The 112,579-nt window shown below is 60.6% G+C and carries 109 protein-coding genes, 1 tRNA gene, 1 other RNA gene and 3 pseudogenes (1 of these 114 cut by a window edge); 58 read left to right on the top strand and 56 right to left on the bottom strand.

Features of this window, described 5'->3' with window-relative positions; all coding sequences use genetic code 11:
• Window positions 1–461 carry the 5' portion of a 5-(carboxyamino)imidazole ribonucleotide mutase gene (gene purE / locus BSG20_RS21395; RefSeq protein WP_072378040.1) on the bottom strand. The gene continues 34 nt to the left of window position 1, outside the view, so 461 of the gene's 495 nt are visible here — the first part of the coding sequence; the start codon lies at window positions 459–461; the stop codon falls past the left edge of the window.
• Between the two features lie 16 nt (window positions 462–477).
• Window positions 478–681, bottom strand: a complete 204-nt coding sequence (locus tag BSG20_RS21390; protein ID WP_007527435.1) for a YdcH family protein — start codon at window positions 679–681, stop codon at window positions 478–480.
• 229 nt (window positions 682–910) lie between these two features.
• Between BSG20_RS21390 and BSG20_RS21385 the strand changes: the two genes are divergently transcribed.
• Window positions 911–1,084: a YdcH family protein gene (locus BSG20_RS21385; RefSeq protein WP_007802505.1), complete on the top strand. Its 174-nt coding sequence runs from the start codon at window positions 911–913 to the stop codon at window positions 1,082–1,084.
• A gap of 154 nt (window positions 1,085–1,238) precedes the next feature.
• Here BSG20_RS21385 and BSG20_RS21380 read toward each other — a convergent pair whose 3' ends face one another.
• Together BSG20_RS21380 and BSG20_RS21375 are read right to left on the bottom strand one after the other, a co-directional pair.
• The gene (locus BSG20_RS21380; RefSeq protein ID WP_007802507.1) at window positions 1,239–1,499 is read right to left on the bottom strand and encodes an ArsR/SmtB family transcription factor; all 261 of its coding nucleotides are present in this window, start codon (window positions 1,497–1,499) and stop codon (window positions 1,239–1,241) included.
• A gap of 68 nt (window positions 1,500–1,567) precedes the next feature.
• Window positions 1,568–2,332 carry a sulfite exporter TauE/SafE family protein gene (locus tag BSG20_RS21375; RefSeq protein ID WP_072378042.1) on the bottom strand — a complete coding sequence of 255 codons (765 nt, stop codon included), beginning with the start codon at window positions 2,330–2,332 and terminating at the stop codon, window positions 1,568–1,570.
• Between the two features lie 107 nt (window positions 2,333–2,439).
• Here BSG20_RS21375 and BSG20_RS21370 point away from each other — a divergent pair, with 107 nt between their 5' ends.
• Together BSG20_RS21370 and BSG20_RS21365 are read left to right on the top strand one after the other, a co-directional pair.
• A complete protein-coding gene (locus BSG20_RS21370) occupies window positions 2,440–3,093 on the top strand; it encodes a thiamine phosphate synthase (RefSeq protein ID WP_072378044.1) in 654 nt (217 codons plus the stop codon).
• A gap of 10 nt (window positions 3,094–3,103) precedes the next feature.
• The gene (locus BSG20_RS21365; RefSeq protein ID WP_072378046.1) at window positions 3,104–4,186 is read left to right on the top strand and encodes a tetratricopeptide repeat protein; all 1,083 of its coding nucleotides are present in this window, start codon (window positions 3,104–3,106) and stop codon (window positions 4,184–4,186) included.
• Window position 4,187: 1 nt separating this feature from the next.
• Here BSG20_RS21365 and BSG20_RS21360 read toward each other — a convergent pair.
• Window positions 4,188–5,952, bottom strand: a pseudogene (locus tag BSG20_RS21360) (chemotaxis protein).
• A 333-nt stretch (window positions 5,953–6,285) separates the two neighbouring features.
• On the opposite strand from BSG20_RS21360, the pseudogene BSG20_RS21355 reads away from it, so the two are divergent.
• A pseudogene (locus BSG20_RS21355) lies at window positions 6,286–6,496 on the top strand (chemotaxis protein CheB); the annotation flags it as partial.
• Window positions 6,497–6,528: 32 nt separating this feature from the next.
• Here BSG20_RS21355 and BSG20_RS21350 read toward each other — a convergent pair.
• Entirely contained in the window at window positions 6,529–7,269 is a 741-nt protein-coding gene (locus BSG20_RS21350) for a 3-oxoacyl-ACP reductase family protein (protein ID WP_072378048.1), read from the bottom strand.
• Between the two features lie 74 nt (window positions 7,270–7,343).
• The gene (locus BSG20_RS21345) at window positions 7,344–7,922 is read right to left on the bottom strand and encodes a TetR/AcrR family transcriptional regulator (protein WP_072378165.1); all 579 of its coding nucleotides are present in this window, start codon (window positions 7,920–7,922) and stop codon (window positions 7,344–7,346) included.
• Between the two features lie 214 nt (window positions 7,923–8,136).
• Between BSG20_RS21345 and BSG20_RS21340 the strand changes: the two genes are divergently transcribed.
• From BSG20_RS21340 to BSG20_RS21325, 4 genes are all read left to right on the top strand, one after another.
• Window positions 8,137–8,937, top strand: a complete 801-nt coding sequence (locus tag BSG20_RS21340; protein WP_024317273.1) for an inositol monophosphatase family protein — start codon at window positions 8,137–8,139, stop codon at window positions 8,935–8,937.
• Window positions 8,938–9,037: 100 nt separating this feature from the next.
• Window positions 9,038–10,138 (top strand): flagellar motor protein MotA, encoded by a 1,101-nt coding sequence (locus tag BSG20_RS21335; protein ID WP_072378050.1) that lies wholly within the window; start codon window positions 9,038–9,040, stop codon window positions 10,136–10,138.
• Between the two features lie 3 nt (window positions 10,139–10,141).
• Window positions 10,142–11,173, top strand: coding sequence for a peptidoglycan -binding protein (locus BSG20_RS21330; protein WP_072378052.1), 1,032 nt, complete (start codon window positions 10,142–10,144; stop codon window positions 11,171–11,173).
• Between the two features lie 161 nt (window positions 11,174–11,334).
• Window positions 11,335–12,975, top strand: a complete 1,641-nt coding sequence (locus tag BSG20_RS21325) for an FAD-binding dehydrogenase (RefSeq protein WP_072378054.1) — start codon at window positions 11,335–11,337, stop codon at window positions 12,973–12,975.
• A 30-nt stretch (window positions 12,976–13,005) separates the two neighbouring features.
• On the opposite strand, the gene BSG20_RS21320 is transcribed toward BSG20_RS21325, so the two are convergent.
• The 3 genes from BSG20_RS21320 to BSG20_RS21310 all read right to left on the bottom strand — a co-directional run bounded on the left by BSG20_RS21320 (window position 13,006) and on the right by BSG20_RS21310 (window position 15,700).
• Window positions 13,006–13,194: a YegP family protein gene (locus tag BSG20_RS21320; protein ID WP_007527415.1), complete on the bottom strand. Its 189-nt coding sequence runs from the start codon at window positions 13,192–13,194 to the stop codon at window positions 13,006–13,008.
• Window positions 13,195–13,258: 64 nt separating this feature from the next.
• Window positions 13,259–13,540: a hypothetical protein gene (locus BSG20_RS21315; protein WP_072378056.1), complete on the bottom strand. Its 282-nt coding sequence runs from the start codon at window positions 13,538–13,540 to the stop codon at window positions 13,259–13,261.
• A 357-nt stretch (window positions 13,541–13,897) separates the two neighbouring features.
• Window positions 13,898–15,700, bottom strand: a complete 1,803-nt coding sequence (locus BSG20_RS21310; protein WP_072378167.1) for an ABC transporter transmembrane domain-containing protein — start codon at window positions 15,698–15,700, stop codon at window positions 13,898–13,900.
• A gap of 192 nt (window positions 15,701–15,892) precedes the next feature.
• On the opposite strand from BSG20_RS21310, the gene rpmE reads away from it, so the two are divergent.
• Window positions 15,893–16,114 (top strand): 50S ribosomal protein L31, encoded by a 222-nt coding sequence (gene rpmE, locus BSG20_RS21305; protein WP_007527409.1) that lies wholly within the window; start codon window positions 15,893–15,895, stop codon window positions 16,112–16,114.
• A 151-nt stretch (window positions 16,115–16,265) separates the two neighbouring features.
• Here the strand turns inward: rpmE and rcdA are convergent, their stop codons facing one another.
• The 3 genes from rcdA to BSG20_RS21290 all read right to left on the bottom strand — a co-directional run bounded on the left by rcdA (window position 16,266) and on the right by BSG20_RS21290 (window position 18,651).
• Window positions 16,266–16,781, bottom strand: a complete 516-nt coding sequence (rcdA, locus tag BSG20_RS21300; protein WP_072378058.1) for a protease adaptor protein RcdA — start codon at window positions 16,779–16,781, stop codon at window positions 16,266–16,268.
• Window positions 16,782–17,157: 376 nt separating this feature from the next.
• The gene (locus BSG20_RS21295) at window positions 17,158–17,349 is read right to left on the bottom strand and encodes a DUF1192 domain-containing protein (RefSeq protein WP_072378061.1); all 192 of its coding nucleotides are present in this window, start codon (window positions 17,347–17,349) and stop codon (window positions 17,158–17,160) included.
• Window positions 17,350–17,370: 21 nt separating this feature from the next.
• Window positions 17,371–18,651 carry an MFS transporter gene (locus BSG20_RS21290; protein WP_072378063.1) on the bottom strand — a complete coding sequence of 427 codons (1,281 nt, stop codon included), beginning with the start codon at window positions 18,649–18,651 and terminating at the stop codon, window positions 17,371–17,373.
• Window positions 18,652–18,823: 172 nt separating this feature from the next.
• Here BSG20_RS21290 and BSG20_RS36575 point away from each other — a divergent pair, with 172 nt between their 5' ends.
• Window positions 18,824–18,988, top strand: coding sequence for a hypothetical protein (locus tag BSG20_RS36575; RefSeq protein WP_093041322.1), 165 nt, complete (start codon window positions 18,824–18,826; stop codon window positions 18,986–18,988).
• On the opposite strand, the gene BSG20_RS21280 is transcribed toward BSG20_RS36575, so the two are convergent.
• The 5 genes from BSG20_RS21280 to BSG20_RS21260 form a co-directional block, all read right to left on the bottom strand.
• Window positions 18,985–19,902, bottom strand: a complete 918-nt coding sequence (locus BSG20_RS21280; protein WP_072378065.1) for a PhzF family phenazine biosynthesis protein — start codon at window positions 19,900–19,902, stop codon at window positions 18,985–18,987. The genes BSG20_RS36575 and BSG20_RS21280 overlap by 4 nt on opposite strands.
• A gap of 137 nt (window positions 19,903–20,039) precedes the next feature.
• Window positions 20,040–21,065 carry a class I fructose-bisphosphate aldolase gene (locus BSG20_RS21275; protein WP_072378066.1) on the bottom strand — a complete coding sequence of 342 codons (1,026 nt, stop codon included), beginning with the start codon at window positions 21,063–21,065 and terminating at the stop codon, window positions 20,040–20,042.
• Window positions 21,066–21,290: 225 nt separating this feature from the next.
• Complete coding sequence (locus BSG20_RS21270; protein WP_072378067.1) at window positions 21,291–22,490, bottom strand: phosphoglycerate kinase; 1,200 nt, start codon at window positions 22,488–22,490, stop codon at window positions 21,291–21,293.
• A gap of 69 nt (window positions 22,491–22,559) precedes the next feature.
• A complete protein-coding gene (locus tag BSG20_RS21265; protein WP_072378068.1) occupies window positions 22,560–24,410 on the bottom strand; it encodes a potassium/proton antiporter in 1,851 nt (616 codons plus the stop codon).
• 366 nt (window positions 24,411–24,776) lie between these two features.
• A complete protein-coding gene (locus BSG20_RS21260) occupies window positions 24,777–25,085 on the bottom strand; it encodes a hypothetical protein (protein ID WP_072378069.1) in 309 nt (102 codons plus the stop codon).
• 105 nt (window positions 25,086–25,190) lie between these two features.
• Between BSG20_RS21260 and BSG20_RS36570 the strand changes: the two genes are divergently transcribed.
• Window positions 25,191–25,364: a hypothetical protein gene (locus BSG20_RS36570; protein WP_167371581.1), complete on the top strand. Its 174-nt coding sequence runs from the start codon at window positions 25,191–25,193 to the stop codon at window positions 25,362–25,364.
• Between the two features lie 76 nt (window positions 25,365–25,440).
• Here BSG20_RS36570 and gap read toward each other — a convergent pair whose 3' ends face one another.
• A complete protein-coding gene (gap, locus tag BSG20_RS21255; RefSeq protein WP_024315382.1) occupies window positions 25,441–26,451 on the bottom strand; it encodes a type I glyceraldehyde-3-phosphate dehydrogenase in 1,011 nt (336 codons plus the stop codon).
• 64 nt (window positions 26,452–26,515) lie between these two features.
• Complete coding sequence (gene tkt / locus BSG20_RS21250; RefSeq protein WP_072378070.1) at window positions 26,516–28,489, bottom strand: transketolase; 1,974 nt, start codon at window positions 28,487–28,489, stop codon at window positions 26,516–26,518.
• Between the two features lie 334 nt (window positions 28,490–28,823).
• On the opposite strand from tkt, the gene BSG20_RS21245 reads away from it, so the two are divergent.
• The 7 genes from BSG20_RS21245 (at window position 28,824) to BSG20_RS21215 (ending at window position 37,451) form a co-directional block, all read left to right on the top strand.
• A complete protein-coding gene (locus BSG20_RS21245; RefSeq protein WP_072378071.1) occupies window positions 28,824–29,099 on the top strand; it encodes a DUF4164 domain-containing protein in 276 nt (91 codons plus the stop codon).
• A gap of 13 nt (window positions 29,100–29,112) precedes the next feature.
• Window positions 29,113–29,490: a cell division protein ZapA gene (locus BSG20_RS21240; protein WP_007802567.1), complete on the top strand. Its 378-nt coding sequence runs from the start codon at window positions 29,113–29,115 to the stop codon at window positions 29,488–29,490.
• Between the two features lie 73 nt (window positions 29,491–29,563).
• Window positions 29,564–29,722, top strand: a non-coding RNA gene (ssrS, locus tag BSG20_RS21235) — 6S RNA.
• 255 nt (window positions 29,723–29,977) lie between these two features.
• Entirely contained in the window at window positions 29,978–30,997 is a 1,020-nt protein-coding gene (gnd, locus tag BSG20_RS21230; RefSeq protein WP_072378072.1) for a phosphogluconate dehydrogenase (NAD(+)-dependent, decarboxylating), read from the top strand.
• Window positions 30,998–31,104: 107 nt separating this feature from the next.
• The gene (locus tag BSG20_RS21225) at window positions 31,105–33,228 is read left to right on the top strand and encodes a mechanosensitive ion channel family protein (RefSeq protein WP_072378073.1); all 2,124 of its coding nucleotides are present in this window, start codon (window positions 31,105–31,107) and stop codon (window positions 33,226–33,228) included.
• Between the two features lie 240 nt (window positions 33,229–33,468).
• On the top strand, window positions 33,469–36,072 hold the full coding sequence (mprF, locus tag BSG20_RS21220) for a bifunctional lysylphosphatidylglycerol flippase/synthetase MprF (protein WP_072378074.1): 2,604 nt from the start codon (window positions 33,469–33,471) through the stop codon (window positions 36,070–36,072).
• Complete coding sequence (locus BSG20_RS21215) at window positions 36,069–37,451, top strand: virulence factor family protein (protein ID WP_072378075.1); 1,383 nt, start codon at window positions 36,069–36,071, stop codon at window positions 37,449–37,451. Before mprF ends, BSG20_RS21215 begins: the two co-directional genes overlap by 4 nt.
• Window positions 37,452–37,474: 23 nt before the next feature.
• Here BSG20_RS21215 and BSG20_RS21210 read toward each other — a convergent pair whose 3' ends face one another.
• The 6 genes from BSG20_RS21210 to ruvC form a co-directional block, all read right to left on the bottom strand.
• Window positions 37,475–38,038, bottom strand: a complete 564-nt coding sequence (locus tag BSG20_RS21210; protein WP_072378076.1) for a DinB family protein — start codon at window positions 38,036–38,038, stop codon at window positions 37,475–37,477.
• A 47-nt stretch (window positions 38,039–38,085) separates the two neighbouring features.
• Complete coding sequence (gene ruvB / locus BSG20_RS21205) at window positions 38,086–39,126, bottom strand: Holliday junction branch migration DNA helicase RuvB (RefSeq protein ID WP_072378077.1); 1,041 nt, start codon at window positions 39,124–39,126, stop codon at window positions 38,086–38,088.
• A 78-nt stretch (window positions 39,127–39,204) separates the two neighbouring features.
• The gene (gene ruvA / locus BSG20_RS21200; protein WP_072378078.1) at window positions 39,205–39,822 is read right to left on the bottom strand and encodes a Holliday junction branch migration protein RuvA; all 618 of its coding nucleotides are present in this window, start codon (window positions 39,820–39,822) and stop codon (window positions 39,205–39,207) included.
• A gap of 13 nt (window positions 39,823–39,835) precedes the next feature.
• Window positions 39,836–40,252: a type II toxin-antitoxin system VapC family toxin gene (locus BSG20_RS21195; protein WP_072378079.1), complete on the bottom strand. Its 417-nt coding sequence runs from the start codon at window positions 40,250–40,252 to the stop codon at window positions 39,836–39,838.
• On the bottom strand, window positions 40,233–40,496 hold the full coding sequence (locus BSG20_RS21190; protein ID WP_072378080.1) for an AbrB/MazE/SpoVT family DNA-binding domain-containing protein: 264 nt from the start codon (window positions 40,494–40,496) through the stop codon (window positions 40,233–40,235). The genes BSG20_RS21195 and BSG20_RS21190 overlap by 20 nt, the downstream gene beginning before the upstream one ends.
• Window positions 40,497–40,551: 55 nt before the next feature.
• Entirely contained in the window at window positions 40,552–41,064 is a 513-nt protein-coding gene (gene ruvC, locus BSG20_RS21185; protein ID WP_072378081.1) for a crossover junction endodeoxyribonuclease RuvC, read from the bottom strand.
• 242 nt (window positions 41,065–41,306) lie between these two features.
• Between ruvC and BSG20_RS21180 the strand changes: the two are divergent.
• The 8 genes and pseudogenes from BSG20_RS21180 to BSG20_RS21145 all read left to right on the top strand — a co-directional run bounded on the left by BSG20_RS21180 (window position 41,307) and on the right by BSG20_RS21145 (window position 49,886).
• Window positions 41,307–43,615: pseudogene (locus tag BSG20_RS21180) on the top strand (methyl-accepting chemotaxis protein).
• A gap of 124 nt (window positions 43,616–43,739) precedes the next feature.
• Entirely contained in the window at window positions 43,740–44,741 is a 1,002-nt protein-coding gene (locus tag BSG20_RS21175; RefSeq protein ID WP_072378169.1) for an LLM class flavin-dependent oxidoreductase, read from the top strand.
• 190 nt (window positions 44,742–44,931) lie between these two features.
• A complete protein-coding gene (locus BSG20_RS21170; protein ID WP_072378082.1) occupies window positions 44,932–45,318 on the top strand; it encodes a c-type cytochrome in 387 nt (128 codons plus the stop codon).
• A 140-nt stretch (window positions 45,319–45,458) separates the two neighbouring features.
• Entirely contained in the window at window positions 45,459–46,268 is an 810-nt protein-coding gene (locus BSG20_RS21165; protein ID WP_072378083.1) for a cytochrome c oxidase subunit II, read from the top strand.
• Between the two features lie 55 nt (window positions 46,269–46,323).
• Window positions 46,324–48,099 (top strand): cytochrome c oxidase subunit I, encoded by a 1,776-nt coding sequence (gene ctaD / locus BSG20_RS21160; RefSeq protein WP_072378084.1) that lies wholly within the window; start codon window positions 46,324–46,326, stop codon window positions 48,097–48,099.
• Window positions 48,096–48,806 carry a cytochrome c oxidase subunit 3 gene (locus BSG20_RS21155; RefSeq protein ID WP_072378085.1) on the top strand — a complete coding sequence of 237 codons (711 nt, stop codon included), beginning with the start codon at window positions 48,096–48,098 and terminating at the stop codon, window positions 48,804–48,806. Before ctaD ends, BSG20_RS21155 begins: the two co-directional genes overlap by 4 nt.
• A 9-nt stretch (window positions 48,807–48,815) precedes the next feature.
• Window positions 48,816–49,541, top strand: a complete 726-nt coding sequence (locus tag BSG20_RS21150) for a heme-copper oxidase subunit III family protein (protein ID WP_072378086.1) — start codon at window positions 48,816–48,818, stop codon at window positions 49,539–49,541.
• 9 nt (window positions 49,542–49,550) lie between these two features.
• Window positions 49,551–49,886 (top strand): cytochrome C oxidase subunit IV family protein, encoded by a 336-nt coding sequence (locus BSG20_RS21145; protein ID WP_007802603.1) that lies wholly within the window; start codon window positions 49,551–49,553, stop codon window positions 49,884–49,886.
• A gap of 514 nt (window positions 49,887–50,400) precedes the next feature.
• Here the strand turns inward: BSG20_RS21145 and BSG20_RS21140 are convergent.
• Entirely contained in the window at window positions 50,401–51,147 is a 747-nt protein-coding gene (locus BSG20_RS21140; protein WP_072378087.1) for a YebC/PmpR family DNA-binding transcriptional regulator, read from the bottom strand.
• Between the two features lie 174 nt (window positions 51,148–51,321).
• Here BSG20_RS21140 and BSG20_RS21135 point away from each other — a divergent pair, with 174 nt between their 5' ends.
• Window positions 51,322–51,825 (top strand): pyridoxamine 5'-phosphate oxidase family protein, encoded by a 504-nt coding sequence (locus tag BSG20_RS21135; protein WP_072378088.1) that lies wholly within the window; start codon window positions 51,322–51,324, stop codon window positions 51,823–51,825.
• A gap of 30 nt (window positions 51,826–51,855) precedes the next feature.
• Here the strand turns inward: BSG20_RS21135 and BSG20_RS21130 are convergent, their stop codons facing one another.
• The 7 genes from BSG20_RS21130 to BSG20_RS21100 all read right to left on the bottom strand — a co-directional run bounded on the left by BSG20_RS21130 (window position 51,856) and on the right by BSG20_RS21100 (window position 58,051).
• Window positions 51,856–52,689, bottom strand: a complete 834-nt coding sequence (locus tag BSG20_RS21130; protein ID WP_072378089.1) for an MBL fold metallo-hydrolase — start codon at window positions 52,687–52,689, stop codon at window positions 51,856–51,858.
• Between the two features lie 122 nt (window positions 52,690–52,811).
• Complete coding sequence (locus tag BSG20_RS21125; protein ID WP_072378090.1) at window positions 52,812–53,636, bottom strand: TIGR00282 family metallophosphoesterase; 825 nt, start codon at window positions 53,634–53,636, stop codon at window positions 52,812–52,814.
• A gap of 2 nt (window positions 53,637–53,638) precedes the next feature.
• Window positions 53,639–54,226, bottom strand: coding sequence for a 5-formyltetrahydrofolate cyclo-ligase (locus tag BSG20_RS21120; RefSeq protein WP_072378171.1), 588 nt, complete (start codon window positions 54,224–54,226; stop codon window positions 53,639–53,641).
• 96 nt (window positions 54,227–54,322) lie between these two features.
• Entirely contained in the window at window positions 54,323–55,045 is a 723-nt protein-coding gene (locus BSG20_RS21115; RefSeq protein WP_072378091.1) for a hypothetical protein, read from the bottom strand.
• 77 nt (window positions 55,046–55,122) lie between these two features.
• The gene (locus BSG20_RS21110; protein WP_072378092.1) at window positions 55,123–56,007 is read right to left on the bottom strand and encodes an NAD-dependent epimerase/dehydratase family protein; all 885 of its coding nucleotides are present in this window, start codon (window positions 56,005–56,007) and stop codon (window positions 55,123–55,125) included.
• Window positions 56,004–56,834, bottom strand: coding sequence for a glycosyltransferase (locus tag BSG20_RS21105; RefSeq protein ID WP_072378093.1), 831 nt, complete (start codon window positions 56,832–56,834; stop codon window positions 56,004–56,006). Before BSG20_RS21105 ends, BSG20_RS21110 begins: the two co-directional genes overlap by 4 nt.
• Entirely contained in the window at window positions 56,831–58,051 is a 1,221-nt protein-coding gene (locus BSG20_RS21100; protein ID WP_072378094.1) for an NAD-dependent epimerase/dehydratase family protein, read from the bottom strand. Before BSG20_RS21100 ends, BSG20_RS21105 begins: the two co-directional genes overlap by 4 nt.
• A 119-nt stretch (window positions 58,052–58,170) precedes the next feature.
• Here BSG20_RS21100 and ybgC point away from each other — a divergent pair, with 119 nt between their 5' ends.
• The 16 genes from ybgC (at window position 58,171) to BSG20_RS21020 (ending at window position 76,654) form a co-directional block, all read left to right on the top strand.
• Window positions 58,171–58,626 carry a tol-pal system-associated acyl-CoA thioesterase gene (ybgC, locus tag BSG20_RS21095; RefSeq protein WP_072378095.1) on the top strand — a complete coding sequence of 152 codons (456 nt, stop codon included), beginning with the start codon at window positions 58,171–58,173 and terminating at the stop codon, window positions 58,624–58,626.
• A gap of 460 nt (window positions 58,627–59,086) precedes the next feature.
• Window positions 59,087–59,806, top strand: a complete 720-nt coding sequence (gene tolQ, locus BSG20_RS21090; RefSeq protein WP_037126807.1) for a protein TolQ — start codon at window positions 59,087–59,089, stop codon at window positions 59,804–59,806.
• A gap of 23 nt (window positions 59,807–59,829) precedes the next feature.
• Window positions 59,830–60,285, top strand: a complete 456-nt coding sequence (gene tolR, locus BSG20_RS21085) for a protein TolR (protein WP_072378096.1) — start codon at window positions 59,830–59,832, stop codon at window positions 60,283–60,285.
• Between the two features lie 8 nt (window positions 60,286–60,293).
• Window positions 60,294–61,424 carry a hypothetical protein gene (locus tag BSG20_RS21080; RefSeq protein WP_072378097.1) on the top strand — a complete coding sequence of 377 codons (1,131 nt, stop codon included), beginning with the start codon at window positions 60,294–60,296 and terminating at the stop codon, window positions 61,422–61,424.
• Window positions 61,425–61,446: 22 nt separating this feature from the next.
• Window positions 61,447–62,757 carry a Tol-Pal system beta propeller repeat protein TolB gene (gene tolB / locus BSG20_RS21075; protein WP_024315420.1) on the top strand — a complete coding sequence of 437 codons (1,311 nt, stop codon included), beginning with the start codon at window positions 61,447–61,449 and terminating at the stop codon, window positions 62,755–62,757.
• Between the two features lie 156 nt (window positions 62,758–62,913).
• On the top strand, window positions 62,914–63,444 hold the full coding sequence (gene pal, locus BSG20_RS21070) for a peptidoglycan-associated lipoprotein Pal (RefSeq protein WP_024315421.1): 531 nt from the start codon (window positions 62,914–62,916) through the stop codon (window positions 63,442–63,444).
• Window positions 63,445–63,604: 160 nt separating this feature from the next.
• Complete coding sequence (gene ybgF, locus BSG20_RS21065; RefSeq protein WP_072378173.1) at window positions 63,605–64,612, top strand: tol-pal system protein YbgF; 1,008 nt, start codon at window positions 63,605–63,607, stop codon at window positions 64,610–64,612.
• Window positions 64,613–64,624: 12 nt separating this feature from the next.
• Window positions 64,625–65,950, top strand: coding sequence for a tRNA lysidine(34) synthetase TilS (tilS, locus tag BSG20_RS21060; RefSeq protein ID WP_072378098.1), 1,326 nt, complete (start codon window positions 64,625–64,627; stop codon window positions 65,948–65,950).
• Window positions 65,951–66,048: 98 nt separating this feature from the next.
• On the top strand, window positions 66,049–67,980 hold the full coding sequence (ftsH, locus tag BSG20_RS21055) for an ATP-dependent zinc metalloprotease FtsH (RefSeq protein WP_072378099.1): 1,932 nt from the start codon (window positions 66,049–66,051) through the stop codon (window positions 67,978–67,980).
• A 238-nt stretch (window positions 67,981–68,218) separates the two neighbouring features.
• Window positions 68,219–69,571, top strand: a complete 1,353-nt coding sequence (gene glmM / locus BSG20_RS21050; RefSeq protein ID WP_072378175.1) for a phosphoglucosamine mutase — start codon at window positions 68,219–68,221, stop codon at window positions 69,569–69,571.
• A 179-nt stretch (window positions 69,572–69,750) separates the two neighbouring features.
• The gene (locus BSG20_RS21045; protein ID WP_072378100.1) at window positions 69,751–70,518 is read left to right on the top strand and encodes an outer membrane protein; all 768 of its coding nucleotides are present in this window, start codon (window positions 69,751–69,753) and stop codon (window positions 70,516–70,518) included.
• 182 nt (window positions 70,519–70,700) lie between these two features.
• Window positions 70,701–71,501 carry an outer membrane protein gene (locus BSG20_RS21040; protein ID WP_072378101.1) on the top strand — a complete coding sequence of 267 codons (801 nt, stop codon included), beginning with the start codon at window positions 70,701–70,703 and terminating at the stop codon, window positions 71,499–71,501.
• A gap of 150 nt (window positions 71,502–71,651) precedes the next feature.
• Window positions 71,652–72,830 carry a phosphoserine transaminase gene (locus tag BSG20_RS21035; RefSeq protein ID WP_072378102.1) on the top strand — a complete coding sequence of 393 codons (1,179 nt, stop codon included), beginning with the start codon at window positions 71,652–71,654 and terminating at the stop codon, window positions 72,828–72,830.
• A gap of 86 nt (window positions 72,831–72,916) precedes the next feature.
• Window positions 72,917–74,512 carry a phosphoglycerate dehydrogenase gene (gene serA, locus BSG20_RS21030; protein ID WP_072378103.1) on the top strand — a complete coding sequence of 532 codons (1,596 nt, stop codon included), beginning with the start codon at window positions 72,917–72,919 and terminating at the stop codon, window positions 74,510–74,512.
• 136 nt (window positions 74,513–74,648) lie between these two features.
• Entirely contained in the window at window positions 74,649–74,807 is a 159-nt protein-coding gene (locus BSG20_RS21025; protein WP_072378177.1) for an entericidin, read from the top strand.
• A 668-nt stretch (window positions 74,808–75,475) separates the two neighbouring features.
• Window positions 75,476–76,654: a transporter substrate-binding domain-containing protein gene (locus BSG20_RS21020; RefSeq protein ID WP_072378105.1), complete on the top strand. Its 1,179-nt coding sequence runs from the start codon at window positions 75,476–75,478 to the stop codon at window positions 76,652–76,654.
• Window positions 76,655–76,716: 62 nt separating this feature from the next.
• Here BSG20_RS21020 and BSG20_RS21015 read toward each other — a convergent pair whose 3' ends face one another.
• Entirely contained in the window at window positions 76,717–78,969 is a 2,253-nt protein-coding gene (locus tag BSG20_RS21015) for a heavy metal translocating P-type ATPase (RefSeq protein WP_072378106.1), read from the bottom strand.
• A gap of 71 nt (window positions 78,970–79,040) precedes the next feature.
• Between BSG20_RS21015 and BSG20_RS21010 the strand changes: the two genes are divergently transcribed.
• The 3 genes from BSG20_RS21010 to BSG20_RS38430 all read left to right on the top strand — a co-directional run bounded on the left by BSG20_RS21010 (window position 79,041) and on the right by BSG20_RS38430 (window position 80,971).
• Window positions 79,041–79,463, top strand: a complete 423-nt coding sequence (locus tag BSG20_RS21010; protein WP_072378107.1) for a MerR family transcriptional regulator — start codon at window positions 79,041–79,043, stop codon at window positions 79,461–79,463.
• A 355-nt stretch (window positions 79,464–79,818) separates the two neighbouring features.
• Window positions 79,819–80,589: a siderophore-interacting protein gene (locus BSG20_RS21005; RefSeq protein ID WP_072378108.1), complete on the top strand. Its 771-nt coding sequence runs from the start codon at window positions 79,819–79,821 to the stop codon at window positions 80,587–80,589.
• A gap of 253 nt (window positions 80,590–80,842) precedes the next feature.
• Window positions 80,843–80,971 carry a hypothetical protein gene (locus tag BSG20_RS38430; protein ID WP_280142200.1) on the top strand — a complete coding sequence of 43 codons (129 nt, stop codon included), beginning with the start codon at window positions 80,843–80,845 and terminating at the stop codon, window positions 80,969–80,971.
• A gap of 137 nt (window positions 80,972–81,108) precedes the next feature.
• Here BSG20_RS38430 and BSG20_RS20995 read toward each other — a convergent pair whose 3' ends face one another.
• Entirely contained in the window at window positions 81,109–82,317 is a 1,209-nt protein-coding gene (locus BSG20_RS20995; RefSeq protein WP_072378109.1) for an MFS transporter, read from the bottom strand.
• A gap of 264 nt (window positions 82,318–82,581) precedes the next feature.
• On the opposite strand from BSG20_RS20995, the gene BSG20_RS20990 reads away from it, so the two are divergent.
• From BSG20_RS20990 to BSG20_RS20975, 4 genes are all read left to right on the top strand, one after another.
• Window positions 82,582–83,397, top strand: a complete 816-nt coding sequence (locus BSG20_RS20990) for a chromate resistance protein ChrB domain-containing protein (RefSeq protein WP_072378111.1) — start codon at window positions 82,582–82,584, stop codon at window positions 83,395–83,397.
• Between the two features lies 1 nt (window position 83,398).
• Window positions 83,399–84,808: a chromate efflux transporter gene (chrA, locus tag BSG20_RS20985; RefSeq protein WP_072378113.1), complete on the top strand. Its 1,410-nt coding sequence runs from the start codon at window positions 83,399–83,401 to the stop codon at window positions 84,806–84,808.
• A gap of 183 nt (window positions 84,809–84,991) precedes the next feature.
• Complete coding sequence (gene mnmA / locus BSG20_RS20980; protein ID WP_072378115.1) at window positions 84,992–86,191, top strand: tRNA 2-thiouridine(34) synthase MnmA; 1,200 nt, start codon at window positions 84,992–84,994, stop codon at window positions 86,189–86,191.
• Between the two features lie 109 nt (window positions 86,192–86,300).
• A tRNA-Met gene (locus BSG20_RS20975) sits at window positions 86,301–86,377 on the top strand.
• Between the two features lie 235 nt (window positions 86,378–86,612).
• Here BSG20_RS20975 and BSG20_RS20970 read toward each other — a convergent pair.
• Window positions 86,613–86,951 carry a hypothetical protein gene (locus BSG20_RS20970; protein WP_072378179.1) on the bottom strand — a complete coding sequence of 113 codons (339 nt, stop codon included), beginning with the start codon at window positions 86,949–86,951 and terminating at the stop codon, window positions 86,613–86,615.
• Window positions 86,952–87,122: 171 nt separating this feature from the next.
• Window positions 87,123–87,803 (bottom strand): redoxin family protein, encoded by a 681-nt coding sequence (locus BSG20_RS20965; protein WP_072378117.1) that lies wholly within the window; start codon window positions 87,801–87,803, stop codon window positions 87,123–87,125.
• 1,250 nt (window positions 87,804–89,053) lie between these two features.
• Between BSG20_RS20965 and BSG20_RS20960 the strand changes: the two genes are divergently transcribed.
• Window positions 89,054–89,752: a hypothetical protein gene (locus BSG20_RS20960; protein WP_072378121.1), complete on the top strand. Its 699-nt coding sequence runs from the start codon at window positions 89,054–89,056 to the stop codon at window positions 89,750–89,752.
• Window positions 89,753–89,755: 3 nt separating this feature from the next.
• Here BSG20_RS20960 and BSG20_RS20955 read toward each other — a convergent pair whose 3' ends face one another.
• The 3 genes from BSG20_RS20955 to BSG20_RS37025 all read right to left on the bottom strand — a co-directional run bounded on the left by BSG20_RS20955 (window position 89,756) and on the right by BSG20_RS37025 (window position 92,421).
• Window positions 89,756–90,307, bottom strand: coding sequence for a LuxR C-terminal-related transcriptional regulator (locus tag BSG20_RS20955; protein ID WP_083539957.1), 552 nt, complete (start codon window positions 90,305–90,307; stop codon window positions 89,756–89,758).
• 1,100 nt (window positions 90,308–91,407) lie between these two features.
• A complete protein-coding gene (locus BSG20_RS38425) occupies window positions 91,408–91,536 on the bottom strand; it encodes a hypothetical protein (protein WP_007793444.1) in 129 nt (42 codons plus the stop codon).
• A 606-nt stretch (window positions 91,537–92,142) separates the two neighbouring features.
• Entirely contained in the window at window positions 92,143–92,421 is a 279-nt protein-coding gene (locus BSG20_RS37025; protein WP_072378127.1) for a hypothetical protein, read from the bottom strand.
• Between the two features lie 82 nt (window positions 92,422–92,503).
• On the opposite strand from BSG20_RS37025, the gene BSG20_RS36565 reads away from it, so the two are divergent.
• The 3 genes from BSG20_RS36565 (at window position 92,504) to BSG20_RS20930 (ending at window position 93,770) form a co-directional block, all read left to right on the top strand.
• Entirely contained in the window at window positions 92,504–92,719 is a 216-nt protein-coding gene (locus BSG20_RS36565) for a hypothetical protein (protein ID WP_072378129.1), read from the top strand.
• Between the two features lie 382 nt (window positions 92,720–93,101).
• On the top strand, window positions 93,102–93,476 hold the full coding sequence (locus BSG20_RS36560) for a hypothetical protein (RefSeq protein ID WP_167371582.1): 375 nt from the start codon (window positions 93,102–93,104) through the stop codon (window positions 93,474–93,476).
• 33 nt (window positions 93,477–93,509) lie between these two features.
• Complete coding sequence (locus tag BSG20_RS20930; RefSeq protein ID WP_072378131.1) at window positions 93,510–93,770, top strand: hypothetical protein; 261 nt, start codon at window positions 93,510–93,512, stop codon at window positions 93,768–93,770.
• A gap of 67 nt (window positions 93,771–93,837) precedes the next feature.
• Here BSG20_RS20930 and BSG20_RS20925 read toward each other — a convergent pair whose 3' ends face one another.
• From BSG20_RS20925 to BSG20_RS20895, 5 genes are all read right to left on the bottom strand, one after another.
• Entirely contained in the window at window positions 93,838–94,425 is a 588-nt protein-coding gene (locus tag BSG20_RS20925) for a transglutaminase-like cysteine peptidase (protein ID WP_072378181.1), read from the bottom strand.
• A gap of 212 nt (window positions 94,426–94,637) precedes the next feature.
• A complete protein-coding gene (locus BSG20_RS38420) occupies window positions 94,638–96,125 on the bottom strand; it encodes a hypothetical protein (protein ID WP_177309868.1) in 1,488 nt (495 codons plus the stop codon).
• Between the two features lie 134 nt (window positions 96,126–96,259).
• Window positions 96,260–96,883: an outer membrane protein gene (locus tag BSG20_RS20905; RefSeq protein ID WP_072378134.1), complete on the bottom strand. Its 624-nt coding sequence runs from the start codon at window positions 96,881–96,883 to the stop codon at window positions 96,260–96,262.
• A 211-nt stretch (window positions 96,884–97,094) separates the two neighbouring features.
• On the bottom strand, window positions 97,095–98,660 hold the full coding sequence (locus BSG20_RS20900) for a putative bifunctional diguanylate cyclase/phosphodiesterase (RefSeq protein WP_072378136.1): 1,566 nt from the start codon (window positions 98,658–98,660) through the stop codon (window positions 97,095–97,097).
• Window positions 98,661–99,026: 366 nt separating this feature from the next.
• Window positions 99,027–99,590 carry a histidine phosphatase family protein gene (locus BSG20_RS20895; RefSeq protein ID WP_072378138.1) on the bottom strand — a complete coding sequence of 188 codons (564 nt, stop codon included), beginning with the start codon at window positions 99,588–99,590 and terminating at the stop codon, window positions 99,027–99,029.
• Window positions 99,591–99,814: 224 nt separating this feature from the next.
• Here BSG20_RS20895 and BSG20_RS20890 point away from each other — a divergent pair, with 224 nt between their 5' ends.
• From BSG20_RS20890 to BSG20_RS20880, 3 genes are read left to right on the top strand one after another with little or no spacing between them, the layout of a single operon-like run.
• Window positions 99,815–100,024, top strand: a complete 210-nt coding sequence (locus tag BSG20_RS20890) for a CbtB domain-containing protein (RefSeq protein ID WP_072378140.1) — start codon at window positions 99,815–99,817, stop codon at window positions 100,022–100,024.
• A 13-nt stretch (window positions 100,025–100,037) separates the two neighbouring features.
• Complete coding sequence (locus tag BSG20_RS20885) at window positions 100,038–100,781, top strand: CbtA family protein (protein ID WP_072378142.1); 744 nt, start codon at window positions 100,038–100,040, stop codon at window positions 100,779–100,781.
• 41 nt (window positions 100,782–100,822) lie between these two features.
• Window positions 100,823–101,434 (top strand): hypothetical protein, encoded by a 612-nt coding sequence (locus tag BSG20_RS20880; protein ID WP_072378143.1) that lies wholly within the window; start codon window positions 100,823–100,825, stop codon window positions 101,432–101,434.
• Here the strand turns inward: BSG20_RS20880 and BSG20_RS20875 are convergent.
• Both BSG20_RS20875 and BSG20_RS20870 read right to left on the bottom strand, forming a co-directional pair.
• Entirely contained in the window at window positions 101,431–102,150 is a 720-nt protein-coding gene (locus BSG20_RS20875; protein WP_244541371.1) for a helix-turn-helix domain-containing protein, read from the bottom strand. The two genes, BSG20_RS20880 and BSG20_RS20875, sit on opposite strands and share 4 nt — an antisense overlap.
• Window positions 102,151–102,398: 248 nt before the next feature.
• Window positions 102,399–103,055, bottom strand: coding sequence for a sulfite oxidase-like oxidoreductase (locus BSG20_RS20870; protein ID WP_072378147.1), 657 nt, complete (start codon window positions 103,053–103,055; stop codon window positions 102,399–102,401).
• Between the two features lie 279 nt (window positions 103,056–103,334).
• Between BSG20_RS20870 and BSG20_RS20865 the strand changes: the two genes are divergently transcribed.
• The gene (locus BSG20_RS20865; protein WP_072378149.1) at window positions 103,335–104,525 is read left to right on the top strand and encodes a M20 aminoacylase family protein; all 1,191 of its coding nucleotides are present in this window, start codon (window positions 103,335–103,337) and stop codon (window positions 104,523–104,525) included.
• 63 nt (window positions 104,526–104,588) lie between these two features.
• On the opposite strand, the gene BSG20_RS20860 is transcribed toward BSG20_RS20865, so the two are convergent.
• The 8 genes from BSG20_RS20860 to BSG20_RS20825 all read right to left on the bottom strand — a co-directional run.
• Window positions 104,589–106,367 (bottom strand): adenine deaminase, encoded by a 1,779-nt coding sequence (locus BSG20_RS20860; RefSeq protein ID WP_072378151.1) that lies wholly within the window; start codon window positions 106,365–106,367, stop codon window positions 104,589–104,591.
• Window positions 106,364–107,284, bottom strand: coding sequence for a nucleoside hydrolase (locus tag BSG20_RS20855; RefSeq protein ID WP_072378153.1), 921 nt, complete (start codon window positions 107,282–107,284; stop codon window positions 106,364–106,366). Before BSG20_RS20855 ends, BSG20_RS20860 begins: the two co-directional genes overlap by 4 nt.
• A 4-nt stretch (window positions 107,285–107,288) precedes the next feature.
• A complete protein-coding gene (locus BSG20_RS20850; protein WP_072378155.1) occupies window positions 107,289–108,314 on the bottom strand; it encodes an ABC transporter ATP-binding protein in 1,026 nt (341 codons plus the stop codon).
• Window positions 108,307–109,086, bottom strand: a complete 780-nt coding sequence (locus BSG20_RS20845; protein WP_072378157.1) for an ABC transporter permease — start codon at window positions 109,084–109,086, stop codon at window positions 108,307–108,309. The genes BSG20_RS20850 and BSG20_RS20845 overlap by 8 nt, the downstream gene beginning before the upstream one ends.
• Window positions 109,083–109,910 (bottom strand): ABC transporter permease, encoded by an 828-nt coding sequence (locus BSG20_RS20840; protein ID WP_072378159.1) that lies wholly within the window; start codon window positions 109,908–109,910, stop codon window positions 109,083–109,085. Before BSG20_RS20840 ends, BSG20_RS20845 begins: the two co-directional genes overlap by 4 nt.
• Before the next feature lie 60 nt (window positions 109,911–109,970).
• Window positions 109,971–110,993, bottom strand: a complete 1,023-nt coding sequence (locus tag BSG20_RS20835) for an ABC transporter substrate-binding protein (RefSeq protein WP_072378161.1) — start codon at window positions 110,991–110,993, stop codon at window positions 109,971–109,973.
• A gap of 19 nt (window positions 110,994–111,012) precedes the next feature.
• Entirely contained in the window at window positions 111,013–112,038 is a 1,026-nt protein-coding gene (locus tag BSG20_RS20830; protein ID WP_072378163.1) for a LacI family DNA-binding transcriptional regulator, read from the bottom strand.
• Between the two features lie 160 nt (window positions 112,039–112,198).
• Window positions 112,199–112,579, bottom strand: a 381-nt coding sequence (locus BSG20_RS20825) for a TolC family protein (protein WP_177309867.1), incomplete at its 5' end; no start/stop codon positions are given.

Below are 112,579 nucleotides of genomic sequence, written 5' to 3'. Positions count from 1 at the left end.
GCGCTCTGGCGCTCGCGCCAGTCGTCGAGCCGCTCGGCAATGTCCTCGTCCGACAATGCCAGGACTGCCGCTGCCAGAAGGGCGGCGTTGATCGCGCCAGCTTTGCCGATGGCAAGCGTGCCGACCGGGATGCCGCCCGGCATCTGGACGATGGAAAGAAGACTGTCCTGACCGGACAGCGCCTTGGATTGCACCGGGACGCCGAAAACGGGAAGCGGCGTCATGGCTGCGGCCATACCCGGCAGATGAGCCGCGCCGCCGGCGCCGGCAATGATCACCTTGAAGCCTTCATCGCGGGCGGTCTTGGCGAAATTCACCAGGCGGTCCGGCGTGCGGTGGGCCGATATGATGCGCGCGTCATAGGGAATTTCGAGCGCCTCCAGCGTATCGGCGGCATTCTTCATGGTCTCCCAATCGGACTGGCTTCCCATGATGATGGCCACGGATGGTCTGTCTGTCATCGTCACGGCATTCCCTTCAGGCGATGATGTCAGGGATGATCTGGTCTTCCAGCTTTGTCAGCTTGTCCTTGATGACCAGTTTCTTCTTCTTCATGCGCTGGATGCGCAATGCGTCACATCCGGTGGCAATCATGGCATTGATGGCGGCATCGTAATCCTCGTGCTCCTGGCGCAGTCTTGCGACCATGAGCCTGATTTCCGCCTGTTCCTGATCGGCCATATGCATTCCCCATAACCGTCGTCGGACATCGTCCGCTCTGCCGATAATTTCCGCAAGCTCCTATCACCAATTGGAGGTAACGGCTAGCGGCTGTTCGTCATGATTTTGCCACTTGTTCTCCTTGTTTTCACCTTCGACAAGGCTTCAAAAATGTGTCACAGTCGAAAGGTTGACGCCTTGGATCTCCGGCGGTGTTGGCCGGGGAGAGGTAAGAGGAAGGAAGGGTCAAATGACTGTTCAAGCTCATCTTGAGTCACTCCAGAAAAAGCATGTTGCTCTCGAGGAGGAGTTGCATTCGCTTATGATATCCCCCTCCCGAAACGATAATGAAGTAGCTGAGTGCAAACGCAGAAAATTGCGGATCAAGGACGAGATTGAGCGCCTTAAATCATCCTTCCATTGAGTAGGATGCAATAAATTACCGAGCGCGGCCCTAGGCGAGGAGGGCAAAAGTTCAATTCCACCAAAAGCTTAGGGAAGGTCGTGCTCGACAGGCGATTGTGGCGCCGGTTCCGACGGAAAGTCGCGAGCCGGCGTCTCTCATTTGAGTGGTCGGGCTAAGCCCAGAACTGGTCGAGCCAGAGATTGAGTCGGTCGAAGCCGCGATTGTTGACGGCGTAGATGCGTCGCGTGCCCTCTGCGGTGACCGAAACCAGATTGCAATCTAGCAGCGCCTTGAGGTGCTGGGAGACGGCGGGTCGGCTGATGGGAAGCCCCTCGGCAAGCTCATTCACGGTCTTTGGCGCGCGTCGAAGTTCCTCCAGCAGGAAGCGCCGGTGGGGATCAGCTATCGCCGTGAAGGGATCCGTGTTCGACATGGCGAAAAGCTACGTCAAACGGCGCAATCGGGCAAGGAAATTGTGCGCCGCAACGAAACCCAAAATTGTCAGAAACCCAGGCCTTCCTTCGCGATGAGCGCGGCGGCAATCAGGGCCATGGCATACATGAAAGGATAAAAGATCGCGGGCTTCATGCGGCGTACGCACCAGGCGCCGACAATGGTCGCAAGCGGTGCAAACGGAAGCAGCGTGGCCGAGGCGGCGAGGTTCTGGGTGTCGAGCTGACCGAGCGCGAAGTAGGGGACGAGCTTGACGGCATTGAGAATTGCGAAGAAGCGAACACTGGTGCCGGTATATTCGCGCGGCGGCATCTGCAGCGGCAGGGCATAGATCTGGAAGGGCGCTCCGCCGGCGTGTGCGACGAAGCTGCCATAGCCGGACAGGCTTCCCCAGATCTTCGCAAGCAGCGGCCGCTGGCCGCGCGGCGGCGTGTGCTTCCCGGCGCCAGGACCGAAGTTGTTCCAGAAATAGCGAAGGCAAAAGAGGACGGTGACGACGCCGATGACGACGCGAAGTACGTTGCCGGGAACCAGCGTCGAGGTCGCCCAACCGAGCGCGATGCCGAACAGCGCTCCTGGCAGCATGATTTTCAGGGTTGTCCAGTCTCCGTGCTGACGCCAGATCACCAGCGAGATCATGTCCATGCAAATGAGGATGGGAAGCAGAATCGCGGCCGCCTGAATGGGCGAGACGACGAGAGCGAGAAAGGGCAGCCCGATCAGCGATAACGCATCGCCCATACCGCCTTTCGCAAGTCCGACCAAGATGACAGCGGGAACGGCGGCGTAGTAAAATGACAGTTCCATCGGCATGCTTTTGAAAATCCTCCCCTTGCCAGCCCCGTCTAACGGAATTACTCACACAAGACGAGTGCAGATGGGCCGCGAAACGGCCTGTCCGCTGTAAATGGAAAGAGTTCATGACCGAACCGGAAAACCGCTGCCGCCTAGTTCTGATCGTCCCCGATATCGCCGATGCCGATGAGCAGGCAAAGATCGTCGGCGATGCCTTAAAGGGCGGTGACGTCGCCTCGGTGATTGTGCCGCAATACGGTCTCAACGATGGCGAGTTCCAAAAGCACGCCGAGAAGCTGGTTCCAACTATTCAGGACTCAGGGGCGGCCGCACTGCTTGCAGGCGACAGCCGCGTCGTCGGGCGGACCAAAGCGGATGGCCTGCATCTGACCGGACCGGCCAGCGAAATCTCCGAAGCGATCGACAAATATGCTGACAAGCTGATCGTCGGCGGTGGCAATGCCGCCGACCGGCACCATGCGCTGGAGATTGGCGAAGAGCGACCGGACTATATCTTCTTCGGCAAGCTCGAAGGCGACATCAAGCCGGAGGCACACGCCAAGAACCTGGCGCTCGCCGAGTGGTGGGCCTCCATGATCGAGATCCCCTGCATCGTGATGGGCGGTACGGATCCGGCTTCTGCGCTGGTGGTGGCCGAGACGGGTGCGGAGTTCGTCGCGCTGCGGCTTGCGGTTTTCGCGGACGCAGGCCGTGCGCCCTCCGTCGTCGCCGAGGTCAATGCGCTCTTGGACGAAAAAGCGCCACGGTTTGAGGATTGATATCGCGCTCATGCCGATCCTGTCCCGCTATTTGCGCGTTTCCGCTGCCTTTGCCGCCGTCATTCTGGCGGGGCTGACGCATGGCGTTTCGGCCCAGACGGTCGACAACGTCGTGACACGGCCGCTCGCGACAGCTCCCGAGTCGCTGAAAACTGGGCGGCCGCAGACAGACGGCGCGGGACCGTCGACGGGCGTCGGGGTTTTCGACCGCATGGGTGCGAAGCTGCCAGATCTGCCGCCGGAAAAGGACTACAAAGGGCCGGTTGACGACGCCTATGGCGCTTATCAGCGTGGCTACTATCTAACTGCGATGGAAAAGGCTCTGCCCCGTGCGCAGCTCGGCGACCCGGCTGCGCAGGCGCTTATGGGTGAGCTCCTGGCAGATGGGCTAGGCGTCAAACGCGACATGAAAAATGCGGCCTTCTGGTACAGTAAGGGCGCGGAAGGCGGCGACGCCGCGGCGATGTTCAAATACTCGCTGATGCTGATCGAGGGCCGGTTCGTCAAGCGCGACAAGGCGAAGGCCGACGAGTACATGCACAAGGCAGCCGATGCCGGAAATGCCTCGGCCCAGTTCAATTGGGGCCAGATCCTGACGGCTGACAATCCGGGCGACAAGGGACTGAAGCTCGCCTTGCCCTACTACGAGAAGGCTGCCGAACAGGGCATCGCCGACGCGCAGTATGCGGTGGCGGAGATCTACTCCTCATTGCCTGATCTGCCGGAGGAAAAGAAACAGCTGTCGCGCGAATGGATGGCACGCGCTGCGCATGCTGGCTACGACACGGCCCAGGTCGATCTTGGGATCTGGTTCGTCAACGGTCAGAACGGGCCGCGCGATTTCGTCAAGGGTTTCCAGTGGTTGCGGCTTGCCGCCAATCGCGGCAACGTGGTTGCGCAAAACAAGCTCGCGCACCTCTACATCAACGCTCTCGGAACCAAGCCGGATCCCGTCGAGGCCGCAAAATGGTATGTGCTGTCGCGTCGGGCCGGCCTGCCCGACGCAGCGCTCGAGGACTTCTATCTCGGTATCGAGGAAGACCAGCAAAAGGCGGCCATCGATGCCGCCAACAAGTTCCGCCGGATCCAGTGATCTAAAGCGCGTCGGCGAAGAGGTCTTCGTCGTCCCCGACCTTCGTAGCCTCGGCAACGGCTGCGGTTCCTTGTTCCATGGCTGGAACGATATCGCGATGGACATTGCGCTCCTGCACCATCGTGTAGAGCCTGAAAATCTTTCGATCGAGTGGTGCGACCGCGTCGGCAATATCAGATATGTCTGCGATTTCAGTGCCGGCCACATCTTCCAGAACGTCGGCGCAGCGCGCCAGCACGTCGCCGAGGTCGCGCTGGAAATCCAGCTTCCCGATCAACAGGCCGATCTTGTTCGCCACTTCGCGACCGTGCTCGTAGAGCACCTTGAGGTCGTCTTCCATGGTGCAGGCTGCCGCACGGATGTTGCCGACAGCTGACGTCAGGTTCTCCCCGAGACCACCTGCTGGGTCGGCGCTGGCGGGCACGATCCGGCCGGCAGCCGCTTCCAGCGTCGGCAGGCCGTTGACGATCGCATCGGCGGACTCGTCGAGTTTGGCGGCAAAGATGCGCAGTTCGGCGGTGACCACGTTGATCGATTTTCCTTCTTCACCCAAGCGGCTGCAGCGCAGATTGGTATTCAACGCCATGTAATGGATGTCGGTTTTGACCACACGGATATTGCCGATGGCTTCCAGGAGTTTTGGCGGCGGTGCCAAGCGTCGATTGGCTTACCTGATCGGCCTGCCGGGTCGCCTGGTCGACCTGCTTGACGATCTCGTGCGCGGCGGAAACACCCGATTCCAGTGCACGCATAAGATGCCCCTGGCCGCCACCGCTCATCTCGCGCAGACGCAGGATTTCCTGCGTATCCTCACCGAAGCTCGCGATCGTCTTTGCGACACTCTGCGAATCCCGATGGAAATCCTTGCACATGTCGTTCATCTGTGCGGCTGTCAGATGATGGACGACGTTCTCCAGACGCTGGCGCGCATCCGCATCGAGCTTGCGTCCGTCTTCTGCGCCGAGGAATTCGTCGAGCAGCGAAAAGGTGCTCTGGACATGCTCGATGCGTTGGCGGGTGATGTCTCCGACCTGCAGGGCAGACAGCGTGGAGGCGACTTTGCTCTGTATGCCGCGGGCGATTGCCGAGACATCCCGGGCGATGGCCGCGAGGTTCTTTCGGTGTTCGGCAATCTTCCGGGCGTCGTCCTGCAATGCCCTTGCAACGTCGGGCACTGTTTTGCAATAGCTGCGTGCGGCTGCCGTGCTGAAGCTCAGCGCCACCTTGACTTCCTTCTCGAGGCTGTCGAGGTGGGCGGCAAAACCGTTGACCTCCGCCGTCCCGGAGTAGATGCGCTCGAGGATCTCCTGCGCGAAGCCGGCGAACTCGGGAAGACCGGCGCCGGTGATCTTGGCAGTCACTGCAAAGGTGCGCAGATACCGCATCGTCTCCTGCATGTCGGCGACATGTTTGCGCAACGAATTGCCCGTGTCGGCGAGCGAGGAGAGCGCATCCTGGCGCGCCGTTTCGGAGATCGGCAGGTCGGTCAGGCTCTTGACCGTCGAACGCAGATCCGCGCCGGCATCGCTGGACTCATTGGCGTCTAGCGCCTTTGTGACATTGTCGAGCGAGCTCGACAAACGGTTGAGAACATCCATCACCGAAAGCAGCACCGTACCGCCTTCGAGGAAACACTCCTCGACCTGGCTGCGGGCCGCTTCGAGCCTCTCGCTGATGCCCGAAGCTTCAAATGCCTGAAGTGCCGATGCCGCCCCGTTCGCCACGTTATTTCCTTTACTTATAATACTGGCAAATCTTGACGCCATCTTTAGGGGCGGGACGGAAACAGCGCGTAAACAGCGGAGGTTCGTCAATGTTGTGCTTAACAGCGTGTGAAAAAATTCGCTCTGCGACCGACGCTGGAGCGTGAATTCTCATATTCCCTATGAAAAACAGCTTATTATGCAGCGTGAACAGCGCGTTCAACTCTGACGACCTAAATTCTGGTTGCACAAAGAGGCGACGCCATGAGCGCAAACATTCTGACTGTCGGGGCTCCGCAAGCGTTCGGCTGACCACGAAGGTCACCCTGACCAATTCCGGCTATACGGTCACCAAGCGGTCAATGGGGCGCCGGCACCCAAATTGACGGCCGATGAATGGGCATCATCGTGACCGGGATGGGCGATGGCGGCGCAATGGGCATGCTGGAGATGCATCAGGCCGGCGCCGACACGGGTGGCACAGGACGAGGCGCCATCGGTCGTCGTCGGGATGCCCAAGGAAGCCATCGCCAAGGGTGGGGCGGACCGGTTCCTGCCGCTCGATCAGATCGCCCGTGTCGTCCTGATCACCCAGCAGACGTTTTGAAAGTCCGGCAGCATATGCTGCCGGACGTGCTCTCAGGCGAGATAACCGCCGTCGATGGTGAGGCTGGCGCCGGTGATGAAGGAGGCTTCCGGGCTTGCCAGATAGGCTGCGAAGCTTGCGATTTCACGGTCTTCCCCGAGACGGCCGAGGGCCATCAACCCCTTCAGCATTTCGTGGGAATGCGGGTCGGAGTTCATGTCCGTCACCGTGGGACCAGGCTGGATCGTGTTGACGGTAATGCCGCGCGGACCGAGATCGCGGGCGAGGCCACGCGTCATGGCGGCGACAGCGCCTTTGCTCATGCTGTAGACGGCGGATGTCGGAAAGCCGCTGCGCTCCGCAACCACGCTGCCGATGGTGATGACCCGGCCGCCGTCATGCATATGCTTCGCTGCAGCCTGCGTGCCGGCAAAGACCGCCCGCACATTGACGGCGAACATGCGGTCGAAGTCCTCCAGCGGAAAGGCTTCCAGGCTATTCAACAATAGAATTCCCGCGTTGTTGACGAGAATATCGAGGGCGCCAAAATGACTGGCGGCTGTGTCGACGGCTCTTTGCACAGCGGCGGCATCTGCGCTGTCGGCATGGATCGCAAGTGCCTTGCCGCCCTTTGCCTCGATGTCGGCGGCGATCGCTTCGGCTTTCTCCTTCGAGTTCGCAAAGGTGAAAGCGACGGAGGCACCATCCATCGCCAGCCTGCGCACGATAGCCGCACCGATGCCGCGTGAGCCGCCGGTCACGATTGCGACCTTTCCTTCAAGTGGTTTCGTCATTTTCACTTTTCTCCTTTATTGGACTGATTGGTCTAGAAATGTTCGCGAGAAGTCACGGCTGTCCGATCATGCTGCTATCGAAGGCTGCGGATGGCGAGGCGGGCGATGGCGCGCTGGGTTTCGGGGCTTGCGCCGTTGCGGGCGCTGACCTTCATGCCGGATAGCGTAGCGCCGAGGAACTGAGTGGCGACCTCGGGATCGACCTCTGCCGATAACTGACCTTTCCTCTGGCCCTCTTCCAGCAGCATGACAATTGCCTTGCCCAGCATTGCCGAGGCGCCGTCGGTCAGGTTCGACACGTCGGCATCGGTGCGGCCGAATTCGCAAATGGCGCTGACGCCGAGGCAGCCTCTGGACGCCTCCGAAAAAGGTCTGGATGCGAAGGCCAAGAGGGCGGCTTCCAGGGCGTCAAGCGGATGCTCGCTGTCCTTCATGTCCGCGATGATGCTAAGAATACTGTCGGTATTGTAGCGCTTCAGAGCCTGCAGATAGAGACTGCGTTTGTCGCCGAAGGTGTCATACATGCTCTGCCGGCTGATCTTCATCGCGTTCAGCAGGGCGTGGGTGGAACTTCCCTCGTAGCCATGCTGGCAGAAAACGCCGATCGCGGCATCGAGAGCCTTGTCTCGATCGAATTCCTTGTGCCTTGCCATGGACACATGCATAGCAATTCCGGACTGATCTGTCTAGAATAATTCTGCGCCATTTGTGCCAGCGGCGCCGTGCTTTGCCTGTCTCCTCTTGAAATTTTCCCGATTTTGTGGTCTTGAGGCCGCCAATCTTATCGAGCGCTGCCTTCTCCGGCGATCAGGACCTTTCCCGCCCTGACAACGCGCACCGTATTATCGCTCAAGGAAAAGTGCTCACATGGCTCGTTCAGCTCTCCTCAATGTCATGGTTCAGGCTGCCATCAAGGCAGGAAAATCGCTGGGGCGTGATTTCGGAGAAGTCCAGAACCTGCAGGTTTCGGTCAAGGGTCCGGGCGATTTCGTGTCCAATGCCGACCGCAAGGCGGAGAAGATCGTCAAGGACGAACTCCTGAAGGCCCGCCCGACTTATGGCTTCCTCGGAGAAGAGAGCGAGGAGATCAAGGGTACGGACGGTGCGCACCGCTGGATCGTTGATCCGCTCGACGGCACGACCAACTTCCTGCACGGCATTCCGATGTTTGCGGTATCGATCGCGCTTGAGCGCAACAATGAGATCGTCGCTGGCGTCGTCTTCAATCCGGCAACGGACGAGCTCTACACCGCCGAGCGCGGCGGTGGCGCATTCCTGAACGATCGCCGTCTGCGCGTCGGCGCCCGCCGCGTGCTTTCGGATTCCGTCGTTGCCTGCGGTGTTCCGCACCTTGGCCGCGGCAATCACGGTAAGTTCCTCGTTGAGCTTCGTCACGTCATGGGCGAAGTCGCCGGCATTCGCCGCATGGGCGCGGCCTCCCTAGATCTTGCCTACGTGGCGGCCGGTCGCTTCGACGGTTACTGGGAAACCGCGCTGTCGGCCTGGGATATTGCAGCGGGCATCCTCCTTATCCGCGAAGCCGGCGGCTATGTGTCCGATTGGGATGGCGGTTCGTCCATTCTCGAGACCGGTTCGGTCGTCGCGGGCAACGAATATATCCAGAAAGCATTGCTTGAGGTGGCCAAGCGTCCCGTTCCTAGCCGGTAAATCGCTGTTGTAAAGACACGGTTTTCGTTTCCGCATACTTCAATTCGGCACAATGTTGCTCTAGTCTCCGGCTGAAATGAATCCGGAGGCTGCGGAACCTATGGAAAATGTGAATGTGGCTGAATTCGGCTCGACCGAAAAAACCACGGGCAACTACAGCTATAGACTTTCCAGTCCGATGCCGTTTCTTTGGACGATGGTGCTGTTTTTGATCATCGTCGGGTTCATTGCCGCCATTCTTTTCCGACAGACGCAGACTGCCTTCATGCACAATCCGGGCCTCAACGGTTTGATCCTCGGTGTCCTGGCCGTCGGTATCATCCTGGTCTTCAGCCATGTGCTGTCGCTGCGACCGGAGGTGCGATGGTTCAATTCGTTCCGCGCTGCAGGCAGCGCCGACAAAGTCGGCCGCAATCCCAAGCTGCTCGCTCCGATGCGAACGCTGATCGGCAGCCGTAGTGCTTCGGCCGGACTGTCGACCGCGGCCTTCCGCTCCATTCTCGATTCCATTGCCAACCGCCTTGATGAATCGCGCGATGTGTCGCGCTACCTGATCGGTCTTCTGGTCTTTCTCGGCCTGCTTGGCACGTTCTGGGGTCTTATCGGCACAATCGGCTCGATCAGCTCGGTCATCCAGTCGCTCGATGCCGGTTCGAATGGCTCGACCGATGTTCTTGGTGCGTTGAAGGAGGGGCTTTCGACGCCGCTTTCGGGCATGGGTCAGGCATTCTCGTCGTCGCTGCTCGGCTTGTCCGGTTCGCTCATTCTCGGCTTCCTCGATCTTCAGGCGGGTCGCGCTCAGAACCGGTTCTACATGGAGCTGGAAAACTGGCTTTCCTCGGTAACCGACGTTGGCTCCGATACCGCCATGCCCGCCATCAGCGGCACCGCGGCGGTCTCGCCCGACGAGGTTCGCGCGCTCTCCGACTATATGCGCCGGATCTCCGAGGAGGGCAGCGGCGGCACCCAGAGGTCGGTTGCGGCGATGGCAAATCTTGCCGAAGGTATTCAGGGCCTGGTCAAGAATATGCGCAATGAGCAGCAGATGCTGCGTGACTGGATCGACGCGCAGCAGGAAGAGACGAAAGCGATGCGCCGCACGCTTGATCGTCTGGCCGAGCGGATTGGCTCGCAAGAAAGGCATGGTTTGAGCGAGCGCGTTCAACGCACGCCGCAAACCGAAAAAAGCGAGGGCAAGTAAGCCATGGCTCTTGCCCGCAACCGCCGCCGCGAGCGCGCGGTGGAGTATTGGCCAGGTTTCGTCGACGCGCTGTCGACGCTGCTGATCTCCATCATGTTCGTGCTGACCGTCTTCGTTGTCGGCCAATATATCCTGAGCCGCGAAATCTCCGGCCGTGACGAGGTGCTGAACCGTTTGAACAGCCAGATCAACGAGTTGACGCAGCTGCTTGCTCTCGAGAAGGGAAGCAACCAGGACCTTGAGGACAGCGTCGCAAATCTTCAGGCCTCGTTGTCGTCGGCGGAAAGCGAGCGATCACGGCTGAAGGCGCTACTTGATGCCGGCTCGGGAGGCCAGAGCGCTGCACAGTCGCGTATCGGCAGCCTCACCAAGGAACTCGACGAACAGAAGCAGATGAGCGACCGGGCGATGAGCCAGGTCGAGTTGCTGAACCAGCAGATTGCCGCGTTGCGCAGCCAGATCGCCGCCGTAGAAGCCGCCCTGCAGGCCTCCGAGCAGAAGGATCAGACCTCGCAGACGAAGATCGCCGATCTTGGCCGTCGCCTCAACGTCGCGCTGGCCCAACGCGTGCAGGAACTCAACCGCTACCGGTCCGACTTCTTCGGGCGCTTGCGCGAGATTCTGTCCGATCGCGAGAATATCAGGATCGTCGGCGACCGCTTCGTCTTCCAGTCTGAGGTCCTGTTTCCCTCTGGCAGTGCGGATCTCAATCCGGACGGGCAGGGCGAGATGGCAAAGCTTGCGACGGCGCTTCTCGACGTTGCGAAGGAAATCCCGCCGGAGATCAACTGGGTCCTGCGCGTCGACGGACATACCGACAACGTGCCGCTCGCGGGCACCGGCAGGTACGGAGATAACTGGCAGCTGTCTTCTGCGCGCGCGATCTCCGTCGTCAAGTTTCTGATCTCCCGCGGCGTGCCGGCCGACCGTCTCGTCGCCGCCGGTTTCGGGGAGTTCCAGCCCATCGCGCCAGGCGACACCCAGGAAGCACGCGCCACCAACCGTCGTATCGAACTGAAGCTCACCGAGAAGTAGGTCTACGTGGCGTTTCGCCAGACGAAAGATCGGCTGCTGTTGCTGCCGGTTGAGGTTCCGTGCAGCAAGCGTCTCTCGGATCGGGCTGCAAAACATATCGTCTCGGCGTTGTCGCGGAGCGAGGCTCCGCGTAGGTTCGATGAGACGTGGGGGAGAATGCTTTGATCGAATGCGATGTGCTGGTCATCGGCGCAGGTCTTGCCGGGCTTGTGGCGGCAGCGGAGGCGGCGGATCGCGGACGGAAGGTCTGCATCGTCGAGCAGGAAGGCGAGCAGAGCCTTGGCGGGCAGGCGTTTTGGTCTCTTGGCGGGCTGTTCTTCGTCGATAGCCCGGAACAGCGGCTACTGGGTATCCGTGACCATCTTAGCCTTGCGCGGCAGGACTGGATGGGTTCGGCATCGTTCGACCGGCCGGAAGACTACTGGCCGCGTCGCTGGGCGGAGGGCTACCTCGAATTTGCCGCAGGCGAGAAACGCCGCTGGCTCTATCAGCAGGGCATGCGCTGGTTCCCGGTTGTTGGCTGGGCTGAGCGGGGAGGCGGCTTGGCGCATGGCCACGGTAACTCCGTGCCGCGCTTCCATGTGACGTGGGGAACCGGACCGGCCGTGCTTGCACCATTTATTCGTCGTGTGCGCGAGGCGGAGGCGAAGGGTCTTGTCACGCTTCTGTTCAGGCATCAGGTGGATGACCTTGTCGTGCAGGACGGTGTCGTCTGCGGCGCCCGTGGCACGATCCTTCAGCCGGACGCTTCCGTTCGAGGTCAGGAGACAAACCGCATTTTTGCAGCGCTCTTCGAGATACGGGCCGGTGCGACGATCGTGACTTCAGGGGGCATCGGGGGCAATCATGACGCGGTGCGCCGCAAATGGCCGGTCGATCGGCTCGGACGACCGCCGGCGAGCATGGTCGCGGGCGTGCCCGCCCATGTCGACGGACGGATGATCGAGATCACCGAGCGCGCGGGTGGGCGAGAAATCAATTCGGACCGGATGTGGCACTATACGGAGGGGCTGAAGAACTGGGATCCGATCTGGCGCAATCACGGCATACGCATCCTGCCCGGCCCATCCTCCTTCTGGTGCGATGCCGATGGAAATCGCTTTGCAGCACCTGCGATGCCCGGTTTCGATACGCTGGCGACACTGAAGGCAATCTGCGCGACGGGTCATGACCACAGCTGGTTCATCCTGACCAAAGCAATCATCAAGAAGGAGTTTGCCCTTTCCGGCTCGGAACAGAATCCAGACATCACGGGCAAGGATGTCCGCCTGCTGCTCAAGCGATTGGGCAAGGAGCCGCCGGGACCCGTTCAGGCCTTCATGGACAGGGGAGAGGATTTCATCGTTCGCGATACGCTGGAAGCGCTTGTCGACGGCATGAACGGGTTGACGGGTCAAAGGCGCGTCGATGCAAGCCGTCTGAGGACGCAGATCGAGGCCCGCGACAGGGAGATTGGCAACGCCTTTTCGAAGGACGCGCAGGTCATCGCCATTCGCGGCGCTCGGCGCTACCTCGGGGACCGGTTGATGCGCACGGCAAAGCCCCACTCGCTGCTTGACCCGCAGGCCGGACCATTGATTGCGGTGCGGCTGCACATCCTGACGCGCAAATCTTTAGGTGGTCTGGAGACGGATCTTTCCGCACGCGTGATCGGCCATAGTGGTGATCCGGTGCCCGGGCTCTATGCCGCGGGCGAGGTGGCCGGCTTTGGCGGCGGGGGCATGCATGGGTATAATGCGCTCGAGGGAACATTCCTCGGCGGCTGCATCTTTTCCGGCAGGGTTGCCGGGCGGGCGGTGTAGAGGCGGCGTTTTTGGCGCCGCCTGATTTGATCAGGCCTCAGCCTTCGTCGTGTCGACGACTTCTGCGCCGGGAGAATTCTTCTTGATGGATTCGATGGCGCTCAGCGCCGATGCCTTAGCCTTATAGCCTTCGGAGCCGAACATGGATTCGCCGTTCGGCGCCTTGAAACGGAAACGGAACTCGCCAGCCTTGTCCTTGTAAACTTCGAACTTATACATCGATTTTCTCCCGGAATCAGGATGATGTCCTATCTGCAGGCGCAGCCTAGAACAAAAAACGCAACTATTCCATCGGGATATTTGCGTGCTTTGCAACCGGCGCGACGAGCTGATTTCGTGCCGGAAATGCGCCGCACTGCGGTTTGAAAATCGACAAGACCGACGAGAACTTGTTGATCAGGCACGGCGCGAGGAGCACCAGGCCGGAATGAAAGAAGTTCGAATTTTCATATTGGGGATCTCGTTGACGCTGGCAAAGCCCGGCAAGGCCGAAGCCGACAGAGAGCATCAATATCGCGACGGTTCCGACACGGGCGATGAAACGGCTCGAACTCGCCTTTATCATCGGGGAGTTGCGCTGCTGCGAGGGGGATGCCTGTGGCAGCGATGGGGTTTCCGGCCGGGTCGGTCTTCGTCAATTCGACTTCTTCTGACCACCGTCGGTGAGCGACCAATCCCGGGCCTCGCGGAGCGAGCGACAGCACAGCAGCATCGATATGACGACGGCCGCGGCGACGAGTACGGTCAACATATCGGCGTAAATCTATCGAGGTCACGAGAGCCTTCCTCACGGCGCGGCAACGTTAATCCGTCTATAAGCTGATTGTAATTGTTGCGTGTATTATTTAAGTATACGCTGAATGATTGCATGTCGATGCCACCGCCGGAGGCTGGCGATGGGAAGGAACGTGCAATCGGACGATCACTTTGCTGTGGCGAGAAAGTCTCCGGCACCTGTTTCGAACTGCAGCTTGGCCAGCTTGGCGTATATGCCGCCGTCTCGAATAAGGGTCTGATGCGTTCCCTCTTCGACGACGCGACCCTGATCCATGACGAGGATCCGATCAGCCTTCAGCACGGTCGCGAGGCGATGGGCAATGACAAGGGTCGTGCGGCCGGTCATGAGGCCGTCGAGGGCTTTCTGCACAAGGGTTTCGCTTTCGGCGTCCAGTGCCGAGGTTGCCTCGTCGAGCAGCAAGATCGGCGCGTCCTTCAGGATGGCACGGGCGATGGCGATACGCTGGCGTTGACCACCCGAGAGCGTGATGCCGCGCTCGCCGACCTCCGTGTCGTATCCCTTTTCCAAGCGGGCAATGAATTCGTCGGCCTGTGCAGCGATCGCGGCGGCACGCACCTCTTCACGGCTCGCCTCTGGGCGGCCGAAGGCGATGTTGTCGTGAATGGAGGCAGCAAAGATCGTCACATCCTGCGGCACGATCGCGAGGCGTTTGCGCAACGCGTCGGGATCAGTGCTGCGGGCATCGGCGTCGTCGATTTTTACCGCACCCTGTTGCGGATCATAGAAGCGGAGCAGGAGCGAGAAGACGGTGCTCTTGCCGGCACCGGAGGGACCAACGATCGCGACGGTCTCTCCGGGGGCTACCTTGAAGCTCAGGCCATGGAGGGCGGATCTCTCCGGGCGCGACGGATAGGCAAAATGCACGTCCGTAAACTGGACACGTCCATGCGCCGGAGCAGGCAGAGCAGCAGGCACCATGGGCGCGGCAATCGGCGAGACTTCATCGAGCAGTTCGGTGAGCCGGTCTGCCGCACCCGCAGCTTGCGAAAGTTCGCCCCAGACTTCGGAAAGCGCGCCGAGCGAGCCGGCGGCGATGACGGAGTAGAGAAGGAACTGGCCGAGCGTGCCGGGCGAAAGCGTGCCCGCCAGGACGTTGTGAGCTCCGACCCAGAGAACGGCGACGACGCTACCGAAAATAAGGGTAATGGCGATGCCTGTCAGCAGGGCGCGCGAGCGTATGGCCGCGCGGGCGGCATCGTATGCCGTTTCGACAGCGGTCCCATACCGGGTGGCAGCGGCGTCCTCTCCGCCGAAGGCCTGGACGGTGCGGCTGGCGGCGATCGTTTCGTTGGCGAAGGCGGAGGCGTCCGCCAGAGTGTCCTGGGCGGAGCGCGAGCGCTTCCGCACCGAACGACCGAAGCCAACCAGCGGAAAGACGATCAACGGAATCGCCCCGATCACAAGGCTGGACAGCTTTGGCGACGTCACGATCATCATGCCCATCGCGCCGAGGCAGAGAATAAGGTTGCGCAAGGCAACGGAAGCGGTCGCGCCGACCGCTGACTTTATCTGTGTCGTGTCCGCCGTCAGGCGTGAGACGATCTCGCCCGATTGGTTGACATCGAAAAAGGACGGCGACAGCCGCGTCACATGGCTGAAGACATCACGGCGAAGATCGGAGACCACACGCTCGCCGAGCGTAATGACGAAGTAGTAGCGAAGGGCGCTCGCGACGGCGAGCACGATCGCCATGATCATCAGCATCAGAAAATAGCTGTTGATGAAGCTGCCGTCGGCCTGCGTGAAGCCATGGTCGATCATGCGGCGTACGGCGAGCGGCAGCGCGAGCGAGGTGACGGCGGCAAGCGCAAGCGACGCGAGGGCACCGGCGACCATGCCGCGATAGCGCACGACATAGGGGGTCAGCCGGCCAAGCGGCTTCAGCGATCCCGACTTTTTTTCCCCTGCTTGCCCTGCGTATGCCAATTCGTCTCCGATCGCCTTCGACACCGCTCATCCGCGGCTGATGGCTCTTGTTATCCTGCCGGCCTTCATGTATAGGCAGCCCATCCTAATGGGAAGCCGTGGCCCTTGCGTCTGCGGCTTCATTTATTCAATCGGTCCTCTTGTCGCAATGATGATGCGTCAAATTGGACGTTGCATGGCAGGAAGATTGTTATGAAGGCAGATATCCATCCCGACTATCACACGATCAAGGTAGTCATGACCGACGGCACCGAATACGAGACCCGTTCGACCTGGGGCTCTGAAGGCGCGGTCATGAACCTCGAAATCGACTCCAAGTCGCATCCGGCATGGACTGGTGGCAACCAGCAGCTCATGGACCGTGGCGGCCGCGTTTCCAAGTTCAACAAGCGTTTCGGCGGCCTCGGCCTCTAATCGTTGCCACTTGGTGGAATTTGAAAGAGCCCCGCTTCGGCGGGGCTCTTTGTTTTTGAGCGCATGCCCTGGCGTTGCTTTCTGTTGGGCACACAACGAAAAACCGGCCGCGCAGGACGCAGCCGGTTTCGTGAATTCAGCTTGAGGCGGCTCAGGTGTTGCCGAAGGCCGTCTGCAGCAGGCTGAGCTGAGCCTGGACGCTGTTCTGGTTATCGGGAACGATCGGTGCCTCGGCCGGGCGATAGATTTCGCGATCGAGCAGGGCGACGCGGTTCTGCAGGCGCAACGAGCGTTCGATCAGATGGCGGAAGGATTCCGGCAGATCGCCCCAGCCCGGTGCGTTGCGATCGACGTTAAAGCCGTCGAGGCGAACCTTGTTCTTCTCGGCCAGAACCTGATCGCGCGACATCTCGCCGTTGTTAACGGCGCGCTGCAGCAGCAGCCAGGAGGCCATCTGCATGAGGCGGGTGGTCAGGCGCATCGACTCTGCCGCATAGAGAACGGACGCCATGCGCGGCAGAACCTTGGAGGCTGTGCGACCCTGGCCGTCGAGATAGGCGGCGGTTTCTTCGACCAGCGACATGCCTTCCGAATACAGCGCCTTGAACTGCGAGGATGCGGCAGCGCGACCTGCAAAACTGATTGTGTTCAATCCAAGCTCTGACATTTAAACAGTCCCTGTTGCACGCATCTACTTATGGTCAGGTAACGCCCGCCGAAGGGAAAAGGTCTCTCCGGCCGTTCTTTATGCTTTTAAGATGGTAGCTTTAGCGGAATTGCGCAAGGCGTTTCTTAAGAAAGGGTTAACTTCCACAGTTTCATGGAAATGGTCCCCAGCGCAATAAAAAAGAAGAGCCGCAAAAGCGGCTCTCAAGGTAAAACAGGGAGAAAAATCAGACCAATTCACCGCATGGAAAACTGTCTGAGATCCAGAGAAGATCTGGATGAGTACAGTAATACCTTATAAAGCTTAATGGCCGCTTAAACCTGTCCCGGATTAACACTTTTCGAGCGCTGGTTTGCTGTAATACCTCGCTCGCGAATTACGAGCGGAAGAGGCTTTCCGCCGCTGATCTTGTCGATGTCTTGCTGGCGGCCTCTGCTTCGATTCTCACGATCTCGGCTTTGAGCAGCGCGACGCGCGCTCGCAACTCGTCGACCGATAAGGTGGAGAGGTCGGCACCGATCTCGTGCGCAACCTTCTTCTGCGGCCGGTCGTCGTCGATGAAGCTCATATGGAGTCCTCCCTTTTTGCCTCAGCTATATTTTAGGGCAGGATCGCCAGTTTCGGGAGTCTTGCCGGTTCCGCGGTCCGCAAGCGACATACTTTCGGGTGTCAGCGTTTGCGACGTGGCCGTCGGAATGGTCGTAAAGGCATCGCGGTCGCCGACCGGAACGGCGGCGCGCATGCGGCTGCGAATGATGGCGTAGGCGGTGATCAGCACATGGGCGAGCGCCGTCACCAGGAAGAGGGCGTGCGGGCTGATCATCGACATGACTGGGCCGCCGATGGTCGGGCCGATGATGGTGCCGATGCCGTAGAGGAGGAGCAGTCCGCCGGATACCTTCACGAAGTCCTCGGCGGAGGCATAGTCGTTGGCGTGTGCGACCGCGATTGGATAGAGCGTGTTTGCAACGGCGCCGTAGAGCACGACAAGGCCGATGATGAAGTAGGGCGAGGAGGGCTGCAGGATCGCCAGCAGCAGGCCGGCAATAGCAGCAATCGCGGACATCGCCGCGAGCACGTGGCGGCGGTCGATGCGATCAGAAAGGCGACCTGCCGGCAGTTGCATCAGGGCGCCGGCGAAAATGGTGGCGCTCATCATGATGGCAATGCTGGTGTCGGAAAGGCCGGAGCCCGCGCCGAAGACTGCACCGAGCGTACCATAGGCGCCGTTGGCGATGCCGACGAGGAGAATGCCAAGGCAGGATACGGGGGAGTTGCGGTAAAGGGCCGGCAGATCGAGCTTGACGGCCTTCAGCGGCTGCGGCGAGGCTGCGGTCGAGAGCGTCGTCGGAAGCATCGCGATGCAGTAGAAGATGCCGCAGATCATGAACAGGACGGGCGTGCGCACATCCTCCAGCGGGATCATCATCTGGCCCGCCACGACGCCGAAGAGCGTAATCGCAATATAGAGCGAGAAGATCGCGCCGCGGCTCTCATTGGTAGCGCGCTCATTCAGCCAGCTCTCGATGATCATCGAAGTGCCGGCGGTCGCAAAGCCGGTGACGGCTCGCAACAGCACCCACCAGACCGGGTGGATGATGATACCGCTGACAAGCGCGATGATTGCGATGATGGCAATGAAGCCGGAGAAGGCCCGCACGTGGCCGACACGGCGCACAAGTTTCGGTGCGACGAGGCAGCCGATGACGAAGCCAGCGGCCCAGGAGGTGCCGAGCAGGCCGAGGGTGGTTGTTGCGTAGCCTTCCAGATTGCCGCGCATCGGAAGCAGGATGCCCTGCAACCCGTTGCCCATGAACAGAAAGAGTGTTCCGAAGAGAAGCGAGGCGACGGACAGCAGATTTCTTTTCATATAGCCAGACTCTACGCGTTGAATGTCAAAGGTCACATGGCAACACACGGTGTCGCCCAGCCTCGAGATGATTGATTGTGCCCCCAAATGCCTTTACGGCATGAATAAATGCAGTCGTGACGCGAAAAAATGTCCGTCCTGTGACATTCATAAGAGATGGAAAAATAAAGACATGACGAAGCTGATTGCTCTGCTGCTCATCCTGGCGATGGCGATTCAGCTGATTAAGCCGCTGGGTGTTCCCGGGCTGCAGCGACGCATGGATTTCTGGAAGATCGCGCTGATCGCCTTTGCGATCTGGGCGGTGGCGCTGATCGGGCGCGACGTCTTCGTCTAATACGCGATTTCGCCGCGCATGACAGGCGCGCAGCTGCCCGAAATCGTCACGTCGGTGACGATGCCGTCCTTCTTGACCACGTCAATTGTGATGATGCTGCGGCGTCCCATCTCGACGCCTTGCTCTATGGTCAGCGAAACGCTCATGTTCGCATCCGGCTCTAGCCAAACGAGATAGGCGCCGAGTGCCGCCGAGGCACTGCCGGTCGCCGGATCTTCCGGCACGTTGTCGAGCGGCGCAAACATCCGTGCGCGGATCGTCCATGGGTTTTGCCCGGAGCGGAGGTAGACGAACAGCGAGAAGTCGTGGTTGCCTTCGGCGGTCGGGGCGGCAGCGTCCTGAAAGTATGCAAGGTTCGGGCGGGCGCGGCCAAGGGCGGCAAGATCGGTAAGCTCGGCAACGACGAAACTCAGCCCCACCGATGCAACAACCGGCGAATGCTTCGCCACGCGGATATCCTGCGGTTCGATCGCGATGCAGCGGGCAACAATCTGCTCAGAGACGGTGTCGCCGATGGCGAGCGGCTTCGGCGCCCGAATGGTCGCCGACAGCACCTCATTGCCGTTGCGCTTCAAATCGACTTCGACGAGGCCGGCCTTCTCCTCGAAGCGCAGGCGGTCGCCGACTGGCCGCCCGAAGACATGCGCCTGTTGCCCGAGCACATAGGCGGTTCCGACGTTCGGATGTCCGGCAAAGGGCACTTCCATCGTCGGCGTGAAGATGCGGATGCGGGCGGTATTTGCCGGATCTTCCGGCGGCAGGACGAAGGTAACTTCCGAATAGCCGAACTCGGCGGCGATGTTCTGCATGTCCGTATCGGTCAGCCCACGCGCGTCCGTCATCACAGCCAGCGGGTTGCCCTCGAAGCGAGCGGAGGTGAAGACATCGACGGTCGTGAAAGCAACGGTTTTCATGGCGGTTCCGGAACTGGCTGATGCCATGATCTCTACCGGCGATCGGCCGGCTGAAGAAGCGGAAAACTTGTCGCCGTTACAATGGAAAAACCGGTCGCCTGCGACCGGTTTCTCCGTTTCGTCAGTCGAGAAGAGGCCTACGCGGCCTGCTCGAGGTCCTTCTTCCAGCTGCCCTTGGCGGCGAGGCTGTTCATCTCGGCGCGATGGGCAAAGGCGCGCTGGCCGGCGGCGACGTTTTCCGGCTTGCCGCCCCAGGCCTTGAGCGCCGTATCCTGCAGGGCGCGGCCGTAGGAGAAGGTGACGGCCCATGGTAGGTCGTAGCCGGAGTTGATCGCGGAAAGATGCGCCGTCGCTTCTTCGCTGGACTGGCCGCCGGAGAGAAAGGCGATGCCCGGAACGGCGGACGGGACGGTGCGCTTCAGCACTTCGACCGTGCGCTCGGCGACTTCGGCCACCGACGCCTTGCGGGCGTTCTTGCCATCGATGACCATGTTCGGCTTCAAGATCATGCCCTCGAGGCTGACGCGGGCATCAGCCAGTTCTTCGAAGACCGTGCGCAGCGTCCATTCCGTGACCTCGGCGCAGCGATCGATGTTGTGGTCACCCGGCTTGCCATCCATCAGGCACTCAGGCTCGACGATCGGAACGATGTTGGCTTGCTGGCACAGCGCGGCATAGCGGGCGAGCGCATGCGCATTGGCCTTCATGGAGCCCCATGTCGGGAGGCTGGGAGAGATTGCGATGACACCGCGCCACTTGGCGAAGCGGGCGCCGGCTTCATAGTACTTCGCCAGCCGCTCTGCCAGCCCGTCGAGGCCTTCGGTGATGGTTTCGCCGGGATAGGCTGCCATCGGCTTCGCGCCGATATCGACCTTGATGCCCGGAATGCTGTCGGCCGCGCGGATGATGTCGACGAACGGCGTGCCGTCTGCCGCCTTCTGGTGGAGGGTCTCCTCGTAGAGGATCACGCCGGAAATATACTGACGCATCGCGTCTTCCGTGCGCAACAGCATTTCGCGGTAGTCGCGGCGGCTCGTCTCCGTCGATTGAAGTCCGATCGTGTCGAACCGCTTACCGATCGTGCCTGTCGATTCATCCGCTGCAAGCAGCCCGCGGCCACCAGCTACCATACGCACGGCAATGTCTTCCAAACGTTCGCTCATATCGCCTTCTCCACAGCAAGAAAAATCGTCAATCGGTGAATATAGGTCGCGGATAACAGAAGTTTATGGGTGGGAAAACGGCAGCAAAATTGATTGAAACGTTTGAATTTTTTTTAATCGTTTGAAAGTTTGAACTTTTGTACTCGCGGTGAGCAAAAGACCGCGGAGCTTTCGCGCCGCGGTCTATCTACATGTAAAATTTGTTAAATCCGTTTGTGCTGAGTATTACGCTTTGGCCAGGACGGCAACGCCAGGAAGTGCTTTGCCCTCCATCCATTCGAGGAAGGCGCCGCCTGCAGTCGACACATAGCTGAAATCGTCGGCAACGCCGGCGTGGTTCAGGGCCGAGACCGTGTCGCCACCGCCGGCAACCGAGACGAGCTTGCCGGCCCTGGTGCGCTCGGCCGCATATCTTGCTGCGGCGACCGTCGCCTTGTCGAACGGTTCGATCTCGAATGCGCCGAGCGGTCCGTTCCAGACCAGTGTCTGGGCGCGCTCGATCCATGCTTTAACCGCCTCGATCGATTTCGGGCCCACGTCGAGGACCATGGCATCGGCCGGAATAGCGTCGATCGCGACGATCTCGTTGGTTGCGTTCGCCTTGAATTCGCGGGCAACGACGCCGTCCTCGGGAAGAATGATGGCGCAGCCGGCCGTGGCCGCTTCGATCATGATCTGCTTTGCGGTCTCTGCAAGATCATGCTCGCAGAGCGACTTGCCGACATTCGTGCCACGCGCGGCGATGAAGGTGTTCGCCATGCCGCCGCCGATCACCAGCGCATCGACCTTCTTCACGAGGTTCATCAAGAGATCGATCTTGGTTGACACCTTGGCGCCGCCGACAATGGCCACGACCGGTCGGGCCGGATTGCCAAGGCCGCTTTCCAGCGCCTCGAGCTCGGCCTGCATGGTGCGGCCGGCATGCGCAGGAAGATGGTGCGCGAGGCCTTCCGTCGAGGCATGCGCGCGGTGGGCAGCGGAGAACGCATCGTTGACGTAGATATCGCCATTTGCCGCAAGCGCCTTGACGAAGTCCGGGTCGTTCTTTTCTTCGCCCTTGTGGAAGCGGGTGTTTTCGAGAAGCAGGATGTCGCCGTCTTTCATCGATGCAACCGCAGCGGTTGCGGCATCGCCGATGACGTCGCTCGCCGTCGCGACCGGGCGGTCAAGCACCTCCTCGACAGACGGAGCGATCAGCGACAGCGAGAGGTCCGGAGACGGACCGTCCTTAGGGCGGCCGAAGTGTGCCAGCAAGATGACCTTGGCACCTTTCTTCGACAGCTCGATGATCGTCGGAGCAACGCGCTCGATACGCGTGATGTCGGTCACTTTGCCGTCTTTGACCGGAACGTTGAGGTCAACGCGAACGAGGACGCGCTTGCCGGCAATGTCGTTGAGGTCGTCGAGGGTCTTGAAGGAAGGCATGGAAAAGTCCGTTCGTTATTGCCCAAAGATGCGGGGACCATAGCAAGGATGACCGCAGACGCAAGGCGGTCATTGCGGGTTTTCATCGCCCTTGCCGGATGCCGCACTGGCGGCTGCTTCGCGGTTTCTGCGGCCTTTGAAACGGTCGCGGATGCGCTCGATGATATCGTGCAGATTGAGGAAGATCGGCAGGGCCGTGGCAGGCTCGAGGGCCTCGAGCGACATGCCGACCGAGGTGATGTGATCCTGGTCGTCGAGGTCGCGCACGATGAGGATGATGGAACCGAGGCGCACCCGGTCGGCATAGTCGGCTTTGCCGCCCAGGCGGTGTTTCATCAGCTCGGCGATGGTCAGGCCCTTCTCGGATTCGTTCAGCAGGCCGGGGCCATAGGCAGCGTCGAGATCGGCGGCCGGCCGGGCCGGAGACAGCGCGAAGGCGCCGAAGAAATCGGCATCGTCCTCCTCGACCGGTGCACGGCTGGCAAAGAGCTTGTCGAGAAGCCGCGAATAGGAAGGAACAACGAAGAGATAGACAAGATCGTTCTCACGCAACCTTCCGGCATATTGGTAGCGCATCGACTTGCCATCGCGGATGACGAGCGACGGCGTTGCCCAGCGCGGGATGCGCTCGCCGCGCAGCACCGGGCTGTCCTTGACGACGCGGTAGGACAGAAGCTCGTGGTTTGCTGCGCCAGGCAGATCGACTTCCACCTTGTCAACGGCGCCCATCCGTGGCGGGATGATGAGTCCAAGCTTCTTGGCGACCGGCTTGATCGTCCAGCCCTGCACCAGAAGCGAGACGAGCACGATGATGAAGGCGGTATTGAAATAGACCTGACCATTCTCCAGGCCGCCGAGAATGGGCATGATGGCGAGCAGGATCGACACGGCGCCGCGCAGACCGACCCATGCAACAAAGCCGATCTCCTGCTGCGTATAGTCGAAGGGCAGCAACGACAGCCAGATGGCGAGCGGGCGCGCGATGAAGATCAGGAACAGGGCGAGCAGCACGGCGGGGATGGCGATCGCCGGAAACTGCGACGGGGTCGCCAGCAGGCCGAGGACGAGGAACATGATGATCTGGGCAAGCCAGGTCATGCCGTCCTGGAAGCGCTTGATGGCGGCATAACCATGGAGCCTGCGATTGCCAGCGTAGATGCCGGCAACGTAGACGGCAAGGAAACCGCTGCCCCCGACCGCGCCGGTCGCCGAGAAGACAAGGAGCGCCAAAGCGAGCACGAAGATCGGCGTCAGGCCGCGATCCGTCTCCAGCTTGCTCACGATCAGAACGATCATCATGCCGCCGAGCAGGCCGAGGATGACGCCAAGGCCCATCTGCTGCACGAACATGGCAAGCATGCCGATGTTGATGCCGTGGTACCGTTCGCCGCTGGCAAGAATCTCGACGAGGGCGATGGTCAGGAAGATCGCCATCGGATCGTTGGTTCCAGATTCCACCTCGAGCGTCGAGCGCACCTTGTCGCGAATATTGATGCCGCCGATGCGCAGCAGGAAGAAGACTGCCGCCGCGTCAGTGGAGGCGACGATGGAGCCGAGCAGCAGGCCTTCCAGAAAGGTGAAGTTCAGCATCCACATGGCGGCGACGCCAATGAGCGCGGCCGTTATCAGGACGCCAACGGAGGCGAGCGTCAGCGAGGGTACGGCTGCAAGCTTGAAGGCCTGCACCGGCGTTCCGAAGCCGGAATCGAACAGGATGACTGCCAGCGCGATGGAGCCGAGGATGTAGGCGAGATAATTGTTGGTGAACTCGATGCCGAGGCCGTCCGTGCCCGCAAGCAGGCCGATCGCCAGGAAGAGCAGGAGGAGGGGAGCGCCGAAGCGGAAGGCGAGCAGGCTGGAAAATGCGGCGAGGAGCACGAGCGTCGTCGAGACCAGTACGACGATGTAGAACGCTTCCATGCCTATCCCCTTACCCGCAAGTCAATGCAGACCGCCCCCGGTCCCGCAGCCCATTTCAAGTCGCCCTTTCGTGGTCACCCCAAGCGGCCATAAGTAAACGGCAAAACAAACGGGATGGGTAGGCCTTGCGGTCTAACCCGTGCTGTTTTGCGGCTTCATGCTGCTGTTTTGGCGTGCCGAACGGCAAAGCCGGATGAGCGCTCACGAAGGAGCAGGAATCGAGTGTATGAGCAAATCGGGCGATAGCAGGGCAGAAGCCGCGCTCTCGCGCTTTTCCCCGCAATCAGTGCGTGGCCTCAAGGAAAGCCGCGCCGGGCTTCAGCACAGGGGCGCTTTGGGCGCGCTCGCTTATCTCCTCGCTACCGCTCAGGCGTCGTCGTCCCCATCGGCGATGTCGGAAATCGGGATCAGGAAGACGACGAACTCGTCGTCGATGGTCCGCTCCGGATCGTCGTCGAACTCGTAGGCGTGCTCGACTTCGCTTGCTTCGTCGGCGGTTGCCTTGCGCAGGTTGAGCGCAGCGACCCCATCCCAAACCGGCTTGCCTTGGGACTGCAGGACCGTCAGGTCCTCGCGGAAATCCTCAGCCTCGAAGAAATTCTTGGCATCGTCGGCATTCTCGGAGCGAAAGCTTGCGATCGCTTGTCCGCCGATCTCGATCGTAAAGTAGTCCATCAAACTCTCTCTCGCCTGTGCGCCGCGTGTCTTCGATCGACACTACGGTGATCGGTCGGGCCGCGCCAGTCCTATCGTTCTCGGGGCGCGGATTATCGAGGCCCCATGACGCGTGTGGAAGCCATCAGCGGCTGCCCTTCGGCGATCTGCTTGGAACTGCGCCCACCAACGACGCTCAAGCTCAACACGCTCGCGACCATGAGGAAAACGATGATCGTCATGAGAATTTTCATGGGTGAACCCGCCAGCCATTTATCCGGCATTGTCTTGTGGCTATGACGCTAGTCAGTTTGGCGCCAAAAGAAAAGCGGCCCGGTTACCCGAGCCGCTTTCGACGATTTATGTCGCGATGCTATTAGATGAGCTTTGCGAAAGCAACGGCGGTGTCGGACATGCGGCTGGAGAAGCCCCACTCGTTGTCGTACCAGGACAGGACACGCACGAAGTTGCCTTCCATGACCTTCGTCTGATCAGTTGCGAAGATCGATGAGTGGCTGTCGTGGTTGAAGTCACGGGAAACGAGCGGCTCGTCGGTGTAGCCGAGGATGCCCTTGAGTTTGCCGTTTGCGGCAGCCTTGATCGCTTCGTTGATTTCGCCGACGGTCGTGGCCTTCTTGGCGACGAACTTGAAGTCAACGACCGAGACGTTCGGGGTCGGAACGCGGATCGAGGTGCCATCGAGCTTGCCCTTAAGATGCGGCAGGACGAGGCCGACGGCCTTGGCGGCGCCGGTCGAGGTCGGGATCATCGACAGGGCTGCAGCGCGGGCGCGGTAAAGGTCCTTGTGCATCGTGTCAAGCGTCGGCTGGTCGCCGGTGTAGGAGTGGATCGTGGTCATGAAGCCGTGATCGATGCCGACTGCGTCGTCGAGGACCTTGACGACCGGAACCAGGCAGTTCGTCGTGCACGACGCGTTGGAGATGACCAGGTGTTCCTTGGTCAACTGGTCATCATTGACGCCGAAGACGACAGTCAGGTCGGCACCGTCGGCAGGAGCCGAAACGATGACGCGCTTTGCGCCGGCCGTCAGGTGGGCGGCAGCCTTGTCGCGCGCGGTGAAGATGCCGGTGCACTCCATCGCGATGTCGACGCCGAGTTCCTTGTGCGGCAGCGTTGCCGGATCCTTGATCGCGGTCACCTTGATCGGCTTTCCGCCGCCGACAGTGATCGTGTCGCCCTCAACCTTTACCTCGGCCGGGAACTTGCCGTGGATAGAATCGTAGCGCAGCAAATGGGCGTTGGTCTCGACCGGGCCGAGGTCGTTGATGGCAACGACTTCGATGTCGGTGCGGCCCGATTCTACGATAGCGCGGAGAACGTTGCGGCCGATGCGGCCGAAGCCGTTGATGGCAACCTTTACAGTCATGTGCATTCACTCCCTAGAGATGGGGCTTGCGGATAAAGTTGTTGGAGAGCGCCTGAGCGCTCGCTTAGAGTTTTGCTTCTGCGGCAGCGACCACGGCGTCCGCAGTGATGCCGAAATGCTTGAAGACGTCCTTCGCAGGGCCGGACGCGCCGAAGCCCTTCATGCCGACGAAGCTGCCTTCCGGACCGATGAAGGCATCCCAGCCCTCGCGGACGGCGGCTTCGACAGCGATCTTGACCGGCGAGTTGCCGATGACTTCCTTGCGGTAGGCTTCCGGCTGCTCGAAGAACAGTTCGGTGCAGGGAACGGATACGACCCGGACGCTGACGCCCTTGGCTTCCAGCGTTGCGCGGGCGGCAACCGCAAGCTCGACTTCCGAGCCCGAGGCGAAGATCGTCACCTTCGCGTCGGTATTGCCAGCGAGTGTGTAGGCGCCCTGTTCGCAGAGGTTCTTCTCACTGTACTCGGTGCGCACGCTCGTCAGGTTCTGGCGAGTGAGCGCGAGAGCGGACGGGTGAACCTTCGACTTGATGGCGATCTGCCAGCATTCGGCCGTTTCGGTAGCGTCGGCCGGACGGAACACCTGCAGGTTCGGAACGGCGCGCAGGCCGGCGATCTGCTCGACCGGCTGGTGGGTCGGGCCGTCTTCGCCAACGCCGATCGAGTCGTGCGTCAATACGTGGATGACACGGATGCCCATCAACGATGCGAGGCGGATCGGCGGGCGGCAATAGTCCGAGAAAATCAGGAAGCCGCCGCCGTAGGGAATGAGGCCGCCGTGCAGCGCCACACCATTCATGGCAGAAGCCATGCCGTGCTCGCGGATGCCCCAGTGCATGTAGCGTCCGGCAAAATCCGTCGGCGTGATCGAATGCATCTGGCTGGTCTTGGTGTTGTTCGACGGCGTCAGGTCAGCGGAACCGCCGAGCGTTTCCGGCAGGAAGCCGTTGATGACTTCCAGCGCATCTTCCGATGCCTTGCGGGTGGCGATGACAGGCTTGGTTTCGATCAGCTTCTTCTTGTAGGCGCTGATCGCGGCATCGAAGCCTTCCGGCAGTTCGCCTGCGAAACGGCGGGTAAACTCGGCCTTGTGTACGGACTTGGCGAGGCCGTCTTCCCAGGCGTTGACGAGATCAATCGAGCGGCTGCCGGCTGCGCGCCACGCGTCGAGAACGTCGGAGGGAACGACGAAGGGTTCGTATTCCCAGTCCAATGCCTTGCGGGTCGCCGCGATTTCGTCGGCACCGAGCGGGTTGCCGTGGACCTTGTGGGTGCCCTGTTTGTTCGGAGCGCCGAAGCCGATGATCGTCTTGCAGGCGATAAACGTGGGACGATCAGACGTGTGGGCGGCTTCGATGGCAGCCGCGATGGCAGCCTGATCGTGACCATCGATCTCAATCGTGTTCCAGTGAACGGCCTTGAAGCGGGCAACCTGGTCGGTGGAGTCCGACAAGGAGACGGCGCCGTCGATGGTGATCGAGTTGTTGTCCCAGAAAAGAACCAGCTTGTTCAGCTTCAGGTGGCCTGCAAGCGCGATCGCTTCGTGGCTGATGCCTTCCATCAGGCAGCCGTCGCCGCAGATGGCATAGGTGTAGTGGTCCTGAAGCTCGGCGCCGAATTCGTCGCGCAGCTTGCGCTCTGCGATCGCCATGCCGACGGCATTGGCAATCCCCTGGCCGAGCGGACCGGTGGTCGTTTCGATGCCGGTCGCGTGGCCGTATTCAGGATGGCCGGCGGTTTTGGAGCCGAGCTGGCGGAACTGCTTCAGGTCTTCCACCGTCATGTCAGGATAGCCGGTCAAATAGAGCAGCGAATAGAGCAGCATCGAGCCGTGGCCGGCCGACAGAACGAAGCGGTCGCGGTTCGGCCAATGCGGCTTCTTCGGCTCGAACCGCAGATACTTTGTAAAGAGGATCGTCGCCACGTCGGCCATGCCCATTGGCATGCCGGGATGCCCGGAGTTCGCCTTTTCCACTGCATCCATGGCGAGGAAACGGATCGCATTTGCCATCCGGTCGTTTTGTTCAGGAGAGGTCATGGCTGTTCCACGGAGTTCCGGTGTCGGGGGATGGCCTCGAGCCTGTGGAGACCATCAATGAGAGCGGGTGACACATAGCAGTTGGAACGGCCAAGTCAATAAATTGAAGGTCCGCTGAACGCCGCTCCAATCGATTTTAGACATTTGACCATCAATTTTTACAAAAGTTGAATGCTGCTCCTGCCAGCAGTTGATTTTCGTCATCCACAGAATAGGTCGGCAGTCGCGGTGCCGGCTTTATTGACGCACCGTTGGCGAGGTGCGTATCCTTTTGGAAATACTGGATCGGTCTCGGGCGCCGATTCGGGGTCTTGTGCGGGGAACCGGAGGAGACATGACGCCTACAGGCAAAATTATGGAAGCAGCACTCAACGAGCTGCGGCAAGCCCTCTCGGGGCTCGAGAACGCAGTCGAGATGCGTATCGAGCACCAGCGAGAGCAAGGCGAGATCGAAGGCGAGGTTCGTCGTGTTCATGCCGATCGCTCGAAGCTTGCCCAGGAGCTGGACCAGGCCGAGTTCCGCGCGAATCGGCTCGAGGAAGTCAATCGCGAGGTCTCGCGGCGGCTGGTGACGGCCATGGAGACAATCCGCGCGGTTCTGGACCGATAGAAAGGCGCGGCACATGGCGCAGGTAACTGTAACGATCGATGGCAAGGCCTACCGCATGGCCTGCGAGGAAGGGCAGGAAGACCACCTGACGGATCTCGCGACGCGCTTCGACAACTATGTCGGCCACCTCAAGGGTCAGTTCGGCGAAATCGGTGACCTTCGAATTACCGTCATGGCAGGCATCATGGTGATGGACGAAATTTCGGAGCTGAACCGCCGCGTCGCCGATCTCGAATCCGAACTGGGCACCTTGCGCAACACCAGCGACACGGTACTGGCGGCGAATGCCCGCACCGAAGAGAGCCTTGCTGCGGCCCTCGGCGAGGTGACGAGCCGTATCCGCGGCATTACCGACAAGCTGAACGGCAGGGCGCCAGCCGAGCTCAATTGAACGAGCTCAATTAAATAGGGGCGGCGTCCCGCGCCCTCTGGCGCGGCGCGGAAATCAGCCTTATATATCGGAATGCGGTCTGCGCCTCTCGACAGGAACCACAATCCCTGGGGCCATACTCGATCCAAAGGGAGCTGTCCCTGACCAGGCTCGTGGGCCTGGACACACGGTGCCCACCTACGTTTGTAGGCACCCAGGATCGTAAACATCCATCGGTTGCCGTGGATCGCGCTTTCCCTTTCTCCGCCCGCTTTCCCCACCTGCACTCGCTCGGCGCGGCAGATGTCATCGTTTACCCTTCCAAGAACTTCGTCCAACTGATCCAGTATCGACAAGGCTCGGTCTCTTGCCTCGCCGTTGGTTGCCACCATGCGTCGGTCTCATGCTTCGCGTCATGATCCAAATGTGACAGAGACGTCCCTTGCTTGCTGCATTGCGAGTGCTAGTTTCCGGAATCATATCGATTTAATTTTCCAGGAGACTTGAGATGCAGCTTGGCATGGTTGGTTTGGGCCGCATGGGCAACTACATGATCCAGCGATTGATGCGCGATGGCCATGAATGCGTCGTCTACGACGCCAAGCCGGAGAGCGTTGCCGATCTCGTCGATAAGGGAGCTGTCGGTAGCGCCTCTCTCGAGGAGTTCGTCTCGAAGCTGTCGCGCCCGCGCGCCGTCTGGCTGATGCTGCCGGCGGCGATCACGGACAAGGTCATCGCCCAACTTCTGCCGTTGCTGCACGACGACGACATCATCATCGATGGCGGCAATTCCTATTATCACGACGATATCCGGCGTGGTGCCGAGCTCATCACCAAGGGCATCCACTATGTCGACGTCGGCACCAGTGGTGGCGTCTTTGGCCTCGAACGCGGCTATTGCCTGATGATCGGCGGCGAGAAGGGCATCGTCCAGTCGCTGTCGCCGATCTTTGCGTCTCTGGCGCCAGGGCAAGGAAGCACCGCTCCTTCGGAGGGTCGCAGCGCGCATCCGGAGAGCACGGCGGAACAAGGTTACCTTCATTGCGGTCCGCATGGCGCCGGTCACTTCGTCAAGATGGTGCACAATGGCATCGAGTATGGCCTGATGGCCGCCTATGCCGAGGGACTGAACATCCTGAAGCATGCGAACATCGGTGCGGTCACGCATGCGGTCGATGCGGAAACCGCGCCATTGGCTCATCCCGAACACTATCGTTACGACTTCAATCTGCCAGATGTTGCAGAAGTCTGGCGCCGCGGCAGCGTCATTACGTCGTGGCTGCTCGATCTGACGGCCGACGCTCTGAATGCCGATCCCGTCCTCACCAAGTTTGCGGGTCGCGTTTCCGATTCTGGGGAGGGCCGCTGGACGATCATGGCTGCGATTGATGAAAGTGTGCCGACGCCGGTCCTGAGTGCGGCGCTTCACGGCCGCTTCTCGTCGCGTGACAATGACGAGTTCGCCAACAAGGTGCTCTCGGCGATGCGCGCCGGCTTCGGCGGACACGTCGAGAAGCCGAAGGGGTAGGCTGCTATTCTTTGCTTTTTGAAGGCCCGAACAGCACGATCTGTGCGGGCTTTTCTTTTATACAGCGCAATATATTGTCGAGAGATCGCATCGGGGGGCAAGCAATGATGGGTCTTGGCGCACGTGGCATATTGCAGCTGCTGATATCGATAATATTCGTCCTTGCTGTTGCTGGGGTTGCTATCGCCCAGACTGCCAACCCGCCTTCGGCTCCTGCCTCGGCCACCGCCGCGCAACCACCTGCGGAAGTGCGGCAGATGCTCGAGCTGATGCAGACGCCGCAGGTGAAAGAGTGGATGGCGACGCAGATGAAAGCTGCGCCGACAGCCACACAGGCCGAGACCGCAGAAGTGTCGGCATTGTCGGAGCTTGTCGGCCACGCGCGCCGTCATGTCGAGATGGTCTCCGACGCGGCGATGGCGATTCCCGACGAGGTGGCGTCCGCTTCCGATATCGTCGAGCGTGAGGTCGCGCCGAGCGGTTGGGTGCTGATAACGACCGAAGTCGTTATGCTGTTTCTGGCCGGAGCGCTGGTCGAGTTGCTGTTTCGCATCGTCGTGCCGAAACCGCAGATTCGGCAGAGCGACGACGAGGTCATGACGATCGCGCACCATGCAACGGCGAATCTCTTCTATCGCATCGTGCCGGCTGTCGTGTTCGCCGTGGCCACGCTGGTGCCGCTGCTGGCCTTCAACTGGCCGCCGATCACGCGGTCCATGGCGATCGCGATTGCGATCGCGCTGATCGTCGCCCGCTTCGCCGTCGCGTTGGGACGGCTGCTGGTTGCGCTTGTCACCCTGCCACGGGCGGATGGCGAGCGTCAGATCTCGCGCGCGAAGGCCTTGTTCTGGTTCCGCCGCTGCGCCCTCTTCGTCATCTATTTCGCCTTCGGCTGGGCGGCCATCCAGGTCATGGTCCCGCTCGGCTTCTCCGATGGCGCCCGCTATTTCGTCGCCTATATCCTTGGCCTTGGATTGTTCGCCATCGCCGTCGAGGCTGTCTGGTCCCGTCCAGTGGAGGAAGGGGAGCATCGTAACCTCACCCTGTCCTGGGGGCTGACGATCTACTTCGGATTGCTCTGGGTTCTCTGGGTCACGGGGTTCAACCTTTTGCTGTGGATCGGTATTTACACCGTACTGCTGCCGCGGGCGCTTGCCGTTGCCACGCTGGCGGTTCGCTCTTTGCACCGGGCGGAGGCCGGGCTACTTGCCCAACGCAGGATCGCCACCGTGCTACTCGATCGCGGCGTTCGGGCTCTCATCATCACCGCCGCAGCATTCTGGTTCGGCCGCATGCTTGGCCTTGCCGCAGATCGAATGGCAGCAGGGGAGACGATGGTCGATCGCATTGCCCGCGGTGCGATCGGGGGGATCGTCATTCTGCTTGCTGCGGATCTGGTCTGGCACCTGGCCCGTGCCTACATCAACGGCAAGCTGGACGAAGCTCGTGTCGATGGCGCCGCCACGGACGAGGAGAAGGCCAGGCGCGCGCGTCTGCAGACATTGTTGCCGATCTTTCGCAACATTCTTGCCGTCATCATCGCCGTCATCGCGGTTCTAATGGTGTTGTCCGGTCTCGGAGTCCAGATCGCTCCTCTGATCGCAGGTGCCGGCGTTGTCGGTGTCGCCGTCGGCTTTGGCGCGCAAACCATCGTGAAGGATGTCATCAGCGGCATGTTCTATCTTTGGGACGATGCCTTCCGTGTCGGGGAATACATCGAGAGTGGCAGCCACAAGGGCGTAGTCGAGGCCTTCAGCCTGCGTTCCGTCAAGCTGAGGCATCATAGGGGACCGCTGACGACGGTGCCGTTCGGCGAACTCGGGGCGGTCAAGAACCTCAATCGCGACTGGACGATCGACAAGATCACCTTGAACGTGACCTATGACACCGATCTGGTGAAGGCGAAGAAGGTGATCAAGCAGATCGGACAGCAGTTGTTGGACAATCCCGACTATAGTCCGCACATCATCGAGACGCTGAAGATGAAAGGCGTGGAGCAGTTTGGCGAGTTCGCGATTGTCATCCGCCTTGCAATGATGACGAAACCGGGCGAACAGTTCGTCATCCGGCGCAATGCGTTGGCCATGATCCGCAACGCCTTTAAGGAGAACGGCATCGAGTTTGCTGTGCCGACGGTGCAGGTCTCCAGCGAAGGGCATGAGGCCGACGCGCGCGCGGCCGCCGCACGCCATCTTTCGCAACGGCCAAATTCGGAGGAGCCTGCGGTGTGACGTTCGACTGTCAGACCAAGCCGAGCTTGCGCAATTCTCTTATTGCGGCCCCAGCCCCGTCAACGTTACGAAATTGCAATGTGCGCGGGCGCGCCCTGCGCCAAATTTGCCCCAATTGGAGACGAAGCAGGCGACAGCGGCGGGTCAGGGACGGACAGGCATTCATAGAGCTTACGGGCCGCCCATGTTACGTGTTTCGAAGATGATTCCCGCTGAACTGGGATATAGCGACGGTACGAGATGGCGGGGCACGGCAATTTGGAAGAAATCGAAGGCGTCGACGAATCTTCGATGCGTGGATTGTTCAGGCGCTACCGCGCGCTCCTGACGGCATTGGCGACGCTCGCGCTCTTCTGTCTCGTCGGCTTTGCGATCGTTCAGCTGACGAACGAAGTGCGTTACGAGGACGTGGTTCAGGCACTGGCCGATACAAAGGTCAGCTCGATCGTGCTTGCGCTGGTCTTTACGGGCCTGAGCTTCCTCGCCCTTATCTTCTATGACGTGAACGCCATCGAGTATGTCGGCCGCAAGCTGCCGTTTCCGCAGGTGGCGCTAACCGGCTTCAGCGCCTATGCGGTAGGTAACACCGCAGGGTTCGGGGCACTGAGCGGCGGTGCAATCCGGTACCGCGCCTATTCGCGCCTCGGCTTGACGCCTGAGGAGATCGGGCGCGTCATTGCGTTCGTAACCCTGTCATTCGGGCTCGGGCTTGCAGGGGTCGCGGCAATCGCGCTCCTGATCATTGCCGATGAGATTGCGCCTCTGATCAATGTCGGCAGCCTTACCCTGCGGCTGTTGGCCGGTGCAGTCATCGCCGGCCTTGGCGTCATCATGTTCATGGGGCGCGACGGGCGCGCGATCCACCTTGGTCCGGTCGAAATCCGGCTGCCGGACTCACGCACCTGGTCGCGGCAGTTCCTGGTCACAGCCTTCGACATCGCCGCCTCGGCGACTGTCCTCTATGTCTTGCTGCCACAGGCGGCGATAAGCTGGCCGGTGTTCCTGGCGGTCTATGCGATCGCCGTTGGCCTTGGTGTCTTGAGCCACGTGCCGGCCGGTCTTGGCGTGTTCGAGACCGTTATCATCGCTTCGCTTGGCAGTGCTGTGAACATCGACGCGGTGCTCGGCTCGCTGGTGCTCTATCGCCTGATCTACCATGTTCTACCGCTGCTGATCGCCGTGCTTGCGGTGTCGGCGACCGAGCTTCGCCGGTTTGCGGATCACCCGGTTGCGTCAGGCATCCGCAGGATCGGCATCCGGTTGATGCCGCAATTGCTCTCGACGCTGTCGCTGCTCCTCGGCGTCATGCTGGTCTTCTCGAGCGTGACGCCAACGCCGGACCAGAATCTCGAATTCCTTGCGAACTACCTGCCGCTGCCAATCGTCGAAGGCGCGCATTTCCTGTCGAGCCTGCTCGGACTGGCTCTGGTCGTTGCTGCAAGGGGACTCGGCCAGAAGCTCGACGGTGCCTGGTGGGTGTCGATCCTGTCGGCCGCCGCGGCGCTGACGCTCTCTCTCCTGAAGGCGATTGCGCTGGTTGAGGCATGTTTCCTCGGCTTCCTGATCTTTGGCCTCTTCGTCAGCCGCCGTCTGTTCCGCAGACATGCGTCTCTTCTCAACCAGACGCTGACGGCCTCGTGGCTGATGGCCATCGCCGTCATCTGCGTCGGTGCGATCGTGATCCTGCTCTTCGTCTACCGCGACGTCGAGTACAGCAGCGAGCTCTGGTGGCAGTTCGAATTCGCCGGCGAAGCGCCGCGTGGTTTGCGCGCCGTACTCGGTATCTCCATCATTTCCTCGGCGATTGCGATCTTCAGCCTGCTTCGTCCGGTGGCCGTCAAGCCGGAGCCTGCGTCAACGGACGCCTTGCAGCGGGCGGTCGATATCGTCGAGAAACAGCGTTATGCCGACGCCAATCTGGTGCGCATGGGTGACAAGAGCATCATGTTCTCGGAGAAGGGCGATGCCTTCATCATGTACGGAAGGCAGGGACGCTCGTGGATCGCTCTCTTCGATCCGATCGGTGAGCGCAGCGCCATTCCGGAGCTGGTCTGGCGTTTCGTGGAGTCTGCACGCGCCGCCGGATGCCGCGCGGTCTTCTACCAGATCTCGCCGGCGCTTCTTTCCCACTGTGCCGATGCGGGGCTGCGCGCATTCAAACTGGGTGAGCTTGCTGTTGCCGATCTGAAAACGTTCGAGATGAAGGGCGGCAAGTGGGCAAACCTGCGGCAAACGGCGAGCCGTGCGCAACGTGACGGCCTTGAATTCGAGGTTATCGCGCCTGAGAATGTTCCGGCGGCGATGGATGAGCTTGCGGCGGTTTCGAATGCCTGGCTCGAGGATCACAATGCCAAGGAGAAGGGCTTCTCGCTGGGTGCGTTCGATCCTGATTATATTGTTGCCCAGCCGGTTGGCATCCTGAAGCGTGAAGGCAAGATTGTCGCTTTCGCCAATATCCTGATAACGGTGGCGAAGGATGAGGGGACCATCGACCTGATGCGCTTCTCGCCGGATGCGCCGAAGGGGTCGATGGACTTTCTCTTCGTCCAGATCATGGAATACCTGCGCGACCAAGGGTTTTCGCATTTCAATCTCGGTATGGCGCCGCTCTCGGGCATGTCGAAGCGCGAGATGGCGCCGGTATGGGATCGTATCGGCAGCACCGTCTTCGAGCACGGCGAGCGATTTTACAACTTCAAAGGCCTCAGGGCTTTCAAATCAAAGTTTCATCCGCAATGGCATCCGCGGTATCTTGCGGTTTCGGGTGGAGGCAATCCGATGATCGCTCTGATGGACGCAACATTCCTGATCGGCGGCGGATTGAGAGGGGTAGTGAGGAAATGATGAAAAGACACCTTCTTGCAGCCGCCTGCGCCCTGTCACTGTTCGTTCCGGCGGCAATGGCGGCGACCGAGACGACGCAGAGCTTCGAAACCGGGCTTATTCCTTCACCACACATCTTCCTTCCCGACGGTGACGTGAAAGGGGCCGTCGTGCTGATATCGGATGGCGCCGGCTGGGGCGACAACGAGAAGGCGGAGGCCGACCGGCTTGTCGAACAAGGGACCGTCGTCATCGGCATCGACTTCGCGTCCTATATGGATGCGCTCAGAAACTACGACGTCAGTCAGAATGACGGCTGCATCTATATGGTGTCCGATATCGAATCGCTGAGCCAGCAGGTCCAGCGCGCGGCGGGCAACAGCGCATACCATCTACCGATCGTTGCCGGCGTCGGCGAGGGTGGCGCGCTGGCACTGGCGATTGCTGCACAGACCCCGGATGCGACCATCGGCCAGACCTTGGCGATCGATCCGGTTGCCGGCATCCCGCTTACCAAGGAGCTCTGCACGCCGGCGAAGAAGCAGACGGTCGGCGATCGCATGATCTATGGGCTTAGCGATACATCGCTGCCGGACCCGATCATCGCGTCGTTCACGGCCTCAGCAAGCAGGGACGGGCGCGCCCATGTCGAGGAGCTCAAGAAGCAGCATTCCGACATCGAGATCCGCGACTCCGCGGACAATGCACCAACGACGCTCGGCGACACGCTCTCGGACCTGATCGACGCTTCCGGCAGTGCCGACAATCCGCTCGGCCTGCCGCTCACCATTCTGGATGCCAAGCCGGCCTTCGACACGATGGCGGTCATCTTTTCCGGTGACGGCGGCTGGCGCGACATCGACAAGGAGGTTGGTGCCTCGCTTCAGAAACAGGGCATTCCTGTGGTCGGCGTCGACTCGCTTCATTATTTCTGGTCGGAACGGGAGCCGCAGCAAACGGCCGACGATCTCGGCAAGATTATCGAGCTTTATCGAAAGCAGTGGAAGGTGAAGCACGTTCTGCTCATCGGCTATTCCTTCGGCGCCGACGTCGTGCCTGCCGCCTATTCGCGACTGAAGCCAGCCGCCAAGGCAGCTGTCACGCAGATGTCGCTGCTGTCCCTCTCGCACGAGGTCGATTACCAGATCTCAGTCATGGGCTGGCTCGGCCAGAAGACGGAAGGTGCCGGTGGCGACCCGGTTGATGACCTGAAGAAGCTCGATCCGAAGATCGTCCAGTGCATCTACGGCAAGGAGGATGACGACGAGGTGGCTTGCCCTGACCTCAAGGACAGCGGTGTCGATGTGATCGCACTTGCCGGCGATCACCACTTCGATGAGAACTATGACCTCTTGACCAAGACGATCATCGACGGGCTGAAGACGCGACTGCAGGACTAGGGCGCGTCGCACGCCTTAAAGTTCTAGCGCATCAAGTCGTCTTCACTCCAGCCGAGGGCGGCGATATCGCCGCTCCGGAAGCGACTGTCGTCTGCGACGATGAATTCATCGAGCTGTGGCGGGCGCACGCTCGTTCCCGCCAACATCGCGTGAACCTGACCGCGGTGATGTGTCTGGTGCTGGAACAGATGGTTCAAAACGTCTTCCATCCGCTCGCGCTGGATGCGTTCGGTGCGATGGATCTCGGTCACCGACGCCAGCTTTTCCGGGCTCGCCGCTTCGCAGAGTGCGACCAGCCGGCGATCGACTTTGGCCTGTTCGGTCGCAAGCGTTGCGATGTCGTTGAACGGCTCCTCTATGTCCCAGGCCGACGGCCCCAATGTGCCGCCTTCCAGCGCATCAACGTAAAACCAGTCGACCGTCAGACTGTGGTTGAGCGTTGCCTTGATCGACGGAAAGAAACTTGATCGAACAGCCTCGAACTCCCCGGGCATCAACCGGCCGCAAGCGTCATGCAGCCGGTGGTTTGCAAGCGCGTTGTTGTAGGCGAGCTTGCGCACGGTCCTGCACGGGTCGAACGTCGGCATCAGATAACTCCCATTCTTGGCGCGCCACCCGAATAGCTCCGCAGGCCTCAGTCGTCTTCCTGGAACAAGCGAAACTGTGCGGCCTCGAGATCCTTGGGAGGCTGCATGCCAAGATGCTTCCAGGCCGTCGCGGTCAGGACGCGGCCGCGCGGAGTACGCTGGATGAAACCCTGCTGTATCATATAGGGCTCGATGATGTCCTCGATCGCATCGCGCGGCTCGGAAAGGCCTGCGGCGATGGTTTCGATACCGACGGGGCCGCCGCCGAAATTGACCGCGATCATGCTGAGATAACGCTTGTCGAGCTGATCGAGGCCCATATTGTCGACGAGGAGCCGTGTCAGCGCCTCGTCGGCGATCTCGCGGGTGACAGCCTCGGCCTTGGCCACTTCAGCAAAATCGCGCACCCGGCGCAGCAGGCGACCGGCAATGCGTGGCGTGCCGCGGGCTCGCCGGGCAATTTCTCGCGCGCCCTCGTCGGTCATGGGAAGGTTCATCAGGCGTGCGCCACGACGAACGATCAGTTCCAGTTCCTCGACGGTGTAGAAGCTCAGACGGACGGGAATGCCAAAGCGGTCACGCAGCGGCGTGGTCAGCAGGCCAAGGCGCGTCGTCGCGGCAACGAGGGTGAACTTCGACAGGTCGATCTTGACCGAGCGCGCTGCGGGGCCCTCGCCGATGATAAGGTCGAGCTGAAAATCCTCCATTGCGGGATAGAGGATTTCTTCGACAGCCGGGTTGAGCCGGTGGATTTCGTCGATGAAGAGCACGTCACGCTCTTCGAGATTGGTCAGAAGGGCGGCAAGATCGCCTGCCTTGGCGATAACCGGGCCGGAGGTCGAGCGGAAATTGACGCCGAGTTCCTTCGCCATGATCTGCGCGAGCGTCGTCTTGCCGAGCCCGGGTGGGCCGACGAAAAGCACGTGGTCGAGCGCTTCACCACGGTTCTTCGCAGCCTCGATGAAGACCTTCAGGTTCGCGCGCGCCTCCGCCTGGCCGGTGAACTCGTCAAGCGATTGCGGCCGCAGCGTCACATCCAGGTCTTCGCCTCGCTTTTGCGAGGATATCAGGCGCGCGGCTTCACTCATGCTGGCATTTCCCAATCTTCAAACGCTCGCGACCAATACACCAAGCGGGCGGCTTTGGCACCCGCCCGGGCAGATGGATCAGCGAGCCAATTCCTTCAACCCGAGTCGGATCAGCCTGGCGCTATCGGCGCCTTCACCGGCGGTCTTCATTGCTGCCGCAACGGCATTGGCAGCCTGATCACGCGAATAGCCGAGATTTGTCAGCGCGGATACCGCATCGGCAACCGGAGCCGCGGCAACACCTTCGCCGAGCTCCTGTTTGAGGCCGATGGTGCCGGCCGCTTCTCCCGCCAAGGCCGGCGCCTTGTTCTTGAGTTCGGTGACGATGCGCACAGCAACCTTGGGGCCAACACCTTGGGCACGCGAGACGGCCGTGCGATCCTGCAGCGCGATGGCGGTCGCAAGTTCGCTCGGCGGCAGCGTTGAAAGCACGGCGAGAGCCACCTTCGCACCGACGCCCTGAACGCTTTGCAGGAGGTTGAACCACTCGCGCTCCAGGGCAGTCATAAAGCCGAAGAGCTTCAGCTGGTCTTCACGAACGTAGGTTTCGATGAAAAGCACGCAGGCCTCGCCAACAGAGCCCAGCCGCGACAGGGTGCGGGCCGAGCAGAAGGCGACGTAGCAGATGCCGTGGACGTCGACGAGCACATAATCGTCGCCGATTTCATCGATGGTGCCTTTGAGCTTGCCGATCATAAATGGAAGTCCGTCAGGAATGGGTTTCAGGGGAGATGATGTCGAGCGAGGGGAAGTAGGCGCGATAGCGCTCGGCATCGCGTGTCAGCAGGCGGTGCGAACGCACCGATGCGTGCGCCCCGATCAGGAAGTCCGGCAGTGTTCGCTCGCGCAGGCCACCAGCTCGGCGATAGGCGAAATGGGCCATTCCAGCATGGTAGGCCGCGGAAAATGGCAAGGCCTCGCGCACCAGATTGAGACGCGCCAGCATGAACATCAGTTCGTCTTCGCTTGGCGCCATGCTCGCCAATTCGGCCCAGACGATCGGTGTCAGAATGAACCGTGCCTGCGGCCTGAGCCGCAGGATCATCTCGGAAGACCATTCCTTGAAACGTGTCTGCGGACCGAACACGTCGATGAAGACGTTGGTGTCAACGAGGACCGAGGTCATCGCGCGGTCCCCTAAGCCATTCGATATACTCGTCCGCAGTCATGCCACCGGTGTCGAACGTCCCCGAAACGCTTCTCAGCCAGGTTTCGAAGTCGGCCTCGGATACTGATCTGCCATCGGCGACGACAACCAGCCTGGCCCCCTTGTCGTCGGCAATGAAATCCACTTCCGATCCAGGGCCGATATTCAATCGGTCGCGGATGTCCTTTGGGATAGTCACCTGGCCCTTTTCAGTCACGCGCAATGGTAATACCTCTCCGGTATTACTTATCATGCGATGAGAACAAGTCAAGAACAGGTTATCCTGCAAGCGCTGCCTGCCGTATGCGACTGCTGCCGCGGTTGTGGGCGTGGCAGATGGCGATCGCCAGCGCGTCGGCGGCGTCGTCGCCCTTGAACTCGACTTTCGGCATCAGGATCTTCAGCATCATGTGGATTTGTTTCTTCTCGCCGTGGCCAACGCCGATCACGGCCTTCTTGACGGCGTTTGGAGCGTATTCTGCGACCGGCAATCCGGCACGGGCAGGCACCAGCATGGCAATACCGCGGGCCTGGCCGAGTTTCAGTGTCGCCACGGCATCCTTGTTGACGAAGGTTTGTTCGACTGCAGCCTCATCCGGCTTATAGCTATGCACGACGTCCGCCAGGCCGTCGTGCAGTTGGCAAAGGCGCGAGGCGAGGTCCATGTCGCCGTCCGAGGTGACCGTCCCGGAGGCGACGAAGCGCAGGGAATTGCCGAGCGTGTCGATAATTCCCCAACCGGTGCGGCGCAGGCCCGGATCAACGCCGATGATGCGAATCGTATTTTGCATGCTTCACCCTATTGCACTCGTGAAATAACTGCCATCGATAAGTGAACAAAACAAAAACATTGCTTGTTTTTCAGGGCGGCCGTTTACGGCAATTTAAGCTCCGTAGCCGAGTTTTGATCCATAAAATGCCAGAGGAGCTCCCTTCCTGAGAAGGCAAGGCTCCCGTGCTCTGTTTTCAGGTCAGTCGGCAGGGCGTTTCCGCGTCCTGCCGGTAAGGGCCGTTCCGGAAGGGTTCATCGTTCATGGTTCAGAGATTTCAATCCCTGTCCTTCAAGGTCATTGCCACCTTCATTCTGCTGACCGCACTGTCGATCGCGGTCATCAACGTCCTCGCTTACTTCGCCAGCAGCCGCATTTCCGGCGAACAGGCCCTCAAGGCAAAGGAAAGCGTCCTGATCTTCCGCGGCGACATGCTGCAGGATCAGCTTGAGCAGCTGGAAAACCAGGCGAACTCGATTGCGCGCATCGAAGCGCTGCAAATGTCGATCACAAGCCTGAAAAGCGGCTGGAAGACCATCGAGAAGACGTCGGGCGATGCTCGGGCGGAATTGAAGAAGGTGTTCATCACCAACAATCCGAACCCGGCCGACCAACGCGAGAAGTTGATGAAGCCGGAGGCGCCAAGCGGCTTCTACTATTCCAACCATGAGACGACGCAGAGCGAGGTGGCCCGTGATCTCGAGAACACCGCCTTCAGCGACCTGCTGATTACCGATCTCGATGGCAACGTTCTCTACTCCTACCGAAAGAACGACGATTTCGCTGAAAATCTGAAGACCGACGCATGGAAGTCGACCGGCGCCGGTCTCGCCTTCGCCAAGGCAATCGAGAACACGGCCAAGGCGACAGACGATTCCGCGCCGACGGGCTTTTCCGGCCTTCGCGTCGACGCGGCGAGCGGCAAGTCGGCAATCTTCTATGCCGTGCCGATCGTCAAGCTTGGTGGCGCGAAGGGTGTAATGCTCTTTAAGGTGCGTGAGGACATCATCACCGGCATTCTCGCCAAGGGAATTGTCGCCGGCAGCACAGCACAGGCGGCGATCATCTCGGATGGCGGCTCGGCCATCGGCGTGAACGCCACGGGCCAGCTCGTTACGCTCGATACCGCGCCTTTCACATTCGCCAAGGACGCGCTTTTGGCGAAGGGTATGACGGTCGACGACTTCGATCGTGCCGATGGCTTGGCGCGGGCCTATGTCCGCGGCATCGATTATCAGGGTTCCCGCTTCCTCGTGGTGGAAAGCGTGCGGCTCAGCGAACTCAACGCCGGCTCTCTCGAAATCGCGGCGCTGCTGACGATAATTGTTTCGGTGTTCTCGTCGTCATGGCCGTGGCGACCTGGGTGATCACCAAGCGGCTCTTCTCGCCGCTTGCCCGCCTTGCCGGCGTCACCCGCGATGTCGCCGACGGCAACCTCGCCGTTAAGATCGGCAGCCAGAACCGCGGCGACGAGATCGGCACGATGGCGAAGGCACTGGCAAGGTTCAAGCAGTCGCTGGTGGAAAGCCGTGAACTGGAAGCCGCCAGCAACGAAACCCGGGCCCGCGCGGAGCGGGATCGCCAGCAGCACATGGCCGAGCGCGAGAGGGAAGCCCGGACATTGCAGGAGGTCGTTCAAGCGATCGACCAGGGCCTGCATCACCTTGCCAATGGCGATCTTGCCTATCAGATCGAGACCCGCTTCCCGAACGAGCTCGAAAGCCTGCGCATCAATTTCAACGAAGCGCTGGCTGCCCTTAGCGAAACGATGACGGCGATCGGCGGCAACTCCATGGCCGTGCGCTCGGGTTCCGAGGAAATGCGCACGGGCGCCGATCAACTGGCGGGCCGCACCGAGCGTCAGGCCGCCTCGATCACCGAGACTGCAAACGCAATCGATGCGATCACCCAGTCGGTCCGCGTTCAGATCGAGCGTGCCGAACAGGCAGAGCGCATCGCCCGCGACGCCAAGCGGGAGACGACCGGCTCCAGCCAGATCATGCGCGAGACGATTGCCGCGATGGAGGCGATCCAGGCCTCGTCGCGCCAGATCAACTCGATCATCGCCGTCATCGACGCGATTGCCTTCCAGACCAACCTCTTGGCTCTCAATGCCGGCGTCGAGGCAGCGCGTGCCGGCGAATCCGGCAAGGGCTTTGCTGTCGTTGCCATGGAAGTGCGCGAACTGGCGCAGCGTTCGTCGAGCGCTGCCAAGGAGATCGCGAGCCTGCTGCAGAAGTCCACGCGCGAGGTAGAAATGGGCGTATCTCTCGTCGAGCGTGCCGGCGACGCGCTGATGGGGATCGGCAGCCACGTCGAGGCGATCAACGGCCAGATCAGCGAGATCATGGAAACGACGCGCGAAGAGGCGGACACGCTGCGGCAGATAAACACGGCAGTGTCCGAGCTGGATGCGATGACGCAGCAGAACGCTGCAATGGTCGAGGAGACCACTGCAGCGATCCACCGGCTCGCCACCGAAGCTGTGGAGATGGACCGACAGCTGGCGAACTTCACGCTGACCGAGGGGCACCAAAGTGCTGAGGTGCACGTCCTGAGACGTCGGGCTTGAATAGGCGCTCGTGAAATGAACGAGGGGGCCGGGAGACCGCCCCTTTTTCCTTTTCAGCTCGTTTGGAATGGGCGCAGTGCACACCTACATAGACCTGTCCTTCCAACTATCGACAGGCATCGCCATGGTTCCCTTCTCCATCCTCGATCTCTCTCCTGTTCCAGAAGGCGGGACGATCCGCCAGTCGCTCGAGGGCTCCGCGCGCATGGCGCAGAAGGCCGAAGCGTTCGGGTACAACCGCTTTTGGCTTGCGGAACATCATGGCATGCCGGGCATCGCCAGTGCGGCGACGGCCGTCGTGATCAGCCATGTCGGCGCGGCGACGAAGCGCATCCGTATCGGCTCCGGCGGTATCATGCTTCCGAACCATTCGCCGCTGGTCATTGCAGAGCAATTCGGAACGCTGGAGGCCCTGTTTCCGGGCCGAGTCGATCTCGGCCTTGGACGTGCTCCCGGCACCGATATGCGCACCACACAGGCTCTGCGACGCAATCTCGACGCCGGGGCGCAGAGCTTTCCGAATGACGTCGTCGAGCTGCAGCAGTTGCTCGGCGCGCCGATGGAGAATCAGACGATCCTCGCTGTTCCAGGCATGAATTCCAACGTTCCGATCTGGCTGCTGGGCTCCAGTCTCTATAGTGCGCAACTCGCCGCGATGCTGGGCTTGCCCTATGCGTTCGCCTCGCATTTCGCACCGGACTCGCTGCTTGATGCCATCGACATCTATCGCAGCCGCTTCAAGCCATCTGCCGTGCTCGACAAGCCCTATGTCATGGTCGGCGTCATGGGTTCTGTCGCCCAAACGGACGAGGAGGCACAGTATCATTTCACCTCCGCCCAGCAGCAGTTCGTCAATCTGCGCCGCAACGTGCGCGGCCAGTTTCCGCGTCCTGTCGAGAATATGGAGAGCTTCTGGTCGCCGATGGAGAAACTGACGGTGGAGCATACATTGCGCTATGCCGTCGTCGGTTCGCAGAAGACGGCGGAGGCAAAGCTCACCGATTTCCTGGCCGAGACGGAAGCGGACGAAGTCATCATCTCCATGCCGATCCACGATATCGAGGCGAGATTGAAGTCGGTCGAGCTGTTCGCCGGGCTCAGAAACTTCCTCCGCGCTGCGGCCTAATGTCGCGCATCGCGGGCGGTTCAGGCCACACAGCCATTTGTGCGAATTGACTTAACGCAGCCGGACCATAGCTTTGCTTGATCACACATGTCGTTTGCATGGCGTTGCGGCGATGCAAATGTGATAGACGGCGCACGCCGCAAATCGCGCGCGGTCGGTTTCGAGCAACCTTTGGAGGATGAGGCTTGCGATGCGTTACCGTGGTCTTGCTGTTTTGATTTCACTGATCTGTCTTCCCACCTCGGTTGCCATCGCCCAAGAAGGCGATCCGGCGGCCGGGGAAACGGTATTTAAGAAGTGTGCGGTCTGTCACATTGCCGACAGCGACAAGAACAAGGTCGGACCGTCGTTGAACCACGTGTTCGGTCGAACTGCCGGGACGCATCCAAACTTTGCCTATTCACCGGCGATGAAGGCCGCGGGCACAGCCGGGTTGGTCTGGGACGAGGCGACGCTGCGCGATTATCTTCACGACCCAAAGTTGAAGGTTAAGGGAACGAAGATGGTATTCGTCGGCCTGAAGGATGATGGCGAGATTACCAATCTGATTGCCTATCTCAAGCAATTCTCGAAATGAAATCAGCTTATTGCGGCCTCGCCGACTGATTTGGAGGCCTCACTCGTGGCATTGCCGTGATGCATCGTTTATGAGATAGTCGTAACGTAAGTGCCAACGGATTGCGGGTAATTTCCGCATGCGACGGCTTGGAGGAACGCATGGTTGTCGTGCTGGTTCTCGTTCTGATCGTCATCGGGTCGGTGGCATTCCATCTGTTCAGCCCGTGGTGGTGGACTCCGATCGCCTCGAACTGGAACTACATCGACAATACCATCATCATCACGTTCTGGATCACCGGCATCGTCTTCGTGGCGGTGATCTCGTTCATGGCCTACTGCATCTATCGCTTCCGTCACCGGCCCGGCCACCAGGCGGCCTACGAGCCGGAGAACAAGCGCCTCGAATGGTGGCTTGCGGGCAGCACGGCCCTTGGTGTGGGGGCGATGCTGGCACCTGGCCTCGTCGTCTGGAACCAGTTCGTGACGGTTCCGCCGGACGCTGGCGAAATCGAAGTCGTCGGGCAGCAATGGCTTTGGAATTTCCGGCTGCCAGGCGCCGACGGCAAGCTCGGGAGAGCCGACAATCGGGCGGTTTCAGCCGACAATCCACTTGGCGTGATCAGGAACGATCCGGCAGGGTCCGACGATATCATCATTTCAGGGGGCGAACTGCATCTGCTGCTCGGCAAGCCGATCCGCGTTCACCTGCGCTCGGTCGATGTGCTGCATGATTTCTACGTTCCCGAGTTCCGGGCAAAGATGGACATGATCCCCGGTTCGGTCACCTATTTCTGGTTCACGCCGACGCGCACGGGCACGTTCGAAGTGCTGTGCGCGGAGCTTTGCGGCGTCGGACATCCACAGATGCGAGGGACGGTCGTTGTCGACGAGGCGGACGCCTATCAGGCGTGGCTTGCGCAGCAACAGACGTTCTCGCAGCTGATGGCAGCGGTTGAACCGGCCAAATAGGCCGGCGTTACGGCAGGGGGAGCAGCCGTAACGGGAGGAGGAAGGAAGGCATGCGATGGTTGATATTCCAACCAGTGTCGGCGACGCTATCCCGCCTGCCGAGGTGGCCGATGTCGAGCTCTATCATCCGAAGAGCTGGTGGACGAAGTACGTCTTCAGCCAGGATGCCAAGGTCATTGCCATCCAGTATTCCATGACGGCGTTCGCGATCGGCTTCGTGGCGCTGGTCCTGTCGTGGCTGATGCGCCTGCAGCTCGGCTTCCCCGGCTATTTCTCCTTCATCGACGCCGATCACTATTATCAGTTCATCACCATGCACGGGATGATCATGGTGATCTATCTGCTGACCGCGCTCTTCCTCGGCGGCTTCGGCAACTACCTCATCCCCTTGATGGTCGGCGCTCGCGACATGGTGTTTCCCTATGCGAACATGCTGAGCTATTGGCTCTACCTGCTCGCCGTCATCGTGCTTGTCGCGGGTTTTTTTGCGCCCGGAGGTCCGACAGGCGCGGGCTGGACGCTCTACCCGCCGCAGGCGTTGACCTCGGGTACGCCGGGTGGGCGCGACTGGGGCATCATCCTGATGCTGTCTTCGCTGATCATCTTCATCATCGGCTTCACGATGGGCGGACTGAACTATGTCGTCACCGTGCTGCAGGGGCGGGCGCGCGGCATGACGCTGATGCGGATGCCATTGACCGTCTGGGGCATTTTCACCGCCACCGTCATGGCATTGCTCGCGTTCCCGGCACTGTTCGTCGCTGCAGTCATGATGCTGTTCGACAGGCTGCTCGGCACCAGCTTCTTCATGCCTGCCATGGTCGAGATGGGGGAGCAGCTGAAATCCGAGGGCGGCAGCCCGATCCTCTTCCAGCACCTCTTCTGGTTCTTCGGCCATCCGGAAGTCTATATCGTGGCGCTTCCGGCTTTCGGCATCGTCTCCGATCTGATCAGCACGCATGCCCGAAAGAATATCTTCGGCTACCGCATGATGGTGTGGGCGATCGTGATCATCGGGGCGCTGAGCTTCGTCGTGTGGGCACATCACATGTACGTCAGCGGCATGAACCCGAATTTCGGGTTCTTCTTCGCCACGACGACGCTGATCATAGCCGTGCCGACCGCGATTAAGGTCTATAACTGGGTGCTGACGCTGTGGCGGGGTGATATCCATCTGACCTTGCCGATGCTGTTTGCCATCGGCTTCATCGTAACCTTCGTCAATGGCGGCTTGACCGGGCTCTTTCTCGGCAATGTCGTGGTGGATGTGCCGCTGTCCGATACGATGTTCGTGGTTGCGCACTTCCATATGGTGATGGGTGTGGCCCCCATCATGGTGATCTTCGGCGCAATCTATCACTGGTACCCGAAGGTTACCGGGCGGATGCTCGACGAGGTTCTCGGGCGGATCCATTTCTGGGTTACTTTCATCGGCGCCTACGCGATCTTCTTCCCCATGCACTACGTGGGACTTGTGGGCGTCCCGCGCCGCTATTTCGAGCTTGGCGACACGGTCTTCATTCCGCCTTCTGTGCATACGCTGAACATGTTCATTTCCGTCGCCGCGCTTGTTGTCGGCGCGGCTCAGATGGTGTTCCTGTTCAATGTCGTCTGGAGCCTCTTCCGAGGTCGGGAGGCCGGCGGCAACCCGTGGCGGGCGACGACCCTCGAATGGCAGACGCCACAGACGCCGCCCGCCCATGGCAATTGGGGTAAGGACCTTCCGATCGTCTATCGCTGGGCCTACGACTACAGTGTCCCGGGTGCGGCCGAAGACTTCATACCCCAGAACCAGCCGCCAACCGCCGGATTGTCGAGGGCGCCGGCATGAGCGTCGTTCTCGTCTTCCTCGCGGGAATAGCCGCGATCGTCATCTGGTGGATGTCGGGGCAAGGGTTGATGTCGAAGCCATGGATGGAGGTCGGTACGCTCGACGATATCCAAGGACCGGCCAAGCCCCCGATCCCCACTGCCAAGATTGGCCTCGGCATTTTCCTCGCAGTTGTCGGTGCCCTCTTCTCCCTGTTGGCCAGCGCTTATCTTTCGCGAATGAGTGGCGCCGATTGGTGGGCGATCCCCGTTCCTCGGCTTCTCTTTGCGAATACGGCGGTACTGATCGCCAGTTGTGCAGCTCTGCAATGGGCTGTGGTCGAAGCGCGCCGCGGCGCTGATGAAGGCATGCGACTGGGGCTCGATGTTTCGCTGGCGACCGCGGTGCTGTTTCTCGCCGGGCAAGTCGTGGCCTGGCTGCAGCTCGTTGCGGCGGGTTATGTGCTGGCCGATAACCCGGCGAACAGCTTCTTCTACATGCTGACCGGGTTGCACGGCCTCCACATTCTCGGTGGGCTGGCCGTGCTTGCGCGAACACGGGTGAGATTGCTGGCCGGCAGCACCGCTCCATCCGCCAGGCTGCGCCTCGGCATCGAACTCTGCGCCACCTACTGGCACTTCATGCTCGTTGTGTGGCTCCTTCTCTTCGCGCTCTTCACCGGCTGGGCGAACGACTTCGTCGACCTCTGCCGCCAACTCGTTTCCTAAGGGTGGATAATGGCCGAACTGACCCGAATGGACACCGAAGATGTAGCCCCCCCGCACGCCAGCGGGCTGCGTGGCGTTGCGGCCGACTTTGCCTCGGACCAGCGGGCGTTCAAGAATGTCTCCTGGGGCAAGGCCATGATGTGGATCTTCCTCCTCAGCGACACCTTCATCTTCGGGTGTTTCCTGCTGGCCTATATGACCGCCCGGATGTCAACGCCGGTTCCCTGGCCCAATCCAAGCGAGGTCTTTGCGCTCAATATCGGCGGGCAGGAGGTTCCGCTGATCCTGATCGCGATCATGACCTTCGTTCTGATCAGCAGCAGTGGCACGATGGCCATGGCCGTCAACTTCGGTTATCGCCGTGAGCGCGGGAAAACGGCTGCCTTGATGCTTCTGACTGCAATGCTTGGTGCCACATTTGTCGGAATGCAGGCCTTCGAATGGACGAAGCTCATCACCGAAGGCGTGCGACCTTGGGAAAACCCCTGGGGTGCGGCACAGTTCGGATCATCCTTCTTCATGATCACCGGTTTTCACGGAACGCATGTGACGTTCGGCGTGATCTTCCTGCTGATTACCGCGCGCAAGGTATGGCGCGGGGACTTCGATACGGGCAGGCCCGGCTTCTTCACAAGCCGCAAGGGCAACTATGAGGTCGTCGAGATCATGGGCCTCTACTGGCACTTCGTCGACCTCGTCTGGGTCTTCATCTTCGCGTTCTTTTATCTGTGGTGAGGTCGCATTATGGCACAGGCACAAGCGCATTCCGGTCAACAGCATCCGATCCGGCTTTACCTCGTCGTCTGGGGATTGCTTTTCGTCCTCAGCACCTTCTCTTATCTCGTCGATTATCTCGGCATTCAGGGCTATCTGCGCTGGACGCTCATCATCGTCTTCATGATGCTGAAAGCGGGGCTGATCGTTGCCATCTTCATGCACATGGCATGGGAGCGGCTGGCGCTCGTCTACGCGATAATGTTGCCGCCGCTGCTCGTTCTGGTCTTCGTGGCGATGATGGCGTCGGAGTCGCACTACACGATCTTCACCCGGCTTGCTTTCCTCGGCGGCGCTGGTTCCTGACCGGTGCCATCGGGGATGTGCCGACATCACCTTCTCGTTCGGATAGACGCCCCACAGAGCAGACTGATGAACGAAGCCGTCGAGGTCATGGCCGGTGACTCGAGTGTCCATCACAGGAACGCGCAGCAAGCCAAACACGGGCTTCACGTTTTGCAACGCGTGGCGCAGCGCCCATCGGCACGGGCGCGGTGATCCAAGGGCCGATCGACACAGTGCGGCGGCTGCAAAGCAGGCCACCGTGCGTTCGCCCGGGAGATGCCAGTCCCGTCCGCACCTGACGCCAGTTTCCATATTCGGCCGTGATTTCCAACGGCAGGCCGGTATCTGGTAGACCCATTGCGTGGGCGAAGGTCCGACGCGTGCGCGCCTCTTTCGATTTCACGCAAGCAAAGCGGGGCACACGAAGCCGGTTTCGCGTCCGGGCGAACCGGTCGACGATCGGATGTGACCGGACGGCCAAAACAACTAAGCCGGCGACGTTTCCGTGGCCGGCTTTGTTGAAACTTGGGATCGGTCAGGCCGAGAGCTTGGCCAGGACTTCTTCGGAGACTTCGAAGTTGGAGTAGACGTTCTGGACGTCGTCATCGTCTTCGAGGCTGTCGATGAGCTTCAGCAGCGATTGGGCTCTCTCTTCGTCGACCGGCACATTGTTCTGGGCGCGCCAGACGGACTTGACGGTTTCCGCTTCGCCGAGCGTCGCTTCCAGTGCCTTGGCAACTTCGCCGAGGGATTCGAAGGAACAGGTGATGTAGTGGCCTTCCTCGTCGGTCTCGACGTCGTCGGCACCCGCTTCGATGGCTGCTTCCATCATCTTGTCGGCATCGCCTGCCGACAGCTTGTAGGTGATCTCGCCGACGTGGTCGAAGGAGAAGGAGACCGAGCCGGTTTCGCCGAGTGCGCCGCCGGCCTTGGTGAAGATCGAGCGGACGTTGGAAGCGGTGCGGTTGCGGTTGTCGGTGAGCGCCTCGACGATGATTGCCGTGCCGCCCGGACCGTAGCCCTCGTAGCGGACTTCATCGTAGTTCTCGCCGTCGGCACCGGCTGCCTTCTTGATGGCACGGTCGATGTTGTCCTTTGGCATGGACTGGGCCTTGGCGTTCTGGATCGCGAGGCGCAGGCGGGCGTTCATCGAAGGATCAGGCAAGCCAGCCTTGGCGGCAACGGTGATTTCGCGCGCAAGCTTCGAGAACATTTTCGATCGCACGGAATCCTGACGGCCCTTGCGATGCATGATGTTTTTAAACTGTGAATGGCCAGCCATGGCACCCCTGTTCACGTCTTATTGTCGGAATGGGCCGCCTTATAAGAGCGAAATGGGCCGTATTCAAGGGAAAACGGCTTCATTCTCCCGGGGTACCCGCTTGTCCGGAATTACGGAACAAAGCTCCGAAGCTGGCGTTTCAAGACACGGACCCTTGAAACGGAAGGAAGTGCTATGGCTAGTTTCAACGAGGCGCGGAAACACCCGGCACGTCAGCTCTGGGATCAGGTCAACGACATTCATGCCGGCATGCTCGGCGTGGACGGAGCGGACATGCATATGCAGCCAATGGCGCCCCATGCCGATCCGAAGACCAATACGATCTGGTTCTACTCGAAATCGGACGCAGAAATCGCCCGTGCCATCAAGCCGGGCACCAGGGCACATTTCTGCGTCGTGGGAAAGCATCACGACTATCACGCTTGCCTAGCCGGCAAGATCGAGGTGCGGTCCGATCCGTCGAAGATCAATGAGTACTGGGATTCCGTCGTCGCCGCCTGGTATGAGGACGGCAAGAAGGATCCGAAGCTGACGATGCTTGTGATGCATGTTGACGACGCAGAGATCTGGGTCTCTACCGGCAGTAAGCTCAAATTTGGTTGGGAGATTGCCAAGGCCAATCTCGATGATGACAAGATGCCCGATGTCGGCATCCGGCAGCATCTGCAGTTCGCTTGAATGACATAGACCCGGCGCCCTCCGGGTCTTTTACTGCATGCCTTTGGCGACGTAGATCAATGGCTTCCTCGGCAATGTCCGTAGCGACACGGTGATCGTGTTCGTCGGTGCGTAGCTGATATCGAAATCGGGTCCGAACATCGACAGGAAGCTTTGCAGCGGCCTTGGCTGGTGCATCGGCAGGATGAGAGAGGCGCGCAGGCGCTTGATGACCCGACTCATGCTGTCCGAGCCCATCGTCAGGCCGCCATCGACGGGAACCATGACGACGTCAAGCCGGCCGATCTCGGCATAGTGCGCTTGCGTCAACTCATAATGAAGGTGGCCGAGGTGGCCGATGCAGAGCCCGGCAATCTCGAAGATAAAGATTGAATTGCCGTCCGTCTGCGGCGCACCGAAGCCGCCTCTGATATCCGTTGTAACGTTGCGGATGTAGGTGTCGCCGACGACGAGGTTTACCTTCGCCTTTTCCCCCGGCACGTCGCTCCATCCGTGCAGGACGTGTTGAATGCCAGGGTCGGCCGCCAGCGTATAATGCGAGGAATGGGCGCGGTTCATGGTGACGACCATCGGCACGTGCGGCGGCGAATACCAGCCGCTATAGTCGGTCGCGATGGTTACGCCGCCTGGCGTTTCGATAAGGAAGGTGGAATGTCCGATGTAGGTCAGCGTGACCGATTGGTCGCTAGCGCCGGCGCCAACGATCGGCGCTGGACCTGTGAAGCTGGCAAAGGTCGCTTGCGGGATCGATTGGGCGATGGCCTGGCACTGGCTGACGTTCTTTTCTTCTTGAGCGACGGCCGCTTCGGCCGCGATGAGGACCATCAGGCAGGCGATTGCGAAGACAAGAAAACGTGGCTTCATGCCACTTCCTCCGGCGCTTTCACGGGTCGTTGGGAGGATGCGGCAAGCCGCCGCAGCGGTCCAGTTGAAATCCGGAGCCGCTGCTCACTTTTGCGTCATGGCGGGAGCCTGCCTGAAAGGCTCTAGCGCCAAAACTCCGGAATGGTTTCGGCGAGCCGGGGGCCCAGGCGCAGCGGCGCGATCTTTTCTGCGAGGCCGGTCGCATCTGATATTTCGACGCCGACGCCGCAGATGGTGGCCGGGCCGGTCGCTGCCTCCATGCGGCCTTTCGGCATCTTGGAGATGAAGCGGTTCAGTGGTTCTTCCTTGTCCATGCCGAGCGAGGAATCGTAGTCGCCGCACATGCCTGCATCCGATATGTAGGCGGTGCCGCCGTTCAGGATCTGGTGATCGGCTGTCGGCACATGCGTATGCGTGCCGACGACGAAACTGGCGCGGCCGTCGACGAAATGGCCGAAGCACTGCTTCTCGCTGGTCGCTTCGGCGTGGAAGTCGAAGATGATTGCATCCGCCTGCTCTTTAAGCGGGCAGGCATCCAGGATTGTCTCGGCGGATTTGAAGGGATCGTCCAACTCCGGGTGCATGAAGACGCGGCCCATGACATTTGCGACCAGCACGCGTGCACCGTTGCGGGCATAGAACAGGCCTGAGCCGCGCCCCGGCGTGCCCTGCGGGTAGTTGGCCGGCCGCAGGAACTGGTCGTGACGTCCCGCAAAGGCGACCGCTTCCTTCTGATCCCAGACGTGGTTGCCTGTCGTGACGACATCCGCGCCCGCATTGATCGTCTCCAGGAAGATATCCTCGGTGATGCCGAAACCGCCTGCGGCGTTCTCGCCGTTGACGACGACGAAATCGAGCTTCAGGTCGGAAATAAGGCCGGGGAGGCGGTTCCAGACGGCGGTGCGTCCGGTCTTACCCACCATGTCACCCAGAAAAAGCAGTCGCATTGCTATCCAATCCAAGAGGCAAAAAAACGCAGCCCGCTTTCTGTCAGGAGGGCGTCCAGACTGACGTCGTGCGGCTCGTCGGGCACATGTGCCACTTCCTGGCAGTCGAATGCAATGCCGATCAGTTTCGGATGCAGGCCTTTTTGCCGCAAAAGCTCGATGGCGCGGTCATAATAGCCAGCGCCATAACCGATGCGATGGCCGCGATTGTCGAAAGCGGAGAGGGGCACCAGCATGATCTCGGGATCGAGCACGACGGCGTCCGCAGGCGGACCCGAGGTGCCGAAGCCTGTGCTGACCAACGGGACACCGCGTACGAGCTGACGAAAGACGATCGTCTGCTTGTCGAGTATCGCCGGTACGCAAAGCCGTGCTCCGCGCGCCTGGAATCGCGCCATAAGCGGCCGGATATCCGCTTCGGAGCGGATCGGCAGAAAGCCGGACACGGTCGTCCCTGGCTCGAATGCGACCGCCTCGCCGGCATGCTCGGCCATTGCAAGGCTCATCTCGATGCGAGTATCTTCCGGGATCGCGTCGCGCAGTGCGAGCCGCCCGGTACGCATTTTCGCTTTCAGTTCTTTCGGGGTCATGCGGTCCATCGCGCTGTTTTCAGCAGACCATAGTGGGCCAGGCGATGATTTCAACGTGACAATGCGACCTTTGGCTGTCTGCCCGAGCCGAGGACGTCAAATCGTGAAGCTAGTCGGTATGGCCGAGATGCCAGCCTTGGCCTCCAGCGGATAGGTCGTACCCGAACCGGATTGGCCGCTTCCCGCCCGCAGCTCGCGCACCGCCCTGTCCATTAGCTGGCGAACTTCCTGCAGGATGGACTTGAACTCTTCCATCGTCTTGCGATCCTCGGCGGAGATGCCGGAGGACGCCCGTTTTCCATCTTCGACGATGCTCTGGTAAGCGTTGCGAGCCGGAGTTGCGCCGTCAGGTTCGTCCGTCCGGGCCGTACCGCTCTTGATATCGTCAGAGGATGCCGTTGCGGTTGACGCGGGCGCATCGGTTGTGGCCACCGTAGCCGCACCCGTGCCCGCATCGGCGGTTGCAGCGGCTGCAGATGCGATGCTCGTCGCGCTCGTAGCGACGGCGGAGGCGAATTCCGCAGCTGCGGCGCTGATCTTGTGAGCAAGTTCGGCCGCCAGCCGTGCGACGACTTCGGGCGGGTAGCCGCCGCTTTTCAGCATCTCCAATTGCTGCCTGGCTTCCTCAAGCTTGCGCGCCGCGCGGCTTTTGGCGGCTTCGGCGGAGGTCGTCATGTTCTCGCGCAGGCTCTCCTGCGCCTTTGCCGAATTCTGTAATATCTTCAGTCGTGCGCTGGCGCTGTCAGTCAACGTATTGAGATTGTCGGTTGAATAGGTGTTGCGCAGGATGTTGAGCGCTGATGCGGAACCGACTTGCATACTATCCTCCGGATTGCACTATCCGTGGCAGTCTGCAACCTCAGGCTTGCGTGAGCCTGTGCGCCTTCACCTGCCACCTATGTGCCCGCGGCCAGCGCATGGATCGTTTCGTCGAACAAAGGCATGCCGCCTGGCGACCAACCGAGCGCGCGGATTTTCGTCGTGTCCATCGGTGTGAGCAGCGATTTGTCGGCGGGCAACGGCAGCCTGTTCAGGCAATCACGCTCCCAGCGAATGGGCTCCAGGATGTCCCATGTATCCAAAGCGACGTCGGAGACATTGAAGGTCTCGCCGGAGATGCGCGCGCCGTCCGCTTCCAGCATGAGCCGCACGGCTTTGCCGACGTCCCTTCCGTGGACCTCGGTTCCGGCACGCGACGGCACAGGACGGCCAGCGAGGTAATCTTCGATCAGCTTGTCCCATTTGTTGGGTCGAAGGTCGCCGTAGACGCCGGTCAATCGGAGACTGGCCGTTGCAAAGCCCGGCGCCGCAAGATGCGCGAGGCTGCGTTCCGCATCCAGCTTGACTTGGCCGTAGAGGGTTTCCGGCTTGTCGGCCATCCCCTCCTTCAGGGAGGTTCCCGGCGCATGTTCGCCATAGGCAGCACGGCTGGAAATGAAGATACAGCGCCGTGTGCCGGCGCGTTTGGCGGCCTCGAGAAGCCGGACGGTGCCGTCCAAATTGAAGCGTTTGAACGTCTCGGGGTCGTCGCCTTCACCGGCGCGGTATTTTCCCGGCAGATGATGGAAGGCGGCGTGCACAAAAAAATAGGCGTCGTCGAAAGCTTCGATATGGTCATGCGCCGGATCGAGCGAAAGCGGCGCGAATTCGACCGGGCGAGAAAAGAGGCGCGGCAGCGGTGCGTGGCGACCGCCGATAATCACGGCATAGCCGGCGGCGAGCAGTTCTTCGACGATATAGCGCCCGACGAGACCCGTTCCGCCCGATACCAGTACCTTCATGCCGCCTCTTCAGGGTTGGCCATTGCCGAAATATCCGGCAGAACGTCGCCGGCATAGAATGCGTGCCAAAGGTCGATCAGCGGCCGCAGTTTCTCGACCTTCGGATGATTCGCTTCCCATGGCTTCTCGTACTGGTAGTGCAGGACGGAAATGCTCCGCCAGTCCCAAAGCCTGGGCATGGTGAACCATACATATTGGAGCATGTTGAAATAGACCGGCAGGCCGTGCCAATCCGGGAAAAAATCCTGCAGGAACGTCTGGTCCGTCCGCTTCCAGAACACGTCCGGCTGATCCAGCCGCTCCAGCATGCGTTGGAATGTGTCGTTGGACGGTTGTGCGACGAAAACTCCCGAATTGAGCCGGTGGAAGTCGGCAAGAGATTCGTAGACATTCGGGGCCGCCGAAAACTCCGGGTAGTGGAAGAGCTTGTCGATATTTCGCAGCACGATCGCATCGGCGTCGATGAAGACGCAGCTGGTGTATTCGCTCAGCTGCCAGAGGCGCAGCTTGCAGAAATTGTCGAGCGGCGAATGGAAGTCTGGCTTACGCCCCTTCGTGAAAGGGGCGGCGGAGTGCAGGTTGGCTCGCGCGTGGCGCTCCTTGAATTCGGTCGAGAGCGGCAAATGATCGGCCGGCACGAGTCGGCAGTCGAGTTGCAAGAGCGGGGCGAGGCTGGCTTCGCCAGCGGCGGCCGTATGGAGGACGACGATATCGGCGTAGGTGTCGGTTCGGCGCAACGACACCGCGAGCGCCTTGGCACCCATGGCGTAGTCGTTGTTGGTAACGAGCGTGACATAGGCGTGCCGCAAGGACCGGGGCTCACTCATGAAACCGACTTCAGCCTCCTGCCTTCCGGATCGTGGTTGATCGTTGCGGCAATATCCTTCGTCCAGGCGGAAACCGCAGGAACGCGCGAGCGGTCGACACGATAGGCAAACTTCTTGGCGACGTCGACGATTTCACTGAGAAGCCCCGCCTGCAAGGTGATTGGCTCAAGGCCGAGATTGCGGAATTTCTCGTTCTTGACGATCAACTCGTTCTCCGGCGCTTCCTTGCGCGGATTCGGCAGCCAGGCGATCTCGGCGCCACTCATCTTGGCAATCATTTCGGCCAGATCGCGCACCCGATGCGTTTCCGTCATCTGGTTGAAGATCTCGACGCGGGCGCCGCGGGCGGGCGGGTTGTTCAACGCCAGCTCGATGCAGCGCACGGAGTCCTGGATGTGGATGAAGGCGCGGGTCTGTCCGCCGGTGCCGTGCACGGTCAGCGGATATCCAATTGCCGCCTGGATCAGGAAACGGTTCAGCACCGTGCCGTAGTCGCCGTCATAGTCGAAGCGATTGACGAGCTGCGGGTGCCGGCGCGTCTGCTCGGTGTGCGTGCCCCAGACAATCCCCTGGTGCAGGTCCGTGATGCGCAGGCCATCATTCTTGGCATAGAAATGGAAAAGCAGCTGATCCAGGCACTTGGTCACATGATAGATTGAGCCGGGATTGGAGGGGTAGAGGATTTCCTGGCTGACAGTCTCGCCGCTGGGCGTCTCGATCCCCACCGGCAGGTAGCCCTCGGGGATGGCGGCACCGACCGTCGAATAGCCGTAGACACCCATCGTGCCAAGGTGGATCAGATGCGCGTCGAGCTGAAGTTCGACAAGCGCATTCAGGAGGTTATGGGTGGCGTTGACATTGTTATTGACCGTGTAGTTCTTGTGGCGATCGCTCTTCATGGAGTAGGGGGCGGCACGCTGCTCAGCGAAATGGATGATGGCATCCGGACGGTTCTCGGCCAGCCACTTCTTCAAAAGCTCATAGTCCTTGGCGAGGTCGATCAGATTGAATTGGATGCGCCGACCGGTTTCGGCGTGCCAAATGCGCGTGCGCTCCTGGATCGAGTCCATCGGGGTCAGCGACTGGACGCCGAGTTCGGTGTCGATCCAGCGTCGCGAGAGATTGTCGAGGATATGGATGTCATGTCCCGTGTCGGAGAGATGCAATGACGTCGGCCAGCCGATGAATCCGTCTCCACCCATCACTGCAATCTTCATCGCGTCGTCTCCTGCTTGATTGTCTCTGTCGAAAATTACTTAGGAAGCGTGACAATTGTTCAATGCTTGCAAGGCGGAAAGTCTTCCGCCAAAGAGGGCGCGTGACTTTGGAGAAAATTATGGCGGATAACGGTTTTTCGATCTCAGGCGAACTCACGCAAACGGGTCACCGGCTGTTGCAGCGCGTCTATTACGAGGACACTGACTTTTCCGGCCTCGTCTACCATGCTCGCTATCTGCACTTCCTCGAGCGCGGCCGCACCGATTACCTGCGTTGCCTCGGCGTCGAGCAGCGGGAACTCATCAATGCTGACGACGAGGGGCTCGTCTTCGTTGTCCACCGCATGGAGATCGACTTCAAACAGCCGGCGCGGATGGATGACATCCTGACCGTGCTGACACACACCGAAAAAGCCGGCGGGGCCAAAATGGTCCTCAATCAGCAAATCCGGCGTGGCGAAACGTTGCTGATCGCCGCCAGGGTGATCATCGCCGTCATTAACGCCAATGCGCGTCCGCGACGATTGCCGGAGGCACTTGCCGAGAAATTTCTGGAAGGCAGCAAGCCGCTCTGACGACGTTGAGCGTTTCCTACGCGCCACGTGATCGTACCGATCCAGACAAGGTTCTGCCGCGGCGATTCGCGTCGGTTGATCGCGAAGCGCCGAAAAGACGCGGGATTACCGGCCTTGCATAAACATGAGTTTTGTGTGAAGGAATTGGCGCGCGGGAAGATGAGCGCTGTATGGTCACTTAGATCTGGCCAAGTCATCCAAGGGATAAATCTTTCGCCGATAGTTTTTCGCTGTCATGATCCGGCGCTAACGAACTATTAACCGTAATAGTGTCTTACTCGGATTGTCAGAGTTTGTGCGGTGCACGCCTTCCTTTGACCAAATTTGACGGCAAGGAAGGCGGATAAGAGCTTGGAAGCTTGACCAGGGCTTTGGGCGGCGGCCGCCAGACACTTCTTGCGAGATCACTTTGTGCCGCCCGGTCAAGTGCCGGGCGTTTGGATTCGGGGATATTGGATCAATGGAACAAGTAGGATTGGCAGCAGCAACGGCCGACGTCAGCCTCTGGTCGCTGTTTATGCAGGCAGGCCTCGTCGTCAAGCTGGTCATGCTCGGGCTCATCGCGGCCTCGGTCTGGACCTGGGCGATCGTCATCGACAAGTATCTGGCTTACGGCCGCGCGAGGCGCCAGTTCGACAAGTTCGAGCAGGTGTTCTGGTCGGGCCAGTCGCTGGAAGAACTTTATCGAACGTTGTCGGAACGCAACAACACCGGCCTTGCCTCGATCTTCGTCGCCGCCATGCGCGAATGGAAGAAGTCGTTCGAGCGCGGCGCACGCTCGCCGATCGGTCTGCAGATGCGTATCGACCGCGCCATGGACGTCACGCTCGCTCGTGAGTCCGAATTCCTCTCGGCCCGTCTCGGCTCGCTCGCGACGATCGGCTCGGCCGGTCCGTTCATCGGACTCTTCGGTACCGTCGTTGGTATCATGACCTCGTTCCAGGCGATCGCCGGCTCGAAGTCGACGAACCTTGCGGTCGTTGCTCCCGGTATCGCCGAAGCGCTGCTTGCCACCGCCATCGGCCTTGTCGCCGCTATCCCGGCGGTTATCGCCTACAACAAGTTCTCCGCCGACGCCGGCAAGCTCTCGGGCCGTATGGAAGGTTTCGCGGATGAATTCTCCGCCATCCTTTCGCGCCAGATCGATGAGAAGTTGCAGCCGCGCCAGGCCGCGCAGTAACGGACGGAAACGGAGTAGCGCACATGGGTATGGCTGTTGGAGGCAATGGCGGCGGGGGCGGTGGACGCCGTCGCCGCGGCGGGCGCCGAGGCGCCGTCATCTCCGAAATCAACGTGACGCCGCTCGTCGACGTCATGCTCGTGCTGCTGATCATCTTCATGGTCGCCGCACCGATGATGACCGTCGGCGTGCCGGTCGACCTGCCGGAAACGCAGGCTAAGGCGCTGAATTCCGAAACGCAGCCGATCACGATCTCGGTCAAGAACGACGGCCAGGTGTTCCTGCAGGAAACGCCGATCCCGGCCGGGGAGATTGCCGCGAAGCTCGAGGCGATCGCAACGACCGGCTACAACGAGCGCATCTTCGTTCGCGGCGACGCGACCGCGCCTTATGGCGTGATCGCCGACGTCATGGCCCGCATCCAGGGTGCCGGCTACAAGAACATCGGTCTCGTGACGCAGCAGAAGAAGGACCAATAGCGAACGCTATGAAGGCCAGTATCGTCACATCTGCGGCTCTGCACTGTGCACTGCTTGCCTGGGCGCTGATTTCGATCGGCTCCCCAGAGCAGTTCAAGGTCGAGGATTTCGAGGCGATGCCCGTCGACCTCGTGCCTGTCGAAGAAATGACACAGATGCAGCAGGGCGACAAGACGGCCAAGCCGAGCGAAAAGCCGGCGCCGAAGCCGACCTCCAAGCCGAGCGAAGTCGCAAACGCCGAGAACATGGGCGACAACAAGGTCGACCTTAAGACGCCGCCGGTCCCGAATGCTAAGCCGAACAACAATGTGAGCGCGGCCGCGCCGAAGGCCAGCGAAAAGCCCCTTCCCCAGAATGATCCTGTGCCGAACGAGGTGAAGGAGATCATGAAGGAGGAGACGGACGTCGAGCCGAAGCAGGTGGCGTCAATCACGCCGCCGAAGCCCGAGATCACGACGCCGACGCCCCCGAAGGCCGAGGAGAAGCCACAGGAAACGCCCGAGCCACCGAAGCCGGATGCCGAGGCATTGCCGGACAAAGTGCCGACGCCAGTCGTCAAGCCGCAGGTAAAGCCGCCCGAACAGAAGCCGGCCGAAAAGCCGCCTGAAAAGAAGACGGAAGACAAGGCACAGACCGACGAAAAGCCGACCGACAAGAAGAAGGCCGACAAGAAGCAGGAGAAGGCGAAAGCCTCTTCCTCCAAGCAGAGCGACTTCAACGCCGACGACATCGCAGCGCTGCTGAACAAGCAGGACCCGTCGAACGGCGGTGCCAAGCGGTCAACCGAAGTTGCTTCGACCGGCTCCACCAAGCCGTCCACGGGTTCAAAGCTCTCGATGAGCGAGATGGATGCTCTCCGCAGTGCGATCGCCGGCAACTGGTCGGTTATTCCCGGAATGGAAGGCGCCAGCGACGTTCGCATCAAGGTCCATATGAAGCTTGACCCTGATGGCAACATCATCGGCTCGCCCGAGGTCGAAGCGGTCGGCGGCACCAACGAGGCGACGCGCATGGCGTTGGCAAGCGGTGCCAAGCGCGCCGTCATGAAGTCGTCGCCCTTCACGAACCTTCCGAAAGACAAATATGACGCCTGGGGCGAAGTTATCGTCAACTTCGATCCTAGCGATCTAGCCCTTTAAAATGCTGAAAGGCTTGTCCTCCATGACCAAGTGTTCCCTCATCCGCGCCTTGATGGTCGCCGTCGGCATGATAACCACTGCGGTTGTTGCCACGCCGGCGAACGCGCTTGTCGAAATCAACATCAACAAGGGTAACGTCGAGCCGCTGCCGATCGCGATCACGGACTTCCTGCAGGGCGACATGGGCGCGCAGGTGTCGCAGGTCATCGCTGCCGACCTTCAGCGCTCCGGCCTCTTCGCGCCGATCAACAAGAACGCCTTCATCGAGAAGATTTCCAACCCGGATGCCGCTCCGCGCTTCGAGGACTGGAAGGTCATCAATGCGCAGGCCCTCGTCACCGGTCGCGTGACGCAGGAAAGCGACGGTCGCCTCCGCGCCGAGTTCCGACTATGGGACACGTTCGCAGGCACGCAGATGACCGGCCAGCAGTTCTACACGCAGCCTGAGAACTGGCGCCGCGTAGCCCATATCATCGCCGATGCGATCTACAAGCAGATCACCGGTGAGGAAGGTTATTTCGACACCCGCGTCGTTTTCGTCTCGGAGTCCGGCACCAAGCAGGAGCGCAAGCGCCAGCTCGCCATCATGGATCAGGACGGCTTCAACGTCCGCATGCTGACCAACGGCAGCGACCTCGTTCTGACGCCGCGCTTTTCGCCGAACCGTCAGGAAGTCACCTACATGTCCTTCGCCAACCAGCAGCCGCGGGTCTACCTGCTGCAGCTTGAGACAGGACAGCGCGAAGTCGTCGGCAACTTCCCGGGCATGACCTTCTCGCCGCGCTTCTCGCCCGACGGTCAGAAGGTCGTCATGAGCCTTCAGCAGGAAGGCAATGCGAACATCTACACGATGGACCTGCGCTCGCGCACCACGACGCGCCTGACCTCGACGGCCGCAATCGATACGTCGCCGTCCTATTCTCCGGACGGCGGGCGGATCGTCTTCGAGAGCGACCGTGGCGGCAAGCAGCAGATTTACGTCATGAACGCCGACGGCTCCGGCCAGACGCGCATCTCCTTCGGCGACGGCAACTATTCCACGCCCGTCTGGTCTCCGCGCGGCGATCTGATCGCCTTCACCAAGCAGTCGGGCGGCAAGTTCTCGATCGGTGTCATGAAGCCGGACGGTTCGGGCGAGCGCATCCTGACGACGGGCTTCCACAACGAAGGCCCGACCTGGGCGCCGAATGGCCGCGTCATCATGTTCTTCCGCCAGGCGGCGGGTGCAGGTGGTCCGCAGCTCTACTCCATCGATCTGACGGGCTACAACGAGCAGCTCATCAAGACCCCGACCTATGCTTCGGACCCAGCCTGGTCGCCGCTTCTCGAGTAGTAAAGCCTGTGGATGTGCCTTTTTGTCGCCGCAAAAATCCCTGATTGGGGCGACTGAGGGACAAATCAACCATCCATTAACCATAATTCTTGAGTGCCGATTAACCCAACGAGGTTACAGTCCGGCAACCTTAATCAAGTCGCAAGGAGACCGGCCATGAGCCGAATTCACACCCCGGCAATGAGCCGCATGCAGAATTTCGCCCGTAACCCCGTCATGATCGCGCTCGTCGCCGGTCTTGCTCTGGCCGGTTGCGCGAACAAGAAGAACGTGGCGAACAGTGCCGGCGACCTCGGCCTTGGCGCCGGCGCCGCAACGCCTGGCTCCGCTCAGGACTTCACCGTCAACGTCGGCGACCGCATCTTCTTCGACACCGACTCCACCTCGATCCGCGCGGACGCTTCCCAGACACTCGACCGTCAGGCTCAGTGGCTCGCCCGCTACCCCAAGTACGCCATCACCGTCGAAGGCCATGCCGACGAGCGTGGTACGCGTGAATACAACCTTGCTCTTGGTGCTCGCCGTGCTGCCGCCACCAAGGACTACCTCGCTTCGCGTGGCGTTCCGGCGCAGCGCATGAAGACGATCTCCTACGGCAAGGAACGTCCGGTTGCCGTCTGCGACGATATTTCCTGCTGGTCGCAGAACCGCCGTGCCGTCACCGTTCTCGGTGGCGCCGGCATGTAATTGCCGGGAAATATTACAATTTCGAAAGGCGGCTCCATCGCGAGCCGCCTTTTCTTTTTGAACACACTTTGGCCAGTTTCCGTTGCTTTTTGAAAGCAATTGGAAAAATCTCCTGTTCGTGCCAATGGGTGCGAAGAATCACAGGGACAGGACGAACCATATGAAAAAACTTGTCGTTGCGGGCATGCTATGTCTCGCGGCCGTGGCCGGGGCGGGCCAATCGGCCAATGCGACGTCGCTTTTGGGTTGGCAGATCGGCGGCAAGGCTGCGGATCGGCAGCAGCCGCAGGCACCGGTTGTAAACGTGCAGGCCGGCGGCGCCGAAGTCCGCGTCCAGCAGTTAGAAGAGCAGCTGCGTCAGCTGAACGGCCGCATCGAGGAGATGAGCTTCCAGCTCCTGCAGATGCAGGAAACGATCCGCAAGGCGCAGGAAGACAACGAATTCCGTTTCCAGGAGTTGGAGAAGGGCGGCGGTGGCGGTAGTGCCGGCAGCAACTCCAAGACGATGAAAAAGAGCGAGGCAGATGTACCTCCTCCGGCCCAAGGTCGGAGCGGTGGCGACGATGTCGCCCGCGTTATCCAAGCACCGCAGGGAGCCGAAACGGCTCCCTCGACCGACATTCCCGCAAACGAGGGCCTCGGCCAGCCGCCGAAACAGCTCGGTTCGATGGAATTCGACCAGAGCGGCAATCCGATCGGCGGCTCGGTCAACGAGGGTGCCACAGTTGGATCCCGCCCGCTTCCGGGCGTCGATTCCGGCCGTTCGTCGCAGACTGCCTCCCTCGGCAGCGAAGCCGACCAGTACAAGGCTGCCTACGGCCACGTGCTGTCGGGTGACTACTCGACAGCCGAGCAGGAGTTCACTCAGTATATCGCGCAGTATCCCGCCAGCTCTCGCGCCGCCGATGCCAATTTCTGGCTTGGCGAGGCGCTCTACTCGCAAGGCAAGTACAACGAGGCTGCCAAGACGTTCCTCGATGCGCACAAGAAGTATGGCAGCTCTGAAAAGGCGCCGGAAATGCTTCTCAAGCTCGGCATGTCGCTTGCCGCGCTCGACAACACGGAAACCGCATGCGCGACGCTGCGGGAAGTCTCGAAGCGTTATCCCAAGGCTTCGCGTGCCGTGATAACCAAGGTTGCCAGCGAGCAAAAGCGTCTCGCCTGCTAAGGTCATCCGGTTTTGCGCCCGGACGGTCCCCTTCTACCAGAGACGGCAGCACGCCGTTTCCTTGGTTCGCTGATCAAGCCCTCGCGTATCCTTGTCGCGATTTCGGGCGGAAGCGATTCAACCGGCCTGCTTCTGGCGCTCGCCGAAGCTCTTAAGGCCACACCCAATTTGACAATCTCTCTGTGTGCCGTAACCGTCGACCATGCGTTGCGCACAGGTTCGGCCGAGGAGGCGCACCAGGTTGCAGCCTTCTGTCGGTCGCTTGATATCCCCCACCTCATCAAGACATGGCGTGGCGAAAAGCCAAAGACCGGTATGATGGCGGCAGCACGCGACGCCCGTTACGCTCTGCTTGCCGATGCCGCTGAAAGCCTGAATGCCGACATTGTCGTGACTGCGCACACGGCCGATGACCAGCGCGAGACACTTGCCATGCGATCGCAACGTTCAGAGCAGCCAAGTACCGGCATTGCGGATCTCGTCCTTTTCGATCGGCGCCTTTGGGTTGCGCGACCGCTGCTCTCCTGCCGGCGGGATGCGATCCGTGACTACCTTCGCGCACGGCAGGTCGCCTGGATCGACGACCCGAGCAATGATGACCCCAAATACGAACGTGTGCGGATGCGGTCGCGCCTTGCTGGAGAGGCGGATGTTGTGCCGGCTAAGGACGGCGCGGGTGATCTGCGGTTAAGCGTCGCTACTTTGGCGTCGAAATGGTTGGATCAGTATTTTATCGTGCATTCTCCCTTGATCGGCCAAGTGATCCCGGCCGGGCTCACCGCCGATCGCGAGATCCTTGGCTATGCCTTTGCGCGCCTTGCCGCAGTATTTGGCGGGCAGGTGTTCGCACTTGGCCGCAAGCAGACGGACGACGTGCTGGCTCTTATCGCAAAAGGTGAGTTGGGCCGGATGACCGCGGGCAGGGTGGTGTTCGACCTTCGGCGCGACGGCCTTTTCCTTGTCCGCGAAAACCGCGGCATCCTGCCGTTGACGCTGGCACCCGCTGCGCGCGCTGTCTGGGACGGCCGGTTCCTGGTTGAAAATGCGGCGCCAACGGCAATAGGCATCGTTGCTGGCGGAACGGCGGCGCAGAGCGGTCAACTCCCCAGGGGCGTCACCAGGCGAGCCCTGGCGGCGGCGCCCCGTGTCGTCGACGTGGCAGGACACGAGGCCCCCGGCAATGTTGCCGAGAAAGTCCGTGTCACACCCTATTTTTCGCCCTTCGACCGTTTTTTGACACGATTTGATTTCATCTTCGCCGATAGCCTTGCGGCTGCCTTTGGAACACGCCCCTATCCAAGACCGCCTTTAGGTCTTATTGACGGAAAATCTATCTAACAGTCCAGTTTGCCTTGGCATTCACCCGAGGCAATCCTATGTTAGAGACCAAATAAGACGGTCGCCATGAGGCGGCTGTTCCAGTGCTGGGGAGTTCGATGAACCCTAACTTACGTAATTTCGCCTTGTGGGCAATCATAGCGCTGCTGCTGATTGCTCTGTTCAGCATGTTCCAGACGTCGCCGGCGCAGACCAGCTCCCGCGAAATCCCATACTCGCAATTCCTGCGGGAAGTGGATGCGGGCCGCGTCAAGGAAGTCGTCGTCACGGGCAACCGCGTCTCCGGTAGCTATGTTGAAAATGGCACCACCTTCCAGACCTATACGCCTGTCGTCGACGACAACCTGCTCGATCGCCTGCAGCAGAAGAACGTTCTCGTCTCCGCGCGCCCGGAAACCGATGGTTCGTCGGGCTTCCTGAGCTATATCGGCACGCTGTTGCCGATGCTTCTGATCCTTGGCGTCTGGCTGTTCTTCATGCGGCAGATGCAGGGCGGCTCGCGCGGCGCGATGGGCTTTGGAAAATCCAAGGCCAAGCTTCTGACCGAAGCGCATGGGCGCGTGACCTTCGATGACGTTGCAGGCGTCGATGAGGCCAAGCAGGACCTCGAGGAAATCGTTGAATTCCTGCGCGATCCGCAGAAGTTCCAGCGCCTCGGCGGCAAGATTCCGCGCGGCGTACTCCTGGTTGGCCCTCCGGGCACCGGTAAGACGCTGCTCGCTCGCTCTGTCGCTGGCGAAGCAAACGTTCCGTTCTTCACGATCTCGGGTTCCGATTTCGTCGAAATGTTCGTCGGCGTCGGCGCAAGCCGTGTCCGCGACATGTTCGAACAGGCCAAGAAGAATGCGCCTTGCATCATCTTCATTGACGAAATCGACGCCGTCGGTCGTCATCGCGGCGCCGGTCTCGGCGGCGGTAACGATGAGCGCGAGCAGACGCTCAACCAGCTGCTGGTCGAAATGGACGGCTTCGAAGCAAACGAAGGCATCATCCTGATTGCAGCGACGAACCGGCCCGACGTTCTCGATCCGGCGCTGCTGCGTCCGGGCCGTTTCGACCGTCAGGTCGTCGTTCCAAACCCGGACATCGTCGGCCGTGAGCGCATCCTCAAGGTGCATGCCCGCAACGTGCCGCTGGCGCCGAATGTCGATCTCAAGGTTCTGGCTCGCGGTACGCCTGGGTTCTCCGGTGCCGACCTGATGAACCTCGTCAACGAAGCTGCCCTGATGGCTGCACGCCGCAACAAGCGTGTCGTCACCATGGCGGAATTCGAAGACGCCAAGGACAAGATCATGATGGGTGCCGAGCGTCGCTCGTCCGCCATGACCGAAGCCGAAAAGAAGCTGACAGCTTATCACGAAGCCGGTCATGCCATCACCGCGCTCAAGGTTGCGGTTGCCGATCCGCTGCACAAGGCGACGATCATCCCGCGCGGCCGTGCGCTCGGCATGGTCATGCAGCTCCCCGAGGGCGACCGCTACTCGATGAGCTACAAGTGGATGGTCTCGCGCCTCGTCATCATGATGGGCGGGCGCATTGCCGAAGAGCTGACCTTCGGCAAGGAAAACATCACCTCGGGTGCATCCTCGGATATCGAGCAGGCCACCAAGCTTGCCCGCGCCATGGTCACCCAGTGGGGCTTCTCCGACGTGCTCGGGCAGGTCGCCTATGGCGAAAACCAGCAGGAGGTATTCCTCGGCCATTCCGTTTCGCAGTCGAAGAACGTCTCCGAATCCACGGCGCAGAAGATCGACAGCGAAGTGCGCCGACTGATCGAGGAAGCCTATACCGAGGCACGCCAGATCCTGACGGAAAATCACGACGAGTTCGTCGCGATCGCCGAAGGGCTCCTCGAATACGAAACGCTAACTGGCGAAGAAATCAAGGCGCTGATTCGTGGCGAGAAGCCTTCCCGCGATCTCGGCGACGATGCGCCGCCCAGCAGGGGTTCGGCTGTGCCGAAGACTGGGACGCGGCCGGTGACAAAGGGTGACGAGCCGGAAGCTGGCTTGGAGCCGCAGCCACATTGATTTCTCTTGAAAATGACTGAAAGGCCGGGGTCCATTCTGGACTCCGGCCTTTTGCGTCGGTAACGCGATGTAATGGGTTTTCTTGCGAATTTACGTGATGGTCACCGCGATTTATGTCATGCCGGTGACATAGGGAGGCCTCATTCGAGGCTCTTGTAGCGACATTCCGCCTGTGGCGGCGTGATTTTTGCAAGTAATAATGCGCAGCCTGAAGGCGCGCCAAGGCACAGGGGTGCATATGAAAAGACGCTATTTCGGTACGGACGGCATTCGCGGTCAATCCAATGTGTTTCCGATGACACCGGATCTCGCGATGCGGGTCGGCATTGCTGTTGGGACGATCTTCCGCCGAGGCAACCACCGTCACCGCGTCGTCATAGGCAAGGACACGCGCCTTTCGGGCTACATGTTGGAAAACGCGATGGTCGCCGGCTTCACCGCTGCCGGTGTTGATGCGTTTGTTCTCGGTCCAATCCCGACTCCGGCCGTGGCCATGCTGACGCGGTCGCTGCGCGCCGACATCGGTGTCATGATTTCTGCCTCCCACAATCCCTATCAGGACAATGGCATCAAGCTCTTCGGGCCTGATGGCTACAAACTGTCCGACGATCTGGAATCGCAGATCGAGGATCTGCTCGAAAAGGATCTGTCGACGCAGCTTGCCAAGGCCGACGATATCGGCCGCGCCAAGCGCGTTGATGGCGTGCACGACCGCTATATCGAGCATGCCAAGCGCACGCTGCCGCGCGACGTGACATTGCAGGACTTGAGGATCGCGATCGATTGCGCAAACGGGGCGGCCTACAAGGTGGCTCCCGCCGTTCTCTGGGAGCTCGGCGCTGACGTCGTGACCATCGGCAACGAGCCGAACGGCACGAACATCAATCTCAATTGTGGCTCTACGAGCCCGGTCGCGCTGCAGAAGAAGGTCGACGAAGTGCGCGCCGATATTGGCATTGCGCTCGATGGCGACGCCGACCGCGTCATCATCGTCGATGAGAACGGCGCGGTCGTCGACGGCGACCAGCTGATGGCCGTTATCGCCGAAAGCTATGCCGAGAACCAGCAGCTTCGCGGCGGTGGTATCGTCGCGACCGTCATGTCGAATCTCGGGCTGGAGCGCTTCCTCGGCGATAAGGGGCTTGGTCTTGTCCGCACGATGGTCGGTGACCGCTACGTCGTCGAACACATGCGCCAGCACAACTACAATGTCGGCGGCGAGCAGTCCGGCCACATCGTGCTGTCCGACTACGGCACGACTGGCGACGGTCTGGTGGCCGCCTTGCAGATCCTTGCTGCGGTCAAGCGGACCGGCAAGACGGTGAGCGAAGTTTGCCGTCGCTTCGAGCCGGTGCCCCAGCTGCTGCGCAACGTCCGCATTTCCGGCGGCAAGCCGCTGGAGGATATCCGGGTGCAGAAGGCGATCGCCGATGCGGAGGCCGAGCTTGCCAAGAACGGCCGCCTCGTCATCCGTCCGTCCGGCACCGAGCCACTGATCCGTGTCATGGCCGAGGGCGACGACCGCGCCCAGATTGAACGCATCGTCAATGATCTGACTGGCGTGATCGGTGGGGTGCGCGACGCGGCGTGAAGGCGGCCGTGCATGGCGGATGTCGATTCGACCCCGCTATGCCCTCTTTCGCATAAGGTCATGATGAATATCTTGTAAATTTAATCGGACATTAACTCTGATTTGTAAGACTTCGGGACGAATAAGAGCCGGATGCGGTCGACTGACACGCGGATTATTTGTATTCCTGGAGAATTATTATGAAGAGATTTTTGATTGCCGTGACTGCGGTGGTGCTGGGAGCTGCCCCAGTTCTCGCGGCCGATCTCTATGTCGATCCGCCGGCACCGGCGCCTGTCTTCGGCGGATGGTATTTGCGCGGCGAATTGGGGATGAGCAACCAGCGCCTTGGCGGGTTGCAGCAAGAATTGTTTGACGACGTGGAGCTCCATGAATTTCTGGACGATGGCGGCTTCGACAGCGCGCCGCTTGGTGGATTGGGTGTAGGTTATCAATTCAACCAGTGGCTACGCGCCGACGCGATCGTCCAGTATCGCGGCAAAGCCGACTTCTCCGCACTCGATCGCTATGGACACACCGATGCAACGGGGACGGCTGTTTGGGATGCCACGAATGATTACGACGGTGCCAAATCGGAATGGCTACTGATGGCCAACGCCTATGTCGATCTGGGCACCTGGTACGGCATTACGCCGTATGTCGGGGCCGGTGTCGGTACCTCCCGCAACACTATCTCCGGCTTCAGGGACGTCAACGTCCCGACCCAGGGCGTCGCTTATGCCGACAGCGACTCCACCTGGAACTTTGCCTGGGCGCTGCATGCGGGTCTCGGCTATCAGGTGACAGATCGTCTCACCGTCGATTTCGGTTATACCTACCTTGATCTAGGCGATGCACAGACCGGCCGGATCCGCTCATATGACAACACGGTCAACACTGGGCCGATGCATTTCGACAATATTACTTCGCACGATTTCAAACTCGCCTTGCGCTACTCATTGCAATAGCCAGCCACGATCTTTGTCGTGCGAGTTCTCACTTGCAAGGCTGCCTTCACGGCAGCCTTTTTCGCATGGGCCGAACGCTGATCGCAGTTAACAAATATGGTTAACCACGCGTTAGCATCTCGCTGGAATAATGTCCGCTAGTCAGTCATGCGGGCATTGTATTGCCCGGCCGGGAATTTCCAATGAAATCGTCCAAAGTGATCCTCGCCACTGTAGCAAGCCTTGTGCTGCTCGGCAGTCCGGTGGCGGCGGAAGAACCGCTCATCACGGACGTACCGGAGGTTAGCATTGCCGGCGGCTCAATGACGAGCGGATGGTATCTTCGGGGTGACCTAGGCTATGCGCCGTGGACGGGCAACGAAAAGCCAACGTATCACGCAGGTGGTGCCGACGCCGGCGAGTTCGATCCGGCGCGCTTCTCCCAGCCCGTTTCCGGTGGCATCGGGATCGGTTATCAATTCACCGACATCTGGCGTGCCGATCTAACGACAGATTTCCTCAGAAGCGATTTTACCGGTACGGCACGCCTCGGTCTGCCTTGTGCGGCATCCGCTCCTGCCGGAACCGGTTGCGCCTACGGCACGCGTGCCGATGTTCGGGCGTATGGCATCATGACAAACGGCTATGCCGACCTTGCGACCATTGCCGGCTTCACCCCTTATGTCGGTGCCGGCGTCGGGATAACAAACGTCAGATGGGGGAGTGTGAGATCCCAACCGGAGTGCGTCGACGGCGCCTCGACATGCGCGGGAGCCACCTTCGCCCGGCAAGATTTCAACGGAGAAAATAGCTGGCGCTTCACCTATGCATTGATGGTTGGCGTCAGCTATGAAGTCACCGACAACATCAAGGTCGATCTTGGCTATCGCTTTTCCGATATTGCCGGCGGTAGCATGTTTACAGGTCCCTCCTCGGCAAGCGGGCGCGATGACGGGATGACCCGGCACGAAGTCCGCGTTGGCCTGCGCATCGCCGGCTGGTAGGGCCGGCTGATCTGCGACGCGATGACGCGGAAACGCCAAAAATTTCTCTCGTTGCGACGCCGGCTGCTTGACTTCGATCTCACCGCCCTATAACGACGGCGGCGGGACACTCCTCCCCAACGAGGAGCTATCTATCTGGAAGGATAGCACATGGCGAAGACCGCAAAGCCGGACGTACGTCCGAACAATACTCATTTTTCTTCTGGCCCTTGCTCGAAGCGCCCCGGTTGGACGCTCGAAGCTCTTTCTGACGCGGCCCTTGGCCGTTCGCACCGTGCGAAGGTCGGCAAGACGAAGCTGAAGCAGGCCATCGATCTTACCCGTGAAATTCTGGAAGTGCCGGCGGACTACCGCATTGGCATCGTTCCCGCATCTGACACCGGCGCCGTCGAAATGGCGCTCTGGTCATTGCTCGGTGAGCGCGGCGTCGACATGGTCGCCTGGGAAAGCTTCGGCGCGGGCTGGGTCACTGACGTCGTCAAGCAGCTGAAGCTGAAGGACGTCCGCAAGATCGAAGCCGGATATGGCGAGCTGCCGGATCTTTCGACCATCGATTTTGACCGCGACGTGGTCTTCACCTGGAACGGCACGACCTCGGGCGTCCGCGTTCCGAACGCCGATTTCATCCCCGCCGATCGCGATGGCCTGACGATCTGCGACGCGACCTCGGCCGCTTTCGCGCAGAACCTCGATTTTGCCAAGCTCGATGTCGTGACCTTCTCCTGGCAGAAGGTTCTGGGCGGCGAGGGCGCACATGGCGTCATCATCCTGTCGCCGCGAGCCATCGAGCGTCTGCTCAACTACGCACCGGCCTGGCCGCTGCCGAAGATTTTCCGCCTGACCTCGGGCGGCAAGCTGATCGAAGGCATCTTCAGCGGCGAGACCATCAACACGCCGTCCATGCTGTGCGTCGAGGATTATATCGATGCCCTGCTGTGGTCGAAGGACGTTGGTGGGCTCAAGGGCCTGATGGCCCGCGCCGATGCGAACGCCAAGGTCATCGCCGATTTCGTGGCCGCCAACGATTGGATCGCCAACCTCGCCGTGAAGCCGGAGACGGCCTCCAACACCTCCGTTTGCCTGAAGATCGTCGACAAGGGCGTTCTGGCGCTCGATGCCGATGGCCAGGCGAACTTCGCCAAGGGCATCGTCAGCCTGCTCGACAAGGAAGGTGTCGCCTACGACATAGGCCATTATCGCGACGCGCCGTCGGGCCTGCGCATTTGGGCCGGTGCCACCATCGAAACCGCCGACATGCAGAAGCTGATGCCGTGGCTTTCCTGGGCCTTCGAGACGCAGAAGGCAACGCTTTCCCAGGCTGCTGCCTGAGCTGATCGCATCCGGCTCCGCCGAGCAGGCGGAGCCTCGCATTCCTGATTTCATCCATCGCTGAACACTTTTGAAGGAAGCCCCCAATGGCACCTCGCGTTCTCGTATCCGACGAACTGTCGGAAACCGCCGTCCAGATCTTCCGTGATCGCGGCGTCGAAGTCGATTTCCAGCCGCAGCTTGGCAAGGACAAGGACAAGCTCGCCGAAATCATCGGCAATTACGACGGTCTCGCCATCCGCTCCGCCACGAAGGCGACGGAGAAGCTGATTTCTGCTGCGACCAACCTCAAGGTCATCGGCCGCGCCGGCATCGGCGTCGACAATGTCGATATTCCGGCCGCCTCGCGCCGCGGCATTATCGTCATGAACACGCCGTTCGGCAACTCGATCACCACGGCCGAGCATGCCATTGCGCTGATGTTCGCGGTCGCCCGCCAGATGCCGGCTGCCGATGCCTCGACGCAGGCCGGCAAGTGGGAAAAGTCGAAGTTCATGGGTGTCGAAATCACCGGCAAGACGCTCGGCGTCATCGGTGCCGGCAATATCGGCTCGATCGTCTGCGCGCGCGCCATCGGTCTGAAGATGCACGTTCTGGCCTACGACCCCTTCCTCTCGAAGGAACGCGCCGAGGAAATGGGCGTCACCAAGGTTGAGCTCGACGAGCTGCTCGCCAAGGCCGACTTCATCACCCTGCATGTGCCGATGACGGACAAGACGCGCGGCATTCTCGGCGCTGAAAACCTTGCGAAGACAAAACCCGGCGTTCGCATCATCAACTGCGCTCGTGGTGGTCTCGTCGACGAGGCGGCCCTTGCCGAAGCCATCAAGTCCGGCCATGTCGCCGGTGCCGGTTTCGACGTCTTCGAAGTCGAGCCGGCCAAGGAAAGCCCGCTTTTCGGCCTGCCGAACGTCGTCTGCACCCCGCATCTCGGCGCATCGACCACGGAAGCGCAGGAAAACGTAGCGCTGCAGGTTGCCGAGCAGATGTCGGACTACCTGGTGAAGGGTGCCGTTTCCAACGCCATCAACATGCCGTCGATCACCGCGGAAGAAGCACCGATCCTAAAGCCGTTCATCCGGCTCGCCGACGTTCTCGGTGCCTTCGTCGGCCAGGTTACCGAAGAGCCGATCAAGGAAATCGAGATCCTTTTCGACGGTGCGACAGCCACGATGAACACGCGCGCCCTGACGAGCGCACTGCTTGCCGGCTTGATCCGCACGCAGGTTGCCGACGTCAACATGGTCTCCGCGCCGATCATGATCAAGGAAAAGGGCATCGTGCTCTCCGAGGTCAAGCGGGACAAGACCGGCGTGTTCGACGGCTACATTAAGTTGACCGTCAAGACCGACTCGATGACCCGTTCCATCGCTGGTACGGTGTTCTCGGACGGCAAGCCGCGCTTCATCCAGATCAAGGGTATCAATCTCGATGCCGACGTCGGCTCGCACATGGTCTACATCACCAACACCGACGTGCCCGGCATGATCGGCTTCATCGGCACGACGCTTGGCGCCGCCGGCGTCAATATCGCGAATTTCCAACTCGGCCGTGACAAGCAGGGTGGGGATGCGATCGCGCTGCTTTACGTCGATGGTCCGATTGGCGATGAGGTGCTTGCCAAGCTGACCGCAAACGCGGCGATCCGCCAGGCAAAGCCGCTGGTCTTTGCGGTCGATTGAGTTTGCTCCCAAGGCAATGAGAAAACCCGGCGTGGGAACCTTACGCCGGGTTTTCTCGTTTTGCCTCTCGGTCGTCCAGGTTGATCACCGTCACGCGGGCGACTTTCGTTCTTTCACGGTCAATTCGGGAGCTTCCATGACAAAGTCAGCCGTCGCTATCGCCATTGCGCTTGCATCGCTAATTGGCCTCTCGTCCTGCGCAAACACGGCGAATGGTCTTGCCAGGGACGGCAGGGAGGCGGGCAATGCGCTCGATGCCAGCACGCATCGTGTCCTCAAGGCCGGCGCGAACTAAGTCCAACAGCCGGCCTCGATTCTGGGGAAGCAGTAAAGCCCGCCTGAGCAAGCGGGCTCGCGATTACTGCGGGTTCGCAGGAGCCGGAGCGGCAGGAGCCGGAGCGGCAGGAGCGGCAGGAGCCGCAGGCGTTGCCGGAGCGTCAGCGGGCGCATTCGCTGCTGGCGGATTAGCGGCCGGCGGTGTTGCCGGTGTAGTCGCTGCGGGTGGCGGCGAAGCAGGCTCGGAAGTGGTCGGAGCCGGTGCGTTCGGAGCTGTCGCGGTCGAGCTGCTCTGCGTTCTCGGCCAGTAAGTCGCTGCTAGAGCTACGATAACGACAATGGCTGCTAAAACAATCCATAGCGTCTTGCTCTTGGACGCTGAGGTATTCATCGGGTTTGGTTTGTTGAAGTCATTCGTCATGTTACTCCTCCTCTTAACGTTAACTCCCTAGCGCGCAAAATGTTCCGGGCCGCGTGCAAATTCCGAGGGTCAGCGGCGCAGGAGGTTTGCAGGCACACCAACGCCATCAAGCCAAGAGCAATTTTACCGTAACGTACTTCCAATTTACGCTCTTCCGTGGCTCGCTTCGGACCGCCGCCCAACCGGGGTGCCAGCCGGCGATCATGGCGGACTGGCCGGCCCCTGCGGGCGGTTCTTTTCGGACGTTGGAGGCTGGTGGAACGGGTATGATGGCAGTCTCCCTTGCAGTGTTTGACGCGAGCAGCGGACGCAATTGGCTGCCCGGCGTGATCCGCTATGTCGGGCGCGCGCTGATTGGTCTTGCCGCGCTCGGCGCAGCTGCGGTTGGTGAAAGCAGTGTCTATGGCCAGATGCCGCAGCAAACAAATAGGGACGACTTTCCTCAGCGAGAGCTTGTTATCGGTACCAAGGAGGCACCGCCCTTCGCGATGAAGGATGCTGACGGCAATTGGAGCGGCATTTCTATCGAGCTCTGGCGCGAGGTTGCACAGAAGCTCGGACTGCAATTTCGTCTCTCCGAAGAACCTGATGTCCAGAAGCTCATCGAAGCGACGACGCGGGGCGACTACGATGTTTCCGTGGCGGCGATCACGATCACGGCCGAACGTGAACGCAGCGTGGATTTCAGCCAGCCTTTCTACGATACCGGCCTGGGGATCGCGGTATCCGTCAACAGCGTGTCGGTGTGGCGCGAAATCATCCGGACGAAGATCTCGGCGGGCTTCCTGCAGGCGGCGGGAGCGCTGATCGGCATCTCGCTGCTCGTCGGCGCGCTGGTATGGCTGTTTGAGCGGCGCCATAACGACGACTTCGGAGGACCGGTGGGACGCGGATTGGGCGCGAGCATTTGGTGGTCCGCGGAGGCAATGACGCAAGCCAGCACCGGACATCGCGGACCGATCACGATCGCGGGCAGGGCGCTCGCGATTATCTGGATGGTGGTTTCGATCATCACGATCGCGGTTTTTACAGCCAGCGTCACGTCCGCATTGACGACCAGGCAGATGCGCGGGCTGGTCAACGGCGTGGAGGATCTGCCGAACGTGCGCGTCGGGACGCTCGCCAACTCGGCAACGATCGGCTTCCTGGACGGCGAGCGCATCAAGCATTCCACGTTTGCCCAGGTCGGAGACGGGCTCAAGGCGCTCGATGCCGGATCGATCGATGCCTTCGTGTACGACAAGCCGCTTCTCGCCTGGACAGTGGAGCAACATTTCTCCAGCATCGTGCAAGTCCTGGACATCGACTTCGAGCCGCAGAGCTACGGGCTCGCCATGCCGCTCGGCCGCCCGTATCGCAAGGCAATCGACGTTGCCGTCCTCGAGGCAATCCACGACCAGCGTTGGAGGCGGACACTGTTTCAGTACCTCGGAGAGAAACGGTAGAACGAACGACCGATGTCTCCGTGACCGACGCTCGCTGTGGATGGGCGCGAGACCGGCGATCCTTATTTGGCCGGTTTCAGCAGTCTCAGCGCATTAATGGTGACCAGTACCGTGGCGCCGGTGTCGGCCAGGATCGCGGGCCACAGGCCGGTGATACCAGCAATGGTGGTCACCAGGAACACGGCCTTCAGGCCGAGCGCGATGGTGATGTTTTCGACGATGTTACGCATGGTGCGCTTGGAAAGCGCGATCAATGCCGCAACATCGCTGACGCGGCCATGCAGGATGGCAGCGTCGGCAGTTTCGAGCGCCACATCGGTGCCGCCACCCATGGCGATACCGACATCGGCTGTAGCAAGCGCCGGAGCGTCGTTGATACCGTCCCCGACCTTGGCAACGATCAAACCATCACGCTTCAGCTCGTTCACGATGCGCTGCTTGTCCTCCGGCATCAGCTCGGCGCGCACCTCGATGCCGAGCTGCTTGCCAATGGCCTTGGCGGTGCGGCGGTTATCGCCCGTGAGCATGACGATCTTGATGCCTGCCTCAGTCAATTCCTCAAGGCCGGACTTGGCGTCGTCACGTGGTTCGTCGCGCATGGCAATGGCTCCTGCCAGCGTGTCGCCGACGACGAGCACCGAAACCGTTTTGCCATCGTCGTTGAGCGCCGTGATGCGCGCCGTCTGATCGGACGAAAGAGGAATTCGCGCGCCCGCGGCCTTGGAAGACCCGAAGAACACCGGCTGGCCCTCCACCGTCCCGGCAATGCCTTTGCCCCCTAGAGCCTTGGCGCCTGTCGTTGCGGGGAGCGTGATCCCCGCGGCCGTTGCCCTTGCCAGGATCGCCAGCGCCAGCGGATGGCTAGACCCCGTCTCAAGGGCGGCGGCATATTTGAGGACTTCGGCTTCGTCCAGTCCGAAAGCAACCACATCAGTCACCTCAGGCTTGCCTTCCGTCAGCGTGCCTGTTTTGTCGAAAGCGACGGCGGTGACTTTGCCAAGCGTCTCGAGGACCGCGCCACCCTTCAGCAGCAGGCCACGGCGCGCTCCCGAAGAAAGCGAGGCGGCAATTGCGGCCGGGGTCGAAATCACCAGGGCGCAGGGGCAACCGATCAGCAACATGGCGAGGCCCTTGTAGATCCACTCGTCCCAGGCGCCGCCTGCAAGAAGCGGTGGCAGGATGGCGATGAGGGCTGCAACGACGACGACGCCAGGCGTGTAATAGCGAGAGAAACGATCGATGAAGCGCTCCGTCGGCGCCTTGGATTCCTGCGCCTCCTCCACGAGACGGACGACGCGTGCAATCGTGTTGTCGGCCGCCGCCGCCGCCACCTTTACCCGAAGCGCTGCGTCACCGTTGACGGTGCCGGCAAAAACCATGTCACCTTCGCCTTTGCGCACTGGCGTACTCTCGCCGGTGACCGGCGCTTCGTCGATTGCACTCTCGCCGGAGAGAATGGTGCCATCAGCCGCGATGCGGTCGCCCGGACGAACCAGAATGGTCGAACCGACGGCGAGGCTCTCGGCCGGCACTTCCCGGGTCGCACCACCCTCTTCGAGGAAGGCACGCTTCGGAACCAATGTCGTCAGAGACTGGATGCTCGCGCGCGCCTTGCCGGCGGCGACGCCTTCCAGCAGTTCGCCGACCAGGAACAGGAAGACCACTGTCGCGGCTTCCTCACCTGCATTGATGATCACCGCGCCGACCGCCGCGATCGTCATCAGCATCTCGATCGAGAAGGGTGTGCCCGCGAAGGCGGCGACGACGGCGCGCCGAGCGATTGGAACAAGCCCGACGAGCATTGCCACGATGAATGCATAGGCCGCAATTGCCGGTACGAGGTGACCAATGAGGTAGGCGACAACGAGCGCTGCGCCGGAAAGGATTGTCAGGCGGCCCTTCTTGCTTTGCCACCAAGGTCCAGCCATTGGGACGTCGTGACCGTGGAGGCCCTCCAGTGCGTCCGTCGCCTTTTCCTCGGTATGTTCCTGACCTGTGTGATCGTGGTTAGCATGATCATGATCGTGATCATGGTCAGTGTGGTCGTGGTGCTGGTGTGCATGATTTGCCGCTGGTGTTTCCGCTGGCGACCTTCCGGCGACCTGAAAGACGGAATAGCCGAGGCTCGTCACTTTCCTTTCGATCGCGACAAGGTCGCTGTTGCCATCGTGGCGCACCGTCATCGTTCCTGCCGTCACCGAGACCGAAACGTCTTCGACGCCTGGCATACGCCGGACGGCGGTGTCGATCTTGGCTGCGCAGCCGGCGCAATCCATGCCGCCAACCCTGTAACGCTTCTCGACCGTTTCACCCATGATCCGCTTCCTTGTCAGACAGAGGCATCCTTCCTACATCCTCTAGCGGCTAGAGGTGCAAGAGGAAAATCATGAAAAAGATCACGATCGGCGAAGCTTCCCGGAAGAGCGGCGTCAAGGTTCCGACGATCCGCTACTACGAAAGCATCGGCCTCCTGCCGGAGCCAAACCGCAGCGAGGGCAATCAACGCTCGTACGAGCCTGCAGATCTGCGCAGGCTCGCCTTCATCCGTCATGCCCGCGAGCTTGGTTTCGAGGTGGAAGCGATCCGCGCGCTCCTGACACTGCAGGACGATCCACATCAGTCCTGCGCTTCTGCGGACGCGATCGCCAAGGCCCGTCTTGTCGAAGTCGAGCAAAGAATCCGAAGCCTGATAGCCTTGAAGGCGGAACTGGAACTGATGGTGGAAGGCTGCGGTCATGGTCGCGTCGATCGGTGCCGGGTCATCGAGGTTCTGGCCGATCACGGTCAGTGCAGTCACGCCCATCACTGACGGTGGATACCGGATCGATAAGCCAAAGAGACGATAACAGAGGCTGCTGACTGCACGCTTTTTGCCGATCCAAGCCTGGCTGATCAGGCTTGAATGGCCCGCGCCGCCAGTTGCCCGGGAAGTCTTGACTAGCTGACGGCCGCGTGAAAGTTAAACTTTCGCAACAATCGACATTTGCCGCCGGCGGTTGTTGCACAGCCCTGAGATGTCGATTACATCGGGTTCGTCAATGGCCGAGCATCTCTCGGTCACGTAAGCGTTAACGTCACTCAACGCGTATGATCGAACGGCTCTGCGGCTTCGATCTGCGCGACTGTGTCCTGCGGATCGAGGTAAAGAGCCTCTGAAGGACACGATGGATAACAATCAAAACCCAACTCGCAGCCTGCCGGCTCCACAGATCGAACGGGTTCGCCATGAACTGCGTCGTCGCACCCTGACGGTCGCCGAAGTCACCGATATCACGCCGGGCATGCGCCGCATCGTCCTCACGGGTGACGATCTCGCGGACTTCGTCAGCCTAGCGCCCGACGATCACCTGAAGATTTTCGTTCCCGCGGCCGATGGCGAAGCGCGCCGCGACTACACGCCTCGGCGGTACGACAACGATGCCCATACATTGACGATCGACTTTGCCTTGCATGAGGCGGGTCCGGTGACCCAATGGGCGATCGATGCATCCCCGGGCGATACGCTGGCCATCGGTGGGCCGCGCGGCTCAGCGGTGGTCTCCGCCAGCGTGACCCGCTGGCTGCTGATCGGCGATGAGACTGCCTTGCCGGCGATGGGACGTCGCATCGAAGAATGCGACACAGGTACAGTGATCACCGCGATCGCTGCGGTGGCCGGTCCGGCAGAGAGACAGATTTTCGAAACCAAGGCGGACCTGCATTTGCATTGGGCGGACCGTCCTCTTTCGGATGCGACGGACGCCGGGCCGCTGCTGAGGATCTTGCGCAACATGGACATCGAGCCCGGGACCTTCGTTTGGGTCGCGGCGGAGGCTTCGGTCACGCGCGCCGTCCGCGAGTATCTGGTCGCCGAAAGAGGCTATCCGCTGCACTGGATCAAGGCGTCCGGCTATTGGGTGAAGGGGAAGGCAGATACGACTGAGAAGTTCGACTAGGATCGGGCTGCGAAGCGGGCGAGCGCGTCAGGCGACGGCTCGCTGTTTCTTTGGCCCTGTCGAATGACAGAACCGACATGCCGCAATAACCTGAGCGGGCCGAAAAATGATCGGCCGGTTGGTTATTCCGGACCTCGCACCAGCGGGAACTCGTTGCCAAAGGCGAACCCGCGGCACCTAACCTTATTGAGAGGTCGTGCTGTGTCCTTAGAGAACGCTTCTGGCGCAGTCCGCCTCCGCGTGGAGAACGACAATGGCCGATACCAAGACCCTGCTGATCGCTCAACTGCTGATCGTCAGCATGATGGCCTTCTGCATGACTGGACTGTTCGGTTTCGTGAAGCTCGGGCGGACAGCTGAATGGCTGCACGAGTGGGCTTAAGGCATTTTTCACGGCCTTGCCGGTCGCATTCTGCCTGTCGATTTTCGTGGGCAAGCTTTCCTTTAAGATCGCCGGCCGGATAACCGGCAGTCGATGGTTCGCCATTTATCCAATGCGCCGGATCGCCAGCTCTGGCTTCACGAAGCACTCCTTAGGCGCTTTTTCAGCGGCAGCAGCGAAAGGCCGGCGAGCAAAGCGAAGGCCGCGCCAGCGAGGAAGGTCATCTGGTGTCCGCCCCAATCCCAAAGGGCACCGGCAAGCACGCTGGCTGCGAGAAGCGCGATACCCGCAATCAGGTTGAAGATCCCGAAGGCGGTTCCGCGCAGTTCGGCGGGTGCGGCATCCGCAACGAGGGCGGCCAACAACCCTTGCGTAAATCCCATGTGGAGACCCCATAGCAGCACCCCGATCCCGAGCCCCGCCAACCCAGGAAGAAGCGCCAGGCTGAGGTCGGCGAGAACGAGAAGCACCAGGCCGACAATCAGCAGAGTCATCCGGTCAACGCGGTCCGCCATGACGCCTGCCGGATAGGCCGACAGCCCATAGGCAGTGTTCATGACGATCAGCACGACCGGCACGAACATGACGGGAAGCCGCATCTGTTGAGCGTCGAGAATGAGGAAAGCCTCGCTGAACCGCGCAAGCGTAAATACTGCCGAAACGGCAACGACCAGCCAGTAGATCGCAGGCAGCCTGACCAGCTCCGAGCGGTGGAACGGCACCCGAACGCGGCGCTGCTCGGTCCGCTGCGGTTCCTTGACGACAAAGAGGATAATCGCGACGGAGCAGAACGCCGGGATGACCGCGATCCAGAAGACTGTCGAATAGTGGTCGGCCGTCCACCACATCAAAACAAGAGCCAGCGCCGGCCCAAGGAATGCGCCGACCGTGTCGAGCGATTGGCGCAGACCGAAACTTGCGCCACGGATTTCCTTCGGACTGATATCGGCGATCAGGGCGTCGCGCGGCGCGCCCCTGATGCCCTTGCCGACGCGGTCTATGAAACGTGCTGCCATCAGCCAGCCAAGCGAGGGAGCCAAGGGAAAGACAGGCTTTATCAACGCAGCCATGCCGTAGCCGAGGGCCACAAGCAGCTTTCGCTTGCCAAGCCAATCACTCAGTGCTCCGGAAAACACCTTGGTGATGGCGGCGGTCGCCTCGGCAATGCCTTCGATCAGGCCGACCGCAAATGCCGAGGTACCGAGGACGGCAACCATGTAGACCGGAAGCAGCGCGTGGATCATCTCGGAGGAGATGTCCATGAAAAGGGAGACGAAGCCAAGAGCCCAGACGCCTTTCGGGATCGCCCGCAGGGCCACGGGTCTTGCGCCGGCGACGTAGACCATTCGAACTACCTTTCACAAACTAACCCGCCATGGGTGTTCTGCTTTTGAAATCTGACGGCGACCTGAAGACCCTTCAGCTTTGGCTGCTGCGGCATCGTTGTGTTCAGTCGCTACATCTCAATTGTTTCCGGCAGCGCAGACCGGTGGAAGGTGTTGACATACCCGATCCACCGTGGATCATATGGTTCATGGGGTCGCGATCACCCCACGAGGCGCCAGCCGAAGAGTCGCGTCCAACGAAGCCGCTAAAACGGAGGACGCGCGATGCCGTCATTCACCGAAATCTCAACCGATAAACTGAACCGCCTCATCGGCACGCCGGGTGCACCGGTTTTGATCGATGTGCGCAATGACGAGGACTTTTCCGCCGACCCTCGTCTCATCCCCGGATCTATCCGCAAACCATTCAAGGATGTGGACCAATGGGGTGCTGAAATCCACAGCCCGGCCGTCATCGTCTGCCACCATGGCGCCAAGCTCAGCCACGGCGTAGCCGCGCATCTTCGTGTCATGGGCGTGCAGGCCGAAACGCTCGAGGGAGGGTTCGAGGCATGGATCAAGGCAGGCGGCCTCGCCGTGCCCGAGGATAAGCTGCCGCCTCGCGAGGCAAAGGGGCGGACGGTTTGGGTCACCCGTGCCCGCCCGAAGATCGACCGTATAGCGTGCCCCTGGTTGATCCGCCGCTTCGTGGATCCGTCCGCTGTCTTTCTGTTCGTTCCTGCCGCGGACGTGCTCATGGTCGCCGACCGTTTCGGGGCAACACCCTTCGACATCGAGGATGTCTTCTGGAGCCATCGCGGCGATCGATGCTCGTTCGATATCATGGTGGAGGAATTCGCACTTCAATCCGGGCCGCTCCTTAGGCTTGCTACAATCGTCAGGGCTGCAGATACCTCAAGGCTTGATCTCGCGCCCGAAGCGGCGGGATTGCTGGCGGCTTCGCTCGGGCTCTCGCGGATGTTTGCCGACGACCTCGAGCAATTGGAGGCAGGCATGACCCTGTACGATGCTTTCTACCGATGGTGCCGGGACGCGACCGAGGAAACCCACAATTGGCCCTCCGCGAAGAAGGGAAGCTGAGATGGCCAACCTTGTCACAGATACGCCCGCCGAGGGTACGGCGGGCGGGACGAGCCACGGCATCTCCTTCGGCGAGGCGTTTCGCGTCTGGTTGCGCGTAGCGGCTCTCAGTTTCGGCGGCCCGGCCGGGCAGATCGCCGTCATGCACAGGATCGTTGTCGACGAAAAGAAGTGGATCGGCGAACAGCGTTTTCTGCACGCTCTCAACTATTGCATGCTGTTGCCTGGGCCCGAGGCGCAACAACTCGCCATCTACATCGGCTGGCTTATGCACAGGACGGCCGGAGGGCTTGTGGCCGGCATTCTTTTCGTTTTGCCCGGCTTCCTGTCCATCCTGGCCCTCAGTTACGTCTACGTGGTGTTTGGAAACGTCGATGCCGTCGAAGGCATGTTCTTCGGCCTCAAGGCCGCCGTGCTTGCCGTCGTCGTGCAAGCCGTCATTCGGATCGGGGGCAGGGCGCTCCGGAACCCGGCCATGGTCGCCATCGCGGCCGCGGCCTTCCTGGGGATCTTTGTTCTTCATGTCCCGTTCCCGCTGATCATTCTGGTCGCGGCGATCATAGGTCTAGCGGGGGCCAAGTCCGGCTCGAGGCTCTTCCAGGCAGGCAATGGCCACAAGGCCACGGCCGGTCGTGTTCTTGCCGACGCAGACTCCGCGCTTGGCGAGGAAACGCCGGTCCATGCGCGGCCGAACCTAGTGTGGTCGCTGAAGATTTCGGCTGTCATGCTTGCGCTTTGGCTCGGGCCGCTGCTGCTGCTCTATGTCTTCCGCGGCGGAGATGATGTGTTCACGCAGATCGGCGTCTTTTTCAGCAAGATGGCCGTGGTGACCTTCGGTGGCGCATACGCCGTGCTCGCCTATGTCGCGCAGGAAGCGGTGCAGCACTATGGCTGGCTGCGGCCGACGGAGATGCTCGACGGGCTCGGCATGGCCGAGACGACGCCAGGCCCACTGATCATGGCTCTCCAGTTCGTGGGGTTCATGGGCGCTTATCGCGACCCAGGAACCCTCGACCCGATCACAGCCGCTACGCTGGCTGCGATGCTTACGACCTGGGTGACGTTCGTGCCGTGCTTCCTCTGGATTTTTCTCGGTGCGCCTTTCATTGAAAAGCTTAGGGGCAATGCGGCGCTAGCGAGCGCAATGTCAGCCATCACCGCTGCCGTGGTCGGCGTTATTCTGAACCTCGCGATCTGGTTCGGTCTGCATTTCCTGTTCACAGAGGCGCACATCCACCGGTTCGGTCCTATATGGATCGAGCTGCCCGTGTGGTCGTCGCTGGCCCTGCCATCGCTCGTTCTCAGCATTGCCGCCGCTGTTGCGATCTTCCGGTTCAGGATGTCGGTTATTCCCACACTGTTCGGATGTGCGGTGGCTGGGATGGCTTGGAGGCTGTTCGGGTTACTTTAAAGCAATTGCGTAAGGGTTGAAATCTGCTCCGAGATGCCCGCAAATCCCTCGCCTCTTGCGCAGGAACCCAATCCTTTCTATATCCTCGGCAACGAAAGTCCGGCGGCCGATCCCGCGCGGACACACGAAATCCGCTGGCTCTGACGGGCGGATCGCAACAAGCTTGGAATTGGCAGCCAACCCGTGAACACACTGGATTTTGACAAGAAGCCGGAAGATACCCGCGTTGTCGTCGCCATGTCGGGCGGCGTTGACAGCTCCGTGGTCGCAGGCATTCTCAAACGCCAGGGTTATGACGTGCTCGGCATCACGCTGCAGCTCTATGATCATGGCGCGGCCGTTCACCGCGCCGGCTCCTGCTGTGCCGGCCAGGATATCGACGATGCCCGTCGTGTTTGCGAGACGCTTGGTATTCCCCATTATGTGCTGGACTACGAGAAGCGGTTCCGCGACACTGTGATCAATCCCTTCATGGAAAGCTACGTGGCCGGCGAGACGCCAATCCCCTGCGTTTCTTGCAATCAGACCGTCAAGTTCGCGGATCTCCTGGCAACGGCCAAGGAGCTTGGTGCAGACGCGTTGGCAACTGGCCACTACATTCGCTCGCGGTCCAATCCGGCACCTGGCAATCCCGGTCGCCGCGCGCTTTATCGTCCCGCCGATGCCGATCGCGACCAAAGCTACTTCCTGTTTGCGACGACGCAGGAGCAGATCGACTACCTGCGCTTTCCGCTTGGCGGCCTACCCAAGGCCGAAACCCGTAAGCTTGCCGAAGAGATGGGCCTTGTCGTCGCCAAAAAGGCTGACAGCCAGGACATCTGTTTCGTGCCGCAGGGCAAATACTCCGACATCATCAACAAGCTGAAGCCGAATGCGGCGCTCGCAGGCGAGATCGTCCATCTCGACGGCCGCGTGCTAGGCCAGCATGAAGGCATCCTGCACTACACCATCGGCCAGCGCCGCGGCATCGGCATCGCCACTGGCGAGCCGCTCTATGTCGTCTACCTCGATGCCCGGTCTCGCCGGGTCATCGTCGGGCCGAAGGAGGCGCTGGAGACGCACCGCGTCTATCTGCGGGATGTCAACTGGCTCGGCGACAAGCCGCTTGCCGAGGCTGCCGCGGGAGAAGGCTTCGCATGCTTTGCCAAGGTCCGCTCGACGCGGGCACCGACACCCGCTGTCCTGCATGCCGATGCGAGCGGCATCTACGTCGACCTTGCGATCGGGGAGGCTGGTGTTGCGCCGGGCCAGGCCTGCGCACTCTATTCGGCGCCTGGCGACGACGCCCGCGTTTACGGCGGTGGTTTCATCGAGCGTTCCGAGCGCGAACCGGCGGCGGAAGCCTCGCTGAAGGCCCTGCTAGCGAGCCCGGTCGCAGCTTGAAAAAGCCTGTGGTATTTTCTCGATCATGCGCTTGACACAAAGCCGAAGCGCACCTTATAAGCCGCTCATCCCACGGGCCGCCGCATCGCGAATGGCACCGTTGACCAGTGGCGGAGTAGCTCAGTAGGTCAGAGCAGAGGAATCATAATCCTTGTGTCGGGGGTTCAAATCCCTCCTCCGCTACCAGTCAACTAACTGAAATTATTACATAATTTGTAATTGTTGGCTGCCTGGTCCGTGTTGCGGTGTTGCATGCCATAACGGCCCATTTCCGGGCTTTTCAACCTGTTGCAGTTTATTACTTGCAACGGATGCAACACGAAAAACCCTCCGGCATACGCGCCGACCGGGCCAAGTCTTCCTTGTGGTGGTGCGCCCTTATGTGGTGGCTGCGCGTTCCCTAACCTGCGAATGCCACCGGCTAGAATTCAAAATAGAGGGTCACTCCCGACCGCCGGTGGTAGCCATAATAGTCAGGGTAGCCGCCATAGTAGCGAGGATAGCCATAGTACCTCGGATAACTGCGGTATCCATATGGGCGAGAGTAGCAGTTGCCGTAGTAACGGCAGGAACGGTAGGCGTACCGCCGGTTCCAGTAGCGATCCGAACGCCAATGGTCATGGTGCCGGTTTTTGACCTGCACGACAATGCCGGTCTGCACTTGTTCTACTTTCGGCACGAACATCGGCGCGGCGTTTAGCGGGAGGGCGAAACAGGCAGCCAGGACTACAGCTGCGAGGGCGGATAAGAGCTTTTTCATCATAAACTCCTCCTCGCTAACTACATAGAACCATCGCGCCTGAACCGCCCATGAACACATGTGTGCCGCGTCTTGCGCTTTTCGCGGAGTTCTGCATGGTCCGGTATGGCGATTGTCCGCGTGGCAGAGTCAACGGGCCGGCGCGCTGATCGTCGACCGAGTTTTTCGCTGTCAATGTGCGACTTGGGAAGCTACCGACATCAATTCTTCGGGATCGAGCACCCGGCATACATTTCGGCCTTCCTCTTCAACTTCTGTGAAGCTCCAGCGCACCACACCTTCTCGATCGAGCAGGAAATGGCCGACTAGCTGCATCTGTCCGGGTATGCTCATCTGCTGGTCGGCTTCTGTGATCTCGTACCCATCCTTCTTGCTGAGAAGGTCGCCCGCGGCCGCCGGATCCATCGGTTCGGGCAACTCCCCCGGCAGATCAACCCGCATTGTCATGACCACATCCATTCCGACCTTGTAAGGCCAGTTGGTCTCATTCTGCGTGAACTCAAGGATGGGTAAGCCGAAAGCGCGGTGCGAAGCTCGCTCCGGGTCGGATGCAGCATGAAGACCGGGTATCGGATGATAGCGGAAATAGTGTCGCGCGCGTTCGACCGGGGTGTTTACCACCGCTAGAGAGTCGACGCCTTTCTCGTGTAGGGCCGGGACGAGCTGTGCCATCGCCGCGACATGGCGTCGGCAGAACGGACAAAGCAGGCCTCGAAACAAACCTATCAACAACGGGCTACGGCCGCGAAATTCATCAAGTGCGATCTTCCCCTCGCGTGAGATCGCATCCAGCACGATGTTCGGGGCTTGGTCGCCCGGTTGTAACGGATGGTCCAAATAATGCGCAGACATGGACAACCTCCTCGCCCGAAGGACCAGTCAATGAGAGACAACGCGACAAGTGCTTCGAGGTCGAACCCGTGCGGCGCGCATGCGGCTTGACGCCGTGGCGACGGGCATAGCGCGCTCCTGCTTCCGTGACGGCGCGGTCGCCGCAACTTCGCCATCCGGCTATCCGGACATCCCGCCACGTTCAATGCTAACACTCGCTGCAATCGGCGACAAGAATACCTTGCCGCGGCGGCAGGAGGAACGGCTGCTGCCGCTGATGGCGGCGTGTAGCATCGTTGCGATCCAAGACCGATTCCAGCCACGCGTTACGTCCGAGTGTGCAATGGGCATGACAGCCGAGGCACGAACTTCCGCGTGGGGCGCCAAAAGCCGACGACGCCTACGGCAGCTTTGCGCCGCCAATACCGAACATTGCCTTTTTTCAGAAAGGCGTAAATGGTTTTGAAGAAATGCTGCTTCGCCGCTCGTCCCCCGTTGCATAGCGGGGCATATCATTTACAGCAGCCTGACAGGCATCACGGATTTCAGTCTGGCTAGAATTTCGATCCCAGAGTTCCGCCATCAAGGTGATGATGATGGCAGTCAATGGTTGTTCGAAAGAAGGGTGTCGCGAGCAGAGTTCCGCGCACCGCGCTGCGAAGTCTGCTGCTGCCGACAGCGATCCATCTTGCCAGTCGTCACTGTCCGACCATCCTTCAATTCCGTTACTCCGATGCAGAACAGAGATTATAGGAAGCTGGCATGACCGCAAAGGGCGGCCGGAAGCGGTCATGACCGAGTGGCGGCTTTGCGAGGAAACGGTCAAGGGTTTTATGACGTCAAACGGTCGTTCGACCGACATTGAGGCGCCCTATTGTAAAGCGGGTACTTTGCCCAGACTTCGTTGTTGTACCGCCTTGGTACCGACTCGCAGCCTTTCGAGGGCGGTCCAAGGGTTCGCAAGGTCACGAATCCTTTGACGTTGTCAACGGAATGCGATTTCGGTGGCGGTCGGTCCCGGTTTCCGCCGAACCGGCGGTGCTAGCTAGACCTCCTGCGGCCGCCTCCTTCCCGAAATCGCATGCGCGAATTCCCGCGACATCCCTAGGGGCGCTGTACTTTTCGCTCTGATCTGCTCATTTTTTCCGAAGTGGTGCCCAACGCTTGGCAACCGTAAGAAAGGGTAGATCTACGTATCCGTCTCAGCTTCCGCATTAAGAATTCGATCCTAGGTTGCTCATCAAATCAAACTGCGAGCAGACGAGGAACCTATGAACGCAATTTCCAAACTTCAATATGGCAATCGCTTTGGCGATGACGTGACCAAGATCGCCCGGATGTCGCTCTCCGTGGCTGCGAGCTCATCCGACGCCCAGATCGCGCAGGCAAAGTACTCGAACTGGTTCCGCGGAGAGGACAGCAAGCCGGAACCGATGGCGACATCGAGCCGGAAGTTCAGAAGGATCACGGCAGAGATGGCGATTGCCGAAGTGGCTGCCGCGACGAAGGAGAACTTGTCCATCCTTGGCAACGACGCCAGTGATCTATTCACCTCCAAGCTTCCTGCCGGCCACAAGATGCGCAAGGCGATCCGTTCGTCCATTTTGCAGGGCATCCCGTATCTGGGAACTTGCAAGTTCGGCGAGATCATTACTGATCGTGGTCAGGACAGGTATGGTGTGACGCAGATATTCATCGCTAATTTTGACGGCAATCTGGATACGACCGAGGGCGCGAACTTCTACGATCCTTCAAGCCGGGAGTTCGACCAAATGTTCTACGGTGTCCACATCATCGTAGACCGGTTCGGCAATCCGCTGGGCTTCAATCGCGACCGTGGCAAAAACGGGATTGCGTTCAAGACGAAGGACATTACGAAGGCGTTTTATAGCATCGCATCGACAAGTACCGGCCTGTCTGTAGAGGCACTTCAGGAGCGTGCCTTTCCTATCAAGAAAGCCGTCAGATAGCTGCTACAGGGCTCCTCGTCGATCGACCTGCGTGGCGACGAGCTTCGCCACCAGATGCACCAGGTTCTTGGCCTCGAGTCGTAGCTTCATCTTCTCAATCCGGTGCTCGATGGTCCTCGGTGACAGATTCAGAAATTCCGCAATTTCCTTGGCAGGATGGCCTTCGATGAGAAGCTGTATGATGCCTTCGTCCGTTATATCTGTCTTTGCTTCCTGAATCGGAGGTATGAAGAATCTCCCTTCGGCAAGACTTATGCACCACGCCGGCTTCCCATCACATCTCTGCGGCAGGATTAGGCGTTCGTAACCTATGCGAACACCAAGTAGCTTCGTCTTGACGAGATCGACCGTCGGCCGCCGCGAGTCGACGGCACGCGAATACGTCGGAATGATCGCGTCGTCCACGAACGATCTGTTGAGATCGCGCAGGGCGGAATCCGGGAACTCCCCCCTCATCCTGTCCAGCAGGCGGCTCTTGAAGCCGAAATCCTTCACCCTGTGAAAGTGCCAATCATAAGGATTGTCTTGAGCCGTCTTCACGACGGATAGTGCCATTTTGATGCTCAGCCTGGCGATAACTCCGGCATACAGGCTTTTAGGATCGTCCATCGAATCGGCCTGCAACCATGCATCGATGAGATCGTGAGAAATTGTATTGAATGAAGTCATATCCAGCGCGACTTTGAAACCAAGTTATCCATTTATTTCAAATACATCGCATATTTGTTACCAAAAGGTTGTTGCGTAAGTGGAAGACATCCAACGGTAGCGATAATGTCCCGGCAGGTAGCCTCGCTCCTTTCCACGACGAATCTCCCTCGCTTCGGATCGAGCCGCGTGTCTCGATCCGATCGCCTACGGCGACCGCTCCTCCCGATTAGTCGCGGAACCTTTCGCTCAGTGACGACAAGCCCAGCGGGCTCGACACGGCCTACGGCCTGCGGCATCCCCCTGTGGGGCATGCCTGTTCGAGCATGGCGGGCTGGACTGGGGTATTTGGTGGAAGATCGATGGCAAGGTAACCGCGGCCCGTACTGAGGCCGCTGCCGCCGCAGCAACTGCTTCCGCCGTGGCAGCGCTGGCGCGAGAAGAGCTTGCGGCGCACAAGCTCTACACTGCCGAACACTATGTTTCGAAGGCGGGCCTCCGCGAGACCAGGTCGACGCCTGAATCAAGACACAATCGAAGGGAGTTCATCGCCAACCGTTGTAGCGGCACGTTCGTTCGGACTGAACCGATGATGGCGGCCGGCTTTTGAGGCGATGGGTTTCGCTGATAGGCAAATCGACGCCTTCTTCACTGCCGCGTCTAGGCTTTAAGATCTCTTCTGAACTGGCCAAGGTCCAACCCGGTCACGGCCTCGCAGCCAATCGTGCCCGGCTTTTTGGCTGAGTTGCGGGTTGTTTCACGGCCGGCGTAGCCGCGTGGTTTAAAGAAAGAATTGGCATCCAATTGAAACAATGGCAATGGCCAATGGCATTGTGAGCACCATGGCGATGCTTTGCCAGTCGGCTTGATGTTGATAAGCCTCCGATGTCATCCTAGCTCCTCCCCACATGAATTTGGAGCCTACCGGACCTACGAGCGATGTCGTCTCAAAATAAGTTTCTGGCTGTAATATTGATGGCAATATCGCCGGCCCGCCCCGTGACGAGCTAGAAAGTGGTTTCCTGTACCAGCCACCACACAGGAAGAAATGCCAGCGCAATCGCTGCTAGCCAGACCGAGGCGAATTTGACCAGATACTGCCGTCTCGCTTTCGCTTCGTCCCACTCGTAGTACATCGCCAACTCCCAACTTTAGGCTTCACTACTTGAAGCATCGCTTCAGCGGCGAGTCGAGTGCGGAACTGCAACACTCCCCTTCAGACAGATCTTGATCATCCTATGGACCGCAAGATTTTCTTCGCCGCGATGCGCCGTCACGCATCCAGTATTTTCGGCACGTGGCTAACTCAGGGGCAGGTCGATGGCGTCGCCTGCATGACCCGGAAATCTTGTTACCCGTTGCTTCCATCCTGTCATTAACGGGGCTCTATCTGGTTGTTTGCACTCGGCGTTGCGACCGAACGACGATATTCAGACATCGCAGTCCGCAAAACAATCTGCCAGTTTCCGAAGTCGACAAGGCCCGAGGAATCCAGTCGGTGATAGGAGCCGCTACGGTCCTCCGCTACCACTATTCCCCTTGCATTTTGCAACGCTTCGGCGCAGCGGCTGCAATTCTCGATCGCGAGTAGCTCGACGGTCGTCGATTGAAATTGAGGGAGAATCTGAAAGGACCGTGGGGCGGAGAGAACAGTCGTCAGGTTCGATGTTGCATAGCCCAAGAGCAGAAGGCAATGACCGGCCGACGGCTTTGGGAGCCCGCCCTGCAGTTCCTGGAATCTTCTACTGGAGAGGGCGTCCTTGAATGGCAGCGCGCGTCCGCTCGAAGCTTGGCGGAGATACTGCTGAAATCACAGTGCCAAAATGCCTTTCCAGTTCCCTGGATAGGTCGTCGGCGGAGGTCATCCCGTGCCGGAAACGTTCGATGAGCAGTTTCGCCGCGACGTTGTATCGTTCGGGATGAGCAACGCTACTGGCCGAACAGTATCCAGCCGCATCCAAGACGCCTTGCAGCATCGTGAGGTCTTTTGACTTCAAGACAGAGCTAAGTTCGGAAGACATTTCGGTCCTCCTTCCATTTGGGGCAAGGGCCGGTAGCCCTGATGCAGCAGCGCCCGTAACATTGGCTGCTGACGGAGCCACCATGCCTGAGCGCGGCTCCGCATACAAGGTGATTCCTGCAATTTTCGTTTTTATAAGGTTTCGGGAACAAAACCAAAAATTGAGGTTGCGTTTCATGCGGGGAGTGCCTATATCCCTGCCATCGGCATTGCTGATGAGCGCTGGAAGGTATCTGTCGCTCGCAATCGCCGCAATTGCTTTTCAGCTTTTGACCACGGATGTACTGGCACTGGTGTGAGTAGCGATGTGAGGAAGGTCGGTGCGGTTTCGCCCCGGCCTTTTTTGTTGGCTGATCCACCGGTCTAGAGCTTGGTTTAAACACAATGGCGGCTCAGCCAGCCTGATCGAGTTTGCTAGTCGAGCTTCGTTTCGCGCCCGTTGGCGTCAAGCAGGCCTTTTCTCTCAAAATCGGTTCCATCTGCCGGGCCAGTCGGGCAGCGATCACTCTTGCAACGAAGAGGAATCGAGACTGAGCAAAACCGATGCGGCTGAGATCCAGCGTTAATCAGAGCGACAAGTTGCAAATACGAGCGGTGGAGGGCACTTAGGGGGAAGCATTTTTGGCCAGGCCTCGAAGCCGAGGCCGCAGGTGGAGCGGGCGGACAATCTCGGCCGAGTGGATGGCGGAAGACGTCTTCCGTTCCTTCGCAGAAAGCCCGCCGTCAAACGCGACGCGCGACAACAGCTCTTGGCGCAAGGTTGCCAAATCGGCTTTTCAGAATGATTGCGCTGCATCATTAGGCATCCAACCCGTCTCTAAACATATTGATGTTATTATCTTTTCGCTTTCCGATCCTGGATGCGATGCATTTCAGTTCACGCAGCATCGACACGGAAACGATGATCCCAGAGATGCGTTGAAAGGCGGCTTCCACTACCAGCCAAATCGCATTTTCTTCTGTGGAATTTTCAATAAACTTTGGCCTCGGGCCTTTCTCCTTTGCGAACGCTATGCACGATGGTGGATCCGCAGGGGTGTCATCATTGCGGCTTAGACTGCTCGACGAAATCACGGATCGGATTTGAGAATGGCGAAGGAGCCGAAACTGGAGCATTCCGACCTTGCTGGTGAGTTCACCGATGACGGCGTAACGGTGCTCGTCGACATCTTCCGTCCTGCGGGCACGAATGGCGACTGGAAGATGGAAGTGGTGACCCAGCACGAGGACCTCATCGAATGGGAGGCGCCCTTTGCGACCGATCGCGAGGCGTTTGACGAGTTTCTGGCGACGGTCGCGCGTGAAGGGATCAGAACATTTTTGGAAGAAGAGGACCCGTCGGTCCACTAACCTTTGCTCGGTCTCATGAAGGAGCACTGCTGGATCGGGCAATTGGCGAATGCGGTATCCCGCTTCCTCACGTTCCGGAGAATTGGGCAGCTCTCGGGCCCGCAAGCGTTACTTGCCAGTCACTCTTGTTGCTGAAGTTCTGGCTTGCCAAGAAAGTATATCCTGTGCTTTCCCAAGGTTTTACTTTACCGGCGAGATTGTCGAGCACATAGTCGCCTGACTTCAATCGCGCCAGCAGGACGACATGGTTGTTGCCGCCTCGATCGATGACGACCGAAAGCGCCAGTTTGTTTGATGCAAAGCCTGCGCCGAGCAGCGTTTTCAGCTTCAGCAGCGCATAGTCTTCGCAGTCGCCTTTGTTGTTAACGGGCAGCGACCAGTATTCCGATTTTCCTGATGTCTGTGCGTCCGTTGCTGCTGCAACGCCGGCGTTGACCTGCCTATTCACCTTCTGGAGCAGGGGCATCGCCTCTCCGTCGCTCATCTCGCGACCGCCAGTGCCATGGCAGAGCCAAGCGTAGCGCGTGCATGCGGAGGGGAAGCCTATCGGGGCTCCGATCGAGCGTGATGGGCGAAGGGCGGACCCTGCGTAGCTCTCACCCGCAAACGCTGCGAAAACAAGAGTGAACGCCGCGAAAGCTACAAAGGCTCGCATCGAAAACATCCCTTCGGCTGAGTGCTGACCTGCCAATTATACACTTTAAGCTGCTACCTTTAATTAGAATTTTATATTTTAAAGGTTAACCATGTACTAACGTTCTAGGGTCTGTTTGCGATAGTTATTCTTCTTTTTACTTTATTAATACTGTATAAACCTCCTCGTTAACGCTCTGTTAACTGTGGGAGTGAGTAACTATGCGTACAAATTTACTGGTAATTCCTGCCGGCGTCGCTTTTCTTCTTGCCGGAACCAGCCTCGCAAGTGCACAGAGCCAGCGGCTCAATTGTCAGGTGGTGCGGCCAGGGACGATTGAGGAGAGATTGTGCGGGCCGGTAGCATCTATCAATCTGAATCCTTTTGCCGATCCTGATCATCACGGCGGTCGATTGCTGGGAGGCAGGCAGACCGCAGGCAATTCTTCCGGAGGAGGGAATGCCGGCGGCTCCGACGCTAGCAGCGGCGGTAGCGCTGGCCGCGGTGATAGCAATGGACACGGCGGCAGCAGCAATACGGGCGAAGGTTCTGGTAGCACCGGCGGTGGCAATGGCGGCGGTGGCAATGGGAATGGTGACGGCGGCGATGGCAGCAGCGGCGGTGGCGGCGGTGGTGGTGGCCATCATCACCATGGCCCGAAAGACCACCACGGCCCCAAAGATCATGGCCCTCGTGGCGATGGACCGAAAGACCACCACGGTCCGAGAGATCACGGCCCTCGCGGCGAGGGTCCGAAGGATCACCACGGTCCCAAGGGCGACGGCCCTCGCGGCGATGGCCCGAAAGACCACCACGATCCGAGAGATCACGGCCCCCGCGGCGATGGTCCGAAGGATCACCACGGTCCCAAGGGTGACGGCCCTCGCGGCGATGGCCCGAGAGATCACCACGGTTCGAAGGGTGATAACCCTCGCGGTGACGGTCCCAGGGATCATCACGGCTCCAAGGGCGACGGGCCCCGGGGCGATGGCCCAAAAAGCCAGCACGCCTCCAAGGGTGACGGTCCGCGTGGTGGTCATAACCACGGCGGGGGCAGCCAAGGTGGCGAGAGCCGAGGCGGCGGCAACCAGGGTGGAGACAACCAAGGTGGCGGCGACCAGGGCGGCGGCAATCAGGGTGGCGGTAACCAAAACGGCAGCAGCCAGAGCGGCGGCAACCAAGGTGGCGGCAACCAGGGCGGCGGCAACGAAGGTGGCGGCAACCAAGGCGGCGGCAATCAGGGTGGCGGCAACCAGGGCGGCGGCAACGAAGGGGGTGGCAACCAGGGCGGCGGCAACGAAGGTGGCGGCAACCAAGGCGGCGGCAATCAGGGTGGCGGCAACCAGGGCGGCGGCAACGAAGGTGGTGGCAACCAGGGCGGCGGCAACGAAGGTGGCGGCAACCAGGGTGGCGGCAACGAAGGTGGCGGCGGCCAAGGCGGCAGCAACGAAGGTGGTGGCAATCAGAGTGGCGGCAACCAAGGTGGCAGCAACCAGGGCGGCGGCAACGAAGGTGGTGGCAATCAGGGTGGCGGCAACCAAGGTGGCGGCAACCAGGGCGGCGGCAACGAAGGTGGTGGCAACCAGGGTGGCGGCAACGAAGGGAGTGGCAGCCAGGGCGGCGGCAACCAGAGTGGCGGCAACCAGGGCGGCGGCAACGAAGGTGGCGGCGGCCAAGGCGGCAGCAACCAGGGTGGCGGTAACGAAGGCGGTGGTAACCATGGCGGTGGCCACGGCGGAAACCACTAGAAAGCGAACGGACCGCCTTTCGCGGCGGTCACCGTCAGATCAAAACGAAGCCCGGGTATGTCCGGGCTTTGTCATTGCCTGCCCGTTCGTCGGCAGGTTCAGGAATCTCAGAACTTGAAGCCGACGCCGACGGTGACAACGTTCTGATTGAAGTCGGTGTCTACACCGAGCAGATCCTTGCTACCGTAATCGTTGTAGCGATACTCGACCCGCCCGAAGACGTTGTCGGTGAAAGCGTAATCCAAGCCGGCTCCAACGGTCCAGCCCGAGAACGTGGCGTCGTCATTGCCGACGGGTGTGTTGACATGGCCTCTTGCGCCCGTCCAGCCGGCGGCTCCATAGAACAGCGCGTGATCGAGAGCGTAACCGACGCGGGCGCGGACGGAGCCTGTCGTATCGAACTTGTATTCGTTGACCCCAACAGTTTCCTCGTTCCAATTGTAGGAAACGTCACCTTCGACGCCGAGCACTATATTGTTGTCGAGTTGCCAGTTGTATCCGGTGAAGCCGTTGATGAGGCCGCCGTTGAGGCTGGCGTCGCCGATGCCGGAGAAGTCACCGTTGCCCCAGGCGCCACCACCTTGCAGGCCGACATAGAAGCCATTCCAGGTGAAAACCGGTGCGGCTTGTGCAACCGGGGCTGCCGGCGGCTCGCTCACAAGGTCAGCGGCGGATGCAGCCCCCGCAAGGCCAATAAAGGCCGCCGAGGCAGCAATTATGCGAAGATACATGATAAATCCCTCTCCTATGACAAGGGTCCACTTCGTTTGCACACCAACCGAGCCGGGCGCGGTCAATGATCGCGGCCCATGCGGCATGGAGATACACTTTCAGTGGAAGTGTCCGCCCGCAGGACCAACGAGCTAACGTTGCCCTGCTTGAAAGGGTTCCATCACGAATTTCTGATGTGCGAGGTGGTGAGCGGCGCGTATTTCGCGGCGCTTATCCGCTGGCAAATGCCTCGTCACCATCGAGAACGAAAGAGCGCGTCGCTTCGGCAGGCATGGCCTTGCCGAAGAGATAGCCCTGTCCGACATCGCAGCCGAGCTGAAGCAGGTGCCCGAGTTGGCGATGCTCCTCGATGCCCTCGGCAGTGGTCTGGATGTTGAGACTGCGGCCGAGGCCAAGCATTGCGCGGATGATCTTTTCCTGGCGCTCATCATCGCGGTAGGTCGCGATGAAGCTCTTGTCGATCTTGATCTTGTCGAAGCGATATCGGGCGAGTTGGGCAAGGCTTGAGTAACCCGTGCCGAAATCGTCGAGGGCGATCTGGACGCCAGCATCGTGGAGCTCGTCCAGAATGATGGCGGCAACCGCCGGATCCTGAATCAGCGCATTCTCGGTGATCTCGATCTCCAGGCGGCGCGGTGGCAGGCCATTTGCCGAAAGCACCTTGAAGATGCGCGGTGCCAGCAGCTTGTCCTCCATTTGCACCGGAGAAATGTTGAACGACAGGGTGACGTGGTCGTCCCAGGCCAGGGCATCCCTGCAGGCCTGCGCCAGTAGATCTTCGAAGAGCTCAGTAATCATTCCGGTTTCTTCGGCAATCCCGATGAAGACCGGCGGCGGAATGGCTACGCCCTCTTCATCCGTCCAGCGGGCGAGCGCCTCGAAGCCGCAGACCTTGCCGCTCTTGAGATCGATCAACGGCTGATAAAACGGTCGGATCGCCTTCGTCTGGATTGCGACGCGCAGCTTGGATTCCAGCGTTGCGCGCTTTGCCACCTTGTCCTGCATCGAGGCTTCAAACGCCATATGGTGGTTGGGTCCGCGTGACTTGGCCTCGTACATGGCCAGGTCGGCACGATGGGCTGCGTCCTCGAGCGGTTCCCGACCCTGTTCCCAGCGATCGTAACCGACGCTGGCGCCGACTTCGACGGCAAACCCATTGATATGGATGGGGCGTGTTACGGCCTGGATGAGCAACCGCGCGAAGCGTTCCTCGTGCCGGGGGGAGAGGCCGAGCGCAACGACGACAAACTCGTCGCCGCCAAAACGATAGACGCAATCAGCATTTCCGATCGCACATATCCGCTTTGCCACTTCGATCAGCAGGGCGTCGCCGCCATTATGGCCGACGAGATCATTGACCTTCTTGAAGCCGTCGAGGTCGACCGAGAAGATCGTAACATTCTGCTCCCACTCGTCGTCTTCGACGTCGGTCTTCGTCCTTCGCGGAAGAACTTTGCGCTCGAATGCGTAACGGTTGGGAAGCTTGGTAAGGTGATCGTGGGTTGCCGTCCAGTCGGCCTTAGCCTGGGCGCTGGCTCGCAATTCCATCTCTTTGCGCAGGTCGACGATGCGCAAGATCGAATAGACGAAGCTCATGGCGCCGCCGATGCCAAGCGCAAGGACGAGCTTGTCTGCACCATAGTTCTCGTAGGCGCCAACGAAAGCGACCAGCCAGTTGTCCAATTCGAGGATCGCGCCGACGAGCCACAGCGTTAACCCCCACGCCATGACCAACAGGCATTGCCTCCCGGCCCTGCTCTGGAAGAATTCCGGCATGCTTCACTCCATCTCCACCCGGGCGCCGGTGTATCATTGAAGTCTGAAGGGTATGTTGAAACCAAAGGGTGAATTCTTGGTATCTGCACTACGGCGGAAGGGAGACTGGCTCGAAAGGCGAACGGTGCAGGCGCCCGCCTGTCGTTCTCAGGGCCTGATCAGCAGGGATGCGCCGATGACAAGCAGGAGAAACATCACAACGGCGGTCGTGCGTAGCAGGCGCGTGCGACGCATCTGCGCGCCGCTCCAATCATAGGGCATGCTTGATCCTCCTTGGGGCAAGGATTGACGGCCCGACGGCGTCGGGTCGGAAAGCTATGGCATGGCGCGCTTGCGTAAGGCTGGCCTAAATTATCGCCTTGAAAATTAGGCCGTTGTGCCTTCGACGCGCAGTGACCAGCGGCTTCCATTGCTCGTCATGTGGACGATTGCGAGTGGTTCGATGTCGGCGATCCAGAATGACGCGACGGGTGCGTTCAGCGTGCTGATGATGGCCGCCCTAATAACCGCGGCATGGGTAATGGCGACGATGTGGCCGCCGGCCTGCAAGCGCTGGCTCAGCCAGGCGTTTACACGCGTGCACACGGCATCGATTGCCTCACCACCATGCGGAGCCTCCTCCGGCCGCGCCATCCAGGCCGCAAGGTTTTCCGGCTCCACTTGCTGGATTTCGGCGATCGAACGTCCCGCCCAGCGGCCAAAATCGCAGTCGGCGAGCGCGTCCGAGAATGCGGGCTGCAGGCCGAGCGCATCGGCCGTCTGCCGCGTGCGCAAAGTCGGGCTAGCGAAGACGTTATCGGCGTGCCGAAAGCGGGGTGCAATTGCCTGCGTGGCGATGACTGCCTTCTCATTCAAGGGCTCGTCTAAGGGGAAGCGTGCCTCGCGGTTGGCGGCGGTCGAGCCATGGCAGATCCAGGTGAGGCGCGTCATCACGTTGTTCGTCTCCGGATAACAAAGGAGGGTGGCCTGTCACTGCATGAAGTTTCGTTGACAGGTCCGAAGCCGCAGATATAACGGTGTTGTTGTGGGTTTGGAAACCGGTGAAATTCCGGTGCGGTCGCGCCACTGTGATCAGGATGAGGATACCTCAGACTGGAAGTCAGACCCTACCACGCAACAATTCTCGACTGAACGCGTCATTCCAGGAGGAATACATGTCTGACTCTACTTTTGCGCCCGTCGCCGCACCGACCCCGATTCCGGTTGGCGAGCTTTTGCCCTGGGCGATCTTCGGCGGTCTGCTGATGCTCATTGCCATCTACTTCGTCGGCACAGAAGAGGGCGCGATGGCACTTTTCAACGGTATGTACGTGCACGAGTTCGTGCATGACGGCCGGCATCTGCTCGGCTTCCCCTGCCACTAAGGGAGTTCCGGACATGGTTGGAAATCTTTTGCTTCGCGGGATGCTCGCGGGCCTGATCGCTGGCGTCCTCGTTTTCGCCTTTGCCCACACCTTTGGTGAGCCGCTTGTCGACCAGGCGATTGCATTCGAGGAAGCCGCTGCCCAGGCGGCAGGCGAAGCTGGTGAACCCGAAATCGTCAGCCGTGCCACGCAGGCGGGCTTTGGTCTGTTCACCGGCGTGATGGCTTACAGTATCGCCGTCGGTGGCCTGTTTGGGCTCGTCTTTGCTTTCGTCCAAGGCCGGTTCAGCACGCTTGGAGCGCGCGCAACGTCTGCGGTCATTGCGATTGCGGCCTTTGTTGCCGTTGTCATCGTGCCCAACATCAAATATCCCGCCAACCCACCGGCGGTCGGCAACCCTGACACGATCGGCGTCAGGACCGAGCTGTTCTTCCTGATGATCGTCGTTTCGATCGCCGCGCTCGTTGCGGCAATTGCGCTTGCACGCCGCCTGTCGCCTCGGTTTGGGGTTTGGAATGCGGCGATTGCAGCAGGTCTCGCCTATATCGTCTTCCTCGGTCTCGTGCAGTATCTGCTGCCACCGATCAACGAGGTGCCGGAGAATTATTCGGCGATAGTCCTCTGGCGTTTCCGTACGACTTCGATCGGCATGCATGTGATCCTCTGGGGCGTCCTTGGCCTGGCCTTCGGCGCACTCGCCGAACGCAAGCTTGGTGTCGCTGCCAGCTCGCGCGGACGCGCGCCGGCTTTTCATTGATCGGAGAAGGCTCCGGAGCGTTCCGGAGCCTGAACCAGGCGATGACCAACCGGCGTTCCATTTTCTTCGTGGCAATGATAGCAGTGCTGCAGCTGTGGTCTGTTGCGGCAAGCGCGCACCAGCCGAGCAGCAGTGGTCCCCACACCGGCATCGCAATCGCTGAAATCTCACACGGCGAAATGATCATGATCGCAGAGTATCGCGATCGGATCATCGGTCTCGCGGTGCGCGCCACGGACACGAACGAGCCGTTCCGCCGCGTACTCAACTATGCGCAAATCCAGCACGCCTACTGCCTCTGGGGAAAAATGCCCGGTGGCGTGACGGACGAGGCCAGTCCATTCAATGAGTGCTCGCATGCATATCTCGCCGCAGCGAAGGCCGTGCTGCTATCGATGCGCGGCATGGGCGGTGAGGCCGTCGAGGCCGACGCCATCGTCTCGGCGATCGATGCCGGCATGGTGCTGCGTGGCCTGGCGCTGATCACTTGCCAGTTTAGCGGTGAGGCGTTCAATACTGCCGATGTCATTCGCCCGGCGTGGAAGGACGTTCCGCTGCATCCTGCCAGCATGGTGACGTTGACGGCGCTCGCGGCGGCGCTGCTGGCTGTGGTCTATTGCGGGCGGCGCCTGCTTCGGCGGATCACGCCCTAGCTCTTCTCCACATCGCGGTCGAAGTGCGTGGCAACCAGCATGGCTGCGAGGTGCACAGTATTCTTCGCGCCGTAACGCTCCTTCATGCGCTCCAAGCGGTGCTCGACCGTCCGATGCGAGAGTCCGAGATCGGCTGCGATCTCCTTGGCCGTCGCGCCTTCCGTCAAAAGCTGGATCACCGCTTCGTCAGTCGCATCCATGCGGGCTTGCTGCTGCGGCGGGTTGAACATGAAGCGGCCATTCGAGACCGTCAGCAGCCAGGATGGGCGCCGCGCCGCTGTCTTTTGCGGAAGGATCAACCGCTCATATCCGAGGTTGACGCCAAGCACCCTCGTCTTGACCAGTTCCATCGAAGGCTTCCGCGTGGCGATCACCTCGCGATAGCGCGGGATAACGGCCGTTTCCATGTAGGCACGATCCTTGAACTCGCCGATGCGTTGATCGGCAAAGAGCTTGTTGATGTTCAGGAGACGTGAACTGAAGCCAGAGGGGCGCACGACCTTCAGATACCATTGCAGCGGATCCTCGCCGTCGAGAACGACGAGCGTCATCCTCATCCTGATCGTCAGAAGGTCGAGGACGTCGCGATAGATATCTTCCGGCGCGGCAGGCAGCTGGGGGGTGGTATGCAACCACGCATCCAGCAGCTTCTGCGTGACTGTGTGAAATGAAGTGTCCTTGTTCATCAACCCATACGCGATATCTGGAATCGGCATACAACAACAACCCAAAATGGGTAGAGGTCAATAGTGGACTGCGTTCAAATCGTCGTAAGGCATTAATTCGAAAAATATATTGCTTTCTGTATCTATTCTGAGGCGAGTTTGCACTCATGCGAACTACCCGTTAAACGGGTTTCTGGTCGCGGCCGTCGAGAGGCAGCGGCAGGGTATCTGGCAAACCATAGCGCGCAGAATGCGGTGACGGCTCTGTCATCTGGCACCGGCAGTCATCGCGACTGGTATCAGGAATAGCGCTGTTCACGCCAGGGATCGCCATGCATGTGATAGCCGTTCTTTTCCCAGAAGCCCGCTGCGTCGGCCGGCAGCAGATCGATACGCCGCAGCCATTTCGCGCTTTTCCAGAAATAGAGATGAGGGACGACGAGCCGCATCGGCCCGCCGTGGTCGCGCGTCAGCGGCAGGCCTTCCCAGGAGGTTGCGAGGATCGCATCCTCGGCGGCGAAGTCGAAGAGCGGCAGGTTCGTGGTGTAGCCGTCGTAGCTCGTCAGCATTACATACCGGGCCTCCGGTTTCGGCATCGCATGATCGAGCAGGTCGCGGGTCGACACACCCTTCCATCTGTTGTCGTAGCGCGACCATGTGGTGACGCAATGAATGTCTGTGACCTTGGTGCTCTGCTCAAGCGCCTGGAAGGCGGCCCAGGTGAGATCAAGCGGAGTTTCGACAAGTCCGCGGACTTCCAGGCGCCAGGTCTCGGTGGAGATGAGCGGCTGCTGGCCGAGATCCAGGACAGGCCAATTCTTGACGAGGTGTTGTCCGGGCGGCAGGCGTTCGGTGTCCGGACGACTGATGCGGCCGGTGAGAAATTTTCCCTCCGCGGCCCAGCGGCGCTTCGATGTGGTGAGCTTGCTGTCGCTCGAAGTGTGATCATCGCTCATCGTTGGCCCTTTCGCGTTGCGGCGATTAGGCCATCCGGTTTTGGACAGTGTCAAGCGTGCGCCGATAGGATCGGGTGCGTGCGCTCAGCATCTGCGGGACGTGATATCTCCCGCGCCGGCCAACCCTTGCCGAAATGCCGCGTCCGCACGCTCGACGGCGCGAGAGCGTGGTATAAGCCGTTCGAGAAGGTTGAATTTTCGGGCTGATTGCGGAATAAGGAATGGATTGCGACGGGCGCCGTTCTGGCGCCCGCTTGCATTTACAGGACTTCCAGGCCCATGCTCATTCACGCCGGGATCGAGACCGATCTGCCCTTCCTCACCGAGTTGCGTCGCGATCTGCACGCACATCCCGAGCTCGGCTTCGAGGAGGAGCGCACGAGCGCCATCGTGGCGAAGCTTCTGCAAGAGGCCGGCATCAAGGTCCATCGGGGGCTTGGTGGCACGGGCGTGGTCGGCACGCTGCAGGTCGGCAACGGTGCGCGGACGATCGGATTGCGGGCGGATATGGACGCGCTTGCGATGCCTGAGGTGGCCGATCGCCCCTACAAATCCAAATTTGCCGGGAAAATGCATGCTTGCGGGCATGATGGACATACGGCGATGCTGCTCGGCGCGGCGCGACATCTGGCGGCAACACGCGACTTTTGCGGGACCGTGCATTTCATCTTCCAGCCGGCCGAGGAGGGCAGGGGCGGCGCACGCAAGATGGTCGAGGACGGCCTGTTCGAGCTGTTCCCGTGCGATGCCGTCTACGGCTTGCACAACATGCCGGGCCTTGCCGTCGACGAAATCGCCGTCGTCGAGGGGCCGCGACTGGCATCGTCCGACAGCTGGCGCGTAACGTTTCGCGGCACAGGTACGCACGGCGCCAAGCCACACCTCGGCAAGGATCCGATCACGGCGGCCGGGACGTTCCTTGCGTCTTTGCAGACGATCGTCGGGCGTGTCGTCGATCCGCTGCAGCCGGCCGTGATCAGTGCATGTTCGTTGCGGGCCGGCGACCCGAAGGCGCTCAACGTGATACCCGACACTGTTGAAATTGGCGGTACGGCTCGGGCCTATTCGCCTGAAGTTCGCGATCAGCTCGAGGAAGAAATCGGCCGGCTTGCGACCGGTACGGCAGCGATGTTCGCCATTGCGGTCGACTATCAGTTCGAACGGCGCATCCCGCCTGTCGTCAACGACAGGAACGCCACCGAGCGTGCGCTCGGTGCAGCCGTCGCGGTGTTCGGGGAAAACGTACGTACGGATTTTCCGCCCTCGACCGCCGGCGACGATTTCGCTTTTTTCGGCCAGAATGCGCCGGGATGCTACGTCTGGCTCGGCAACGGGCCGGCTGTCGATGGCGCCCTGCATCACAATACGGCGTATGACTTCAATGACAGTGCAATCGGCTACGGCGTGGCCTTTTGGACTACGCTGGTCGAGCGCGAGCTGAAGGTCGAGCTTGAGGTCGTTGGCCGATGAGGCACTTGTCGCCATGGCCGAGCGCACACGGGGCAAAACGCCCGGATGCGGCTATTCCTTGCGCTAGAGAACCTCGATCACAGGGCTCTCGAGAACCTTGCCGGTCAGGACGTCGGCGGTCCCGCGATCCGTCTGATGCGGGCCAATGTTGCAGGCAAGCGTTGCGCCGAAGCAGGCCTTGAAAACGAGGTAAGGCGGTTTCCAGTCGACGATCTTTTCCATCGCCTTTCGGACCGCCCTGAAGGAGGCGGCCGTCTCCTCCAATGGCGCGTCGGTGGCAAGGCCGGATACTGGCAGAGGCAGAAGGGTTTCAACCTGACCATCCCTGGCCACGGCCATCCCGCCGCCTGCCGCAATCACAGCATTGGCAGCGACCGCCATGTCACGTGCATTGCCGCCGAAAACCGTGAGGTTGTGGCTGTCGTGGGAAACCGTCGTGCAGAAGGCACCACGCCATGTTCCCCAACCCGTGAGGAAGCCGACGCGCGGACGCCCATCGGCTTTTCCGTGCCGATGCGCGACCGCAATCATGGTGCTGCCGGCGGGAGGCACGACGAAACCGTCTTTGACGACGGTTTCGGCTTCGCCCCATTGCGTAAACCGCGGGCGATCGATCGTGGCGACGCGAACCCGCCTTCCTTCGGCTGGTACCCTGAAGTCGTTCTCCGTCAACGCTGACAGCTTGACCGAGTTTTGCAGGGCTGCAATCTCGAAGGACGGCATGCGGACGTTCATCTCGCCGGCCGTCGATACGATCTCGCCATTGGCGATGACAATCTTCGTGGCGAAGTCAACCAGATCTTCGAACAGGACGATGTCGGCCCGCCGGCCAGCAGCGATGAGGCCAAGATCCGAACGCTTCAATCGCTGCGCTGCGTTAAGGGTTGCTGCCCTCAGCGCCCACTCCGGCTTCATTCCATACCGGACGAGCCGGCGAATCACGTCGTCGAGGCCGCCTGCGTCCTTCAGTTCGTCCGGGAAGACGTCGTCGGTGCAGAGCGTGATCGTTGACGGCAGATGGCCGATGGCGTTGAGGGCACTCACGAATTCCTGCAGCAAGTGGTCGTGCGAACCGCGCAGCTCAATGGTCAGGCCGGCCGCCAGTTTCTGCAGCAGATCGGCGCTGGAGGTCAGTTCATGATCGGAGGTGACGCCAGCGGCCATGAAGGCGTTCAGATCGGCGCCTTCGAGCCCACGCGCGTGTCCGCAGACCAGTTTTCCGGAGGCGAGACCGGCATTGACGATTGCGGTCATGCGGGTATCGCCGCCGATGACACCGCGCATGTTCATGACCTCGGCAACGCCGCCGACGTCAGGCCAGCGGAGCATTTCGGCAATGACCGCGGCGTCGAAATCGGCGCCGGCGACTTCAAGCCCCGGGGCGGAGGGAACGCATGAAGGAGCAAGCACGATCGTGCGGAGCGGCAGGCCGCGGGAGGCTTCGATCGCCCAGCGCACGCCGTCAAGGCCATGCACATTGCCAAACTCGTGCGGATCCCAGACGATCGTTGTGACACCACGCGGAACGACGGCTGCAGCATACTCGGCCGGTGTCACCATGGAGCTTTCGATATGCATGTGGGTATCGATCAGGCCGGGCGAAATGATCCTGTCTGTGGCGTCGATCGTTTCTGTTGCGTCTGTACGGCTGGCAGGCGCATGGACGCTTGAAATCAGCGGCCCCACGATGCCGATGTCGGCTTCGCGGGTAAGGCCGGTGACGGCATCCAGCAGGCGTCCACCTGATAGCAGGATGTCGAAAGGTGCATCGCCGCGTGCGGCGGCAACGGCGCGCGCGCGAAGCGTAGGATCGTTGAGGTCACTCGGTTCCGGGGCGCTCATCGGCTGGCCTCATCGATCAATGCGCCGAGAATGAGGGCGCGCGCTTTCTCGACATCGATGTCAATTGCGTATTCCGCATTGAATGTGGCGTGCGTCGCCCGCGTCTCAACAACGGTGCGGCCGCGGGTATGCTGGCCCTGCAGTTCAGCGTCGATCCGCGCAGGACGGAAGCTGGCGATCTCGGGCGTGGCAAAGGCGACAGCGGCGCAGGGGTCATAGATCGCCATTCCATGTCTGCCACGGCTCGTGCCGATGCCGATGTAACCGTCGAGCATGTCAGCGAGCAGCGTCGCATTGCTGCCGCCTGCGCCTCGCACCGGCGCGATGTCGTCGGGCGTTGCGACGACCTTGCGGCAGAGATCCAGATCGACCATGCGCAGCGGCAGGCCGTGGGCGAGAACGATGGCGAGCGCTTCAGGGTCGGCCAAGGCGTTGAACTCGGCCGATGCGGTGTGATTGCCGGACGTGACGGCACCGCCCATCCAGGTCAGTTCCGTGATCCGGGCGGCAAGGGCGGGGCGTGCCAAGGCCACGGTGGCGATGTTGGTTAGTGGTCCGAGCGCGAGGATGCGATGCGGGCCGTCCGCCTCCAGCCAGCGGCAAAGCGCGGTAAACGCATCGCTCGTGTCCAAGGGCGGGGCGGCAGGCAGGCCTTTGCCCTTGGTCGGGATGCCGGTCTTGCCGAGGATCGCCTGTGCCGTCTCGAGGGCACCGAGAACGGGCATGGCCCGGCCGGTGTGAATAGGGAAGGCCCAGCCGAAGGCCTTGGCAGCACCGGCGGCGTTGACGCGCACCTGGGGCAGCGGCGTGTTGCCGAAGACGAGCGAGATGCCTGATACGTCGAGCTTCATGTAGGTCACCACGAGGATCGCGGCGATATCGTCAAAGCTCATGTCGGTGTCGATCCAGACGCCCATGATGTTACCTGTAACGTGAGAGGGGCGCTGCTGCGGCAAGCGGCAGGTCGAATGCGAGCGTGGCGCCGATCGTATGGGCCGGCAGCTCGGCATCGACCTCGGCTTTGATCGCGCCAAGCGGTGTATCGAGGAGATATTCGCGGGTGTCTCCAGCAAACGAGGTGCCGCGCACGGTGCCTTGGAAAGGACCTGAACCAAGGGTCACCATGCGCGGACGCCAGGCTAGGCCCTTTGCGGCCTGTGGCGCTGGACCTGAAAGCGCAACGACGCTGTTGGATGTCGCAAGCTTCCCATTCTCCAACGCAAAGACGTTTTCGAAGCCGACGAAATCGGCGACGAAGGCCGAGACGGGCTTGTTGTAGATTTCCTCAGGCGTGCCGATCTGCTCGATGCCGCCGTTCACCATCACCACGATCCGGTCGGCAAGCGCCAGCGCCTCGATCTGATCGTGGGTGACGAAGATCATGGTGACGCCTGTCTCCTTCTGGACGCGCTGCAGTTCGGCGCGCATTTCCAGGCGCAGGCGCGCATCGAGGTTGGAAAGCGGCTCGTCGAGCAGCAGGACCTTCGGCTCCATCACCATGGAGCGGGCGAGCGCCACGCGCTGCTGTTGGCCGCCCGACAGCTCCGCAGGCTTGCGATCGACGAACTTGGCAAGGTCGACGGACCTTATGCCGGCGCTGACCTTGGCGTCGAGATCCTTGCCGCCGATGCCTTTCAGGCGCAGGCCGAAGGCGACGTTCTCGTAGACCGTCAGGTGCGGAAAGAGGGCGTAGGACTGGAAAACGAGGCCGACATTGCGCTTGTTGGCCGAAACGCGTGTGATGTCGTCGCCGTCGAGTGTTATGCGGCCGGAGACCGGTCCGAGCAAGCCGGCGATTGATCGCATCGTGGTCGTCTTACCGCAGCCCGACGGGCCGAGGAGGGCGACGAGTTCGCCCTTGGCGATCGCGAGATCGAGACCCTTCACCGCGACCGTATCGCCGTAGGCAAGCGTCAGCTTGTCGAGTTGAAGATAACGGTCAGACATAGCGAGAAAATCCCAGGAAGCGCTCGGCAAGGAAGACGATGCCGATGGAGAGGAAGGCGAGCAGCGAGGAGAGCGCAGCAATCGACGGATCGTAGGTGGTTTCCATGTAGCCCAGCATGTCGATCGGCAGGGTGCGCACGCCAGGCCCGGACAGGAAGAGCGAAACGGGAACCTGGTTGAAGCTCGTCACGAAGCCGAGAATGAAGGCGGCCAGGATACCGCCGCGAATATTGGGCATCACGACGCGGAAGAAGGCGCCGACGCGCGAGGAGCCGAGCAGGACGGCCGCCTCTTCCATATCCGAGCGCAGGTTGTTTAGGCTGGCGGAAACAACACGCACGGCATAGGGCAGAACAAGCGCTGTATGCGCCACGAACAATGCGAGCGTGATATTGAAGCCGAAGGGCACGACGAGATAGCGCAGCAGCGCCAGACCAACGATGATGCCTGGAACGATGATCGGCAGCGAGACGATGGTACGCACCGCCTCGCCGAAGGGCAGCTTGTAGCGCGAGAGCGCGTAGGCGGCCGGGATGCCGAGGATGAGCGCCGAGAGCGTGCCAAAGACGGCAAGCAACATCGACATGGCGAAGCTTTCGCGGAAGCTGTCGATGGTCAAGACCTTGGTGACCCATTTCAGGGAAAGGCCCTGTGGCGGGAAGGCCAGGGTGTCGCCGGCCGAGAGCGATGCGGCAATGATGATCAGAAACGGGCCGATCAGGAAGATCAGCAGCACACCGAGAACGACCGGAGAAAGAACGCGGGCGGTCATCGCTTGTTCCTCGCCGTGGCAAGGCGCTTGAGTAGGATGTTGGCGGCAAAGCTCATGACGATCAGCATGAAGGCGATGACACTGGCTGCGACGAAATTGTTGGCAACGGATACCTGCTGATAAAGCAGCGTTTCCAGCATGAGCACCTTCGAGCCGCCGAGGACGGCGGGGGTGATGTAGGCTGTCAGCGACCCGGTGAAGACGAGCGTACCGCCGACGACGAGGCCCTCCCGGGTAAGCGGCAGGATCACCTTCCAGAAGACCTGAAACCAGTTGGCGCCTAGCACGCGGGCGGCGGGGATGGCATCCTTCGGCATGTTTTCAAGCGCGCTGATCAGCGACAGGATCATCAGCGGCAGGAAAAGCTGCAGCAGGCCGATGAAAACGGCCGTTTCTGTGAACAGCAGGCGCAGAGGCGTGTCGCTCAGACCCAGGCCGGTGATGGTCCCGTTGACGATGCCGGTGCGGCCGAGAATGACGATCCAGGCATAGGTACGGGCGACCGGCGAGATCATCAGCGGCAAGGTGATGAGGCCGATCATCCTGCCCTTGCCCTTGGGCGGCAGGTTGACGATGGCAAAGGCCGCCGCATAGCCGATCACGGCTGAGAGCGCAGTCACCTCAAGCCCGAGCCGAAACGTGCGCAGGAAGACGGTGCGGTTCAGGGACTCCGAAAAGAAGCCGGTATAGGCGCCGAGCGTCCAGCTGCCGTCGATGCGGAAGCCCTCGCAGAGAAGAACGACGACGGGCAGCAGGAAGACCAGCGCGGCAAAAACTGCTGCGGGCAGGGCAAGCGCCAGGGCTTCTGCGCGGTTTTGAAACATGACGTGACTTTCGACGGATGAAGAGCCGGCTCGGGCAAGGGCCAGAGCCGGCCTGGAGAGTTACTGACCGACCTTCTCGTTCCATTCCTTCAGCCACGCGGCACGGTTATCGAGTGCAGCTGCAGAGGGGATGAGCTTCAGGCTCTTGGCGGTCTCTTCGCCATAGGACAGGTTGTTGGCGGCTTCCTCGGAGAGCTTGACGTCTTTGTTGGCCGGGCTGTCGACCAGCTTTTCGGCGAGCTTCGTCTGGATCTCAGTGGAGAGCCAGAAATCCATGAACTGAAGCGCCAGATCGCGGTTCTTCGAGCCCTTGGTAACGACCATGACGTTCATGCCGCCGGTCTGGCCTTCCTTGGGGGTTGCCCATGCAACGGGAACATCGAGCTTGGTAAAGCCTGCCCAGGAGAAGCGGCCAATCGGCGCCGCCCAGATTTCCTCCTGCTGCATAAGCTGCACGAGTTGCGAGGATTTTTCATAGAAGGTGACGATCTCGTCCTTCTTCTCGCCCAGCGCCACGATCGCCGCCTTCAGGTCCGGGCTGTCGTTGCCGAGCGCCTGACCGAGCATGTAGAGCGCCGGTGGCCCCTGGTTGGTGGTGACGTTCGGGAAGGCGACGTGGCCGACATATTCCGGCTTCAGCAAGTCTGCCCAGGACTCGACCTTCATCTTGTCGGAGCGGTAGGCGATCGAAGTGGCATAGAAGGTGTAGCCGACGCTCATGCCGTCGCCGTTTGGATCCTTGGCGAGATCATAGAGTTTGCCGAAATTGGAGAGCTTCGAGGTATCGACCTTGTCGATCAGATCCTTGCGCGTGGCCGACAGGGCATCGGCCATGGAGACGACCGCCATGTCGATAGCGGGGTTTGCCTTATTGGCTTCCATCTTGGCGAGACGCTCGACACTGTTGCCGGTCTCGACCACGATCTTGCAGCTGCACTTCTGCTCGAAGGGATCGTAGACGATCGTCTTGAAATCGTCCTGAGCAAAGGCATAGACGGAAATCGTCAGCGTCTTTTCCTGCGCTTTCGCGGCGAGGGGCGACAGCGCCAGTAGCGCGGCGGAAGCGATGAGGGCATTCTTCATGTCAGCTGTTCTCCGTCTGTCAGGATATTCTTGTCGGATCCGCCGGCCCGGAGGATTGGCGAACAATCAGTTGCATCGGAACACGGTCGGTTTCGGATGTAACGGGCACGCCTTCGCGGCTGCCGCGCGTCTGTATGGTTTGCAGCAAGGACGAGATGGCGATTTCCGCAATGGTGTGCATGTCCATCGCCACCGTCGTCAGGGATGGGGTAACGACTGGCGACCAGATGAGGTCGTCGAAGCCGGTAACGCTTGCCATGCTGGGCACGTCGATGCCGTCACGCTGCAACTCGGTGAGAGCTCGCAGCGCCTGCAGGTCCGAGAGGGCAGCAAATGCCGTATAGCCCTCGCGCACCTTTTCAGCGAGGCCGAGGCTGCATCCGCTGCCGCCTTGCCGTTCCAGCGTCTCGATCCAGAGAGTTGCCGAACTCATCCCGGGACGCAGACCGGAACGGACACCGCCTGCACGGTCGTTCTGGACGTTCGAACCGGGATTGTTGCCGATGATGAGGACACGCCGGTGTCCGAGCTCGGCCAAATGGTTGGCGATTGCCCAGCCGCCTTGCATGTGATCGGCGGCGACCGTGTTGCCAGGCGTGGAGCCCGTATCGATGACGGCGACCGGACAGGCTGCAGCAGAAATTCGGGTCGCCCGGCGGGGCACGATCACTAGGCCCTCGACGCCGCGCTCGATCAGCCGGTTGATCGCCTCGGTCTGGGTCGCGACGTCTCCCCGGGAGTCGGCGATAAGCACGCCGTAGCCGGCGGCGCTGGCGGCGAATTCGATGGCCTGCGCAAGCTTGGGGAAAAGCGGGTTGGCGATGTCAGGCAAAACAAGGCCGATGACGCCGCTGCGGCCGGTGCGAAGCGCCCGTCCAGCCTGGCTCGGAACATAGCCGAGTTCGGCCGCGTGTTCCTTGATCCTCTCTGCCAGTTGTTCGGAAACACGGCCCTTGCCGGAGAGCGCATTGGAGACCGTCGCGACGGAGACACCAAGCGACGTTGCAATCCTGCTCAGGTTTGGTCCGGGTCGCGTTGGAGGCATGGTTTCCGACATGCGTAGATTAATCGTTTAATCATGCGTACATCAGGCCATCGGTATTGTCGAATCCAAAATCGCCGCCGCCCTCCTTTATCCTGCATTGGGAGGCGGATGGCGGCAATAAAAAAGCCCCGGTTGGCCGGGGCTTTTTGTCTGCTGTTGCTCAGCTTGCCTTTGGCGGCGCGGTGGTTCTGGGTGCGCCCGGATTGTAGCCGCCGCCGATGGCGACGTTGAGGGAGACATAGTCCTTGGCCATCTGCTGGATGGCGGCGGCCAGGCTCGCCTGGGCCAGCGAGACCTGGCGCTGCGCATCGAGCACGTCGAGCAGCGAGGAGGCGCCGTCCTTGTAGCTGGCGGTCGACAGTTCCAGGGTTTCCTGGGTCGTCTTCACCTGGGCGCGCAGCGCTTCCACCGTCTGGGCGTCGCGGCGCACCGCCGACAGGGCGTTCTCGACCTCTTCGACGGCACTCAGCACCGTCTGCTTCCAGGCCAGATACTGCGTCTTGGCATCGGACTTGGCGATGTCGACATTGGCGCGCAGGCG

The sequence above is a fragment of the Rhizobium tibeticum genome (assembly GCF_900110205.1).
GTDB lineage: Bacteria > Pseudomonadota > Alphaproteobacteria > Rhizobiales > Rhizobiaceae > Rhizobium > Rhizobium tibeticum.
This window is presented reverse-complemented; position numbering and strand designations above follow the sequence as displayed.

Bases quoted from the DNA above. Each gene is read 5' to 3' on its own strand.
- BSG20_RS21390 (WP_007527435.1), bottom strand. From the start codon at position 681: ATGGCCGATCAGGAACAGGCGGAAATCAGGCTCATGGTCGCAAGACTG.
- BSG20_RS21385 (WP_007802505.1), top strand. From the start codon at position 911: ATGACTGTTCAAGCTCATCTTGAGTCACTCCAGAAAAAGCATGTTGCT.
- BSG20_RS21380 (WP_007802507.1), bottom strand. From the start codon at position 1,499: ATGTCGAACACGGATCCCTTCACGGCGATAGCTGATCCCCACCGGCGC.
- BSG20_RS21375 (WP_072378042.1), bottom strand. From the start codon at position 2,332: ATGCCGATGGAACTGTCATTTTACTACGCCGCCGTTCCCGCTGTCATC.
- BSG20_RS21370 (WP_072378044.1), top strand. From the start codon at position 2,440: ATGACCGAACCGGAAAACCGCTGCCGCCTAGTTCTGATCGTCCCCGAT.
- BSG20_RS21365 (WP_072378046.1), top strand. From the start codon at position 3,104: ATGCCGATCCTGTCCCGCTATTTGCGCGTTTCCGCTGCCTTTGCCGCC.
- BSG20_RS21350 (WP_072378048.1), bottom strand. From the start codon at position 7,269: ATGACGAAACCACTTGAAGGAAAGGTCGCAATCGTGACCGGCGGCTCA.
- BSG20_RS21345 (WP_072378165.1), bottom strand. From the start codon at position 7,922: ATGGCAAGGCACAAGGAATTCGATCGAGACAAGGCTCTCGATGCCGCG.
- BSG20_RS21340 (WP_024317273.1), top strand. From the start codon at position 8,137: ATGGCTCGTTCAGCTCTCCTCAATGTCATGGTTCAGGCTGCCATCAAG.
- BSG20_RS21335 (WP_072378050.1), top strand. From the start codon at position 9,038: ATGGAAAATGTGAATGTGGCTGAATTCGGCTCGACCGAAAAAACCACG.
- BSG20_RS21330 (WP_072378052.1), top strand. From the start codon at position 10,142: ATGGCTCTTGCCCGCAACCGCCGCCGCGAGCGCGCGGTGGAGTATTGG.
- BSG20_RS21320 (WP_007527415.1), bottom strand. From the start codon at position 13,194: ATGTATAAGTTCGAAGTTTACAAGGACAAGGCTGGCGAGTTCCGTTTC.
- BSG20_RS21315 (WP_072378056.1), bottom strand. From the start codon at position 13,540: ATGATAAAGGCGAGTTCGAGCCGTTTCATCGCCCGTGTCGGAACCGTC.
- rpmE (WP_007527409.1), top strand. From the start codon at position 15,893: ATGAAGGCAGATATCCATCCCGACTATCACACGATCAAGGTAGTCATG.
- rcdA (WP_072378058.1), bottom strand. From the start codon at position 16,781: ATGTCAGAGCTTGGATTGAACACAATCAGTTTTGCAGGTCGCGCTGCC.
- BSG20_RS21295 (WP_072378061.1), bottom strand. From the start codon at position 17,349: ATGAGCTTCATCGACGACGACCGGCCGCAGAAGAAGGTTGCGCACGAG.
- BSG20_RS21290 (WP_072378063.1), bottom strand. From the start codon at position 18,651: ATGAAAAGAAATCTGCTGTCCGTCGCCTCGCTTCTCTTCGGAACACTC.
- BSG20_RS36575 (WP_093041322.1), top strand. From the start codon at position 18,824: ATGACGAAGCTGATTGCTCTGCTGCTCATCCTGGCGATGGCGATTCAG.
- BSG20_RS21280 (WP_072378065.1), bottom strand. From the start codon at position 19,902: ATGAAAACCGTTGCTTTCACGACCGTCGATGTCTTCACCTCCGCTCGC.
- BSG20_RS21275 (WP_072378066.1), bottom strand. From the start codon at position 21,065: ATGAGCGAACGTTTGGAAGACATTGCCGTGCGTATGGTAGCTGGTGGC.
- BSG20_RS21270 (WP_072378067.1), bottom strand. From the start codon at position 22,490: ATGCCTTCCTTCAAGACCCTCGACGACCTCAACGACATTGCCGGCAAG.
- BSG20_RS21265 (WP_072378068.1), bottom strand. From the start codon at position 24,410: ATGGAAGCGTTCTACATCGTCGTACTGGTCTCGACGACGCTCGTGCTC.
- BSG20_RS21260 (WP_072378069.1), bottom strand. From the start codon at position 25,085: ATGGACTACTTTACGATCGAGATCGGCGGACAAGCGATCGCAAGCTTT.
- BSG20_RS36570 (WP_167371581.1), top strand. From the start codon at position 25,191: ATGACGCGTGTGGAAGCCATCAGCGGCTGCCCTTCGGCGATCTGCTTG.
- gap (WP_024315382.1), bottom strand. From the start codon at position 26,451: ATGACTGTAAAGGTTGCCATCAACGGCTTCGGCCGCATCGGCCGCAAC.
- tkt (WP_072378070.1), bottom strand. From the start codon at position 28,489: ATGACCTCTCCTGAACAAAACGACCGGATGGCAAATGCGATCCGTTTC.
- BSG20_RS21245 (WP_072378071.1), top strand. From the start codon at position 28,824: ATGACGCCTACAGGCAAAATTATGGAAGCAGCACTCAACGAGCTGCGG.
- BSG20_RS21240 (WP_007802567.1), top strand. From the start codon at position 29,113: ATGGCGCAGGTAACTGTAACGATCGATGGCAAGGCCTACCGCATGGCC.
- gnd (WP_072378072.1), top strand. From the start codon at position 29,978: ATGCAGCTTGGCATGGTTGGTTTGGGCCGCATGGGCAACTACATGATC.
- BSG20_RS21225 (WP_072378073.1), top strand. From the start codon at position 31,105: ATGGGTCTTGGCGCACGTGGCATATTGCAGCTGCTGATATCGATAATA.
- mprF (WP_072378074.1), top strand. From the start codon at position 33,469: ATGGCGGGGCACGGCAATTTGGAAGAAATCGAAGGCGTCGACGAATCT.
- BSG20_RS21215 (WP_072378075.1), top strand. From the start codon at position 36,069: ATGATGAAAAGACACCTTCTTGCAGCCGCCTGCGCCCTGTCACTGTTC.
- BSG20_RS21210 (WP_072378076.1), bottom strand. From the start codon at position 38,038: ATGCCGACGTTCGACCCGTGCAGGACCGTGCGCAAGCTCGCCTACAAC.
- ruvB (WP_072378077.1), bottom strand. From the start codon at position 39,126: ATGAGTGAAGCCGCGCGCCTGATATCCTCGCAAAAGCGAGGCGAAGAC.
- ruvA (WP_072378078.1), bottom strand. From the start codon at position 39,822: ATGATCGGCAAGCTCAAAGGCACCATCGATGAAATCGGCGACGATTAT.
- BSG20_RS21195 (WP_072378079.1), bottom strand. From the start codon at position 40,252: ATGACCTCGGTCCTCGTTGACACCAACGTCTTCATCGACGTGTTCGGT.
- ruvC (WP_072378081.1), bottom strand. From the start codon at position 41,064: ATGCAAAATACGATTCGCATCATCGGCGTTGATCCGGGCCTGCGCCGC.
- BSG20_RS21175 (WP_072378169.1), top strand. From the start codon at position 43,740: ATGGTTCCCTTCTCCATCCTCGATCTCTCTCCTGTTCCAGAAGGCGGG.
- BSG20_RS21170 (WP_072378082.1), top strand. From the start codon at position 44,932: ATGCGTTACCGTGGTCTTGCTGTTTTGATTTCACTGATCTGTCTTCCC.
- BSG20_RS21165 (WP_072378083.1), top strand. From the start codon at position 45,459: ATGGTTGTCGTGCTGGTTCTCGTTCTGATCGTCATCGGGTCGGTGGCA.
- ctaD (WP_072378084.1), top strand. From the start codon at position 46,324: ATGGTTGATATTCCAACCAGTGTCGGCGACGCTATCCCGCCTGCCGAG.
- BSG20_RS21155 (WP_072378085.1), top strand. From the start codon at position 48,096: ATGAGCGTCGTTCTCGTCTTCCTCGCGGGAATAGCCGCGATCGTCATC.
- BSG20_RS21150 (WP_072378086.1), top strand. From the start codon at position 48,816: ATGGCCGAACTGACCCGAATGGACACCGAAGATGTAGCCCCCCCGCAC.
- BSG20_RS21145 (WP_007802603.1), top strand. From the start codon at position 49,551: ATGGCACAGGCACAAGCGCATTCCGGTCAACAGCATCCGATCCGGCTT.
- BSG20_RS21140 (WP_072378087.1), bottom strand. From the start codon at position 51,147: ATGGCTGGCCATTCACAGTTTAAAAACATCATGCATCGCAAGGGCCGT.
- BSG20_RS21135 (WP_072378088.1), top strand. From the start codon at position 51,322: ATGGCTAGTTTCAACGAGGCGCGGAAACACCCGGCACGTCAGCTCTGG.
- BSG20_RS21130 (WP_072378089.1), bottom strand. From the start codon at position 52,689: ATGAAGCCACGTTTTCTTGTCTTCGCAATCGCCTGCCTGATGGTCCTC.
- BSG20_RS21125 (WP_072378090.1), bottom strand. From the start codon at position 53,636: ATGCGACTGCTTTTTCTGGGTGACATGGTGGGTAAGACCGGACGCACC.
- BSG20_RS21120 (WP_072378171.1), bottom strand. From the start codon at position 54,226: ATGACCCCGAAAGAACTGAAAGCGAAAATGCGTACCGGGCGGCTCGCA.
- BSG20_RS21115 (WP_072378091.1), bottom strand. From the start codon at position 55,045: ATGCAAGTCGGTTCCGCATCAGCGCTCAACATCCTGCGCAACACCTAT.
- BSG20_RS21110 (WP_072378092.1), bottom strand. From the start codon at position 56,007: ATGAAGGTACTGGTATCGGGCGGAACGGGTCTCGTCGGGCGCTATATC.
- BSG20_RS21105 (WP_072378093.1), bottom strand. From the start codon at position 56,834: ATGAGTGAGCCCCGGTCCTTGCGGCACGCCTATGTCACGCTCGTTACC.
- BSG20_RS21100 (WP_072378094.1), bottom strand. From the start codon at position 58,051: ATGAAGATTGCAGTGATGGGTGGAGACGGATTCATCGGCTGGCCGACG.
- ybgC (WP_072378095.1), top strand. From the start codon at position 58,171: ATGGCGGATAACGGTTTTTCGATCTCAGGCGAACTCACGCAAACGGGT.
- tolQ (WP_037126807.1), top strand. From the start codon at position 59,087: ATGGAACAAGTAGGATTGGCAGCAGCAACGGCCGACGTCAGCCTCTGG.
- tolR (WP_072378096.1), top strand. From the start codon at position 59,830: ATGGGTATGGCTGTTGGAGGCAATGGCGGCGGGGGCGGTGGACGCCGT.
- BSG20_RS21080 (WP_072378097.1), top strand. From the start codon at position 60,294: ATGAAGGCCAGTATCGTCACATCTGCGGCTCTGCACTGTGCACTGCTT.
- tolB (WP_024315420.1), top strand. From the start codon at position 61,447: ATGACCAAGTGTTCCCTCATCCGCGCCTTGATGGTCGCCGTCGGCATG.
- pal (WP_024315421.1), top strand. From the start codon at position 62,914: ATGAGCCGAATTCACACCCCGGCAATGAGCCGCATGCAGAATTTCGCC.
- ybgF (WP_072378173.1), top strand. From the start codon at position 63,605: ATGAAAAAACTTGTCGTTGCGGGCATGCTATGTCTCGCGGCCGTGGCC.
- ftsH (WP_072378099.1), top strand. From the start codon at position 66,049: ATGAACCCTAACTTACGTAATTTCGCCTTGTGGGCAATCATAGCGCTG.
- glmM (WP_072378175.1), top strand. From the start codon at position 68,219: ATGAAAAGACGCTATTTCGGTACGGACGGCATTCGCGGTCAATCCAAT.
- BSG20_RS21045 (WP_072378100.1), top strand. From the start codon at position 69,751: ATGAAGAGATTTTTGATTGCCGTGACTGCGGTGGTGCTGGGAGCTGCC.
- BSG20_RS21040 (WP_072378101.1), top strand. From the start codon at position 70,701: ATGAAATCGTCCAAAGTGATCCTCGCCACTGTAGCAAGCCTTGTGCTG.
- BSG20_RS21035 (WP_072378102.1), top strand. From the start codon at position 71,652: ATGGCGAAGACCGCAAAGCCGGACGTACGTCCGAACAATACTCATTTT.
- serA (WP_072378103.1), top strand. From the start codon at position 72,917: ATGGCACCTCGCGTTCTCGTATCCGACGAACTGTCGGAAACCGCCGTC.
- BSG20_RS21025 (WP_072378177.1), top strand. From the start codon at position 74,649: ATGACAAAGTCAGCCGTCGCTATCGCCATTGCGCTTGCATCGCTAATT.
- BSG20_RS21020 (WP_072378105.1), top strand. From the start codon at position 75,476: ATGATGGCAGTCTCCCTTGCAGTGTTTGACGCGAGCAGCGGACGCAAT.
- BSG20_RS21015 (WP_072378106.1), bottom strand. From the start codon at position 78,969: ATGGGTGAAACGGTCGAGAAGCGTTACAGGGTTGGCGGCATGGATTGC.
- BSG20_RS21010 (WP_072378107.1), top strand. From the start codon at position 79,041: ATGAAAAAGATCACGATCGGCGAAGCTTCCCGGAAGAGCGGCGTCAAG.
- BSG20_RS21005 (WP_072378108.1), top strand. From the start codon at position 79,819: ATGGATAACAATCAAAACCCAACTCGCAGCCTGCCGGCTCCACAGATC.
- BSG20_RS38430 (WP_280142200.1), top strand. From the start codon at position 80,843: ATGGCCGATACCAAGACCCTGCTGATCGCTCAACTGCTGATCGTCAGC.
- BSG20_RS20995 (WP_072378109.1), bottom strand. From the start codon at position 82,317: ATGGTCTACGTCGCCGGCGCAAGACCCGTGGCCCTGCGGGCGATCCCG.
- BSG20_RS20990 (WP_072378111.1), top strand. From the start codon at position 82,582: ATGCCGTCATTCACCGAAATCTCAACCGATAAACTGAACCGCCTCATC.
- chrA (WP_072378113.1), top strand. From the start codon at position 83,399: ATGGCCAACCTTGTCACAGATACGCCCGCCGAGGGTACGGCGGGCGGG.
- BSG20_RS20970 (WP_072378179.1), bottom strand. From the start codon at position 86,951: ATGAAAAAGCTCTTATCCGCCCTCGCAGCTGTAGTCCTGGCTGCCTGT.
- BSG20_RS20965 (WP_072378117.1), bottom strand. From the start codon at position 87,803: ATGTCTGCGCATTATTTGGACCATCCGTTACAACCGGGCGACCAAGCC.
- BSG20_RS20960 (WP_072378121.1), top strand. From the start codon at position 89,054: ATGAACGCAATTTCCAAACTTCAATATGGCAATCGCTTTGGCGATGAC.
- BSG20_RS20955 (WP_083539957.1), bottom strand. From the start codon at position 90,307: ATGGCACTATCCGTCGTGAAGACGGCTCAAGACAATCCTTATGATTGG.
- BSG20_RS38425 (WP_007793444.1), bottom strand. From the start codon at position 91,536: ATGTACTACGAGTGGGACGAAGCGAAAGCGAGACGGCAGTATCTGGTC.
- BSG20_RS37025 (WP_072378127.1), bottom strand. From the start codon at position 92,421: ATGTCTTCCGAACTTAGCTCTGTCTTGAAGTCAAAAGACCTCACGATG.
- BSG20_RS36565 (WP_072378129.1), top strand. From the start codon at position 92,504: ATGCCTGAGCGCGGCTCCGCATACAAGGTGATTCCTGCAATTTTCGTT.
- BSG20_RS36560 (WP_167371582.1), top strand. From the start codon at position 93,102: ATGGCGGAAGACGTCTTCCGTTCCTTCGCAGAAAGCCCGCCGTCAAAC.
- BSG20_RS20930 (WP_072378131.1), top strand. From the start codon at position 93,510: ATGGCGAAGGAGCCGAAACTGGAGCATTCCGACCTTGCTGGTGAGTTC.
- BSG20_RS20925 (WP_072378181.1), bottom strand. From the start codon at position 94,425: ATGCGAGCCTTTGTAGCTTTCGCGGCGTTCACTCTTGTTTTCGCAGCG.
- BSG20_RS38420 (WP_177309868.1), bottom strand. From the start codon at position 96,125: ATGGTTACCACCGCCTTCGTTACCGCCACCCTGGTTGCTGCCGCCTTG.
- BSG20_RS20905 (WP_072378134.1), bottom strand. From the start codon at position 96,883: ATGTATCTTCGCATAATTGCTGCCTCGGCGGCCTTTATTGGCCTTGCG.
- BSG20_RS20900 (WP_072378136.1), bottom strand. From the start codon at position 98,660: ATGCCGGAATTCTTCCAGAGCAGGGCCGGGAGGCAATGCCTGTTGGTC.
- BSG20_RS20895 (WP_072378138.1), bottom strand. From the start codon at position 99,590: ATGACGCGCCTCACCTGGATCTGCCATGGCTCGACCGCCGCCAACCGC.
- BSG20_RS20890 (WP_072378140.1), top strand. From the start codon at position 99,815: ATGTCTGACTCTACTTTTGCGCCCGTCGCCGCACCGACCCCGATTCCG.
- BSG20_RS20885 (WP_072378142.1), top strand. From the start codon at position 100,038: ATGGTTGGAAATCTTTTGCTTCGCGGGATGCTCGCGGGCCTGATCGCT.
- BSG20_RS20880 (WP_072378143.1), top strand. From the start codon at position 100,823: ATGACCAACCGGCGTTCCATTTTCTTCGTGGCAATGATAGCAGTGCTG.
- BSG20_RS20875 (WP_244541371.1), bottom strand. From the start codon at position 102,150: ATGCCGATTCCAGATATCGCGTATGGGTTGATGAACAAGGACACTTCA.
- BSG20_RS20870 (WP_072378147.1), bottom strand. From the start codon at position 103,055: ATGAGCGATGATCACACTTCGAGCGACAGCAAGCTCACCACATCGAAG.
- BSG20_RS20865 (WP_072378149.1), top strand. From the start codon at position 103,335: ATGCTCATTCACGCCGGGATCGAGACCGATCTGCCCTTCCTCACCGAG.
- BSG20_RS20860 (WP_072378151.1), bottom strand. From the start codon at position 106,367: ATGAGCGCCCCGGAACCGAGTGACCTCAACGATCCTACGCTTCGCGCG.
- BSG20_RS20855 (WP_072378153.1), bottom strand. From the start codon at position 107,284: ATGGGCGTCTGGATCGACACCGACATGAGCTTTGACGATATCGCCGCG.
- BSG20_RS20850 (WP_072378155.1), bottom strand. From the start codon at position 108,314: ATGTCTGACCGTTATCTTCAACTCGACAAGCTGACGCTTGCCTACGGC.
- BSG20_RS20845 (WP_072378157.1), bottom strand. From the start codon at position 109,086: ATGACCGCCCGCGTTCTTTCTCCGGTCGTTCTCGGTGTGCTGCTGATC.
- BSG20_RS20840 (WP_072378159.1), bottom strand. From the start codon at position 109,910: ATGTTTCAAAACCGCGCAGAAGCCCTGGCGCTTGCCCTGCCCGCAGCA.
- BSG20_RS20835 (WP_072378161.1), bottom strand. From the start codon at position 110,993: ATGAAGAATGCCCTCATCGCTTCCGCCGCGCTACTGGCGCTGTCGCCC.
- BSG20_RS20830 (WP_072378163.1), bottom strand. From the start codon at position 112,038: ATGCCTCCAACGCGACCCGGACCAAACCTGAGCAGGATTGCAACGTCG.